Origin of the sequence: Candidatus Nitrotoga arctica, from assembly GCF_918378365.1 — a bacterium.
GTDB lineage: Bacteria > Pseudomonadota > Gammaproteobacteria > Burkholderiales > Gallionellaceae > Nitrotoga > Nitrotoga arctica.
Genome location: NZ_OU912926.1, coordinates 2129634 through 2242764 on the forward strand (window position 1 = coordinate 2129634; position 113131 = coordinate 2242764).

At 54.5% G+C, this 113131-nt stretch carries 110 protein-coding genes, 1 tRNA gene and 9 pseudogenes (2 of these 120 only partly in view); 61 read left to right on the forward strand and 59 right to left on the reverse strand.

The window, feature by feature from the left end; translation table 11 throughout:
- The 5 genes from pqqE to MKZ32_RS09800 form a co-directional block, all read left to right on the forward strand.
- A protein-coding gene (gene pqqE, locus MKZ32_RS09780; RefSeq protein WP_239797095.1) for a pyrroloquinoline quinone biosynthesis protein PqqE crosses the window boundary here: on the forward strand, nt 1-513 show its final stretch. Its footprint begins 627 nt before the window's first position; 513 of the gene's 1140 nt are visible here — the last part of the coding sequence; its start codon lies beyond the left edge, outside the window; it ends in the stop codon at nt 511-513.
- A complete protein-coding gene (locus MKZ32_RS09785) occupies nt 479-2323 on the forward strand; it encodes a S9 family peptidase (RefSeq protein WP_239797096.1) in 1845 nt (614 codons plus the stop codon). The genes pqqE and MKZ32_RS09785 overlap by 35 nt, the downstream gene beginning before the upstream one ends.
- Before the next feature lie 268 nt (nt 2324-2591).
- Nucleotides 2592-3032 carry a hypothetical protein gene (locus MKZ32_RS09790; RefSeq protein ID WP_239797097.1) on the forward strand — a complete coding sequence of 147 codons (441 nt, stop codon included), beginning with the start codon at nt 2592-2594 and terminating at the stop codon, nt 3030-3032.
- Nucleotides 3025-4356, forward strand: coding sequence for a PQQ-dependent sugar dehydrogenase (locus MKZ32_RS09795; RefSeq protein WP_239797098.1), 1332 nt, complete (start codon nt 3025-3027; stop codon nt 4354-4356). The genes MKZ32_RS09790 and MKZ32_RS09795 overlap by 8 nt, the downstream gene beginning before the upstream one ends.
- A gap of 377 nt (nt 4357-4733) precedes the next feature.
- The gene (locus tag MKZ32_RS09800; protein ID WP_239797099.1) at nt 4734-4970 is read left to right on the forward strand and encodes a hypothetical protein; all 237 of its coding nucleotides are present in this window, start codon (nt 4734-4736) and stop codon (nt 4968-4970) included.
- An 80-nt stretch (nt 4971-5050) separates the two neighbouring features.
- On the opposite strand, the gene MKZ32_RS15855 is transcribed toward MKZ32_RS09800, so the two are convergent.
- Entirely contained in the window at nt 5051-5260 is a 210-nt protein-coding gene (locus MKZ32_RS15855; protein WP_478210037.1) for a Hachiman antiphage defense system protein HamA, read from the reverse strand.
- A 254-nt stretch (nt 5261-5514) separates the two neighbouring features.
- On the opposite strand from MKZ32_RS15855, the gene MKZ32_RS09805 reads away from it, so the two are divergent.
- Entirely contained in the window at nt 5515-6849 is a 1335-nt protein-coding gene (locus MKZ32_RS09805; protein WP_239797100.1) for an amidohydrolase, read from the forward strand.
- A 186-nt stretch (nt 6850-7035) separates the two neighbouring features.
- On the opposite strand, the gene MKZ32_RS09810 is transcribed toward MKZ32_RS09805, so the two are convergent.
- The gene (locus MKZ32_RS09810; RefSeq protein ID WP_239797101.1) at nt 7036-7923 is read right to left on the reverse strand and encodes a LysR family transcriptional regulator; all 888 of its coding nucleotides are present in this window, start codon (nt 7921-7923) and stop codon (nt 7036-7038) included.
- A gap of 153 nt (nt 7924-8076) precedes the next feature.
- On the opposite strand from MKZ32_RS09810, the gene MKZ32_RS09815 reads away from it, so the two are divergent.
- The 24 genes and pseudogenes from MKZ32_RS09815 to MKZ32_RS09910 all read left to right on the forward strand — a co-directional run bounded on the left by MKZ32_RS09815 (nt 8077) and on the right by MKZ32_RS09910 (nt 26494).
- Entirely contained in the window at nt 8077-8652 is a 576-nt protein-coding gene (locus MKZ32_RS09815) for an NADPH-dependent F420 reductase (RefSeq protein WP_239797102.1), read from the forward strand.
- A gap of 88 nt (nt 8653-8740) precedes the next feature.
- Nucleotides 8741-9145: a DoxX family protein gene (locus MKZ32_RS09820; protein ID WP_239797103.1), complete on the forward strand. Its 405-nt coding sequence runs from the start codon at nt 8741-8743 to the stop codon at nt 9143-9145.
- Nucleotides 9146-9154: 9 nt separating this feature from the next.
- Complete coding sequence (locus MKZ32_RS09825) at nt 9155-9958, forward strand: DODA-type extradiol aromatic ring-opening family dioxygenase (RefSeq protein ID WP_239797104.1); 804 nt, start codon at nt 9155-9157, stop codon at nt 9956-9958.
- Between the two features lie 51 nt (nt 9959-10009).
- Nucleotides 10010-10570 carry an ester cyclase gene (locus tag MKZ32_RS09830; RefSeq protein ID WP_239797105.1) on the forward strand — a complete coding sequence of 187 codons (561 nt, stop codon included), beginning with the start codon at nt 10010-10012 and terminating at the stop codon, nt 10568-10570.
- Between the two features lie 401 nt (nt 10571-10971).
- Nucleotides 10972-11586: a pirin family protein gene (locus MKZ32_RS15710; protein WP_239798130.1), complete on the forward strand. Its 615-nt coding sequence runs from the start codon at nt 10972-10974 to the stop codon at nt 11584-11586.
- Nucleotides 11477-13045 carry a hypothetical protein gene (locus MKZ32_RS09840; RefSeq protein WP_239797106.1) on the forward strand — a complete coding sequence of 523 codons (1569 nt, stop codon included), beginning with the start codon at nt 11477-11479 and terminating at the stop codon, nt 13043-13045. Before MKZ32_RS15710 ends, MKZ32_RS09840 begins: the two co-directional genes overlap by 110 nt.
- 69 nt (nt 13046-13114) lie before the next feature.
- Nucleotides 13115-13975, forward strand: a complete 861-nt coding sequence (locus MKZ32_RS09845; RefSeq protein ID WP_239797107.1) for a pirin family protein — start codon at nt 13115-13117, stop codon at nt 13973-13975.
- A gap of 81 nt (nt 13976-14056) precedes the next feature.
- A complete protein-coding gene (locus MKZ32_RS09850; RefSeq protein ID WP_239797108.1) occupies nt 14057-14377 on the forward strand; it encodes a hypothetical protein in 321 nt (106 codons plus the stop codon).
- Nucleotides 14308-14696: pseudogene (locus MKZ32_RS15470) on the forward strand (alpha-hydroxy-acid oxidizing protein). Before MKZ32_RS09850 ends, MKZ32_RS15470 begins: the two are co-directional and overlap by 70 nt.
- Before the next feature lie 13 nt (nt 14697-14709).
- Nucleotides 14710-15228: an alpha-hydroxy acid oxidase gene (locus tag MKZ32_RS15475; protein ID WP_275584286.1), complete on the forward strand. Its 519-nt coding sequence runs from the start codon at nt 14710-14712 to the stop codon at nt 15226-15228.
- Nucleotides 15229-15326: 98 nt separating this feature from the next.
- The gene (locus MKZ32_RS09860) at nt 15327-15686 is read left to right on the forward strand and encodes a DsbA family protein (RefSeq protein ID WP_239797109.1); all 360 of its coding nucleotides are present in this window, start codon (nt 15327-15329) and stop codon (nt 15684-15686) included.
- Nucleotides 15687-15849: 163 nt separating this feature from the next.
- Nucleotides 15850-16317 (forward strand): Na+/H+ antiporter NhaA, encoded by a 468-nt coding sequence (locus MKZ32_RS15480; protein WP_275584322.1) that lies wholly within the window; start codon nt 15850-15852, stop codon nt 16315-16317.
- Nucleotides 16227-16745: pseudogene (locus tag MKZ32_RS15485) on the forward strand (Na+/H+ antiporter NhaA); the annotation flags it as partial. The gene MKZ32_RS15480 and the pseudogene MKZ32_RS15485, both read left to right, overlap by 91 nt.
- Before the next feature lie 70 nt (nt 16746-16815).
- Complete coding sequence (locus MKZ32_RS15490) at nt 16816-17262, forward strand: Na+/H+ antiporter NhaA (protein WP_275584287.1); 447 nt, start codon at nt 16816-16818, stop codon at nt 17260-17262.
- Complete coding sequence (locus tag MKZ32_RS09870) at nt 17253-18521, forward strand: OprD family outer membrane porin (RefSeq protein ID WP_239797110.1); 1269 nt, start codon at nt 17253-17255, stop codon at nt 18519-18521. Before MKZ32_RS15490 ends, MKZ32_RS09870 begins: the two co-directional genes overlap by 10 nt.
- Before the next feature lie 25 nt (nt 18522-18546).
- Entirely contained in the window at nt 18547-18864 is a 318-nt protein-coding gene (locus tag MKZ32_RS09875) for a catalase (protein WP_239797111.1), read from the forward strand.
- Nucleotides 18789-18947, forward strand: a complete 159-nt coding sequence (locus tag MKZ32_RS15715) for an LLM class flavin-dependent oxidoreductase (RefSeq protein WP_420887728.1) — start codon at nt 18789-18791, stop codon at nt 18945-18947. Before MKZ32_RS09875 ends, MKZ32_RS15715 begins: the two co-directional genes overlap by 76 nt.
- 177 nt (nt 18948-19124) lie before the next feature.
- Nucleotides 19125-20165 carry an IS630 family transposase gene (locus MKZ32_RS09880; protein ID WP_239796039.1) on the forward strand — a complete coding sequence of 347 codons (1041 nt, stop codon included), beginning with the start codon at nt 19125-19127 and terminating at the stop codon, nt 20163-20165.
- Entirely contained in the window at nt 20162-20578 is a 417-nt protein-coding gene (locus MKZ32_RS09885) for a hypothetical protein (protein ID WP_239797112.1), read from the forward strand. Before MKZ32_RS09880 ends, MKZ32_RS09885 begins: the two co-directional genes overlap by 4 nt.
- Entirely contained in the window at nt 20575-21618 is a 1044-nt protein-coding gene (locus MKZ32_RS09890) for a hypothetical protein (RefSeq protein ID WP_239797113.1), read from the forward strand. The genes MKZ32_RS09885 and MKZ32_RS09890 overlap by 4 nt, the downstream gene beginning before the upstream one ends.
- 85 nt (nt 21619-21703) lie before the next feature.
- On the forward strand, nt 21704-22540 hold the full coding sequence (locus MKZ32_RS09895; protein ID WP_239797114.1) for a pirin family protein: 837 nt from the start codon (nt 21704-21706) through the stop codon (nt 22538-22540).
- Nucleotides 22541-22781: 241 nt separating this feature from the next.
- Nucleotides 22782-23078 carry a twin-arginine translocation signal domain-containing protein gene (locus MKZ32_RS09900; RefSeq protein ID WP_239797115.1) on the forward strand — a complete coding sequence of 99 codons (297 nt, stop codon included), beginning with the start codon at nt 22782-22784 and terminating at the stop codon, nt 23076-23078.
- Nucleotides 23079-23209: 131 nt separating this feature from the next.
- Nucleotides 23210-25225, forward strand: coding sequence for a LodA/GoxA family CTQ-dependent oxidase (locus tag MKZ32_RS09905; RefSeq protein ID WP_239797116.1), 2016 nt, complete (start codon nt 23210-23212; stop codon nt 25223-25225).
- 3 nt (nt 25226-25228) lie between these two features.
- Complete coding sequence (locus MKZ32_RS09910) at nt 25229-26494, forward strand: NAD(P)/FAD-dependent oxidoreductase (RefSeq protein WP_338140769.1); 1266 nt, start codon at nt 25229-25231, stop codon at nt 26492-26494.
- Here MKZ32_RS09910 and MKZ32_RS09915 read toward each other — a convergent pair.
- From MKZ32_RS09915 to MKZ32_RS09945, 7 genes and pseudogenes are all read right to left on the reverse strand, one after another.
- Complete coding sequence (locus MKZ32_RS09915) at nt 26451-26948, reverse strand: hypothetical protein (protein ID WP_239797117.1); 498 nt, start codon at nt 26946-26948, stop codon at nt 26451-26453. The genes MKZ32_RS09910 and MKZ32_RS09915 overlap by 44 nt on opposite strands.
- A 36-nt stretch (nt 26949-26984) precedes the next feature.
- Nucleotides 26985-27299 carry a MoaF-related domain-containing protein gene (locus MKZ32_RS09920; protein ID WP_275584288.1) on the reverse strand — a complete coding sequence of 105 codons (315 nt, stop codon included), beginning with the start codon at nt 27297-27299 and terminating at the stop codon, nt 26985-26987.
- 148 nt (nt 27300-27447) lie between these two features.
- Nucleotides 27448-27744 (reverse strand): annotated as a pseudogene (locus tag MKZ32_RS09925) (MoaF-related domain-containing protein); the annotation flags it as partial.
- An 81-nt stretch (nt 27745-27825) separates the two neighbouring features.
- Complete coding sequence (locus MKZ32_RS09930; RefSeq protein WP_239797120.1) at nt 27826-28179, reverse strand: cyclophilin-like fold protein; 354 nt, start codon at nt 28177-28179, stop codon at nt 27826-27828.
- A gap of 387 nt (nt 28180-28566) precedes the next feature.
- Nucleotides 28567-30183, reverse strand: coding sequence for a GMC family oxidoreductase (locus MKZ32_RS09935; protein WP_239797121.1), 1617 nt, complete (start codon nt 30181-30183; stop codon nt 28567-28569).
- A gap of 177 nt (nt 30184-30360) precedes the next feature.
- Nucleotides 30361-31107, reverse strand: a pseudogene (locus MKZ32_RS09940) (ISAzo13 family transposase); the annotation flags it as partial.
- A gap of 11 nt (nt 31108-31118) precedes the next feature.
- Nucleotides 31119-32296, reverse strand: a pseudogene (locus MKZ32_RS09945) (IS3 family transposase).
- Between the two features lie 59 nt (nt 32297-32355).
- Between MKZ32_RS09945 and MKZ32_RS09950 the strand changes: the two are divergent.
- Nucleotides 32356-32682: pseudogene (locus MKZ32_RS09950) on the forward strand (transposase); the annotation flags it as partial.
- Nucleotides 32683-32954: 272 nt separating this feature from the next.
- Here the strand turns inward: MKZ32_RS09950 and MKZ32_RS15495 are convergent.
- The 7 genes and pseudogenes from MKZ32_RS15495 to MKZ32_RS09980 all read right to left on the reverse strand — a co-directional run bounded on the left by MKZ32_RS15495 (nt 32955) and on the right by MKZ32_RS09980 (nt 38236).
- Nucleotides 32955-33080, reverse strand: a complete 126-nt coding sequence (locus MKZ32_RS15495) for a hypothetical protein (protein ID WP_275584289.1) — start codon at nt 33078-33080, stop codon at nt 32955-32957.
- Nucleotides 33081-33103: 23 nt separating this feature from the next.
- Entirely contained in the window at nt 33104-34537 is a 1434-nt protein-coding gene (locus MKZ32_RS09955) for a phospholipase D family protein (protein ID WP_239797122.1), read from the reverse strand.
- Between the two features lie 162 nt (nt 34538-34699).
- Nucleotides 34700-35065 carry a hypothetical protein gene (locus MKZ32_RS09960; RefSeq protein WP_239797123.1) on the reverse strand — a complete coding sequence of 122 codons (366 nt, stop codon included), beginning with the start codon at nt 35063-35065 and terminating at the stop codon, nt 34700-34702.
- A gap of 62 nt (nt 35066-35127) precedes the next feature.
- Nucleotides 35128-36096, reverse strand: a pseudogene (locus MKZ32_RS09965) (FAD-dependent oxidoreductase); the annotation flags it as partial.
- A 197-nt stretch (nt 36097-36293) separates the two neighbouring features.
- Complete coding sequence (locus tag MKZ32_RS09970; RefSeq protein WP_338140775.1) at nt 36294-37142, reverse strand: TonB-dependent receptor domain-containing protein; 849 nt, start codon at nt 37140-37142, stop codon at nt 36294-36296.
- A complete protein-coding gene (locus MKZ32_RS09975) occupies nt 37037-38038 on the reverse strand; it encodes a porin family protein (protein ID WP_239797125.1) in 1002 nt (333 codons plus the stop codon). Before MKZ32_RS09975 ends, MKZ32_RS09970 begins: the two co-directional genes overlap by 106 nt.
- Before the next feature lie 54 nt (nt 38039-38092).
- A complete protein-coding gene (locus MKZ32_RS09980) occupies nt 38093-38236 on the reverse strand; it encodes a hypothetical protein (RefSeq protein ID WP_239797126.1) in 144 nt (47 codons plus the stop codon).
- A 45-nt stretch (nt 38237-38281) separates the two neighbouring features.
- Here MKZ32_RS09980 and MKZ32_RS09985 point away from each other — a divergent pair, with 45 nt between their 5' ends.
- A complete protein-coding gene (locus MKZ32_RS09985) occupies nt 38282-38647 on the forward strand; it encodes an MFS transporter (RefSeq protein WP_239797127.1) in 366 nt (121 codons plus the stop codon).
- A gap of 21 nt (nt 38648-38668) precedes the next feature.
- Here MKZ32_RS09985 and MKZ32_RS09990 read toward each other — a convergent pair whose 3' ends face one another.
- Nucleotides 38669-40015: a PQQ-dependent sugar dehydrogenase gene (locus MKZ32_RS09990; protein ID WP_239797128.1), complete on the reverse strand. Its 1347-nt coding sequence runs from the start codon at nt 40013-40015 to the stop codon at nt 38669-38671.
- A gap of 14 nt (nt 40016-40029) precedes the next feature.
- Here MKZ32_RS09990 and MKZ32_RS09995 point away from each other — a divergent pair, with 14 nt between their 5' ends.
- A complete protein-coding gene (locus MKZ32_RS09995) occupies nt 40030-40395 on the forward strand; it encodes a hypothetical protein (RefSeq protein WP_239797129.1) in 366 nt (121 codons plus the stop codon).
- A gap of 64 nt (nt 40396-40459) precedes the next feature.
- Here MKZ32_RS09995 and MKZ32_RS10000 read toward each other — a convergent pair whose 3' ends face one another.
- Nucleotides 40460-40861 carry a hypothetical protein gene (locus MKZ32_RS10000; protein WP_239797130.1) on the reverse strand — a complete coding sequence of 134 codons (402 nt, stop codon included), beginning with the start codon at nt 40859-40861 and terminating at the stop codon, nt 40460-40462.
- A gap of 505 nt (nt 40862-41366) precedes the next feature.
- Complete coding sequence (locus MKZ32_RS10005) at nt 41367-42272, reverse strand: LysR family transcriptional regulator (protein WP_239797131.1); 906 nt, start codon at nt 42270-42272, stop codon at nt 41367-41369.
- 90 nt (nt 42273-42362) lie between these two features.
- On the opposite strand from MKZ32_RS10005, the gene MKZ32_RS10010 reads away from it, so the two are divergent.
- Together MKZ32_RS10010 and MKZ32_RS10015 are read left to right on the forward strand one after the other, a co-directional pair.
- Nucleotides 42363-43229 carry a pirin family protein gene (locus MKZ32_RS10010; protein WP_239798132.1) on the forward strand — a complete coding sequence of 289 codons (867 nt, stop codon included), beginning with the start codon at nt 42363-42365 and terminating at the stop codon, nt 43227-43229.
- 44 nt (nt 43230-43273) lie between these two features.
- Nucleotides 43274-44341: an alkene reductase gene (locus MKZ32_RS10015; protein ID WP_239797132.1), complete on the forward strand. Its 1068-nt coding sequence runs from the start codon at nt 43274-43276 to the stop codon at nt 44339-44341.
- A gap of 477 nt (nt 44342-44818) precedes the next feature.
- On the opposite strand, the gene MKZ32_RS10020 is transcribed toward MKZ32_RS10015, so the two are convergent.
- Nucleotides 44819-45853, reverse strand: a complete 1035-nt coding sequence (locus MKZ32_RS10020; RefSeq protein WP_239796382.1) for an IS630 family transposase — start codon at nt 45851-45853, stop codon at nt 44819-44821.
- A gap of 220 nt (nt 45854-46073) precedes the next feature.
- Here MKZ32_RS10020 and MKZ32_RS10025 point away from each other — a divergent pair, with 220 nt between their 5' ends.
- Nucleotides 46074-46310, forward strand: coding sequence for a hypothetical protein (locus MKZ32_RS10025; RefSeq protein ID WP_239797133.1), 237 nt, complete (start codon nt 46074-46076; stop codon nt 46308-46310).
- Here MKZ32_RS10025 and MKZ32_RS10030 read toward each other — a convergent pair.
- Entirely contained in the window at nt 46295-47335 is a 1041-nt protein-coding gene (locus MKZ32_RS10030) for an IS630 family transposase (protein WP_239796881.1), read from the reverse strand. The genes MKZ32_RS10025 and MKZ32_RS10030 overlap by 16 nt on opposite strands.
- Before the next feature lie 72 nt (nt 47336-47407).
- Here MKZ32_RS10030 and MKZ32_RS10035 point away from each other — a divergent pair, with 72 nt between their 5' ends.
- From MKZ32_RS10035 to MKZ32_RS10070, 9 genes are all read left to right on the forward strand, one after another.
- The gene (locus MKZ32_RS10035; protein WP_275584323.1) at nt 47408-48031 is read left to right on the forward strand and encodes an alpha-hydroxy-acid oxidizing protein; all 624 of its coding nucleotides are present in this window, start codon (nt 47408-47410) and stop codon (nt 48029-48031) included.
- A gap of 332 nt (nt 48032-48363) precedes the next feature.
- Nucleotides 48364-48717, forward strand: coding sequence for a pirin family protein (locus MKZ32_RS15720; RefSeq protein ID WP_420887762.1), 354 nt, complete (start codon nt 48364-48366; stop codon nt 48715-48717).
- Entirely contained in the window at nt 48645-49055 is a 411-nt protein-coding gene (locus MKZ32_RS10040; RefSeq protein ID WP_420887729.1) for a cupin domain-containing protein, read from the forward strand. Before MKZ32_RS15720 ends, MKZ32_RS10040 begins: the two co-directional genes overlap by 73 nt.
- Nucleotides 49056-49133: 78 nt before the next feature.
- The gene (locus MKZ32_RS10045; protein ID WP_239797135.1) at nt 49134-50633 is read left to right on the forward strand and encodes a catalase; all 1500 of its coding nucleotides are present in this window, start codon (nt 49134-49136) and stop codon (nt 50631-50633) included.
- A 46-nt stretch (nt 50634-50679) separates the two neighbouring features.
- Nucleotides 50680-51543, forward strand: a complete 864-nt coding sequence (gene ygiD, locus MKZ32_RS10050) for a 4,5-DOPA-extradiol-dioxygenase (RefSeq protein ID WP_239797136.1) — start codon at nt 50680-50682, stop codon at nt 51541-51543.
- Complete coding sequence (locus MKZ32_RS10055; protein ID WP_239797137.1) at nt 51543-54362, forward strand: cation-translocating P-type ATPase; 2820 nt, start codon at nt 51543-51545, stop codon at nt 54360-54362. Before ygiD ends, MKZ32_RS10055 begins: the two co-directional genes overlap by 1 nt.
- Before the next feature lies 1 nt (nt 54363).
- Nucleotides 54364-55347: a calcium/sodium antiporter gene (locus MKZ32_RS10060; RefSeq protein ID WP_239797138.1), complete on the forward strand. Its 984-nt coding sequence runs from the start codon at nt 54364-54366 to the stop codon at nt 55345-55347.
- A 93-nt stretch (nt 55348-55440) separates the two neighbouring features.
- Nucleotides 55441-55581 carry a hypothetical protein gene (locus MKZ32_RS10065; protein WP_239797139.1) on the forward strand — a complete coding sequence of 47 codons (141 nt, stop codon included), beginning with the start codon at nt 55441-55443 and terminating at the stop codon, nt 55579-55581.
- A 365-nt stretch (nt 55582-55946) separates the two neighbouring features.
- Nucleotides 55947-56846 carry a universal stress protein gene (locus tag MKZ32_RS10070; protein WP_239797140.1) on the forward strand — a complete coding sequence of 300 codons (900 nt, stop codon included), beginning with the start codon at nt 55947-55949 and terminating at the stop codon, nt 56844-56846.
- 82 nt (nt 56847-56928) lie between these two features.
- Here MKZ32_RS10070 and mnhG read toward each other — a convergent pair whose 3' ends face one another.
- The 9 genes and pseudogenes from mnhG to MKZ32_RS10115 all read right to left on the reverse strand — a co-directional run.
- Nucleotides 56929-57303, reverse strand: a complete 375-nt coding sequence (mnhG, locus tag MKZ32_RS10075) for a monovalent cation/H(+) antiporter subunit G (protein WP_239797141.1) — start codon at nt 57301-57303, stop codon at nt 56929-56931.
- Entirely contained in the window at nt 57300-57578 is a 279-nt protein-coding gene (locus MKZ32_RS10080; protein ID WP_239797142.1) for a K+/H+ antiporter subunit F, read from the reverse strand. The genes mnhG and MKZ32_RS10080 overlap by 4 nt, the downstream gene beginning before the upstream one ends.
- The gene (locus tag MKZ32_RS10085; RefSeq protein ID WP_239797143.1) at nt 57575-58096 is read right to left on the reverse strand and encodes a Na+/H+ antiporter subunit E; all 522 of its coding nucleotides are present in this window, start codon (nt 58094-58096) and stop codon (nt 57575-57577) included. Before MKZ32_RS10085 ends, MKZ32_RS10080 begins: the two co-directional genes overlap by 4 nt.
- Entirely contained in the window at nt 58093-59721 is a 1629-nt protein-coding gene (locus MKZ32_RS10090) for a monovalent cation/H+ antiporter subunit D (RefSeq protein WP_239797144.1), read from the reverse strand. Before MKZ32_RS10090 ends, MKZ32_RS10085 begins: the two co-directional genes overlap by 4 nt.
- A complete protein-coding gene (locus MKZ32_RS10095; RefSeq protein ID WP_239797145.1) occupies nt 59718-60062 on the reverse strand; it encodes a Na+/H+ antiporter subunit C in 345 nt (114 codons plus the stop codon). Before MKZ32_RS10095 ends, MKZ32_RS10090 begins: the two co-directional genes overlap by 4 nt.
- Nucleotides 60062-62974, reverse strand: a complete 2913-nt coding sequence (locus MKZ32_RS10100; RefSeq protein WP_239797146.1) for a monovalent cation/H+ antiporter subunit A — start codon at nt 62972-62974, stop codon at nt 60062-60064. Before MKZ32_RS10100 ends, MKZ32_RS10095 begins: the two co-directional genes overlap by 1 nt.
- A 140-nt stretch (nt 62975-63114) precedes the next feature.
- Nucleotides 63115-63378, reverse strand: coding sequence for a hypothetical protein (locus MKZ32_RS10105; protein ID WP_478210038.1), 264 nt, complete (start codon nt 63376-63378; stop codon nt 63115-63117).
- Nucleotides 63379-63536: 158 nt separating this feature from the next.
- Nucleotides 63537-64256, reverse strand: coding sequence for a pirin family protein (locus MKZ32_RS10110; RefSeq protein ID WP_239797147.1), 720 nt, complete (start codon nt 64254-64256; stop codon nt 63537-63539).
- 108 nt (nt 64257-64364) lie between these two features.
- Nucleotides 64365-64612, reverse strand: a pseudogene (locus MKZ32_RS10115) (transposase); the annotation flags it as partial.
- A 297-nt stretch (nt 64613-64909) separates the two neighbouring features.
- Between MKZ32_RS10115 and rnk the strand changes: the two are divergent.
- Complete coding sequence (gene rnk, locus MKZ32_RS10120) at nt 64910-65323, forward strand: nucleoside diphosphate kinase regulator (protein WP_239797148.1); 414 nt, start codon at nt 64910-64912, stop codon at nt 65321-65323.
- Between the two features lie 69 nt (nt 65324-65392).
- Here rnk and MKZ32_RS10125 read toward each other — a convergent pair whose 3' ends face one another.
- From MKZ32_RS10125 to MKZ32_RS10135, 3 genes are all read right to left on the reverse strand, one after another.
- Nucleotides 65393-66487 (reverse strand): GGDEF domain-containing protein, encoded by a 1095-nt coding sequence (locus MKZ32_RS10125; protein ID WP_239797149.1) that lies wholly within the window; start codon nt 66485-66487, stop codon nt 65393-65395.
- 254 nt (nt 66488-66741) lie between these two features.
- Entirely contained in the window at nt 66742-66924 is a 183-nt protein-coding gene (locus MKZ32_RS10130) for a hypothetical protein (protein WP_239797150.1), read from the reverse strand.
- A gap of 8 nt (nt 66925-66932) precedes the next feature.
- A complete protein-coding gene (locus MKZ32_RS10135; protein ID WP_239797151.1) occupies nt 66933-67319 on the reverse strand; it encodes a nuclear transport factor 2 family protein in 387 nt (128 codons plus the stop codon).
- A gap of 117 nt (nt 67320-67436) precedes the next feature.
- Between MKZ32_RS10135 and MKZ32_RS10140 the strand changes: the two genes are divergently transcribed.
- Nucleotides 67437-67682, forward strand: a complete 246-nt coding sequence (locus tag MKZ32_RS10140; RefSeq protein WP_478210039.1) for a vitamin B12 dependent-methionine synthase activation domain-containing protein — start codon at nt 67437-67439, stop codon at nt 67680-67682.
- A gap of 251 nt (nt 67683-67933) precedes the next feature.
- On the opposite strand, the gene MKZ32_RS10145 is transcribed toward MKZ32_RS10140, so the two are convergent.
- The gene (locus MKZ32_RS10145) at nt 67934-68425 is read right to left on the reverse strand and encodes a GlcG/HbpS family heme-binding protein (protein ID WP_239797152.1); all 492 of its coding nucleotides are present in this window, start codon (nt 68423-68425) and stop codon (nt 67934-67936) included.
- 382 nt (nt 68426-68807) lie between these two features.
- Between MKZ32_RS10145 and MKZ32_RS10150 the strand changes: the two genes are divergently transcribed.
- Nucleotides 68808-69086, forward strand: coding sequence for a DoxX family protein (locus tag MKZ32_RS10150; protein ID WP_239797153.1), 279 nt, complete (start codon nt 68808-68810; stop codon nt 69084-69086).
- Between the two features lie 618 nt (nt 69087-69704).
- Nucleotides 69705-69929 (forward strand): annotated as a pseudogene (locus tag MKZ32_RS10155) (transposase); the annotation flags it as partial.
- Between the two features lie 57 nt (nt 69930-69986).
- Here MKZ32_RS10155 and MKZ32_RS10160 read toward each other — a convergent pair.
- Complete coding sequence (locus MKZ32_RS10160) at nt 69987-70511, reverse strand: hypothetical protein (protein WP_239797154.1); 525 nt, start codon at nt 70509-70511, stop codon at nt 69987-69989.
- Between the two features lie 382 nt (nt 70512-70893).
- The gene (locus tag MKZ32_RS10165; RefSeq protein WP_239797155.1) at nt 70894-71139 is read right to left on the reverse strand and encodes a hypothetical protein; all 246 of its coding nucleotides are present in this window, start codon (nt 71137-71139) and stop codon (nt 70894-70896) included.
- A gap of 99 nt (nt 71140-71238) precedes the next feature.
- On the opposite strand from MKZ32_RS10165, the gene MKZ32_RS10170 reads away from it, so the two are divergent.
- Nucleotides 71239-71706 carry a hypothetical protein gene (locus MKZ32_RS10170; protein WP_239797156.1) on the forward strand — a complete coding sequence of 156 codons (468 nt, stop codon included), beginning with the start codon at nt 71239-71241 and terminating at the stop codon, nt 71704-71706.
- 100 nt (nt 71707-71806) lie between these two features.
- A complete protein-coding gene (locus MKZ32_RS15860) occupies nt 71807-72103 on the forward strand; it encodes a ubiquitination-like system serine protease family protein (RefSeq protein ID WP_478210040.1) in 297 nt (98 codons plus the stop codon).
- Nucleotides 72104-72106: 3 nt separating this feature from the next.
- On the opposite strand, the gene MKZ32_RS10180 is transcribed toward MKZ32_RS15860, so the two are convergent.
- The 5 genes from MKZ32_RS10180 to MKZ32_RS15875 form a co-directional block, all read right to left on the reverse strand.
- Entirely contained in the window at nt 72107-72448 is a 342-nt protein-coding gene (locus tag MKZ32_RS10180) for an addiction module antidote protein (protein WP_239797158.1), read from the reverse strand.
- Complete coding sequence (locus MKZ32_RS10185; protein ID WP_239797159.1) at nt 72445-72768, reverse strand: type II toxin-antitoxin system RelE/ParE family toxin; 324 nt, start codon at nt 72766-72768, stop codon at nt 72445-72447. Before MKZ32_RS10185 ends, MKZ32_RS10180 begins: the two co-directional genes overlap by 4 nt.
- Before the next feature lie 90 nt (nt 72769-72858).
- Complete coding sequence (locus MKZ32_RS15865; protein WP_478210041.1) at nt 72859-73356, reverse strand: tyrosine-type recombinase/integrase; 498 nt, start codon at nt 73354-73356, stop codon at nt 72859-72861.
- A gap of 46 nt (nt 73357-73402) precedes the next feature.
- Nucleotides 73403-74041: a tyrosine-type recombinase/integrase gene (locus MKZ32_RS15870; RefSeq protein WP_478210042.1), complete on the reverse strand. Its 639-nt coding sequence runs from the start codon at nt 74039-74041 to the stop codon at nt 73403-73405.
- Nucleotides 74042-74048: 7 nt separating this feature from the next.
- On the reverse strand, nt 74049-74171 hold the full coding sequence (locus MKZ32_RS15875; protein ID WP_478210043.1) for a hypothetical protein: 123 nt from the start codon (nt 74169-74171) through the stop codon (nt 74049-74051).
- A 581-nt stretch (nt 74172-74752) separates the two neighbouring features.
- Here MKZ32_RS15875 and MKZ32_RS10195 point away from each other — a divergent pair.
- Entirely contained in the window at nt 74753-76741 is a 1989-nt protein-coding gene (locus MKZ32_RS10195; RefSeq protein ID WP_239797160.1) for a UvrD-helicase domain-containing protein, read from the forward strand.
- 132 nt (nt 76742-76873) lie between these two features.
- Here the strand turns inward: MKZ32_RS10195 and rlmB are convergent, their stop codons facing one another.
- Together rlmB and rnr are read right to left on the reverse strand one after the other, a co-directional pair.
- Nucleotides 76874-77611, reverse strand: coding sequence for a 23S rRNA (guanosine(2251)-2'-O)-methyltransferase RlmB (gene rlmB, locus MKZ32_RS10200; RefSeq protein ID WP_239797161.1), 738 nt, complete (start codon nt 77609-77611; stop codon nt 76874-76876).
- Nucleotides 77604-79838: a ribonuclease R gene (gene rnr, locus MKZ32_RS10205; protein WP_239797162.1), complete on the reverse strand. Its 2235-nt coding sequence runs from the start codon at nt 79836-79838 to the stop codon at nt 77604-77606. Before rnr ends, rlmB begins: the two co-directional genes overlap by 8 nt.
- Before the next feature lie 61 nt (nt 79839-79899).
- On the opposite strand from rnr, the gene MKZ32_RS10210 reads away from it, so the two are divergent.
- Nucleotides 79900-79984, forward strand: a tRNA-Leu gene (locus tag MKZ32_RS10210).
- Nucleotides 79985-80532: 548 nt separating this feature from the next.
- A complete protein-coding gene (gene cysG / locus MKZ32_RS10215) occupies nt 80533-81912 on the forward strand; it encodes a siroheme synthase CysG (protein ID WP_239797163.1) in 1380 nt (459 codons plus the stop codon).
- A gap of 102 nt (nt 81913-82014) precedes the next feature.
- Here the strand turns inward: cysG and MKZ32_RS10220 are convergent, their stop codons facing one another.
- The 5 genes from MKZ32_RS10220 to MKZ32_RS10240 all read right to left on the reverse strand — a co-directional run bounded on the left by MKZ32_RS10220 (nt 82015) and on the right by MKZ32_RS10240 (nt 87627).
- Nucleotides 82015-82683 (reverse strand): DNA-3-methyladenine glycosylase family protein, encoded by a 669-nt coding sequence (locus MKZ32_RS10220; protein WP_320412266.1) that lies wholly within the window; start codon nt 82681-82683, stop codon nt 82015-82017.
- Nucleotides 82680-83333: a DNA oxidative demethylase AlkB gene (gene alkB / locus MKZ32_RS10225; protein ID WP_239797164.1), complete on the reverse strand. Its 654-nt coding sequence runs from the start codon at nt 83331-83333 to the stop codon at nt 82680-82682. Before alkB ends, MKZ32_RS10220 begins: the two co-directional genes overlap by 4 nt.
- Nucleotides 83334-83556: 223 nt before the next feature.
- Complete coding sequence (locus MKZ32_RS10230) at nt 83557-84768, reverse strand: ammonium transporter (RefSeq protein ID WP_239797165.1); 1212 nt, start codon at nt 84766-84768, stop codon at nt 83557-83559.
- Nucleotides 84769-84958: 190 nt separating this feature from the next.
- Complete coding sequence (locus MKZ32_RS10235) at nt 84959-85507, reverse strand: NUDIX domain-containing protein (protein WP_239797166.1); 549 nt, start codon at nt 85505-85507, stop codon at nt 84959-84961.
- A 47-nt stretch (nt 85508-85554) separates the two neighbouring features.
- The gene (locus tag MKZ32_RS10240; protein WP_239797167.1) at nt 85555-87627 is read right to left on the reverse strand and encodes a thioredoxin domain-containing protein; all 2073 of its coding nucleotides are present in this window, start codon (nt 87625-87627) and stop codon (nt 85555-85557) included.
- 598 nt (nt 87628-88225) lie between these two features.
- Here MKZ32_RS10240 and MKZ32_RS10245 point away from each other — a divergent pair.
- Nucleotides 88226-91294 (forward strand): transglycosylase domain-containing protein, encoded by a 3069-nt coding sequence (locus tag MKZ32_RS10245; protein ID WP_239797168.1) that lies wholly within the window; start codon nt 88226-88228, stop codon nt 91292-91294.
- Between the two features lie 852 nt (nt 91295-92146).
- A complete protein-coding gene (locus tag MKZ32_RS10250) occupies nt 92147-92572 on the forward strand; it encodes a hypothetical protein (RefSeq protein WP_239797169.1) in 426 nt (141 codons plus the stop codon).
- Between the two features lie 88 nt (nt 92573-92660).
- Here MKZ32_RS10250 and MKZ32_RS10255 read toward each other — a convergent pair whose 3' ends face one another.
- On the reverse strand, nt 92661-96041 hold the full coding sequence (locus MKZ32_RS10255; protein ID WP_239797170.1) for a VanZ family protein: 3381 nt from the start codon (nt 96039-96041) through the stop codon (nt 92661-92663).
- Nucleotides 96042-96797: 756 nt separating this feature from the next.
- On the opposite strand from MKZ32_RS10255, the gene MKZ32_RS10260 reads away from it, so the two are divergent.
- Complete coding sequence (locus MKZ32_RS10260; RefSeq protein ID WP_239797171.1) at nt 96798-98120, forward strand: carbohydrate porin; 1323 nt, start codon at nt 96798-96800, stop codon at nt 98118-98120.
- Between the two features lie 59 nt (nt 98121-98179).
- On the opposite strand, the gene MKZ32_RS10265 is transcribed toward MKZ32_RS10260, so the two are convergent.
- Both MKZ32_RS10265 and MKZ32_RS10270 read right to left on the reverse strand, forming a co-directional pair.
- Complete coding sequence (locus tag MKZ32_RS10265) at nt 98180-99013, reverse strand: substrate-binding domain-containing protein (protein ID WP_239797172.1); 834 nt, start codon at nt 99011-99013, stop codon at nt 98180-98182.
- A gap of 55 nt (nt 99014-99068) precedes the next feature.
- Nucleotides 99069-101192: a TonB-dependent receptor gene (locus tag MKZ32_RS10270; RefSeq protein ID WP_239797173.1), complete on the reverse strand. Its 2124-nt coding sequence runs from the start codon at nt 101190-101192 to the stop codon at nt 99069-99071.
- A 627-nt stretch (nt 101193-101819) separates the two neighbouring features.
- Here MKZ32_RS10270 and MKZ32_RS10275 point away from each other — a divergent pair.
- Nucleotides 101820-102695: a tyrosine-type recombinase/integrase gene (locus MKZ32_RS10275; protein ID WP_239797174.1), complete on the forward strand. Its 876-nt coding sequence runs from the start codon at nt 101820-101822 to the stop codon at nt 102693-102695.
- A gap of 20 nt (nt 102696-102715) precedes the next feature.
- A complete protein-coding gene (locus tag MKZ32_RS10280) occupies nt 102716-103903 on the forward strand; it encodes an IS91 family transposase (RefSeq protein ID WP_239797175.1) in 1188 nt (395 codons plus the stop codon).
- 374 nt (nt 103904-104277) lie between these two features.
- On the opposite strand, the gene MKZ32_RS10285 is transcribed toward MKZ32_RS10280, so the two are convergent.
- Together MKZ32_RS10285 and MKZ32_RS10290 are read right to left on the reverse strand one after the other, a co-directional pair.
- Nucleotides 104278-104931, reverse strand: coding sequence for a glutathione S-transferase family protein (locus MKZ32_RS10285; protein WP_239797176.1), 654 nt, complete (start codon nt 104929-104931; stop codon nt 104278-104280).
- A 193-nt stretch (nt 104932-105124) separates the two neighbouring features.
- On the reverse strand, nt 105125-105676 hold the full coding sequence (locus MKZ32_RS10290) for a YdeI/OmpD-associated family protein (RefSeq protein ID WP_239797177.1): 552 nt from the start codon (nt 105674-105676) through the stop codon (nt 105125-105127).
- A gap of 279 nt (nt 105677-105955) precedes the next feature.
- Here MKZ32_RS10290 and MKZ32_RS10295 point away from each other — a divergent pair, with 279 nt between their 5' ends.
- Nucleotides 105956-106438, forward strand: coding sequence for a winged helix-turn-helix domain-containing protein (locus tag MKZ32_RS10295; protein ID WP_239797178.1), 483 nt, complete (start codon nt 105956-105958; stop codon nt 106436-106438).
- Between the two features lie 21 nt (nt 106439-106459).
- Here MKZ32_RS10295 and MKZ32_RS10300 read toward each other — a convergent pair whose 3' ends face one another.
- From MKZ32_RS10300 to MKZ32_RS10325, 6 genes are all read right to left on the reverse strand, one after another.
- On the reverse strand, nt 106460-107089 hold the full coding sequence (locus MKZ32_RS10300) for an REP-associated tyrosine transposase (protein ID WP_239797179.1): 630 nt from the start codon (nt 107087-107089) through the stop codon (nt 106460-106462).
- Between the two features lie 92 nt (nt 107090-107181).
- A complete protein-coding gene (locus tag MKZ32_RS10305; protein ID WP_239797180.1) occupies nt 107182-107607 on the reverse strand; it encodes a hypothetical protein in 426 nt (141 codons plus the stop codon).
- A 334-nt stretch (nt 107608-107941) separates the two neighbouring features.
- Complete coding sequence (locus MKZ32_RS10310) at nt 107942-110305, reverse strand: Tex family protein (RefSeq protein ID WP_239797181.1); 2364 nt, start codon at nt 110303-110305, stop codon at nt 107942-107944.
- A gap of 110 nt (nt 110306-110415) precedes the next feature.
- Nucleotides 110416-110802, reverse strand: coding sequence for a lactoylglutathione lyase (gene gloA, locus MKZ32_RS10315; protein ID WP_239797182.1), 387 nt, complete (start codon nt 110800-110802; stop codon nt 110416-110418).
- A 69-nt stretch (nt 110803-110871) separates the two neighbouring features.
- Complete coding sequence (locus MKZ32_RS10320) at nt 110872-111168, reverse strand: antibiotic biosynthesis monooxygenase family protein (RefSeq protein ID WP_239797183.1); 297 nt, start codon at nt 111166-111168, stop codon at nt 110872-110874.
- Nucleotides 111169-111584: 416 nt separating this feature from the next.
- The gene (locus MKZ32_RS10325) at nt 111585-112019 is read right to left on the reverse strand and encodes a hypothetical protein (RefSeq protein ID WP_239797184.1); all 435 of its coding nucleotides are present in this window, start codon (nt 112017-112019) and stop codon (nt 111585-111587) included.
- A 28-nt stretch (nt 112020-112047) separates the two neighbouring features.
- On the opposite strand from MKZ32_RS10325, the gene MKZ32_RS10330 reads away from it, so the two are divergent.
- Nucleotides 112048-113131, forward strand: partial view of an InlB B-repeat-containing protein gene (locus MKZ32_RS10330; protein ID WP_239797185.1) — the 5' portion only. It continues 698 nt past the right edge of the window; the window shows 1084 of its 1782 coding nt (coding positions 1-1084); it begins with the start codon at nt 112048-112050; its stop codon lies beyond the right edge, outside the window.

Here is a 113131-nt window from a genome sequence, read left to right on the forward strand (position 1 = left end):
GTACGCGCCGAACGCATCACCAACGAATACCGCGCCAAACTCCAGGCCGAAGGCAATCCGTGCAAGCTGATTTTCGTCACCCCGGATTACTACGAAGAGAGGCCGAAAGCTTGCATGAATGGCTGGGGCAGCATCTTCCTCACCGTCACCCCTGACGGCACAGCGCTCCCCTGCCATGGCGCGCGGCAGCTGCCGGTGCAGTTCCCTAATGTGCGCGATCACAGCATGCAACACATTTGGTATGACTCTTTCGGTTTCAATCGCTTCCGTGGCTATGATTGGATGCCTGAGCCTTGCCGCTCCTGCGACGAGAAAGAAAAGGACTTCGGTGGCTGCCGTTGCCAGGCTTTCATGCTAACGGGTAACGCCAGCAATGCCGATCCGGTGTGCAGCAAGTCCGCCGACCATGGGATCATTCTCAAGGCCCGTGAAGAAGCCGAGCACGCCACCCAGACGATTGAACAACTGGTCTTCCGCAATGACCGAAACTCGCGCCTCATCGCCAAAAGCTGAACTCTTCACCGCCGCCCAGGCCGTTGCTGCCGGGACCGACTTCGACGAACTGCGGGTTGGTCCCACGGGCCTGTTCTGGAACGAATTCCGTCCCCAGGATGCCGCCTGCCGCATCTGGCGCTGGCATGCCGGCCACGCCGAGCGCCTGACACCCGACGGTTTCAGCGTGCGCAGCCGAGTCTACGAATACGGCGGTGGCTCGTTCTGCCTGACCGATGACGGCGTGATCTTCGTCAACGAGAGCGACCAGCAGCTCTACTGGCAATCGCTGGAAGGCGGCGAGCCGCGAGCCTTGACCCAAGGCGAGCGGCGTTACGGCGACCTGCAGTTCGCCGGTGGACAGGTGCTGGCGGTCGAAGAAACCCATGCCGCGCAAGGTGTCGAGCACCGTCTGGTGGCCATTGCGCTGCTCGACGGCCAACGCCAGCTACTGGCCGAAGGTGCCGACTTCTATGCCGCGCCGACCCTCGATGCGTCCGGTCAACGCCTGGCCTGGATTCAATGGAGTCGGCCGGACCAACCCTGGACCGCAACCCGCCTGATGTGCCAACAGCGCCTCCCTTCGGGTCAATGGGGCGAAGCGCGTTGCGTGGCCGGCACCTCTGAACCACAGTCCTTGCAACAACCGCGTTTCGACGAACAGGGTCGCCTGTTCTGCCTTTCCGACCGCGATGGCTACTGGCAGCCCTGGGGCGAAACTGCCGAGGGCTGCACCCCCCTACGCGCTAGGGCCAACGACCATGCCGGCGCTCCCTGGCAACTGGGCGCCTGCACCTGGCTGCCAATGACCGATCAGGGTTACCTCGCCAGCTGGTTCGAAGACGGCTTCACGCGTCTAGGTATCTGCTCGGCCAATGGCCTGGTTGAAGACTACAGCGGCGACTACAACCGCTTTCGCAGCCTGAACCTGGATACCGACTTCATCTACGCCATTGCCGCCTCGGCGGTGAGCCCATCGGTGATCATCGCCATCCATCGGGCCAGCCGCGCGGTGCAAGTCCTCGCCGGCGGCACCGTGCCCCTAGCACCCGAACAGATCAGCCGCCCGCAACACTTGCGCTATGCCAGCGGCGACAGCCAGGCCTTCGGTTTCTTTTATCCGGCCATGAATGGCGAGCAACCGTCGCCACTGGTAGTGTTCATCCACGGCGGGCCGACGTCGGCCTGCTACCCTGTGTTCGATTCACGCATCCAGTACTGGACCCAGCGCGGCTTCGCCGTCGCCGACCTCAATTACCGTGGCAGCAGCAGCTACGGCCGCGCCTATCGCCAGGCGCTGCACCTGAAATGGGGCGAGACCGATGTCGAAGACGCCTGCGCGGTGGTCAGCCACCTGGCCGAGCGCGGCCTGATCAACCGTGCCCAGGTGTTCATCCGTGGCCGCAGTGCCGGCGGCTACACCACCCTCTGTGCCCTGGCCTTTCGCAACGTGTTCCGCGCCGGCGCCAGTCTCTACGGCGTCAGCGACCCCCTAGCCCTAGCTCGAACCACCCACAAGTTCGAAGGCGACTACCTCGACTGGCTGATCGGCGACCCGGTACAGGACGAACAGCGCTACCGTGCTCGCACCCCACTGTTCCACGCCGATCGCATTAAGGCCCCGGTCATCTTCTTCCAGGGCGAACTCGACGCCGTGGTCGTGCCGCAGCAAACCCGCGACATGCTCAAGGCCCTGCACGACAACGGCCTACCGGCCGAAGCGCACTTTTACCCGAACGAACGCCACGGCTTTCGCCTGGCCAGCAACCTGGCCCATGCACTGGAGTTGGAGTGGAGTTTTTACAAAAGAGTGATGGAAAGCGGTGAATGATTCGCGGATAAATCCGCGAAAACCGTTACACGGTCTGCCATCAATACGCAAACAAACGCCCCGGCCGAAATGATCAGGCACGGGGCGATGCGCAGTTACGCGAGACGGTTCGGTGAGTAATCAGTGTTTGCTTTTTTGTTGAAATGGTAACTGCTAATCACTTGTATGTTCGTTATCCTGCAGGTGGAGTTGCCTTGGTTTGGAACTGGGCGCCAGATTGTGTTTTATCGTCGCGAAAATCACTTTTATACCTAAGGAGAGCAACTTAATGAGAGTAGAAAATAAATCATCTCAATTCAGGGTGGCGTCGGCGGTTTTCAATTTGCTTAACCCGATACCTTTTGGTTTTTTTGTGGCTGTGCTTATTTTTGATATCATTTATGCCAATAGCGCTGATGTACTTTGGGTGAAAAGCTCGGCCTGGCTAGTAAGCATGGGTTTGCTGTTTGCTATCGTGCCCCGGCTCATTAATCTCTACTATGTGTGGTTTGGAAAGAGTCGGGCCACACTGGCCGTGAAGGTCGACTTCTGGCTGAACGTGTTTGGTATTGCAACTGCGCTTGTAAATGCGTTTGTGCACAGTAGGGACGCTTATGCGGTGATTCCCGATGGGGTATGGCTTTCTGTCGCTACGGTTGTCGCGCTGGCAATAGGGAGAGTCATATTGGCTTGGCAAAATGTCAGCTTCAAGGAGTTCGGCCATGAATAAGAATAAGCAAGGCTTGTGGAGTTTGCTGGGAATAGTGGTTGTTTCGTCACTGATGTTAAGTAGTTGCGACAATAAGGCAGTGGTGAATCCTTCGGAGCAAATGGGCCCCAATCCGTTACTGCCCAAAGCGCAGAACTTTCTGGTCCCGCCGATGCAGGTTCCTGACGGTGTAGGGTGGAAAGGCGATAAGACTCCCAAAGTCGTTTCCGGTTTGAGTATAGAAAAGATCGCCTCTGGACTTCTGCATCCACGTCAAATATATGTCTTACCTAACAAGGATGTTTTGGTCGTGGAATCAAATGGTCCAGGAACGGAACCTGTAACTACGCCAAAACAGATTATTGCCGGCATTATCAAAAATCGTTCAGGCAAGGGCGGTAAGGGAGGGAACCGAATTACCCTGTTGCGCAAAAAAGAAGGTACTGCTGGTGAATGGGAAAAGCACATCTTCCTCGAAAACCTGCACTCTCCTTTTGGTGTTCAACTAATCGGTGATACGTTATATGTCGCTAATACCGACAATATCATGAAGTATCACTACACCCTTGGGGAAACCAAACTATCCGCGTCAGGGACTGAGCTCGCCGATCTGCCCAATACAATCAATCATCATTGGACAAAAGCGCTGTTGGCAAGTCCGGATGGCAAGAAGCTTTACGTAGGCATCGGCTCTAACAGCAACATCACAGAAAACGGTTTGGCTGTGGAATATAGACGCGCTGCTGTGTTGGAGGTGGATACTGCAAGCGGTGCAAGTCGTGTCTATGCATCGGGCCTGCGAAATCCGACAGGCCTGCAGTGGGAACCGCAGACCGGAAAACTTTGGGCCATAGTAAATGAGCGCGATGAAATGGGCGCGGATCTGGTTCCGGATTACCTGACCTCCATTCAAGACAAAGGTTTTTATGGTTGGCCTTACAGCTATTTCGGTCAGCACGTCGATCAACGAGTCATGCCCCAGCGGCCGGATCTGGTCGAGAAATCCATCAAACCAGATTACGCTTTGAGTTCGCATGTTGCTCCACTGGGATTACTCTTTTACAGCGGAAATAACCTGCCGGAGAAATACCGAGGAGGCGCATTCATCAGCGAACATGGTAGTTGGGATCGCTCCCCGTTAAGTGGTTATAAGGTGTCTTACGTTGCCTTTGAACATGGCAAGCCCACGGGTACTTCTCAGCCTGTCGTTACTGGTTTCACTTCAGATGACGAAAAAGATCTATACGGCGCTCCGGTGGGATTAGCTCAGGATGCAGAGGGAGCGTTGCTGATCGCTGATGATGTAGGTAATGTAATCTGGCGGGTGACAAGGGACAAACACTGATGATCTATTACAGCAAATAGACTGATCAAACTGCATTTATTGAAGGGCGAAGATGAGCGCCCGGCGTATCGCTGATGGCGATGTCGGGTGCTCACTTGATACAAGATTGATTTGGTAAGAAACGTCGTTAGTGAAGGCGCACCGTGGGGATGTGATCATGTGTAGTAGTTCCGACTTAATCGTACAGTAATGCCTTGCTAAAGGGTGGGGTTACCCGGTTTGATAGAGGTGCGAATCTTTATCAATCTGCGCGTAAAACTCCAAGGAGTAACCCTGAGCATTGCTGCCCTTAATTTACTTGTAAACGGAAGCATCCCGACGCGGACGATTTCAAGCTATGTTATTCATCACGAATCACGACAAGTACATCATGTCCGATGAACAGCACGTACTCCCTGCCCCCCCGCCAACAGGTTTTTCCGGAACACTGGCGTTATTGCCTGGGCCATGTTCGCTTCACTTTCATCGATGCTAGACGCCACTGCTGTTCACCTTATCCTTCTGATGCTCCACAACGCGGAGACCAACCGATATCTGCTCAATGCTTCCTGGATATGATTGGAGTCACGGCGCAAGTGTGGGGCATGATCATTGCCGGAGAAGGTAAACCATAAGTGCGTAACTTGAGCAGCTTTGATTCGCGTCCTGAGTTGTGCCGTATCGAGCAAATCAGTCAAATGCGTTTCCGCATCTATCAGCCAGGAACGAGATCACATGTGCCGAAGAACGGCCCTTGTTCGCAGAGAGCGTTTTTCGCGCGGTGGTCACAGTCGTGACCAGATAGCGACACACGACTCTTTGCTTCGCCCTTGAGAATCAAGACGTCCCCTGTGGCCGCGTCCAAGCCAAATGCAAGCACATCCTCTCCTCGCATGGACATATTGCGATGAACTTTCCACCGCAAGCGTTGCCACCGTACGTGAAAGCCGTAAATTCACCTACAGGGCGTTCTCAATCAGACCAACCAATTGATAGCTGACAGGAGGCTCAGGCTCAACATTGCCGTTGGTGGCTTGGCTTTGCCTTAATAATGGAGAACTCCATTTTGCCGGGTTCAGCCAAGTCAGCAGTGATTGACGCTCCTTGGCTTAATCGGTTAAGCTGGTTATTTTGCAGCGACTGCTACAGGACGTTGCATCAATGTCAGGAGTTGAAATAATGCGATCATTCAAACCTTCAAAGTTGCTGGTCGGCCTGCTGCTAGGCCTCGCCGGTGCCGCTCAAGCCCAACAACCCAGCGCACTTGAGGAGCAGGCTTACAGCCGCGCTGCCGCTGTGGAACCGAAGCTGATTAAATGGCGCCGCGATATTCACCAACATCCAGAATTGAGCGAACAGGAAACGCGCACCTCCAAACTGGTGGCTGACCACCTGCGCAAGCTCGGCATGGAGGTTCACACTGGTATCGCTCGCACCGGCGTGGTGGGCATACTCACGGGTGGCAAGCCTGGGCCTACCGTGGCACTACGCGCCGACATGGACGCGCTGCCGGTCAAGGAACCGGGAACCCTGCCGTTCGCCTCTAAAGCTCGCGGCATGTATCAGGGCAAAGAAGTGGACGTTATGCACGCCTGCGGTCACGATGCTCACACCGCCATGCTGATGGCCACCGCTGAAGTACTGGCTGGTATGCGCGAGAAACTGCCTGGCAAGGTGATGTTCATCTTCCAGCCGGCGGAAGAGGGATCGAGTCTGGTCATGCCAGGCCAGAACAAACTTTGGGGTGCGCAACAGATGCTGAAAGAGGGAATGTTCGACAAACTCAAACCCGATGCCGTGTTTGCTGTACATGTCATGCCTGGGCGCTCAGGTGAGCTTAGCTGGCGCACCGGCGCGACCACTGCTAGCAGCGATGACCTGCATATCACCATCACCGGCAAGCAGGGCCATGGCGGCATGCCTTGGAACACCATCGACCCGGTAGTGACTGCAGCCCAAGTGCTCACCGGCCTGCAGACTGTGGTGAGCCGCCGGACCAATCTGACGCAGTCGCCAGCGGTGGTCACTGTCGGCATGATCCAGGGCGGCAGCGCCCCCAACATTGTCCCGGCTCAAGTACAAATGGCAGGCACCATTCGTACCTACGACGAGAAGGTCCGAGCGCAGGTCGGCCGCGACGTGAAACTCAGCGCCGAGAAGATCGCCGAAAGCGCGGGGGCCAAGGCTGAGGTTTCGGTGGTGCCGGCTTACGGCACCACGATGAACGACGAAAAGCTCGCGGCGCAAATGGCTCCCGTGCTTGACCGGGCGGCCTCGGGCAAGGTGGCTACTAGCCCGCTGGTCGGTGCCTCCGAGGACTTCTCCTTCTTCGCCAGTCAAGTGCCCGGCCTATACTTCTTCCTTGGCGTAACTCCAGATGGCCAAGACCCGGCGACCGCCGCGCCTAACCATAATCCGAATTTCTTTGTGGATGAAAGCGCGCTAGTCGTCGGAACACGGGCGCTGTCAGGGGTGACTATCCAGTTTCTGGAGACAGGGAAGAAGGGTGGATAGTCGCGAGCGCTCAATTGCGCTTGGTACTCTCTGTTTCACCTCTCACCTCCGTTTCAAGTTTAACAAAACGTTGGTGTCCACTTTCCCCAGCCTACCTCACCCTTCTATCTCCTATATTACTGACTTATGAGTAATTGGTTCAACTTAACGATCCAGATCCAATGGACTCTCACCAACCAAAACCGTTCACTTGGATACGCCTGACGAAACGACATCCATCGCCGTTTGGATGAATGCCTGCACCTTGGGCGATGCATATTTTCGGCTCGGGTAGACGAAATAGAACGCGCCTGCCCCCATCGATTTCCATTGCGGAAGAACGGGTACAAGCGTGCCGGCTTCTACCGCATCTGCGGACAGGAAGTCAGGCAGCCAGCTGATTCCTTCGCCAAGAATGGTCAGTGCTTTGATGGTTTCGAGATCGTCGGCTAGGATGCGGCTGACGACCGGTACATCTACTTCTGACTTGCCGTTCGTGAGCTGCAGTACGTCGACTCCCTTACGCCCGACGAACGACGCCTTGACCAATTCCTTGGGATGAGTGAACTTGCCGAATCCTTGGATATAGGCCGGGGAAGCCCAAAGATTGGCGCGCAAGTCAATAAAGCGTTTCGCGATCATTGACGAGTCTTTCAGCATGCCGGCACGGATAGCTAAATCAACGCCTTCTCCGACCAGATCGGTTACCCGGTTTGAAATCAGCAACTCAATGGTGATCTCAGGATACTTCGCCAGATAGGCACGCGTAATGCGAGGAAGCACCATATGCCCTATATCGACAGGGGCGGTGACTTTGAGTACGCCAGTCGGCTTGCCTTGCGACGATAGCAGGGCAGCCTCCCCGAGTTCTACTTCCCGAACGGCATTCGCGCAATGATGAAAGTATTTCTCACCAGCTTCCGTCACATGCAATTTACGAGTGGTGCGGTGGATCAGGTTCACCCCCAGTCGTTTTTCCAGCGCGGCAAGCTTAGCGCTGACCGTCGTCTTGGGCATGTTCAGCAGTCTTGCCGCATTGGAAAGACTACCTGATTCCACGACTTTCACGAATACAGCAATTGCATCGAGATCCATATGATTGTCCAAAATTATGCACAGTGATTCCAAACTTTACCATCTAGTGCATGATCAAACAAACGCCTATAGTACTTCCATCAACACGCGCATCAAGGAAATCGGTCTAATGCGTAGTAGCGTTGAAGGCAACTCATATAACAAGGAGCAGTCATGAAACAGAAAATAGCTATCATCGGAACTGGAAACGTCGGCAGCGCCCTCAAAAAGGGCCTTACACGAGCTGGATATGAAGTTCGATCCACCAAGAAAGATCAAGTCGTTGCGGACGCTTCCTGGGCCGATGTCATCATGCTTGCAGTCCCATTTGGTGCGATCCAGGATGTGGCGAGCGAGTTGAAAACGGCAGCTGACGGCAAAACTGTCGTAGACGTGACCAATGCGCTAACGCCAGATATGCAGCTTGCTATCGGATTTACGACGAGCGGCGCCGAGGAACTGCAAAAAACGCTTCCACGCGCGCATGTGGTCAAGAGCTTCAATACCGTCTTTGCTCAGCACATGAGCGAAGGATCAGTTGCAGGGCAACAGCTAAGCGTGTTCGCCGCGGGGGATGACGAAGCGGCACGCAAGGCGGTACTTGAATTGGGTAAAGCGATCGGTTTTGACGCGATTGATGGTGGGCCATTGCAAAACGCCCGGAGCTTGGAAGCACTCGGCTACTTCAATATCCAACTTGGCTATGTGCTCGGCAACGGGACGAACATCGGCTTCAAGCTGGTGCATTGAAAAGAGAGTAACGGTGCTTGCGCAGAGGCGTAACAAGCACCGACTACTCGATAGAACTAAAGAAAAATCATCATTTACGGAGCGAATCATGAAACTCGAACAGAAATTTATTAATACGTGGTCTCCACGTCTATTGGCCGTGTTACGCATTGTGACAGGTCTCCTTTTTCTCGAGCATGGAACCGCCAAGCTTCTAGGTTTGCCGCACGTCGCCATGTTTGACGGATTGCAGCTGCTTTCCCTTATGGGACTGGCAGGAGTATTAGAACTGGGCGGAGGTTTGCTGATTGTTCTGGGGCTATTTACGAGGCCGGTTGCTTTCATTTTATCTGGCATGATGGCGGTGGCCTATTTCATGGCCCATGCCCCGCAAGCGTTTTTGCCGCTTGTGAATCAAGGCGAACTTGCGGTGCTGTATTGCTTCGTTTTCCTCTACCTGTTCATTGCTGGCCCTGGCGCGTTTAGCATTGATTCAGCGCACAAAAGTACATAGGAGATACTCATGACTAAGATGCCCGTTTACTTTTTGTCTCATGGTGGTGGCCCCTGGCCCTATGTCGAAAGCATGAGACAGCAGTTCTCCAAGACTGAACGCGAGTTTAAGGCGCTTCCAAATCGTCTGCCGGCAACGCCAAAAGCAGTGTTAGTGATTACCGGCCACTGGGAAGCGGAACAATTCACCGTTTCGACGGCAGAGCGTCCGCCCATGGTTTACGACTACTCTGGATTCCCTGAGCACACTTATCACATACAGTACCCTGCGCCGGGCTCGCCAGAGCTCGCTTCAAGAGTGAAAAGTTTATTGTCGAATGCCGGCATTTCGGCAAAGGAAGACTCCGGCCGTGGTTTTGATCATGGGACATTTGTTCCACTTGCACTAATGTACCCGAACGCAGATGTGCCGATTGTCATGTTATCGCTTAAATCTGATTATGACCCGCAGGAACATATTCGCGTTGGTCAGGCGCTTCTGCCTTTGCGTGACGAGGGTGTGCTGATTATCGGCAGTGGCTTGACCTACCACAACATGCGAGGTTTCGGCCGAGATGAATCCACGCCGATTGCCGAAGCATTTGAAAACTACCTGAACAATGCGATTGAACAAAGCGATGCTAAGGTAAGAAATGCCATGCTGGCGAAATGGGAAACCATACCGGGTGCACGATTGGCACACCCGCGTGAAGACCACTTGATTCCGCTCATGGTCGTTGCCGGCGCGGCGGGGAATGATATAGGGCGACCAGTGTTTGTAGACCACGTGATGAAAGTTCCAATGGCATCTTATGAGTTTGGGCGCGGCGCATAAGGAAACGCAAGTTTGCGCATAGCTTCCGCTAACTGAAAAAGGAGTTCTAAAATGAAAAAGTATATTTCCACTTTGCTGTTGTCAGTCGCTGCACTTACTGGATGCGCTACATCCTCGACCCAAACATCTGCTGACATCGATTTGATGAAGCATCAGTTGGCTGATATTAAAAACACCAAGCAACTTGAAAAGACAAATCTCGAAAACTTCGATGATTTGGACTTCAATGTCTATAGCGGCCAAAAATGGGATCAGTTCTATAAGAGCCACGGCAAAGACATCGTCGTTCACTATCCGGATGGCAGTGTGACAAAAGGGCTGGACTCTCACATCGAGCAACTTAAACCGATGTTTGTATTTGCACCTGATACCCATATTAACGAGCATCCAATTCGCATTGCATCCGGAGAGTGGACGGCAGTCCAGGGTGAGTTGATTGGAACCTTTACTCGTCCCATGCCGATCGGAAACGAGAAGACGATTGCGCCTACCGGTAAGACGTTCAAGCTCACAATGGTGACCATTGGGCATTGGAAAAACGGTGTCATGGACGAAGAATGGTTAGCGTGGGACAACCAATCCTTCATGAAGCAAATCGGGTTGGCTCAATAAAGCATCGGGTTGGTTCAATAAGCGATAAACATGGTGCAGCGCGTATTGGTGTGACAGCTGGGGCTGACGGCATCGGAAAAGAGACCACCGTCGTGCGCCTTGTGCTTTTATGCGGACTCGTGCCCGAAGGAGACTCAAGCTGCACAACGGTGAGTCAACCGGTTCAGCAATCAAGCTCTTGTCCACTGGCTTGACTACTGAAGTTTGAACGAAATTAAAGATATTAGGAGAATGCCATGCCCCTGTCTCGCAAGATCAGCCGCGTCGTGACGGTTCCGCCGATCGGGCCCGGATTCGCGGGGCCCGCGCACACCGCCGCTGCGGTGATTCCCCCGGGTGACTTCGAAGCGACCGACCCCTTCTTCCTGATGATGGACGACCGCATCAGCGTAGCTGGTCAGATGGGCGGCGAGCACCCACATGCCGGACTGGAGACGGTAACTTTCATGCTCAGCGGCACGATGGAGGACCTGGGTGGAAAGCTCCTCGAAGGCGACGTGGAATGGATGACTGCGGGCCGGGGCATCATTCACGCGGAGAAAGCGGTCGTCTCGGAAGGCATGCGCCTCCTGCAATTGTGGGTAGTCCTGCCGGAGAACCAACGGCACATTGCGCCTCGCGTCCAGCTGCTCGCCCGAGATCGAATGCCGGTACGGCAAGAGCCTGGGAGCGAGGCCCGGCTCTATAGTGGGCGCTCGGGCGGGCTAGAGGCTGCCACGATCAATGCGATCCCTGTTACGTCGATTGACATCAGAAACGTTCAAGCGCCAAATGAACAGGACTTTGCCGACGTGGGTCGCTTGTTGACGCAGTCGACTACTCCGAATCACCCAATTTTTAGGAGACTTTATGAGAACAGGTTTGCGACCAGTGTCGTCTTTCCCGCTTCTAATCGGGAGTGTGATCATGGCAGTCATGCCGGCAGGCGCGCAGGAGCCGCAACGCGGGGCTCCCGCGGTTCAACCAGGCAGATTGACTCGGGTCGGGACGATCGACGAGCGCTTCCAGTCCTATAACGTCGAGATGCTGGAGGTGACCGGCGGCAAATTCTGGAAGCCGTACAAGGAGATTGGGAAGCCGGCGGCGCAACCCTCCGCGGCGTCAGGCAGGGAGGCCCAGAGCGGCGATACGCCGGCCGGAATGAGCGCCGACCTCTACCAGCATCGCCCACCGCTCGCCCTTACCAACCGGCGACTGCGCGCCATGGCTCGGGCGCTCGGTCCAGCCTACATGCGGATCAGCGGCACCTGGGCCAACACGACCTATTTCGCCGATACGGACACGCCGCCCAAGAACCCACCCCAGGGTTATGGCAGCGTGCTCACGCGCCAGCAGTGGTTGGGGGCGATCGACTTTTCACGCGCGGTAGACGCGCCTATTGTCACGTCGATGCCGATCGGAACAGGCACGCGCGGGGCGGACGGGCTCTGGCGGCCCGACCAGGCCCGCCGCTGGCTTGCCTTCACCAAGGCAAATGGCGGAACGATCGCCGCGGCCGAGTTCTTCAACGAGCCCACGATGGCTTCGATGGGCGGCGCTCCCAAAGGCTATGACGCAGCGGCGTTCGGACGTGACTTCCGCGGATTCGAGCCTTTCATGCGAAAGGAGTACCCGGGCACCAAGCTTCTCGGCCCCGGGTCCGTTGGAGAGGCGAACGCTGATTGGGCCGTCGCCGCGGGCGGATACGGGAACATGGAGGTGCTGCCCGCGGCCGAGCTCGCTGCTTCGACGAGGAACGCCGACGCCTTCTCCTACCACCACTATGGAGCGGTCTCGCAGCGATGCGCGGCCATGGGCCAGCAGACCAGCGCCGACCAGGCGCTATCCGAGGACTGGCTCGGCCGCACCGACCAGACGCTCGCTTTCTATCGCGGCGTGCGCGACAAGGCCATGCCGGGCAAGCATTTCTGGAACACGGAGACGGCGGACACGGCCTGCGGCGGCAATCCTTGGGCCGGCACCTTCCTGGACACTTTTCGCTACCTCGACCAACTCGGCCGGCTCGCTCGTCAGGAGGTGGACGTCGTCATGCACAACACGCTGGTCGCCAGCGATTACGGACTCCTGGACGAAAACAGCTTCGCGCCCAAGCCCAAGTTCTGGGGCGCCTTGCTGTGGCGCAAACTGATGGGAACCACCGTGCTCGACTCGGGCGTTCCGATCGCTGCCGGCCTCCATGTCTATGCACACTGCCTACGCGTGGTGCCGTCCGGGGTCGCGCTGATGGTGATCAATACCGACAAGAACATGGCTGGCGCGATGAACGTTCCGGCCCCGGCGTTGCGCTACACGCTGCGCGCGACGGAGCTGCAGGGCACCCATGTCGAATTGAACGGCAAGGTGCTCGAGCTCGGACACAATGACGCGCTGCCCGCGCTTACCGGGATCCCTATTCCCGCCGGGGACGTTTCGTTCGAGCCGGCGTCGATCACGTTTTTGGCGCTTCCGAATGCGTCCAATGACGCTTGCCGCTAGCTAAGCTAAACCCAATCAGGATCCCCCAGCTACTGCCACGGGCCCCTGGGCATCTACAAGGAGAATGCCATGCCCCTGTCTCGCAAGATCAGCCGCGTCGTGACGGTTCCGCCGATCGGGCCCGGATTCGCGGGGCCCGCGCACACCGCCGCTGCGGTGATTCCCCCGGGTGACTTCGAAGTGACCGATCCCTTCTTCCTGATGATGGACGACCGCATCAGCGTAGCTGGTCAGATGGGCGGCGAGCATCCACATGCCGGACTGGAGACGGTAACTTTCATACTCAGCGGCACTATGGAGGACTTGGGTGGAAAGCTCCTCGAAGGCGACGTGGAATGGATGACTGCGGGCCGCGGCATCATTCACGCGGAGAAAGCGGTAGTCTCGGAAGGCATGCGCCTCCTGCAATTGTGGGTGGTTCTGCCGGAGAACCAACGGCACATTGCGCCTCGCGTCCAGCTACTTGCCCGAGATCGAATGCCGGTACGGCAAGAGCCTGGGGTCGAGGCCCGACTCTACAGTGGGCGCTCGGGCGGGCTGGAGGCTGCCACGATCAATGCGGTCCCTATTACGCTGCTGGACATTCGACTGCAGGCAGGTGCCTCTTTCGGACAGGAGCTCCCTTCGTCCTATAACGGGTTCCTCTTTGTCTTGGAGGGCGCCCTGACCGCTGGCGATCCATCGGTGGGGATCGCCGCGGGTCAAGTGGGCTGGTTGGATCGGGTGTCGAAAGTCGGCGACAGCATCCTCAACATCCGCTCCGGCATGGACGCCACTCGAGTCCTGCTCTACGCAGGTGCGCCTCAGAACATCACCCTCGCATCGCGCGGCCCCTTCATTGCAGGGTCGGAGGCCGAGCTATCCCAATATTTTGCTGAGTTTCATCGCGGAGGGTTCGCTCGGGCGAGCGCCATGCGAATACGATCCTGACGCGCGGCGCTCGATGGACGCTGTTTTGGGTCCCATGCAGGAAAAAAATGGAGATATTTCGATGAATCGTTCACGCAGGAAATGATGCAATGGGCAAGCGCTGGCCTTGCAACCGCCGCGCTGGGGACGCCGCGCACTTTGCTCGTGCAATTGCTCGAGGAGGCCAGGACCGCGGCCCTGACGCTCGTCCGCAAGGGTGTCGATCGCGAGCTCAACGTCATCAACATCGACCTGCTCGAGCTGGAGGCGAAGAAGGTCTACACCGATGCGGTCTATGCCTTTGTCGCGAACGGGTCCGGAAAGAACTGGACACTCAACGAGAATCAACGGGCGTGGGGCGATTGGGCCTTCACGCCGCACCGCATGGGCGGTGTCGTGCGCGACAGGATCGACACTCCGTAACGCTGCTGGGAGAGAAACTCCCTCATCCCATTCTGATTACACTCTTTGGCAGCCATGGCCTGCACCATCCGGCGGGCGAAGTGGCCACTGCGCAAGGCGCAGCCAAGTCGGGGGCGTGTCGAGCGCATCGACTCAGTCCATGGAGGAAATCGTCAAGGCGTCGGCATCCCCCAAGTGGTTCCAGATGTACCTCAACGTCGACGAGGGGCTCTCGCGCGAGATCCTGCAACGCGCGCGCGCCGCGGGATACAAGGCGATCATCCACACCGTCGATGCCATTGGACAAGGTTCCTCGGACGAATACATTCGCCACAATTAAGGCGCGGCCCTGGTTGCCCTATGGAAATTTCAAGGCCGGCAGCGCCAATACCTTCAAGACCAATCTCACCTGGAAGGACACCGAAATGATCCGCCAGGTCACCGGGCTGCCGGTCGTAGTAAAGGGCATCACCCGCCCTGAAGACGCGGTGGCCGCGATCAAAGCGGGCGCCGCGGCGATCCAGGTTTCCAATCACGGAGGGAGGGCGCTCGACGGCACGCCGGCGAGCATCACCGTCCTGCCCAGGATCGCCGACGCCGTGAAAGGCGACGTTCCAATCATCCTCGACAGTGGTATCCGGCGCGGTACGGACATCGTGAAAGCGCTCGCGCTCGGAGCCAGCGCAGTCGTCGTTGGCCGGCCCGTAATGTACGCGCTCGTTCTTGGCGGCGCCTCGGGCGCGGATAGCGTCATCAAATTCCTGCGCGAGGAGCTAGTCGACTCGATGCTGCATTGCGGCGTGTCGAGGTGCGCGGATTTGAACCGAACGCACATTGCATCGACACTTAGGGCTGGACGTGACGTCTTGTGATGAGGTCGTGATCCAGCAGAAGGGGCCCGGGGCTGCTGGCTACATTGATCCGCAGGCAGCCGGTGCCGGGGAATGCCCATGACTGATGCGAACCTGAAATGGCTGATCCTCCCGTCGACGGCGGCCGCGATCACTGCCTGGGGGAAACCGGGGCGGATATCACGCTCGTCGAATATGGCAGCCTCGACTGCCCTTATTGCCGTGGCGCGCATGAAGTCGTCGCCAGCCTGCGCGATCGTTTCGGCGACCGGATGCGCTATGTCTTCCGCCACCGCTCCATCATGGGCGACGACATCGCGCGCGAAGGCGCCGATTTCGCCGAGTACGCGCACCAGAGCCGGTTAGTACTGGGAGGCCCACGACGCGCTGATGAAACTCGGTCCAGCGCTCGCGCCGGAACATTTCGACGTCACGGCGGTGCGGCTCGGTCTGCCTCCGCGCGAGGGACAAGGCGCTGAGGCCTGGCGCCGGGCCCGGGCGAAAGTCGAGGACGACATCACGAGCGCGCGGCGCAGCGGCGTGATCGTGGCGCCGACTTTCTTCATCAACGGCCGGCGCTACGAGGGACCCTGGGACGAGAACGCGCTCATCGAGGCATCCTCGGCTCGCTCGGCCACCACCATGCAGAGCGCCGCCCTGAATTTCGCGCGGTGGGCGCCTTCCACCGGCCTGCTGCTCCTGCTCGCAACGCTGCTCGCCGTCGTCCTCACCAATTCGCCGCTGGGGCCGGAGTTCGAGGCTCTCTGGCGCATGCCATTCGGCCTGCTGGCCGGCGAGTCCGCGTTTCGCATGCCGCTGCGCGACTGGATCAACGACGGTCTTCTCACCATATTCTTCCTCGTCATTGGCCTCGAGATCAAGCGCGAGTTCACGGTAGGCCGCCTCGCGACGCGGCGCACGGCCGCGCTGCCTTCTGGCCGCGGCTGCCGGCGGCATGCTGCTGCCCCGCGCTTATCTACCTCGCGGTGGCGCCGCCCGGCCCCCTCGCGCACGAATGGGCCGTTTCGACGACGACGGACACCACGTTCACGGTCGCCATCATCGCCATGCTGGGCAACCGGGTGCCGGTCGAGCTGCGGATCTTCCTGACGGCGGCGGTGGTCATCGACGATCTGGTGGCGATCGCCATCGTCGCCGTGTTCTATTCCACCGGGCTCGATGCCTACTCTGCCGGGGCCGCCGCAATCGTCACCGGGCTGCTGGTGTTCATCAACCGCAGCGGAATTTACCGGATGCTGCCTTACGCGGTGCTCGGTGTCCTCCTGTGGAGCTGCCTCCACATCTCCGGCCTGCACGCCACACTGGCGGGCGTGATCCTGGCGGTCGTTACGCCGACGCGCCCGCCGGGCAACCTGGCGGCGCTGATGTCGCAAGCCAAGGCGGTGTTCCGTCACGAGCTGCAGGCCTCATGCGAGAAGGTGCTGCGGCACGAGCCTTCGGAGCCGGCGCTGCATGCCATCGATCAGATACACGACCGGATATAATCCCCGGCCGCGAAGCTGCTGCGCTCGGTGGAGCCATGGTCCAGCTATGCCGTGCTGCCGCTGTTCGCGCTGGCCAATGCCGGGGTCGTCTGGGTCCGCCGGGGTGATCGAGGAGCACGAGAGGCTGATCGCCGCGATCGTGCTGGGACTCGTGCTGGGCAAACCAGCCGGCATGGTCGTCGCGGCCGCCCTTACGGTGTGGTCCGGTCTCGCCGTGAAGCCCGAAGCCTATAACTGGAGGCAGATGCTGGGCACCGGCGCGCTGACCGGCATCGGCTTCACGATGCCGCTCTTCATCGCCGACAGGGCCTTCCCCCGACGACGCGGATTTTACCGCCGCCAAGATCGGCGTGTTCCTCGCCTCGCTACTCGCCGGGTCATTGGGAGCAGCAATCCTGTGGCCGCGAGCGGCAGAACAAAAGGGGTCTATTTCATGTACGATCGAGGTACTGAGCGGCTGTGTGGACGCCAGCGACGCCATCGCCAATCCGCCGAAGGCGGCACTAAAATAACCGTTCTGCCGCGATCTCAAGGGGTCCCATGGCCATAAACTCATTCATCCGGTTCGTCCTCGTAGCCTTGGCGGTCGCGACCGCCGCGCCGGTGCAGGCCCAGAAGGCAGGCGACCCGTTCATGGACGACGCCAAGGCGGGCGCCCAGCTGCGCTCCCTCTATTTTCGGAACGACCTGCCGGCGAGCACCCAAGAGAGCTGGGGCCTGGGCGGCTGGGTGTGGGGCCGCACCGGCTACTGGAACGATTTTCTGCAGCTCGGCGGCACCGTCTACGGGACCGTCCCGCTTTACGGCCCCGAGGGCCGCGGCGGCGCCAACGTGCTTACGCCGGGCCAGGACGGCTACGCGACCATCGGCGAGGCCTATGCGCGCCTCAAGTACCGCGAACAGGAGCTCATGCTCTACCGGCAGCTGATCGGCCGAAACCCGCAGAAGGCCGAGGGCGTGCGCGACATCCAGACCGACATGAACTACCTCGGCACCAACGACTTGCGCATGACGCCGTACACCTACGAGGCGGCGATGCTGAACGGCAAGCTCAGCGACTCGCTGTGGTACCAGGCGGGCTACGTTGATGGCATCAAGGACCGCATCGCCGAGAAGTTCGTCAGCATGTCGCGCTTCGCAGGCGCGAACAGGGACACGGGCCTGTGGACTGGCGGCCTGCAGTGGCAGCCGCAGAAGGACCTGTGGGTCCAGGGCTTCTATTACTCGGTCGAGGACACCATCCGCATTGCCTACACCGACGTGGACTGGGTGAAGCGGATTTCGAAGGACAGCTACTGGCGCCTGGCCGCGCAATACACCGATCAGCGCTCGGCGGGCACCAACCTGCTGACCGGTGGCAATTTCAGGACATGGAACGGCGCCGTCTACGGCGAGTATGGCTGGCACTGGCTGACGCTCTACGGCGCGACGGGTTGGACCGGCGACGGCGCGGCGATCCGCAATCCCTACAGCAAAGGCCCGTTCTACATCTCGCAGCGCATCCAGACCTTCAGCCGCGCGGGCGAGGACGCGCTGATGTTCGGATCCACGTTCAACCTGGCGCCGCTCGGCCTGAACGGCTTCAGCATCGACCTCAGCATCGCCGACGGCCGCCACGCCATCGACGCGGCGACGCGTGCGGCACAGCCGAAATGGCGCGAATACGACTTCGACTTCGTCTACGAGTCGCCGATCCCGGGCATGCGTATCCGCCTGCGCTACGGCACTGTGCGGGAGGATTTTGGCACGCGCATCGACCGCACAGACGACCTGCGCCTGGATCTGAACTGGGCGATCAACTTCAACTAACCACCCCTGATAGAAAGGAAATCCCATGAGCAGCTCTGACAAAAACAGTGTTTCGGATTCGACGACCGGTTCCGGCGCGCCGGCCGCAAGCGATCGCAACTCCCTGACCATTGGCGCCAACGGCCCGATCGTCCTGCACGACGTGCATTTCCTGGAGCAGATGGCGCACTTCAACCGCGAAAAGGTGCCCGAGCGCCGGCCGCACGCCAAGGGCTCCGACGCGTTCGGCATGCTGCAGATCACCGAGGACATCGGCGAGCACCCATCGTGCCAGAATTTCTGGATTCGGCGCCAGCGATCATCCTCACGGCTGCAGCTGCGCGCACCAAGACGATCCGCCTGACGAGCACGGTCACGGTGCTGAGCGCCGCAGACCCTGTGCAGGTGTTCCAGGAGTTCGCAACCCTCGACATCATGATGCTGTAAAAGGACTGCGCCCGCTGGGCATCTTTCGCTCACATGACAGACCGTAAAGGTTCGATGTAGGATCACATTAGACTCTATTAACCATATGAGGTGTGTCATGAACGTTGCAAGGTATACTACTATAGACCCGGCACGATTTATAAATGAATTTTTATTGGTTTTCGATGTCTATGGAGTATGGAAAAAGAAGATGCCCGCAAGCAGTCGCGAGAAGTACTGCATGAACGACGCAAGCAAGTCATACGTATGCACCGCAAAGGTGTGGCGGTGATGGAGATCGTGGTGCAAACGGGACTGAGCTGGACGGCAGTCAATACGGCGCTGCGGTTGTATAAGGCTGAAGGTTCGGGGGCACTCAAGCCCGGCGTTCGGGGTAAAAAACCTGGCAGTGGACGTCGCTTGACGATTAGCCAAGAGCTGGCGATTCAACAAACCATCTGCGACAGACGCCCCGAACAACTCAAGATGGATTTTGCGCTATGGAGCAGGCCCGCTGTGCGCCAGCACATTGAGCTGGCGCACAGTATCAAGCTGTCTATTCGGGCAGTAGGCAACTACTTGGCACGTTGGGGTTTTACACCACAAAAACCCATTAAAAAAGCATACGAGCAGCGGCCTGAAGCCGTCCAGGCTTGGCTTGATGAACAATATCCGGCCATTGAAGCCAGAGCAAAAACAGAAGGTGCGGAAATTCACTGGGGCGACGAGACGGCGCTAGTCAACACGGATGTCAGAGGCAGGAGCTATGCGCCGGTGGGCAAGACACCTGTGACGTTCGCAGTAGGCGGCACGCGCCACAAGCTATCGATGATTGCGACGGTAACCAATCAGGGTAAAACGCGCTGGATGATTATTGATGAGGCATTTAACTCCGACAAGCTCATTGAATTTCTGGAGGCGCTCATCAAGGATACAGACCGCAAGGTGTTTCTGATACTGGACAACTTGAGAGTTCATCACAGCAAACCTGTAAAGGCTTGGGCTGCCGAGAACGCACAGAAAATCGAGTTGTTCTACTTGCCCAGCTACAGCCCTGAACTCAACCCCGAAGAAAGACTGAATGCGGATCTCAAGCACGTCATCACTTCAAAGGTGCCAGTGCGCACCAAGGCAAAACTCAGAGCTGCTGCGACTGATCACATGATCATGCTTGAGCAAAACCCCGAACGCGTGCGCCGTTATTTCCGCGACCCAAAAGTCGCCTACGCGGCTTCATGAATAATTCGTGCCGGATCAATAGTGTGCTCATTTTTGCAGTAAATGCACTTTGGCACATCTGCTCTTTTGCCGCGGATGACGGCGTTGCGGTGAATCGCGCGCAATACGCCAACCGGCCTACCTTGCCGGACTTTACTGCCGCACCATGCCCGGACAACCCGCGCGGCCTGAATCAGATCAAAGGCAATCTGTATCGCCACACCAAAGGAACCCACATGGCATCGCTAAAAAAATCGTTACAACGTCTGAAGAACTACTGGCATCCACCCGGGACGCGACAATCCGCAATATCGTCATCCATGGCGCACTGTCCAACTTGTCATCATTCCGGCTCGCTCCAGGACAGACGCTGGCGGGAGAAGGCGAGGAAGCCATACTGTCCTTCGCGTCGGGAAGCGACGGCCTCCAATTGAGCACAGATAATGAAGTTGTCGGCATTCGCATAGAAACCTCGGTCGAGATGCGGGCAATCTTCAACGATACCGATGTTGATAGCTTGGGGCAAATACGGCTTGCGGGCGTCACTACCGTGGGACAAGTGCAGATTCTAGCGCGAGACAAAGTGCGCAGCGGGCATGTCGTCGTTGAAGGGCTGAACGTTATCGCTGCCGATGCCCGCGCTCGGAGTGACCGGCCCAATGGCTTTGGAGTCAATGTAACCCAAGGTGCATTTACCCTTTGGAATATGCAAACCGATGCAACGGTGAGCATCAGTGCCGATCTGACAGGATTATCGGCTGGTCGCCCGACTGCGCCAGTGCTTGGCAGTGGAATTTTCGTGAGCGGCACGCTCGATGGCGGCCGACTCACGCTGCCGCTGCTTGAAACCGGCGCGGTCTACAGCGATGGCAAAATCGCGCCAGGCACTCCCGACGTGATCACAGGGGGCGTTTTTACAGTTTACAACGCGATTGTCGACATCGTGCGCAATCTCGGACCGGTCGTCACCTACGGGGTGAATGACATGGTATTGGATAATTGGGGTGCCGTGGACCACTGGATCGTCGAGGAAAAACTGACATCCTATGGGCCGAGCGGCATTGGCTTCGTCAACTTTGGGACTGTCAACGAGTTGCAAGTCAACGCGCCGATTGAAACGTTTGGCCAAGGAGCGCGTGGTTTTAATGTTTATGACGGCACCGTCAACGTAGCGGAATTCGATCGCATTACCACACACGCGGACGGTGCGGTGGGCATTCAGATCAGTCAGCCTATCGGGCGCCTGATGGTCCGTCGTGGCATCAAGACGTTTGGTGCTACTGGAGACTCGCTGGTGAAAGGCGTCGTCGTGTCGCTTTCAGCGATTGCGTTAAGCGTCAAGCCTGGCGGTTCGGCTCGGGAGATCATCATCGACGGTGGCATAGTGACGAATGGTAAAGGTATCGCACCACTCGAACTGCATGGCGCGATTGGCTCGTTGCGTATTGACGGCGGCATTAAAGCGGCTAACTGATCGTTCGCGCATTCCGTTGATCGTGCAGTACGGATGCTCGTTTGGCACAAAGAGATGCGTTCCGATAAACTGAAGGATGATTATCATGCAACGCGCGATTGACACTATTTTTCCCGCAGAGCGGGTCATCGATGATGGCGATATGCTGTTGTGGCGGGCGTTACCCCTGCACAACCGCAGCTCGCTTGGGCCATTCGTATTCATCGATCATTACCGACACCGGAGTCGGCGCGGCATCGGCGACTCACCGCATCCGCATGCCGGCATCGAGGTCATCAGCTACCTGTTGGAAGGGAGCGTGGAGCATCGCGATAGTCTGGGCTTCAAAGACCGGCTCGGACCTGGAGACGCACAATGGATTCGCGCCGGGCGTGGCATGTTGCACGCGGAACAACCGGCCGGTGGGCGCCATGGCCTGCAACTCTGGACCAGCCTGCCGCCGGCGGACAAACTTGCTGAACCGGCGTATGCGTCATTTCGCGCTGCCGACATTCCTGAAATTCAACACGTCGGTGTGCTGATTCGGGTCATCGCGGGCAGCCTGGAAGGCGTCGCAGGTCCGATGAAAACTACCAGCCCAACCCTCTTCGTTCACATCAATTTAGACCCTGGCGCGAGCGTTACTCTGCCAGTCAATGCGACATTCGAACTCGGTCTGTACGTGCTCGACGGGCGTCTGGAAGGAGATACTGGCGCTCAAGTGGGTCCTGGCGCGCTTGCAGTGCTGACCTCAGGCTCGGAGATCACATTGCAGGCCGTGCCAGATCAACGTACCGACGTTGCGTTGTTGGGGGGTGCCCCGATCGAAGGCGCCATTCTGTTTAGCGGCCCATTTGTTATGGATATCCCCGAGCGCCTCGTGCAAGCCAAACGCGATTTCGCCAGCGGCGCCATGGGACGCCTCGAAGGAGTTCCGTTTTAATACCGGATTAGCGCAGCAATCAGATATTGGGGTATGGGGAGTAATGAAGCAGAAACTGCAGTTAATCGTACGGTTTATATAGAATAAAGTTTTTAACTTGCGCCTTCATCACGCCGCTTATCGCCAACAAGTTGAAGAATCCGATGCCCCTTGCAATCCTGCTGGCTTCTGTGTAAAAATCTGTACGAAGGGGCGCTGGAACCAAAGGGCGCTGGAACAAGGAGAGAAGGAGAGATGGAACATGGACATCAAACGTAGAGATTTCGTCAAGGTGTGCGCAGCGGCCTGCGTTCTGTTGCTGCCGGGCATCGCCAGCGCCTCGAAAGACGAGAACGCGAACAACGCACCGGCCTCAGATGTCGATGCGCGCATCGAGAAATCGATTAAGGCGAGCTTCGGCGGTGGCTTCTCGGTACGGGCTCATACCCAATCGGGAGGACTGACCCGCGCCGGTATCGAACATTTTGGCAATCAGTACGAGGTCACCTCGGCAGACTTGCTGGATTGGAAGATCGTTAAGTCCTCGCTGAGTAACTAAGAGTAACTAACCCGCGCTTCGCATTGGACTTCCGTCAGATTGTAAATTTCTATAGTGTGAGAACATTTCGATGGCTGAGGTGTCCTTTTGGGCGTCGAATTCATAAAGACAACTTGTGTAGGAGATAAACCGTGTCCGAGAAGATCAAGAGCATTCGCATCCACCCCGGTATTGGCATTGCCCGCTTGGGGGATAGTGACGAGTTTTACATCGGTCCCGAAGCGCCGGGAGTCGTGGTGGATCCGGGCGGCAGCAATGGGCCGGGGCCGAACGGTGGAACCTACCGCGACAGCGGGGCGCGATTGAAACGCCAGGCGCAGCGGTATCGGGTGTATGCCTACGATGCCAACGACAAGGTCATCGCGGAACTCACGTCGGATTCTGGCTTGATCCAATCCGTGCGCTGGCGGGTTCATGTCAGGAACATGAAAGCGGCGAATTATGCGTTTCAGGGTGCGTATCTGTTTGACCCGGACAAGTTGCGAAACCCGTCCATCCAGCCCGGTAAGAAGCCAATCGAACGTGATAAGTTGATCATCGATCCTGGTGTGCATACGATCGCCTCCGGGCAGGCCAGACCGGTCGTCATGAAGGGTGATGTTTTCACTGGCGTTGAAAAAGGTTTGTTGCCGGGCGCAATGCGTTTCGTGGGTTTCACGCCGAAGGACACTTCGAAAGAAGTTGAGGTCACGTATAAAGCCGCCAAGGATATCGAGCTGGGGCAGCTTCGCCTCGATTCCAAGGATCGTCTGCTGTTCGTCCCCGCGCCCGGCAAGGGCGAAAGCGTTACAACACCGAAGGTGGCGTTGTCGAACCCGAGTGTTACAAATAGCCCCCCGAATGGCCCGGAGGGGGGTACAAACCCACTGACGAACCAATTTGCCTATTTCAACGTTCCAGGCTGGTGGGACGATACCTGTGAAGGTGAAATCGACGTCACGGTCACGCTCAAGGACGGCACTGTCTTGAGCACACGCGACAACGTGAAATCGGTCACGGACGAAGGCACGAGAAACCCGCGTGCAGGGGCATGGATCGTCACCGCACCACCTAAGTTTGCACCCCACATGTACCACATGGTGTCCATTCTGGATCGCGTCTACGAGGCTTTTCCTGAGGCGTACCCCTACGCCAAGCGGAAGACGAATTTCTACCGCGATGTCTATCCGCTATTCGCCAACACAGTGAACTACGGTTGGGTGAGCGCCGAGGCCGCGGGCGTCACCTTAGCCGCGGGCGTCACCAGAACCAAGGGCACCGCTCATGGTCCGAAGCAGTCGGCCAACTTGCTCAGCCCCCAGCGCATGGCGATGTACACCGATCCAACAGAAAAAAGCAGGCCGGCGAGACAGGGGACCTATGGTCTGATGCGGCGAGCGCCCGGAAAGTCCGGAAAGCTGGTCGATTCGTTGCTGCCCGCCCCCCCGCTGAGGCCAACCAGCTGGAAGAGCGAAGAGTTCAACCGCCCCGAAGAAGACCGCAAGATGCCCAAGCTGTGGGGCTCGGGAGGCAAGCCGGCACAGAATCAGCAACTGGGCATTCAACTCCCGGACCAATTTATGAGCTTGACCGACTTGCAGTTGAATCATCTGAAGGAATGGGCAGACGGAAACTTTGAGGTCGGTGTTCCACAAAAACCCGTATCCTTGGAGAAATTGCCGTTGACCATGCAGCCGCATGCCCTCGACAGCTCGGCGCTCGAACCGACCATCGGTGGTGGCTTTCACCCGGGTATCGAATTCCCGTACTTGATCATCTATCGGGAGAAATTCGCCGAGGCGTTTCGCGTGAACAAAGACATCGAGCCCGGCTCGCTTGCGGCTTATATGTCGAGCCCGTGGCAGGGTGACTTCTGGTCGTGCGACATAGCCTGGTGGCCGACACAACGGCCAGATATCGTTTTCGAGTACGATGAAAAGAACCAGACCAGAACCTATAGAGAGTGGTTCCGTGGATACGATACTAACGGCGAACCGCTATCATCCACCGATGGTTACGAGCAAATGGCCTATGCTTGGTCGAAACTGGGGATGGTGCTCCCGATCAAGACCGAGGATGGCAGTTTCTTGAAAGACAACGGTCAGATCGTGTTCGTCGAACAAGAGCGTAATCCGGCATTGAACCGGCCACCCGCCAAAGGCAAATAATTCGTGCCATCGACCCGACCCGACCCGGCCCATACAACATGGGACGTTGTTATCGTCGGCGCCGGACCGGCGGGAGCCGCAACCGCGATCACGCTGGCTAGGTTTGGCCAGCGTGTGCTTTTGGTGGAGGAGCGAGTATCCACGAGATTCAAGCTGGGTGAATCACTGCCGCCGACCTCTATCGATCTGGTCAAACACTTCCTGGGAGACCCTGAAGGCCCGGAACAGCAACTTCCGGGTCTTTTCAGAACGGCTGGCAACGTTTCGCTATGGGCGACCGAGCAGGCCGATGTCGCAGACTTCTTCTTCACGTCGACCGGGTTCGGCCTGTGTGTCGAACGATTGGCTTTCGATGAGGCCCTGCGCTCGAATGCGGTTGCCGCCGGTGCAACCTTGCTCAAGGGTGTTCGTTTCCAATCCTGCGCACGGATCGCTGACAGTACTTTCAATTGGCAACTGAGGCTCACCTCGGAAACGCAGACGCAGCAGTATCGCGCCCGTTATCTGGTCGACTGTTCCGGTCGGCGGGCGGTCGTGGCCAGAACGCTTGGTGTCCCAACCGTCCACAATGACGACCGGTTGTTCGCCTATGCACAATGGTTTTCCTGCGTCGGCGACGATGATGACCGCTACACCCGGATTGAGGCCGCGCCACACGGCTGGTGGTATAGCAACCGCTTGCCAGGCACTGAAGGCAATGAAACCAAGCGATTGGTGGTTTTTCACTCCGACAAGGACCTGCCGGCGGCGAGAATGGCTGCGTGTCGGCAAGGTTTCGATCAGCTACTGGACGACTCGACGCATATCACGCCATTGCTCAAAGCGAGGGGCTATCACCCTTGCGGGACAATCCGAGGCGCACCGGCCAACAGCCAGCGACTACAGGACTTCTGCGGTGACGCTTGGATGGCGGTGGGCGATGCGGCGCAAGCATATGATCCGCTGTCGTCGCAAGGCATCGATAAGGCGCTCAGGACGGCCAGCCACGCCGGTCACATGATCCATTACGCGTTGACAGACTGTCCGCAGGGCGCGGCGGGATTGGACAGCCGCAATGAATACGTCCATCAATACGATGAGCAACAACGCCAACTCTGGCAAGAGTACTTGTCGCAACGAGACTTCTACTATGGCATTCAGCCACGCTGGTCTGATCAGCCGTTCTGGCAACGTCGGCGGCAGTTGGCGAATGAAGTTAATCGGTTGCAGATCGATAGCCCGCGTCCTACGACCTCACGTCAATTGACGCAAAATTCAGATGGTGCATGAATTCTCGCAGTATAAGCAAAGTCGCCGAGAATTCCGCAGTGGTCGGGATTGAACCTTGGGACGCCGGCCGCCCCTGCACGATTGACACAAGCCGGTTAAAGGTCTGCTCCACCAAATCGCGCGAGAGTGTCACGTTCGGCTGATCGGGGACGCCGGCAATCCTGGCGATGGTACGAACGGACACATCTGTCGTGGAAAGTGTTGACCCGTTCACGATCGAGTGACGAATTCGGAACAGCTGGTCCTCCACCAGCATGATCGCATTTTCCATCTCGGCCTCGGTCGGTGGATTGTGCTTGAAGTGCCTGGCGGTTTTTACCGAACCCATTGGGAGGATTATCGGTGGTGCCGATTCAATTCCGCTTCGACTGGTGACAACGGTCTGCTCCTCTCCGATATGGAGCGTTGTGGCAGAGCCGCTGTCACCCGAATTTTCAATTTTAAAATCGCTCAATTGTGCTTTTTACCTAGGCAATGTACCCATTTTGGTTCAGTCACCAGATACCGGTTTGATCTCGCCCTTTAGTCGCCAGAAACCTTTCGATGCCAAATCGGTGATGTTGGTGTAGGCAATATTTTTTTCAAAGTCTTCCACGTGCGTCACCGTGTTCCCGGTAGCGGGCTCTATCCAGGTCACCATATACACGTTGGGACGGATTTCAGTCATGCTGATCTCAAAATGATTCAGTGTTCCCTTGGGGTAGGAAGGGTCGGCCATCACCGTGACATCAAGGTGTTGAGCGTCGACGAAGCTCAGACGGTAGATGGCGTTTTTTGCCAAACACGAAGTCGAATTGCCCGCCAATGACTTGCACTTTACCGGCCATGTTTTTTTCCTCTTTCCTCACAACTTGTTGGGCGCAAATGGATCCACTGAAAAAACTACCGATAGCGCGCTCACCAGCGTCACCAATTTCTTTTTCAGCATGGATACTCATCTTGTTTCACGAACTTTACACTTGATCAGGTGGTGAGCTGAGCTCAACCAACGCGGCAGTTTGCTTGATGAACGTCAGATCCTTCAAAGTCAGAAACGCATGTACCTTGTGTTCCTTGAAGTCTTCCAGACGGACGATCGTGTTGCCGCTTTTTTCCTGCCATGAAACCAGGTAGAGTTCATCGCGCAAATATTCAATGGTAATGTCCACCGAGTGGGATGAACCCTTAGGGAGATCGGGACTGTGCTCGACAATAAACTCGAGCACCTTGTCACTGACGAAGTACAAATAGAACGACATTGAGGGGAACTCGACGTAATATCGTTCCCTATCATCGGATAAACCATATTCCTATCCTCCCCACTTCAGTGCTATGTCCAGTTAATTGGTTCGTTACTTCTCCATTACTTCGATCGTCGCTCTCAACGGGCCAGGTCGGTTCAAGATTGCGCCGCCGGAATCGATTTTTCCAAACTTGATGAGGCCGTTCGAATAACTGAAATCCTTATAGAACACGGCCAGATTTCCCCAGGGAGCGTAATAGGTGATGTCTCCGATCGATGGGTCGCTTCCTGCCGGTGCGCCTTTGGTAGATAACTTCCGCGGCAGATCACTCACTTTTTCGGTCGCCGCATAATCCGTTAGCGTTAGAGTTAGTGGAAGTAGCGAAATAAAATCTCTCGACGTTTGATTGTCGAAAAGCGTTGCGGTCACTACCGCACCTTCGATGGTCATGCGAATTTTCATGCTGGTCGCTTCCTGCTTAGGTCCCGTTCACAAATAACATGACTACTTCAGTCAGGTCGTATGGCGGCACACCTTCGTCCTCGGATGCGAATTCCCCAGCGGCGTAGACCACCTTGCCCCCTCCATCGTCAAGAGCGATGTGGTGTCTGCAATATCGGATTCCGGGCACGCGAAGTGGTCGCGATCCGGCACCACCAGATCGGCCAACTGGCTTTCCTGGATGCGGGGTGCCGCCTCAGCCTAAAAAGCGAGTGAAACCCTTCGCGTGAATCTCGCCGGTGAGTGCCGTCTGGCGATGTCGGTGACACCGCGCTCTACGAGGAAGCCGAGCACCAGAACATGAACTTTCATTGCCGGTGCCCGGCTCGGGGTATGTCTGACCGTTTTTCAGTCAGCGTTGCGGATCAGTTGCGCCGCTCGTTCGCCGATCATCACGCTCGGGGCGATGGTGTGGCCGCTGATCAGGGTGGGGATAACCGATGCGTCCGCAACCCGGAGGCCGGTAACGCCGCGAACGCGAAGCTGGGGGTCGACCACGGTGAGTGGATCCGAGAGATCGCCCATCCGTGCCGTGCCAGCGAGATGGTATGTCGTGTACATGCTGCTCAAGATGGCCTCATGAAACACCGAATCATCCGCATCAACGGCAGGATAGACCGTTTCGGTGTACCGAGCCAGGGACGGTGTCTGCGTCAGCTTCTGTGCATGGCGCATCGCCTCGACGAGCTGCGCGCGGTCATCGGGATCACTCAGATAGCCGGGATCGATGATGGGCTTCTCGTGGGAGTCTGCTGAGGCCAAGCGCAGCGTGCCGCGGCTCTTCGGGTGCAACAGCACGGCCCATATCTTGTAGCCGTTGCGCTGCTCGACCTCACCAGCCTCAGCAGTCGGGCCGCCGACCGGGCTGTTCGACGCGATCGCCGGGTTGTAGTCGAAGAGGAGCTCGTAATCGGGAACCAGGGAGCCTCCCGTTCGGGAAACGAACCCGACGCCATTTTGCGAGAAGAAGGCGGCTGGGCCGGAGCGGTCAGATCTCCATTGCGCGAGGGCCTCATCGGAAGTCGGGTCTGCTAGATAGGAGCCGCCGACGCCGCGCGGGGCGGTCACCACGACCGGGGCGGTCGGATGGTCATGCAGGTTCTCCCCGACGCCTGGTACATCCGCAATGACCTCGATGCCGTGCTCGCGCAGATGCGCGGCTGGACCGACGCCCGACAGCATGAGCAGTTGCGGGGTGTTGATGGTACCCGCGGAGAGGATCACTTCGCGCTCGGCATTGAGGACGTGTTCGGTCCCGCCCTTCTCGTATGCGACTCCAGAGGCTCGGGTGCCATCGAAGAGCACCTTCGTGACGGTGGCCTCGGTGATGATGCGCAGGTTCGGGCGGGCGCGCACCTCGTCCGTAAGGTAGGCGTCGGCGGGGGTGCGGCGGGTGCGCGCCTTGAAGATGCTCTGATAGCGGTCAGCGACGTACGGTGTGGCACCGTCGACGTCTCCCCGCGGTCCGTACCCGGCCTCGGTGAACGCGAACAGCAGATCGTCCGCAAGGGCGGTCGGCGCTGGTAGGTCCGATAGCGTGATCGGGCCACCCGAACCGCGCCACTCGGAAGGACCGCGATCGGTGTCCTCAATCCGCACGTACGTGCGGAGCGCTTCAGCTCCGTCCCAGCCGGCAGCACCCTCGTGGGCCCAGCGGTCGTAGTCACCGGGGACCCCCCGCAACCAGGCACCGATGTTGAGGAGGCACGAGCCACCGACTGCCTTGCCTCGAGGGTGCGTGATCGCGCGCCCTCCGATACCCGCCTGCGCCGTTGTTTCGTATTGCCAATCGGCCTCGCTGCCAAACAGCTTAAAGAATGCGCCCTGCGTGCGACTGGCCTCATAGACGTTCTCTTTGCCAGCCTCCAGAAGCACAACATTAACAGCGGGGTCCTCGCTTAGCCGCGAGGCGATGACAGGGCCAGCGGTTCCAGCACCGACGACGACGTAATGGGAACTGGACATGGTCGCTCACTCCTTGTTAGTAATGAATGGGAACGGGATATAGACGCTCACTCCTTGCCGGCACTGACCTAACGCTGTGCAATCGACGAGTCTGCTTCCATGCCGGCAAGAATAACAGCCCTAGCCAAATGTGTCACGTTATTTGTTAAGGGTTTGTTACCAAATAACCTATGCAAATCAACTTGATCGAATGCGATAGTTCCAATCGCCGTGGAATTCGTTGCGTTCGATTTTGACGGTGTCCAGTTCGGCATCAGAGATTACCAAACCCTTGGGGTACTCAGCGGTGTCGAGTTCCGCTCGCACTGCCAAGCCGCTGCGGGTTTTGGTGTTGGCGATAAGGTTGACGATGACCTCATGACTGATCAGCGGACGCCCACGCCAGTTCATGGTGATGAACGAGAACAGGCGGTGTTCGATCTTGTTCCACTTGCCGGTGCCCCGTGGGAAGTGATGGATTTCAATGTCAAGTCCGGTTTCTTGTGCGAGGCGACTCAATTCGAGCTTCCATAGTCGCACACGATGCCCATTGCTGCCGCCACCATCGGAAGTAATGACCAATTGCCTCGCCTGCGGGTAGCGCTCCTTGCCCATGCTGAACCACCATCGCCGGATGGTTTGCACGGCAAATGCAGATGTGTCATGGTCAGTGCCCACACTCACCCAGGCCTCATCCGCGCCAATGTCGTAAACCCCATACGGATTGGTACGCCCGAGCTCCTTGTCGATGAAGTCGTGGACCTTGACCTTTACTGGCTCACCGCTGGGCAGCCACTCTTGCCCCGCATTTTTATAGGCACCTACCCGCTCCTTCTTTTTCGTGTCCACTGAAATCACGGGCTGATTGGCTTGCAAGGCCACAGCTACCGAGGCGTTGATATGCTCGAACTGCGCATTGCGATCAGGGCTTTGATTGCCCTCCAGTACTGTAGTGGTCAAGTAATTTCGGACACAACGATAGGTTTTTTTGCTGCCCTGTTCCGCTCAAAGACGGAGGGCGACAGATTGCCCAATACTGAGTGTATGCGATTACAGTTATAGAATCCCACGATGTATGCGGTGATATCTGTTTTAGCTTCCGTTTGATTGGCATATTCGCGCTGCCAAACGCGCTCCATTTTGAGGTTCAGAAAAAAGCGTTCTGCCACTGCATTGTCCCAACAGTTGCCCTTACGGCTCATGCTGCAGACGAAGCCATGCTTCACTAGCAAAGCCTGATACTAGCCGCAGGCATATTGACTGCCACGGTCGGAGTGGACGATCAACCGCGGCTCTGGTTGACGCTGCTGTATTGCCATGTGCAGTGCGGTGCAGACCAATTCAGCAGGCATGCTCGGCGCCATCGCCCATCCAACCACCTTGCGCGAGAATAAATCCAGCACTATCGCCAAATAGAGCCAGCCTGACCCGGTGCGGATATAGGTGATATCGCCCACCCAAGCAATATTGGGTGCGGCTGGATTGAATTGCCGATCCAGAATATTGGCAGCAATTGGCAGATTGTGTTTGCTGTCAGTTGTGTGGCTGAATTTACGCTTCCATACTGGCTTCAAGCCTGCCTGACGCATCAGGCGGCGCACCCGATAACGACCAACTTGAATACCTTGCGCTTCCAATGCGGTGACCAGACGACGGCTGCCATAGCATTGATGACTGGTCATGAAAGCAGCTCGCAGATGAGTGCTTGTTTTGCAAATCATTGGTTTGGCGAGACGGCTCCTGGCCTCATAAAAACCGGAACGACTCACTTCCAAGACGCGGCAACTCTGCTGAACAGGGATCGCCTTCTGTTGCAACAGGCAAACAAGCTGGTAGCTCATTTCAGTTCCCGGGCAAAGAAGGCTGACGCTTTTTTTAAAATATCAACATCCATACGAAGTCGACGGTTTTCTTGCTCCAGTTGGCGGACACGCTGTTGTTCAGCAGTGAGTGGATTGCCGATGCCACGCTGTCCACTTTGCTCGGCTTTATATTGCGTCACCCAACGACGGATCGCAGTCTGGCCGATTCCCATGCTTTGGCTGACATGCTGAGCACTCAGTCCCTGTTCCTGGATCATGCGCACAACTTCCAGTTTGAAACTGGTGTCGAATTTTTTTCGTTGCTTTGTCATTTAGTACTCCTCTGATGGTGGATTTTCCACCTATCGAGGTGTCCGTGTAAATTAGACCACTACAGCACTCAGACAGGGGCAGCCAGTACGCAAGCCATGAATATCAAGCGTTACTCAATCAACACGGCATTACTTGCAGTATGAGTCGCAAAGGGAATTGTTGGGATAATGCGGTGATGGAACGCTTCTTCTTGAACTTGAAGATGGAACGGGTGTGGCAGCGCAAGTATGCGAATCAGATGGAAGGGATTAAAGATGTGACCGACTATATCGTGGGCTTTTACAACTGCATAAGAAGGCATTCAGCTTTAGGTAATATCGCACCATTGGCTTATGAAAAACAGTTTGTAGCAAAACAACCGATTGCGGTGTCTGAAATTACTTGACCACTACACTGTATACATAGCAGCTCTTTCAGTAAGATCAACGACTGGGTATTCCGGAATCAGCGATCACGATGCTCCAGAATACCCATCTGCATCACAGGAAATCCGAAGGTCATTGAGACAGCAATCCGTTGCACTTAATCCCGATCAAACGCCGCCGCGAAGCCGCCTTCGCCGAGCACCCGCTGGAACACGTGCACGGACTGAAGCGATTCATAATACACCTCGAAGCGGGGACGATTGAGAAGGCACTTCAGTTTTCGCCCATGCCTTCAGCTTGGTTTGGCGGCCGCACCGGCGCGCACCTTCTCTTCGATACGTCGCCCGACGTCGGCGTCGACACTTTTCCAGTAGTCGAAGGCGCGTTCCAGCACGGGGCTGCGCACGTCGCCGAGCAAGCTGCTCGCAGTACGCCCAGCGCTCACAGCAGCCACTCGATCGGCAACACCGACAGCACACTGACACCGAGGCGCCGCCAGAAGCCGGCATGTGGCTCTTGCTTGTGGAGCAGTTGGCCTTCAGAACGCTGTTCGATCCAGCCCAGTCTGCCGTCAGTGAGCTGGACGCTGTAGGCCCGCGTCTGCACACGCCCGGCGAATATGTTGGCGGCGGTCGCCGCAAGCGTCGGGCTGTGGATGACAAATCCGAGTTCGGTGTTCAGTCGCGCGGAGCGTGGATCGAAATTGAACGAGCCGACGAACAACAGACTACGATCCACCACGAAGGTCTTGGCGTGCAAGCTGGAGGATGAGCTGCCGCCGAACAGACGGTGACGCGTCGGTGGTGCGGCAGATTCCCGTTTGAGTTCGAACAGGCAAACGCCAGCGGCAAGCAGGGGCTCACGCCAGCGCACATAGCCGGAGTGTACCGCCGGAACATCCGTCGCCTCCAGGGAATTGGTCAGGATACTGACCCGGACGCCGCGGCGAGCCATGTCGGAAAAGAAAGCTGCGCCCGACTCGGTAGGCACAAAGTAGGGAGAGACCAATTGCAGCTCAGTGGCCGCCGGGGGCACGACGCGACGCAAGCGCGCCCACAAGTAATCTGACGATGCGGCGCGGCCCAGCGCCTTGGCGGGGTCGTCGCTCACGAACTCGGTGCGCGCCCATTCGAATGGCAGGCGCCGCGCCTGCAGGTCGCGCACGAAGGCGGATTGAGCGATGGCCTGGCGGTAGGCACGGACGGCATCGGAACTGCCTTCAGGCGGCACCGATGGCGCTGAATCGGCATCCCTACTTCTGGGCGGGAGCAGGCGGTCCAGCGGATACGCGGAGTCGCTGGCCCAGTATTTGTCGAAGTCGGACGACACCTGCGTCACCACCGAGCCGATTGCCAGCACGTCGAGGTCCACGAAAAGTACACCGGCAGTCGCGTCGAAATACTCATCGCCGACGTTGCGCCCCCCGATCACCGTCACCTGGTTGTCTGCGGTAAACGACTTGTTGTGCATGCGACGATTCACGCGGGAGAAGTCGGTCACGTAGTCCAGCACGCGCCACTTCCGGTGGCGGAACGGATTGAAGAGCCGGACTTCGATGTTGGGGTGGGCATCGAGTGAGCGCAGCACGTCGTCCAGGTCCCGGGTGTTGTGGTCGTCCAGCAGGAGGCGCACGCGGACGCCACGCTCGGCCGCACGCCGCAGCGCGTCGAACAACAGCGAGCCGGACAAGTCGTTGCGCCAAATGTAGTACTGCACATCCAGACTGCGTTGAGCGGCATCCGCGAGCGTCGCTCGAGCCGCAAACGCATCGTGTCCGTCCGGCAGTGCCACGATCCCGGACAGGCCTGGATGAGCGTGCCGCAGCGGCTGCACAGCGACACCCAGACTGGTTTCGTCCGACTCCGGAACGGCCACGGAAATGCTGCGACCCTCGAGCGTGGGCAACTTGCTGCACGCACAGAGCAGCGCAACTCCCGTCGCAGCGCATAGGCGCAAGAGCCCTGCCTTCATGGGGTCATCGCGCCGAAACAGGCGAGCTTTAGACCTTCGCTCAAGGTTCAGTGCCCGAAGCCGGGATCACGTGCGCTTCTCCTGCCGGCTGAGCGGTGCCACCGGCGCATTGGTGAACAGCACGTTGAGTCCCTCGGCCATGGTCGGATGGGTCAGCAAGCTGTCGCGCAAGGCGGTGTAGGGCAGACCCGCCAGCATCACAGTCTGGACGACGGCCAGGAGCTCATCGGCCCCCGTCCCCATAGCCGTGAAGCCGAGCAACTGGTCGCTGTCGGCGGCGACCAGCGCCTTGAGGAAGCCGTGCGGCTCGGACAGCGTGCGCGTGCGCAATACAGCGGCCATGGGAATCTTCGCCACCCGGTAATCAACCCCGGCTCGCTGCGCCTGCGTTTCGTTGAGCTCGATGCGTCCGAGTTCGGAATCGGTGAACATGCAGTACGGCACCACGCGCCCACGAGATTGTCGCGCACGATGCGGAAGTCGTCGAAGGCGACGTGGGTGAATTGCGGGCTGCCGGCGCAGTCGCCCATGGCCCAGACGCCCTGCGCCGTCGTCTCCAGCCGTTCATTGACCTGCACGTAGCCACGCGTGTCCAGGGCGATGCCGGCTTGCTCCAGCCCGATGTCCCTGGTATTCGGCGTGCGGCCGGCAAATATGAGGATATGGCTGCCGTCTATGCGCTGCGCACCGGCAGCGCCTCGCAGGTGGAACTGCACTTGCTCGCCGCTATGTCCTTCCACCCGCTCAGACTGGGCCCCGACGACGATGGCGATGCCTTCGGCGTTGAAGCGCTCCATGACCGCCTGCGCCACGTCGGGGTCCTCGTGGCCCGCGATCTGCGGGCCCTGCTCGATCACCGTCACGCGGCTGCCGAAACGGCGCAGGGGCTGCGCCATTTCCAGGCCGATGTATCCGCCGCCCAGCACAATCAGGTGTTCGGGAACGATACCGAGCTCCAGCGCCTCCACGTGCGTCAGCGGCCCCGACTTGGCAAGTCCCGGGATACTTGGAATTGCGGCATGCGTGCCGAGGTTCAGAAAGACCCGTTCGCCCGAATAAACCTGCGTGCCGTCATCGCGCAGCTGTACCTCGATGGTCCGCGGCGCCACGAAGCGGCCCTCGCCCATCACCAGCTCGGCGCCGCTGGCCGCATAGTTCCTGCGATGCACCTTGATGAGGTCTTGAACCATCTTGCGTTTGCGCTCGCGGACCGCGGCCATGTCCACGCGCACCGGACCACTGGAGATCCCGAATTCCGCGCCGCAGCGAGCGAGCGCCGCCACGTGGCCGCTGTAGATGACGTTCTTGCTGGGCAGACAGGCGCTGTTCGGACAGGAACCGCCCACCAGCGCGCGTTCGATGACGACGGTGCGATGGCCCGCCTTGGCCATCGTCCACGCAAGATACTTGCCGGACTCTCCGCTGCCGAGAACGAGGATGTCGCAGGACTGGACTCCAAGCATGAGGTTGACTCCTGTGGTGGCGCCCCGTATCACGGGACTGTAGGAATGACTCTACGCTCGAACGTCGGAGCCGACAAGGCGATATTGGCGAGTGACGCGACGTCTGCAAGCGTGTAGCGTGTAGCATCGACACGAAGGGAGCCATGGAAGGACAATTACCATGAAGCACATTCCCGACAGAATGGTCTCTTGCCATTCTATTCGATTGCGCACGCGCCCTTATCAGGCATGGCTAATGCCGATGCCGGCCAGCTGCGCCCCGGCGCTGGCTCGAAAAAGCGCCGGTTGCTTTCGTTGACGATCACCGAGCCGGCATAGCAACGATCGGCCAGGTTATTGATGCGGGCATAGCTCTTCAAAGTCCAGCCACCAACACTGCGTTCGAAGCCGGCGCGCAAACTGGTAAGGACATAGCCGGAGGCAGCGTCGCTGTTGAGATCGTCGACCAACATCCTGCCGCTGTAGCGCCCTTCCAATGCGGCGCTGAAACCGCTGGCCGCATGACGCCACGACAGTTCGCCATACAGGGTTTGATTCGGCACGCCGGGCAGGCGATTGCCGGCGGCCACCATGGTCGCCGGGGTACAAGCGCCGCTGCAAAACGGCTGGGCATAAACTGCACGCAGCCATGAATAAGCCAGGACCATACCGATGCCATTTTTCCAGTCGCCCTTGACGCTGGCTTCGATGCCGTCGCGGCGGGTAGCACCGGCATTCTGGTAAACCGTCCGCCCGCCGGCATTGGCCAGCACCGCCAGCTCGTTTGCGGTGGCGATGTGAAAGGCGGCGACGCTGGCCTGCATGCGTTCATCCAATTTGGCCTTGATGCCAAGTTCGAAGTTGTCGCTGCGCGCCGCCGCCAGGCCGAAATTCAGTCCGGCCTGGTCAGCGCTGACGGCACAATCCTGGGTCAGTCTGAATGTAGCGCCAAGCACTGGCGTCAGCGTATGGTAGGAGACTGCGCCGCTGTCATCGCCATTGCCGGGCACGATGTAATGATCCTTCGATACGACATGCTGTTGCGCAAGCCGGCCAGCAGCAACCAGCGCGAATCCAGATTCGGCTGCCACTGCAACTGCGCATACTGATCGAGATTCCAGACCCGATTGTCTTCATCGCGCCGCAACGCGCCCTGCACGCCCAGCGTGCTGCCGATGAAATTCTGGAAGCCGCGTCGCTGTTCGCCGAGATTGTCGTAACTGATGCCGACCGTCCATTGCAGCGGCCCGCCAGCGAGCGTGGTGCGCCGGTTCCAGCGCAGATCGCCGCCCCAGTAGCCGCGCGCCAGATCGATCAAGCCGCCGGCACTGGTGGCAGCGGCTTGCGCCGCAACCGGAATCGCTTGGAACTGCTGGGTATTGCGCTGCCCGCCATACAGCGTGAAGTTGAGGCTGTCCGCGCCGAAAAAACGTTCGTAAGACAGGCCAAGTTGGCGCTGATCGACTGACTTGCGGGTATCGAAAGCGATGGCGCCGGGATCGACCCCGCGCGGATCGACGGCAAGTTGGGTGCGCGACAAGCCGAGCGGGTCTTGCACCCCGCTCATGCGCACCGCATTGCCTACCAGGGTCAGCAGCGCATCGTCGTCCAGCGCCAGCCGTAATTTGGCGTTTTGCGTATCGCGGCTGGCGGCGCTGGGCTGGCGATAACCATCGGTGCTAAAACGGGAAATGCCTGCCACATAATTGACATCCCCCTGCTGCCCCGCAGCCTTGAGCCCGAAGCGCCGCGCGCCATTGCTGCCCGCTGCCGCATCAACATCAAGCCGCAAGCCGGGACGGCCGTCTTCGGTAAAGATAGCAATCACGCCGCCGGACGAATTGCCGTAGAGCGCGGAAAACGGTCCGCGCATGACTTCGATCCGGTCTGCCGAGCCGAGGTCAACGAGGTCGATCGCCACCGGCAGATCGAAGCTGGACTGGCCGCTGCGGGTGGGGGTCACGACGATTGCGGGCAGGCTTGCCTCGCTGTCTGGCGCGGCAAGCTGCGCCCACGCCTAGCTAGCGACGGCGATACTGACAATAAACAAGAAGGTTTGGCGGCCGTCAGAGCTTTTTCTTCCGGCCATGCGGAAGTGGATAACGGACTGATTACGTGTACGAAGTGCGAGACCCGTTTCCACCTGGAAGAGACTACTCATTGTTTATCACTTTCTACCGAGTAATCCGGATAGCCGAAGAATCCGATGGCCCTTGCAGGCCTGTTGGCTGCGGTTGAGTCACTCGGCTACCTGGGTATGATCTTCGGCGTGGGTCCGGCCTGGCTCGTGACATTGATTGCCGGCCTGGCCGGCGGCGCGTTCCCGCTCGCGATCGCCATGTTTAATCTGCGCACCCGTACCACGATGGGTTCTGCGGCCATCGCCGGCTTTGCAATGGGCATTGGCTACCTCGCCAGCACGCTAGACCCGCTGCTGGGCGGCTGGCTTTACGCTGTCACGGACAGTTGGACGATGGCGCTTTGGGACTTTGCAGGTACGGTGGTTCCCATGGCCATTGGCGGATTGATGATGACCCGGCCGGGACGCTACCTTGAGGACAAGTTCGTCTGATTGCAAACTGATCTAACTTAGTCATTTGCGAGTCACCCTGAAAATCGTGCCGTTGGCGTCGTCGCTCACCAGCAGCGCGCCATCGCGAGTGACGGCCACTCCGGTCGGCCGGCCCCAGACAGTGTCGTTGTCCACGAAGAATCCGGTCATGAAGTCTTCGTACTCGCCGGTCGGATTGCCATTTTTCATGCGCACACGGACCACCTTGTATCCAGTCCTGTCGGGCCGGCTATGCGAGCCGTGCATCGCAACGAAAGCATCGCCGCGGTATTCGGCAGGGAAGGCCGTGTGATCGTAGAACGCGACGCTGAGCACGGCTGAATGCGCCTGGAATAACACTTCCGGCACCCGCACGTGTGCCTTGAGATCGGGACGCTTCCCCTTCCATGCGGGATCTTCATTGGCACCGAGGTAGTACCAGGGCCAGCCGAAAAAATCGCCGTCCTTCACGCGCGCCATGAAATCGGGCACCAGGAAGGGGCCGAGATGGTCGCGCTCGTTAACCACGCACCACAGATTGTCGGTACCAGGCTGCATCACCAGCCCCGAGCAGTTGCGCAGTCCGGTAGCGTAGTTGCGAAGTTTCTTCCCCTGCAGGTCGAACACGCGGACCATGGCGCGGCTCTCTTCTTCGGCCCAGGGAGCGCCGCGGCTCTGGGCTTTTTCATGCGCCCGGATTTCTTCGAGTTTCATCTCGGGCATGCTGATTCCAGAATTGGAGGCCGAGCCGATGGAGACGAACAGGCGCTTGCCGTCGCGCGACAGAGCCAGGTCGCGCGTCCAGTGGCGCTTGGTTGGAATGTTGTCGATGACTACTTCGGCCGGACCTGCTGCTTTGACGTTCCCGCTGCGATAGGGGTAGCGCACTACCTGGTTCGCCGCCGCCACATACACATAGAGAGGATCGGCGGCAGGATGGAAGACGATACCATAGGGACGATCCAGATTCTCGGCGAAGACCTCGGGCTTGGCCGGCGCGCTCGCGTTGGCGCGGAACACGAGCACCCGTCCGGTGCCGCTCTCCGACAGGAAGATGTCGCCATTCGGCGCGACCCTGAGCGTGCGCGGCTGCTTGAACCCGCTGGCGAACACCTCCACCGCGAAGCCTTCCGGTACCTTCGGCAGCGCGCCCGGCGACGGCGGGATCACCTTCACGACGCCGGCCACCGATCCTTCAGGGTCGGTGGGCGTCACCGTCGTCGGCAGGTCCGATCGCTTGATGTGGTACCGCACGCCCGGAGCGTCGGAGCGCCAGTCGGAAGTAGGCATGCCGGGGCTGCGTGTCGCGTCCGCTTGGGCATGGGCGAGCGTGGCCGCAAAAATCAGTGGGGCATGAAGGAGAAGGATGGAAAATTTCGGGACGTGCATATAGGCCTCCGTTGATGCTGACTTTCGTGAAGATCCGATCTTCTCAATCCGCCTGCCCGCATCGCCGAAAAAGTTTCAGCGCGGAACGGCGGGCGGTCAAAGCCGGGCTGCTGATTAAGAATCCGCCACCGACAATTCGATTGTCTACCAGAACTCTAACGGTGCGCTTGGAGCGCCCCCCATTCTATGCGCCCCCTGCGAACGGTCAGGTCTCATACTGTTCGGATAGCGCGCTTGACGGAGTATTTTATCTGTTCAAGACGTTGATTTTATTTAATTTATTTTTCTTAACCGAACAATATTTAGACCTCACCCTGTTGCTGCTTGAACATTACAGTTTGCGCCGACCAGAAAGAACTGATCGGCCTAATCTGGACTGAACAGTAAGCAGCCGACTTTATCGGTGATCAGCAAACGTGGTGTTAGTTGTGAGGGACACCCGCTCTACGGTAGCGGTAGCCATTTCGGGCCAATGCTATGGGTGGTGCAGTTAATGCGTCGTCCTGACTTTCCTTCTTTGAAAATTTCATCCGACTTAGAGATAATCTCTTCCGCATAGGCCTGTGAATCACCTGACGGGGTGGTGGCTACAACAAATACAACACCTTCACTAAGTTTTTGCATAAAATAAGCGTCTGTAACAATACCTTTTTGCCGGTAGCCGTTCATTAAAACCAGTAGCTTTGGGAACATTTTTAAAAAATCTGACCCGGGCGATTTGTGGAGATTGTCAGTTTCACACATTACCAAAGTGTTCGACCCAACCATACTTTTTATATCTGCAAACACTGGAGATACAAAAAAAACAGATAACAAAATGAATAAAATACTCTTTACTTTTCTCATGATTTTCTCCTATGCATCTAAATTAAATTAATTTTTTAAAATATACAATATAGATTGTACCTGACATGAATATTACAATATATTAATGTGTGAATAACAATAAATTTTAGACATGGTCTCAAAAACACTTGATTTTGGTAACACTTGCACAGGTTAGTCTGCCAAAGTTCTTAGCACAACTTCTATTTCAACATTTTCGAAAAGCGCTAATTTTTAATTAAACAGCGCGCTTAATTGTGTATAACCCAGCATCTCAAGCCAAGTATAGGAAAAATAAAGCACCTTTCATGAGCATTGAATGTACTGAAAGCTGGCTCGGCTGTCAAACAGTGGGATAATCGATCGAAAATGACTGTATTCCGGTTTAGTTAGCACGAAAAGTGAAAGATTTTGCCGCGTTTTGGCGCATCAGGAAAGGCGCCCAGAGGCAAAGGTTAGCAAAGGGCAACGGGTCACATCACACGACCAACCCCGTGCAGAATGCGAGCATCAATATTTTCCTCGATCACCCTTTCTCCATAAACTGCTCAAGATGTGCAAGAAAGGCGCGTGTCTTGACGGGCAGGTAGCGGCGCATGGGCATCACGGCCCAGGCGGGCACGGCGGGAAGGCGCCACTTCGGCAATATCCGCACCAAACGTTGGTGATGTACATCTTCTACTACGAAACGATCCGGTAACGCACCGATGCCCGCACCATCCAGTAAAAGCTGCTTGATCATGTCAGGTGAATTCAAGGTGAGACGTCCGGGGAGAACCCCTTCCCAAACAATCTTGCCATTTGTGAGTTTCCAAGGGACTGCGCTTCCTCGCGCCGAGAGTAAACGAACCGCCGTATGACGTTCTAACTCATCAGGATGCTGCGGTGCAGAATGAAGCGCGAGATAGATGGGGCTGGCGTACAGGCCGAAACCAAGCGCGTCGATCTTGCGCGCCACCAGCGTGGAGTCGCTTTCCAGCACCCCCATGCGAATGGCAAGATCGAAGCGTTCGCCGATCAGATCAACGCGTCGTGAAGACAGATCCAGATCAAGTTGTATCTCGGGATAGGTTTCGATGAAGGTGGCGATGGCGCGCGAGAAATGTTGCTTGGCATAGTCGCCCGGCATGGAAACGCGTAGTCGTCCGCGCGGCTGCACATCCTGACTGCGCACGAAATCTTGTGTGATAGCAACCTCTTCTGCAACGCGTCGGCAATGATCAAGGAATTCCTGACCAAAGTCGGTGAGTGTGAGTCGACGAGTCGTGCGCAACAGTAGCCGCTGCCCCAGTGCTGCTTCAAGATTCGTCAAGCGGCGAGAGACCGTGGCTTTGGGCATGGCGAGATGTTCGGCTGCACGCACCAAACTTTCTTGTTCGACGATGGTAGCGAACAGAATGTAGTCGTCAGCGGAGATATTCTTTTGTTCCATTTGTGGAACAGCTTATCCCATCTTCATGGCTTTATCTATCTTTTCGAGCCGTCTAAGATGTAGTCACATTAATTTAATGGAGAAATGAATATGAATACCATCAATCAAACAACGCTGCATCAATCGCGTGGCGTCGAGCGCATCATCGAAGGAGTTGCCACCTCGGACGGCGCCGGCGTGAAGCTCACTCGCGTACTGACGGGCAAACTGCAGCACCGCCTTGATCCATTTTTGATGCTGGATGCATTCGGCAGCGATAACCCGGACGACTACATCGCGGGTTTCCCGGATCACCCGCATCGGGGTTTCGAGACAGTAACCTATATGCTGTCCGGACGGATGCGGCATCGTGACAATGCAGGACACGAGGGGCTGCTGGAACAGGGTGGCGTTCAGTGGATGACCGCTGGGCGCGGCATTATTCATTCTGAAATTCCCGAGCAAAAAGACGGTGTGATGGAAGGTTTTCAGCTGTGGCTCAACCTGCCCGCGAAGGCCAAGATGGGCGAGCCGTGGTATCGCGACATTGGAAGCCAGGAGATTCCAGAATACATAACGGCAGAGAACGTTACCGTGCGTGTCATTGCCGGAATGAGTAACGGTGTGGCAGGTGTCGTTACACGCGAAGAGACCGAACCCATGTATTTGGACATTCACTTGCCTGCGGGCGCTTCATTCTCGACGGCATTGCCCGCCACGCATAACGCGTTCATTTACGTCTATCGCGGCACGGTGAAGGTGGGTGACACGCCGGTGGAATCGCATCGCATGGGTATTTTGAGCAACACACCGCAAGCCGATGGCGTGACGCTCACAGCGACAGACGATGCGCGTCTGATTCTGATCGCTGGCCGGCCGCTCAACGAACCCATCGTGCAGTACGGGCCGTTCGTGATGAATACGCAGGAAGAGATTCATCAGGCAATGGACGATTTCCGCAACGGGCGCTTTGCATAGGCTTCAAGTTTTTTTACGATTCATTCAACAGAAGGAAAAATTATATGACCACTACCCTGTTCACCCCCACCACGCTAGGCAAACTGCAACTGAAGAACCGCATTGTCATGGCACCCCTGACGCGTTCACGCGCCATCGGCAATGTGCCGAACGAACTGATGGAAAAATATTACCGACTGCGTGCGGGAGCAGGACTCATCATTACTGAAGGCACATCGCCATCGCCGAACGGACTCGGCTATGCGCGGATTCCCGGCATATTTAACGATGCACAAGTACAAGGCTGGCGGCGAGTGACGGACGGTGTACATCAGGCGGGTGGCAAGATATTTATGCAACTGATGCATACTGGGCGGGTTAGTCATCCCGCGAATATGCCTGCCGATGCCAGGGTGCTCGCGCCATCCGCCATTGCCACGCCAGGTGAAATGTGGACGGACAGCAATGGATTGCAACCGCATCCTGTTCCCATTGCAATGAACGAAGCCGATATTGCTCAGGCTATCGCCGAGTATGCAGCTGCCTCCAAGCGGGCGATCGAAGCTGGATTCGATGGAGTAGAGTTGCATGGGGCGAATGGCTACTTAATCGATCAATTTCTTAACTCCGCTTCCAATCAGCGCACTGACCGCTGGGGCGGCAGTATTGAAAATCGCATTCGCTTCGCCGTAGAAGTTGCCAAAGCTGTCGCCGTGGCTATCGGTGCAGATCACATCGGTATGCGCATCTCACCTTATGGTGTATTCAACGGAATGACTCCCGATGCTGAGATGGACGCGTTGTACGAGCGCTTGATCGCCGAATTAAACAGCATCGGCTTGGTTTATATCCACATTGTCGATCACAGCTCGATGGGCGCACCGGAAGTTAGCCCAGCGTTGAAGGCAAAGATACGTGCCACGTTCAAAGGAAAATACATTTTGTCAGGCGGCTATGATTTGACTCGCGCGAACATCGATCTCAATTTGCAACGTGGCGACCTCGTCGCATTCGGCCGCCCATTCATCTCCAATCCCGATCTGGTGGAAAAATTACGCAATGACACCCCATTGGCATCACCAGACTCCAATACCTTTTATACACCGGGAGAAAAAGGATACACCGACTATTGATGCAAGCAATGACTATGACAGAGTCATTGCTGCTAGTCTTAACTGCGTCAAATTTAAACGAGCCTTGCGATAACGATCCATTCTCATATCGAGGTATGAGCGTAATGAGAAGGCTGGCGGAATTTGAACATCATCTTGAGCACCCGTGCGAAGTATTGGAAAGTGTGGGTTGCGTCCCCATGAGAATAAGAAATTTGCTTATTTTAATTTGTTAGCACCTCTGTACTATGTACTCCTCATACGGGCATGGCGACTAGAGCTGGACAATGAATCGCCTGGCTTTGTTGCATCCGTCCTTAGATAGGAGAAACTTCAATCCTTGGTTAAGCGCCAGTGATTACTTCAAGCCAGACATCGGCTTTGAGCACGGGACGTACAAGCAGCAAAAATGAACGAAAATGACTTTATGAAGCTTAACAATATTTAAGATAACAGTTGTTTAAATCCATCTATTATTGACCCGGCCATTAAATAGTTTCAAGCGGCATATTTTACGCGTGGGTCTTGAAAGTAAGAAGCGACGCGTCTAGGGTTGCTCTCCAGCATTGTCATGTGATCGTTGGCAGCGGCACGCAATTTCTCCTTGGTACGCACCTGCACTTTCGATCCGATAGCCTGCTTCAAGTCTGAATTCAACCGCTCTTCCGGATTCAATTCCGGACTGTAGCTGGGCAAATAGAAGCATTCGATTTTTTCCTTGTTTTTTTCCAGCCAAGCCTTCACGGGTTTGCTGTGGTGCACTCTCAAATTATCCAGAATCAAGAACACTTTTCTCCCCGCATCCTTGATCAGTAGTTCAAGGAATTCAATGAGCCGATCCGAGTCGAAATTTCCGTCGATAATCTGCCAACGTGCACAGCCTTTGTTGGTTACAGTGGCAATCATCGATAGCCGCTGCCGCGTACCGGGTGCATAGGCCACCGGCGTTTTTCCCTTAGGCGCAAAACCACGCCCGCGTACATCGGTATTAACCAGTGCCGTCTCATCACCCCAGTGAATTTCTCCGCCCTCGGTACGGGCGCGCCTGGCAATCTCCGGATACTGCTCGTCGAGCCATTGCTTTACCGCCTCCGGTCGCTGTTCGTACGCTTTCTTGATTGGCTTTTGGGGTGTAAATCCCCAACGTTTGAGATAATGCCCTACCGTCCGGATCGGCATGGAAATATGGTACTCCTGCTTGATTAACTGACTTACCGCGGCACGATTCCACAACGCAAAATCCATTTTCATCTGCTCAGGGCGTTTCTCGCAAATGAACTGTTGCAATAGCCGCTCTTGTTCTTCGGACAGGCTGCGGTTCTCACCTGCACGACGGCCTCGCTTTCCGGGTTTTATTCCAGCCGTGCCGCCTGTTTCATAGAGTCGAATGATCTTCCTTACAGCGGGGTAGCTCAACTCCGAAACTTGAGCTATTTGCGCGGGGGTGCCACCACGCTTATGTAGCCGGATAACTTGCCTGCGGCGTTCATGCAGTGCTTCGTCTTTGAGGGTTCTGGCGTCTATTTTTTCCATGCAACTATGGCATGCAAAATCACCAAAAGTTCAAACTATTTAATGGCCGGATCTATAAGGCAAGAAAAAATCCACTTGAAAAATAAAAGAAATCGACAAGGCAAATTGAGGAAATATTTACCAAGCCGATCGAACCTGGAAAAAATCCAGTTACCCAGATTCAACATTCTTTATTCCACTTTTCTGTATTGGAAAATACAGCACTCGTTTGGTGACAGCCATGTTGCATTTACTTTGCCCCTTGCGCTACGTTATAGCACTCGTCTTAGGTCTGCAGCTTGTCAATCCTGCCGCTGCGGCTGAACCTGAATGGTTGTACGCGGTAAATCCCGGCGACACTTTGATCAGCGTTGCGGCAGACTATTTGGCCAATCCCAACGACTGGCACCAGCTTCAAAAACTCCATGACGTGACTGAACCTATTGATCCGGCACGAATTATTCATGAAGCCGCGTAGGCGACTTTTGGGTCGCCGAAATAACGGCGCACGCGTTCGGGGTTTTGCTCAAGCATGGTCATGTGATCAGTCGCAGCAGCTCTGAGTTTTGCCTTGGTGCGCACTGGCACCTTTGAAGTGATGACGTGTTTGAGATCCGCATTCAGTCTTTCTTCGGGGTTGAGTTCAGGGCTGTAGCTGGGCAAGTAGAACAACTCGATTTTCTGTGCGTTCTCGGCAGCCCAAGCCTTTACAGGTTTGCTGTGATGAACTCTCAAGTTGTCCAGTATCAGAAACACCTTGCGGTCTGTATCCTTGATGAGCGCCTCCAGAAATTCAATGAGCTTGTCGGAGTTAAATGCCTCATCAATAATCATCCAGCGCGTTTTACCCTGATTGGTTACCGTCGCAATCATCGATAGCTTGTGGCGCGTGCCGCCTACTGCGAACGTCACAGGTGTCTTGCCCACCGGCGCATAGCTCCTGCCTCTGACATCCGTGTTGACTAGCGCCGTCTCGTCGCCCCAGTGAATTTCCGCACCTTCTGTTTTTGCTCTGGCTTCAATGGCCGGATATTGTTCATCAAGCCAAGCCTGGACGGCTTCAGGCCGCTGCTCGTATGCTTTTTTAATGGGTTTTTGTGGTGTAAAACCCCAACGTGCCAAGTAGTTGCCTACTGCCCGAATAGACAGCTTGATACCGTGCGCCAGCTCAATGTGCTGGCGCACAGCGGGCCTGCTCCATAGCGCAAAATCCATCTTGAGTTGTTCGGGGCGTCTGTCGCAGATGGTTTGTTGAATCGCCAGCTCTTGGCTAACCGTCAAGCGGCGTCCACTGCCAGGTTTTTTACCCCGAACGCCGGGCTTGAGTGCCCCCGAACCTTCAGCCTTATACAACCGCAGCGCCGTATTGACTGCCGTCCAGCTCAGTCCCGTTTGCACCACGATCTCCATCACCGCCACACCTTTGCGGTGCATACGAATAACTTGCTTGCGTCGTTCATGCAGTACTTCTCGCGACTGCTTGCGGGCATCTTCTTTTTCCATACTCCATAGACATCGAAAACCAATAAAAATTCATTTATAAATCGTGCCGGGTCTATAAGCGGCTCATGTCTCCTGCTCACCCAGAACACGCAAGTGAGCCTAGCGGAAATGATGCTCTTTGGAAAAACTGGCATGGCCCAAACGGTTATCGAGTTGAATCGAGGCAACCTGGACACCCACGTAACGGAACAGCAGAAACCATCCGCACGTTATGAAATCAAGTCACGCGCGCTCAATCTGGTTGTGCGAGGAACCCGCTTTCGCGCCCATGTGAGCAACATAGATCACATCTCGCGTAGCGAAGTGCTTGCGGCGATCCAGGTCTCCAATCACGGCGGACGCGCGCTCGACGGCACGCCGGCCGTCATCACCGTGCTGCCTTCGATCGCGGAGGTGGTCAAGGGCGACGTGCCCCTGATTCTGGACAGTGGCATCCGGCGCGGCACCGACGTAGTGAAGGCGCTGGCGCTGGGCGCCAACGCGGTACCCATCGGCCGGCCGGTCATGTTCGGCCTGACCTTGGGCGGTGCGAGCGGCGTCGATAGCGTAATCAACTACTTGCGCCGCGAAACCGTGAACACCGTCCTGCACTTGGGCGCCAACCGCATCGGCGCGCTCGGCCGACAGCACTTGCGCCAGTCCGCTGCGCCGGGCACGCAAGTGCCGGTGCAAGCGGGCGCGGACCGGTTAGCCTAACGACCGGCCGAATGAAGAGGCACCCGTAAGTGTCACGAACCGGTTCAGACAAGTACCACGAAGCGCCGCGGGTTGGCCTGAGGAGCCGAACCGCAGGCGTGCGCACCCCCCCGTGCAACGTGGGCACGTCTAAAGCTTGGGCGACAGGCTCCATCGCTATCGCGGCCCGTTAATCCACTTTTTAAAGGACAAGAACCATGACAACCACTCAACTGCATCAACGCGACGTCACCAGGGTCGACGCCCCCTCAATCGGCCGGGGGGCATGAGCGGCGACCATCGCGTGCGCCTGCTCGTTGCGCTGGGCAGCGACCGACCCATTCCTGCTGCTGATGGAAGACTGGTTCCCGGTCGGCGTGTTCGATCACCATCCGCATCGCGGCATCGAGACGTTGACGTATGTGATCGACGGCGTGATCGATCATTACGACAACCATGGCAACAAAGGCACCCTTCACCCCGGAGACGTCCCATGGATGGCGGCAGGGCGCGGGCTGATCCACAACGAGCAGCCGGCTGCGGGGCTGACCGTCCATTCGTTGCAGCTTGGGTCAATTTGCCAAGGGCTGACAAACTCGTCCCGGCGCACTACCAGGACATCCTCGCTGACGAAGTGCCGGTGCGTCACGAAGCCGGAGCAAAAATCCGGGTGTTCTCCGGCGTCTCCGACGTCTCCGGCGAGTTGAAATCGCCGACGCAGAACCATACACCCGTGACCATGGTTGAAATCCGGTTGCAGCCCGGTGCCATCATCGAGCAAAACCTTTCTGCCGACTACAACGGCTTCGTCGTCGTTTTCACCGGCAGCGCAGCCATCGGCGCCGCATCCACTTTTGTCGAGGCTGGACAGGTCGCTTGGTTGGCACAGAGCCAAGCACCCAGCGGCGTCTCCCTGACCGGTGGCGAGCACGGTGTGCGGGGCCATCCTGTTCGCGGGAAAGCCGCTGCGCGAGGCGGAATTCCGCGCCCAGAGCGAACAGTTTGGTTTGTAGAAACGGTTGCCGAGCCGTTCGCAACGGTCTAAACTGGCTTCTCGGCTCAATGTGCGGTTGGGCCCAAGCGTACGATTGCAACACAGCACTCCTCAATGAAAGGAAATCCCATGAGCAGCCTTGACAAGAACAGTGTTTCGGGTTCGACCACCGGTTCCGGCGCGTCCGCCGAGAGTGACCGCAACTCTCTGACCATCGGCGCCGACGGCCCGATCGTCCTGCACGACGTGCATTTCCTGGAGCAGATGGCGCACTTCAACCGCGAAAAGGTGCCCGAACGGCAGCCGCACGCCAAAGGCTCTGGCGCCTTCGGTGTGCTACAGGTCACCGAGGACGTCTCGAAGTACACCAAGGCGGCGTTGTTCCAGAAGGGCGCGTCCACCGAGATGCTGGCGCGCTTCTCCACCGTGGCGGGCGAGCAAGGCAGCCCCGACACCTGGCGCGACGTGCGCGGCTTTTCGTTGAAGTTCTACACCACCGAAGGCAACTACGACCTAGTCGGCAACAACACCCCGGTGTTTTTCGTGCGCGACCCGATGAAGTTTCCCCACTTCATCCGCAGCCAGAAGCGCCTGCCCGACTCGGGCCTGCGCGACAACCACATGCAGTGGGACTTCTGGACCAACAATCCCGAGAGCGCGCACCAGGTCACCTACCTGATGGGCGAGCGCGGCCTGCCGCACAGCTGGCGCCACATGAACGGCTATGGCTCGCACACCTACATGTGGGTCAATGCGGCCGGCGAGAAGTTCTGGGTCAAGTACCACTTCCACACCCGCCAGGGCATGGCTTTCTTCAGCAACGCCGAAGCCTCGGCAATGGCGGGCTCAGACGCCGACTTCCACCGCCGTGATTTGTTCGAGGCCATTGCCGGCGGCAAGCATCCGGAGTGGACCGTGTCGATCCAGGTGATGCCCTACGCCGACGCGAAAAGCTACCGCTTCAATCCGTTCGACCTGACCAAGACCTGGTCGCACAAGGACTATCCGCTGATCAAGGTCGGCACGATGACGCTGAACCGCAACCCCGAGAACTTCTTCGCCCAGATCGAGCAGGCAGCGTTCTCCCCGGGCAACACGGTGCCGGGCATCGGCCTGTCGCCCGACAAGATGCTGCTGGGCCGGGCGTTCGCCTACGCCGATGCCCAGCGCAACCGCATCGGCACCAACTTCCACCAGTTGCCGGTGAACCAGCCAAAGGTGCCCGTCAACACCTACATGTTCGACGGCCAGATGGCCTACCAGCACAGCGGCAGCGCGCCGGTCTACGTGCCCAACAGCGGCGGCCGGCCCTGGGCCGACAGCACCGGCCCCGCGGCCGACGGCTGGGAAGCCGACGGCGCGATGGTGCGCAGTGCCTACACGCTGCACGCCGAGGACGACGACTTCGGCCAGGCCGGCACGCTGGTGCGCGAGGTGTTCAATGACGCCCAGCGAGCAGCGCTGGTCGACCAGGTTGCAGGTAGCCTGCTGGGCGGCGTGCGCAGCCCGGTGCTCGAACGCGCCTTCGGCTACTGGAAGAGCGTGGACGCCGACGTGGGACGGCGTATCGAAGAGAAGGTGCGCACCGGCGCGGCCGGCAAGCCGGCTGAGGGGATGGGCGAAAGTTGAAGTGATTTTCCCTGCAACGGCAGAGCAAGGTCACAAGGAACACGCCATGACCACTCCCTTACGCATGCCGGCCGCATTCATTGGCCACGGCTCACCGATGAATGCACTGGAGGTCAATGACTTCACGCGTTGCTGGCGCGAACTGGGGCGTATGATGCCGCGCCCGCGCGCAGTATTGGCGATCTCTGCGCACTGGTTCATCCAGTCCACGGCCCTAACAGCCATGGCGCAGCCGCGGGTGACCCACGACTTCTATGGTTTTCCGCCCGAACTGTTCGACGTCCGCTATCCAGCTCCGGGCAGCCCGGAGATTGCGCAGGAGATCGCGGATGTGGTGCGCCCTGGAGATATTGGTCTGGACCACGATAGCTGGGGTCTGGACCATGGCACCTGGTCGGTGCTGGTACACGTGTTCCCGGCAACGGACATCCCTGTGCTGCAGTTATCCATCCACGCCGGCGCGCCGTTGGCCTACCACATGGAACTCGGCGCGCGGCGCGCGCCGCTGCGCGAACGCGGTGTGTTCATCATCGGTAGCGGCAACGTAGTGCACAACCTTCGGCGCGTGAACTGGTCGTACGGCAACCGCGGTTTTGACTGGGGCGTGCGCTTCGATGCGCACGTGCGGTCCATCATGACGTCCGATCCCGCTGCACTGGCGGCGGTGGAGAAGCACCCCGACTACCCCCTGGCCGTGCCGACCAACGAGCACTTCCTGCCGCTTGCCTACCTGGCCGGGCTGTGCACCGCCGCTGGCGAAGCCGCGCAGCCGTTCGCCGCAGGCTGCACGCTGGGCTCCCTGAGCATGACCAGCTACCTGCTCGGCATGCAGCCACCCGTGGCTCGCACTAGCGGGGATGAGGCCCAATTGCTGCCTGCTGGCGTGCCGCCGGAACAGACCAACATCTGATGCTGCAAGCGCAGGTTCTAGTTCACAGCAGCCCCCCGATCGACAACCCTTCGCTCCTCGATGCCGAAGCGGTTGCCCGCGCGCTGGGCACCGACCTCGAAAGCGGGCTCGGCACAGGCGACGCTGCTGCCCGACTCGCACACGATGGCCCCAACGCGTTGCGCGCCGCCACGAGCGTGCCCACCTGGCGCCGCATCCTCGGCCAATTCCAGGATCCGCTGATCTACCTGCTGCTGGCGGCGGTGGCGATCGCGCTGGCGGCCTGGCTGGTCGAAGGCCGGCAGGGCTGGCCGGTGGACGCGATCGTGATCGCATTGGTCATCCTCTTGAACGGTGCGCTCGGCTACGCGCAGGAAGCCAAGGCCGGCAACGCGGTGGCTGCATTGGCCGGCATGACGAGCGCCACCTGCGCGGTGCTGCGCGGCGGCAAGCCGCTGCGCATTGCGAGCGCGGAGCTCGTTGTCGGCGACTTGCTGGTACTTGGCGAAGGAGACCTCGTCGGCGCCGATGCGCGGCTGCTGCGCACCGCTGCGCTGCGGGTGCAGGAATCGTCACTCACCGGCGAGAGCGAGGCGGTGCTGAAGGACGTGGCCACGCTGCCGGCACCGACGCCGCTCGGCGACCGGCTGAACATGGTGTTCAAGGGCACGGCGGTCGCGCAAGGCACTGGCCGGGCCGTCGTCACCGCGACCGGCATGTCCACCGAGATGGGCTCGATTGCCAGCATGCTCGATGCCACCGTTGAAGAGGCCACGCCGTTGCAGAAGGAGGTCAGCCGCATCGGCCGCATGCTCGGCATCGCGGTCATGATCATCGCCGTCGTCGTAGTCGCAACGATCCTGCTGATGTCGGACATCCGCGGCCCGTCTGACCTGATCACCGTACTGCTGCTCGGCGTGTCGCTGGCGGTGGCCGCAGTGCCCGAGGGGCTGCCTGCGATCCTGTCGGTGGTGCTCGCGATGGGCGTGCAGCGCATGGCCAGGCGCAAGGCCATCGTGAAGAAGCTGTCGTCGGTCGAGACCTTGGGCTCCGCTTCCGTGATCTGCTCCGACAAGACCGGCACGCTGACACGGTCCGAGATGACGATCCAGCGCGTCGTGACCGCCTCCGGCGACACGCTCGTCACCGGCGTAGGTTATGCACCCGAGGGCAAGGTCGAGCATGAAGGCGCGCAGATCCAGCCCGGCGCGTTGCTGAACGAGCAGATCGTGGTGCTTAGCGGCGGCAGCCTGGCGGGCAACGCCAACTTGCGCCAGGCGGACGATGGTCGATGGGAGATCCAGGGCGACCCTACCGAAGCCGCCTTCCTCGTCGCCGAACACAAGCTCGGTGCGACCGAGCGGCGCGAGCGCCGCTTCGAGCGCATCGGCGAGGTCCCGTTCACGTCGGACCGCAAGATGATGTCGACCATCGAGCGCGACCACGAGCACGCTGGCGAGATCGTGGTCATCACCAAAGGCGCACCTGACGTACTGCTCGAACACTGTACGCGTGCACGCGTCGGCATGGACGTCGTCGACCTCGACGACGAACTGCGATCGCGCGCCCTCGCCGACGTGGCCCGGCTCACCGACGAGGCCTTGCGCACGCTCGCCGTCGCCTACCGCCCGCTGGCCCCCGGGGAGCGTGCCGAGGCTTCGCCCGACCTGGAGCGCGACCTGATCTTCGTCGGCACCGTCGGCATCATCGACCCGCCGCGCCCCGAGGCCGCGGTGGCGATCCGCGAGGCGCACCGGGCCGGCATCCGCGTGATGATGATCACCGGCGACCACCCGCGCACGGCGGCGCGCATCGCCGCCGACCTCGGCATCGTCGAGCCGGGCGCGCAGGCGCTAACCGGGGCCGAGCTCGATGAACTCGACGCTGCTGGTCTCGCCGCTGCGGTGCGCGTGACCTCGGTCTACGCCCGCGTGGCGCCGGTGCACAAGCTGCGCATCGTCGATGCACTGCAAGCCGACGGCAACATCGTCGCAATGACCGGCGACGGCGTCAACGACGCGCCGGCGCTGAAATCGGCCGACATCGGCGTGGCGATGGGCATCACCGGCACCGAGGTGACCAAGCAGGCGGCGAAGATGATCCTCGTCAACGACAACTTCGCGACCATCGTCGACGCGGTGCGCGAAGGCCGCGGCATCTTCGACAACATCCGCAAGTTCCTGCGCTACTTGCTGTCATCGAACATGGGCGAGGTATTAACCGTCTTCCTCGGTGTCGTCGGGGCGGGCGTGATCGGCCTGACCGGCGGCAGTGAAGCCATCGTGCTGCCCTTGCTGGCGACGCAGATCCTGTGGATCAACCTCATCACCGACTCCGGCCCGGCGCTGGCCATGGGCGTGGACCCCGAGACCGACGACGTGATGGCGCGCAAGCCACGCAAGCCCACCGAGCGCGCCATCGACGCGCGCATGTGGTGGGGTGTGGTCGAGATCGGCTTGGTGATGGCGCTGGCCACGCTGCTGACCATCGACCTGTACCTGCCGGGCGGCCTGATCGAAGGCACGAACGATCTGGACAACGCCCGCACCGCCGGCTTCACGGTGCTCGTCTTGGCCCAGTTGTTCAACTGCTTCAATGCGCGCTCGGAGACGACCAGCGCCTTCCACCACCTGTTCGTCAATTCGTGGCTGTGGGGCGCCATCGCGCTGTCAGCCATCCTGCAGGTGGCAGTGGTGCACATCGGTTTCCTCAATGTGGCGTTCGGAACGGTGCCCCTGAGCCTCGAACAGTGGGCCGTGTGCCTGGCCATGGGCAGCACGGTGCTATGGTTCGGCGAACTGCGCAAGCTGGCGCTGCGCGCGTGGAGCGGGCGCAACTGAGATGCAGCCGCATCCGGCCATCATCTTTCTCGGCGGCCTGGTGGTCATCATCGTCGGCGCCGAAGTGCTGCTGCGCGGCGCGACACGCATGGCAGCGATGCTGAACATCCAGCCGATCCTCATCGGCTTGACCGTCGTCGCCATCGGCACCAGCATGCCCGAGCTGGCGGTGGGCATCACCGCCGCCTACGAGGGCAAGGGGCCGCTGTCCGTGGGCAATATCGCCGGCGGCAACCTCTTCATCCTGCTATTCGTGCTCGGCCTGAGCGCGCTGTATCGCCCGTTGCCGCTGAGGTTGCAGAGCATCAAGTTCGACGTGCCGGTGATGATCGCCACGTCGCTGATGCTGATCGCCATGGCCTGGGACGGCGTGCTCAGCCGCACCGAGGGCGCGATCCTGGTGGGCGCCTCGATTGCCTACTTCACGACGCTGGTGCGCCTGAGCCGGCGCGAAAGCGCGCGGATGAAGCTCGAGTTCGCGCAGGAATACAGCCCGAGTGCGCTGAAGACCCGCCCCAGCCCCCGGCAGTGGGCGTGGAAGGGGCTGCTGCTGGCGGGTGGCATCGCGCTGACGATCATCGGCGCCAACCTGCTCGTAGCCGGAGCCGTCGACATCGCCACGAGCTTCGGTGTTTCCGATGCAGTGATCGGTCTGACCATCGTCGCCTTCGGCACGAATGCGCCGGAGTTGACGACCACCTTGGTCGCCACGCTGAAGGACGACCGCGACGTCGCCATCGGCAATCTCATCGGCAGCAGCATCACCAACATCCTGGTCATCCTCGGCCTGATCTGCCTGGCCGCACCGGGGGGCATCGAGGTGAGCTCAGACGTGCTGCGCATCGACCTGCCGCTGGCCGCCCTGGTAGCCCTGGTGTGCCTGCCGGTGTTCAGGAGCGATCAGAAGGTCACGCGTCGGGAGGGCGCGTTCTTCGTTGCCGCCTACATCGCCTATCTGAGCTCGCTGCTGCTGTTGCGTACGTGAACAGCCGACGCGGCGAATGCCTCGTCGCTTGATCTCCATCAACCCGGGACGGGGACCTGCCTCGTAGATTTCAAGCTGGAAAAAAAGAGTCCCATGAACGCTCTAGCCGCCACCGCACCGCCTGCCGCGAGCACTTCCACCGCGAAGCAAGCCGGCCTCATCGCCGCGTTCGTGACGCTGCTCGTCATCACCTGGTTGTCGGGCGTAGCGGGCCTGCGGTCGGCGGGCAGGTGATGCTCGCCATTCCTCACCTTCGCGGTGATCGTGTGGATGACCGAGGCCCTCGACTACGCCGTGAGCGCCGTGGTCATCGGCGCGCGAGAAGGTGGTGCGCTACCGCGAGCTGGTGGCGATCGAGGCGGTGAGCCGCGAGAGCGCTGACGATCAATCGTCGCCGCTTCGAGTGCATGATGGATCGGCTTCGGTTCATGCGCGTGTTCCAGCGGGCGCTCGGCGAAGGTGGCTTCGCGGCGGCGTTTGATCGGAATCAAGCGCGAGGGATTGCTGTCTCAATAGTCTTCGGATACTCTGCGATGTAGAAGGCGTTTTAGCGTGATTCATTTACTCATATAGGTAGCTTCGTTTCAAGGAGCGGCAATATGCCAGGCATACAAAATCTTCTCGTCGCCACTGACTTTTCGGAACGGGCACAGAGAGCGGAAAAGCGCGCTGCTATGCTGTGTACGGGACACAAATGCAACACAGCGGAACTAATGACAGTGAGAGAGTCCGAGCAACTCGAGGGGCTTGCGCGACTCATGAATAAGTCACCTGAAGCAGCCAAGACAGAGGTTACCGATGCGGTTCTCCGCGAACTGCAGGCCCGGACCAGCGAGTTATCCAATGAATGCGGCGTCAAATTTACTTGCACCGTGCGATTCGGCCAGCCAGCCATCGAGATATCGGCCCGAAGTGAGGAAATTTTTGCAGACTTGATTGTAATTGGTGCGCACGGCGGCAACTTCTTCACCGATATCTTTCTCGGAAATACGGCCGATAAGTTGATCCGACGCTGTAGGCGACCTTTATTGGTCGTGAGAAACGAACCGGCTTCCCCATATCGAAATATCCTTGTTCCGGTAGATTTTTCGGATGATTCGAGGCAGGCGGCACAGTTGGCGCTCCAGATCGAACCACAAGCAGAAATCACGTTTCTTCATGCCTATGAAGTTATGTTCGCAAGTAAATTATCTTACGCAGGCGTTTCGCAAGACGCCATTGATCACTACCGTATAAAGACCCGCCAAGAAGCCCTTCTGACGATGAACAAGTTCATTGATGACCTCAATGCTCCGCGGCGGCGCATAATGCGCGACGTTGTTCTTGGTCATCCCAGTGCGATCGTGCGAGATCACGCTGAAAAAATGCAAACAGATTTAATCGTTATAGGAAAACACGGACGCTCACGCATCGAAGAATTGATTGTGGGCAGCGTTACTCGTGACACGATCCACTGGACAAAATGCGACATTATGGTTGTCCCTCCGCTCGCTGCGTAGGAACATTGGCATTCAGCGGAATGCTTTTTCAGAGCATTTCCATTCCTGAAATAGCTACATGCCTTGAAGCCAGTAATCGCTCTCATTCCTGCTCGGGAAAACGGTAGACGTCACCAGACGCAACCCCGCTGTCGCGTTTGCCGGCGCGTAGATCACGATACACCGCTGCCCGCATGATGAGCATTGACACGACCGGAGCAGTCATCAAGACAAAGACGGCGATCAGCAATTCATGAAGCACCAATCGCGATTGCAGCACGGTGAAATAAAGCATGGACGCAATCAGCAGACATCCGGCACCAAGCGTGACGGTAATTGCCGGACCATGGATGCGCTGATAGAAATCAGGCAGGCGCATTAATCCAAGAGCGCCAATCAGGATGATGCTTCCTCCTAGTATCAGTAACGGCACAAGCAAGGCCGCGGCCCATAGTGGGATGGTTTCCATTTCATTCATTCGATGATTTCTCCGCGCATCAGAAATTTTGCAAAGGCAATAGTTGACACAAAACCGAGCAGTGCAATAAGCAGCGCTGCTTCGAAATAGATCTGGCTGCCGAACCGCATGCCGAGGATCAGCGCCAGCAGCATACCGCACATCCACAGCGTATCCAGCGCGAGTACACGGTCATGCGCCGCTGGCCCGATCAACAGGCGAACGGTGCAAAACAGCATGGCAATCACGACGCAAATCAGCGCGTAGTTTATTGCCAGCGCCAGCAGGCTAATCATGGTGGGTTTTCCTCATGAATTTCCTCGTGAAAAATGTCGATAATGGGCTTTTCATAACGGGTCTTGATGGTAGCCACCCACCACTGTTCATCGTGCAGGTCGAACACGTGCAGCACCAATTCGTGCCGGTCCGGTAAAATTTCCACCCAAACAGTCCCCGGAGTCGAATTGATCAGGCATGACAACAATGCCAACCCATATGGGTTACGCAGGTCGAGCGGAATTTTAATGAATTGAGAGTTCATTCCATCCGGCTTGGGAAACAGGATCAAGCGGCTGACGGTAATCGCGGAATGCACAATTTCCACCAGCGCCATTCCCAGCAGGCGAATCAGCATTACGGGTTTTGCCAGTCGGGGATAGCCGATTGGCTGCATCAGGGGACGTGCCAGCAACGGCGCAACGATGGCAAGCACTGCGCCCAGCAGCAGATGGGCCGGGCTCAGACTCTGGTTGAGCAACAGCCAGAGCGCCAACAGCACTCCCGACAGCAACGGCGATGGCAGCCCGCGCTTCATTGCACTTCCTTTTTACCCAGCGGACCTGAGATGACGGGTTCCGACAGTACCTTGTCTATGTAGCGCTGGGGACGATGCAAATCTTCTGTCGTACGCTCCAGATAAGCGAGAACCGGTCCGGCTTGCACCGTCAGTACGACGCACAGCAGCAATAGCAGGCTGATCGGCGCCGCTTCGATGAATGGCAGGTGAGGCGGCGAAATTTTGCCTGCCGCCCAGAAGGTCCTCACGCCGAAGCGCAGCAATGCTATGGTGGCTGCCAGGCCTGACAGCAGAATCAAGGCCATCAGTGCCCAGGTAGCGGGGGTGGGAGTGCTGCCCGCTACGCCGGGATTGAGAAGCGCATGGAACAGACCGAATTTTGCAACGAAACCGGAAAGGGGCGGCAATCCTGCGATGATCAGCGCGCAGCCGGCAAACGACAGGCCAAGGAATGCGAGCGCGCCCGGGATACTCTCGCCCACCGGCTCATCAGGGGCTTCCTCGATTGTAAAGACTTCCATTGTCAATGCCAGAACCGCTGCGCCCGGTGAGCGAATACGTTCGATCAATTCGAGCAGCAGCATGAACGCCCCCAGCGCCAGAGTCGATCCGAGCAGGTAGTACAAACCCGCGGTCACCAGTGAAGGCTGTCCATAACCGATTACCGACAGCAGGATGCCGGACGAAACAATCGCGCCAAAGCCCGCCAAGCGTCCCGGTGCCTCGCTTGCCAGCATGCCAGCGGCGCCGTATACGATGGTAGCCATGCCCCCCCAAAGCAGGGCATCAAAGCCGAAACCGGCGGCAGCGCCGGCCTCGCCGGAAAAAATCAAAAGCCATACGCGAAGAATCACATACACGCCGACCTTGGTCATCAGCACGAGCATTGCCGCCACCGGGGGTGACGCCGCCGCATAGGTGGCCGGCAGCCAGAAACCAAGCGGCCACATTGCGCTTTTGGCGAGAAAGGCAATAGCCAGCACTGCCACACCAACTTTCAGCAACGCCAGTCCATCCGTGTTGATGGCAGACAGTCGCGCGGCCAGATCAGCCATGTTCAACGTACCCGTGCTGGCGTAGATCAGCGCAACACCGATCAGAAATAATAGAGAGGCTGCGAGGTTGATTGCGATGTACTGCATGCCGGCGCGGATACGTGTCACGTTGTAGCCATGCAGCAGCAGCCCGTAGGAAGCGGCCAGCATGACTTCAAAGAATACGAACAGGTTGAAAAGATCGTGCGTCAGGAAGGCGCCGTTGATACCCATCAGAAGGAACTGGAACAGCGAATGAAAATGCACGCCGATGCGGCTCCAGCGCTGCATGGAATACAGCAACGCAGCCGTCGCTAGTACCGCTGTCAGCAGCAGCATCAGTGCCGCCAGACGATCGGCTACCAGCGCGATGCCGAATGGCGCCGCCCAGTTCGCCGCCAGGTAAACGCCGATGCCTTGCGGCCAGTGGCCGCTATCGGCCATCCACATCAGTCGGGCCGCTACCGCGAGCAGGCAAATCGCCGACCCCAGGTTAATGAAAAACTTGAGATGATGGCGCCGTTCGTTGAGGGCAATCAGCAGCGCGCCGCACAGCAGCGGCAGCAACACGGGCACAACGATCAGGTGTTGATCCCATGCCAGGTTCATTGATCCGGCTCCCGGCCATCTACATGATCGGTGCCGGTCAGGCCGCGCGAGCCGATCATGATCACGAGATAGAGTGCCGTGGTGGCAAAGCCAATCACGATCGCAGTCAACACCAGCGCTTGCGGCAAAGGATCTGCAACCGTGGCCGGATCGGGCAAATGCGCGCCAAGCGTCAAAGGCGGGCGATCAATCCACAGACGTCCCATCATGAAGATGAACAGATTGACCGCGTAGGACATCAACAGCAGTCCAGTCAATACCTGGAAGGAACGCGGGCGCAGGATCAACCAGATACCCGATCCAAACAAAATACCGATGGCGAGCGCCATAACTAGTTCCATCAGATGGTCTCCGGTGCAGAAGCGGTCTGAGCGGCGGTAGGCATGCCTTGCGGCAGCCGGTGACTGCGTACTGACTGGTGCGCTAGCGCCAGCAGGATCAGCATGGTGGTGCCGACCACCGCCACGAACACCCCCAGGTCAAAAAAGAAGGCGCTCGGAACATGAATTTCTCCCAAGAGCGGCAGGTGCAAGCGTGCTGTGTGACTGGTGAGAAACGGATAGCCGAACAAAAATGCGCCGAGCCCCGTCAGACAGGCAATGACGAGTCCATACGCAATCCAGAGATGCGCTCGCAGGCCGAATCGTGATTCCACCCAGACCGTACCCGCCAGCATGTATTGCACGATGATCGCCACTGCAAAGATCAATCCGGCGACGAAACCGCCGCCCGGCAAATTGTGCCCACGCAAGAAAAAGTACGTCGCGACGACGATCATGAACGGCAGCAAGAAACGCAGATAAACGCCGGAGACCAACAGATATCCATTATTAGCTTGCTGCGCTGGTGCTTGCCGCGCCACCGGGTCGACGTCATTGGCCCGTTGCGCAGGGATGGCCATGCTCTCGGGTGCGGGGCGGAAGCGGCGCAGCAGCGCATATACCGTCAATGCCACAATGGCTAGCACGGTAATCTCTCCCATGGTGTCGAAGCCGCGAAAGTCAACTAGGAGCACGTTGACTGCGTTGCTTCCGCCGCCTTCGGACAGCGTGCGTAACAGGAAGAAATCGCCGATACCTTGCGGCGCTGGCCGCGTCAGGACCGCATAGCTAAGGGCGGCCATGCCTAAGCCGCCAACCACGGCAACCAGTATATCGCGCGAACGGCGAAGCCATACCCGATGCGACACCTGAATGTTCAATTCACGTGGCGTCAAACGCGGCGGCAGCCAGCGTAGGCCAAGAAGGATCAGCACCGTAGTGACGGTCTCCACCATTAATTGTGTCAATGCCAAATCAGGGGCCGACAGCCACAGAAAGGTCAGGCTGGTGACGATGCCGGTACCACCAACCAGCATGAGCGCGGCAAGACGATGATATTTCGCTTGCCAGGCGGCCGTCACTGCACACGCGCAGCCTATCAACCACATCAACGCGAACAATGCATCGGATCCTGCAATGACAGGTTTGGCAAATTTCGGCAAGGGCTGAACAAGCAATAGCGGTATGCCGACCAGTGCCACCATCAGCAGCAGCATTTGCGGTTGCAGACGTTGGGTGCCGAGCCATTTCACCAGCCAGGACGCCGCCACGCCCAAACGCAAGATCGTGGTCTCGTAGGCTTGCGCACCATTGAACCTGTTCAGTAGCGGCGTCTTGTCTCTAGTGGCAAGCGCAAAGTATTTGCGAAGCAAGACATAGAATGTGATTCCGCCCAGTAGCGCTATCACGCTCTTGAGAAGCGGCACGTTAAAGCCATGCCATATTTGCAGACTAAAGGCGGGCGTATGCTCGCCGAGCACGGACGCAACCGCAAGCTTGAGGGTGGGTTCCACGCTAGGGCCGGGTGCGATCCCGACCACCAGGCACAGCAAGACCAGTATCTCGACCGGGAATCGCATCCAGCGTGGCGGTTCGTGCGGCATTTTCGGCAAGACTTGAGTCGGCTTTCCAAAAAAGACGCTAATGAAACGCAAGGAATAAGCCACACTGAAGATTCCCATCATCACCGCGACGACCGACATCGACCAATCTTCCGTGCCGCCCACTAGCGCAGTTTCAGCAAAGAACATTTCCTTGGAAAGGAACCCGTTGAGGAGTGGCACGCCGGCCATTGCGGCGCTGGCTACGATGGCCAGCGTGCCCGTGAATGGCATTTGCCGATAAAGCCCGCGCAGTATGCGCATATCGCGGGTTCCGCATTCATGGTCAATGATACCTGCGGCCATAAACAAAGACGCCTTGAAAATGGCGTGATTGAAGGTGTGGAACACCGCCGCAACCATGGCAAGCGGTGTACCCAGACCCAGTAATAACGTGATCAGGCCCAGGTGGCTGATAGTCGAGTACGCCAGCAAACCCTTCATGTCATGCTGGAAAATCGCTGCGAAAGAGCCGAGCAGCATCGTACAGATGCCCGCGCCAGCGATGATCCACACCCATTCCTGGCTACCGGACAATGTCGGCCACAGACGTATCAGCAAAAATACGCCTGCCTTCACCATCGTGGCCGAATGCAGATAGGCTGACACGGGGGTAGGGGCGGCCATCGCGTGCGGCAGCCAGAAATGAAAAGGAAATTGTGCACTTTTGGTGAGCGCCCCAAGAGCGATAAAGATAAGCGCCGCCAGGTACCACGGATGCGCGCGCACCAAGTCACCTGCTGCCAGTACCGCGTCGAGGTCATAACTGCCGACGATGTGACCGAGAATCAGGACGCCGAATAACAAACACAATCCACCGGTCGCGGTAACTGTGAATGCCATGCGGGCACCGCGCCGGGCGTCGATACGATGATGCCAGTAGCCAATCAGAAGGAACGACGTGAGACTTGTTAGCTCCCAGAACACCACCAGCTGTATGAGGTTCCCTGAAAGCACTACCCCCAGCATGGCGCCCATAAAGGCAAGCAAAAAGGAAAAGAACCTTGGGACGGGGTCCTTGGGCGACATATAGTAGCGTGCGTACAGCATCACCAATAGGCCGATCACCAACACCAGCATGACGAACACCCAGGCAAGACCGTCCATGCGCAACGCGAAATCCACCCCATAGGCTGGCAACCATGTGGCGCGGTAATGTACGACTTCGCCATTGCCCACTTTCGAATAAAGAAGAGCCGCCACCAGCAACCCGGACAAGGTCACAACACTCGCCAGTATGGCCTCCCGATTACGTGCATTGGCCGGCATGCATGCCGCAACTGCACTGCCAACAAAGGGAAGCAAAATAAGAATCAACAGCAGCGTAGGCATCCGGCAGTGTCCGTTTTTAGGTCAAAAAAATTCTGACGAGCTGTCCAGTGGAAATGCATTCAAGTCAGATTAAGCTTCGCCCTCAGAACGGTCTAAGCGGACCATGATCAAATCACACTCTTTTAGGTTCAGGCCGGAATTTATACTGCCTGATACTTGCTGTCACCAATGCCGTTATCGATGAAGCTGGCTATTCGCTTCGGGTTGGAACCGTACATCGAGTACACGCAGTTCAAGCTGGCCACCCGGTACTTGCCACGCAATCGATTGGCCAATTGAAATCTCCAGAAGAGCACTGCCGACGGGCGCCAAAATAGAGACAGGATTAGGATGCGCATTTGAATCGGGGTAAACCAAAGCAAGTTCGTACTCTGTTCATCTCGAAAGAAAACAGTCGAGTTCATCGTCACCAGATAGCGACTCGAGAAATATTCGCGGTTTTATCTGCTTGCCTACTGTCAGAGCCTGTAACAGCAAACAGCCTTACGCTTTAAAATGTTTTTATCCAGACATTGATCTTGTACTTTATACCCCATACCTTAAACAATTTCATGGATGTATTTCAAAAGTCGGGCAATTCGCGAGCTCGCAAATCAAATACGAGAACCTCAGCATCGTGTCCATCGCTTAAAAATAGTGAATGTTCCTCCCGTACACGCAGTCCGTCTCCTTCTGACAATACCAGACCGTTAACTTTTATACTTCCGCCGGCTATATGTACGTATGCATATCGTCCTTCATTAAGGTTAAGTGTAGCCGATTCCCCATCAGAAAAAAAACCTGCATATATGCGTGCATCCTGGTGAACCCCTAAAGAACCTTCATTACCTTCAGGTGAGATAATGAGCCGTAACTTTCCTCTTTTTTCTTTCAATGAAAAATGTATCTGCTGATAGCGTGGGGCTACCCTCTTTTTATCCGGAACGATCCAGATCTGGAGAAAGTGAACCGGTTCACTTTTTGAGTGATTAAATTCACTATGTGCGATGCCAGTGCCTGCGCTCATCATCTGGACGTCACCAGGTTTGATTACCGATCCGGTCCCCATCGTGTCTTCATGTTCCAGAGCGCCGTCCAGGACATAAGTAAAAATCTCCATATCCTGGTGAGGATGTTTGCCAAAGCCTTGTCCTGGCGCAACACGATCATCATTAATTACAAGCAAATCCGAGAATCCAACTTGGGATGGGTCATGATATTGGCCAAAAGAAAACGTGTGTCGCGAACTGAGCCATCCATGCTCCGCTATTCCTCGTTCGTTTGCCTTGCGAATTTCCAGCATGGTTGTTCTCCTGTAAAGTAGGACGCCCTTGGAAAATAACTTAAGGGCTTCTCTAAATATTAATTTCGATGCGTATCTGAGACGACGCTCGAGTTTTTTTGCGCGGATTCAAGTTCGAAGTGCAACAGCCAGTGGTTGCTTGGTGTAGCGTACTTCTATCTCAAAGAATACCTCATGCGGGGTTCTAAATCCAAGTACTTTTCGAGGTCGGTGGTTGATCGCTCTACCGTCTCCTGCACTTGTTCCTCGGTGATGTCTGTCAGCGCCATGCCCTTGGGAAAGTACTGCCTCAACAGCCCGTTACTGTTCTCATTAAACCCCCGCTCCTAGGAGTAATAGGGATTGGCAAACTCAATTACCACCTACTAAAGTAGGTGGGCTGAGGCTCCGACCATCGCCCCCTAAAAGTGGGCAAACTGTGGCGGACTCCGCTAAAACCATATTCACAGAACGTATAATGAAACTCGTAGTGTTTAAAACCTTAAATGCATCAGCTGAAGCTGGTGGTTTTTACCAATTGATGGAAAATAAGCTAAGAACGAGTAAAAATTCAAAGTAAAATCCGTGTCAACATTACACGCAATTCAACAAAATCACGAATATAGTACATATAATTATTGTTATACGACCGAACTTTTGAAGGAAAATATATTGTGGCTGATCTTCCCAACATCATCGTTTCGAGCTTGGATCTAGCGCGTCTTAACCACTTAATAGATGCGCTGCCGACGGATTCGCAGCCTGAATTGGACAATCTGCGGTATGAATTGGATCGTGCGGTGGTGGTTGCGCCGGAGAATATCCCGGCGACCGTTGTAACCATGAACTCAACCATTCGATTCATTATTGAGCCGACGGAAAAAACGTTCGAACTGACACTGTCATATCCTGAAGACGTGCAGGGGAAGCCCGGTCAAATTTCCGTATTGGCGCCGGTAGGTAGCGCGTTACTGGGACTGGCAGTCGGTCAGCAGATGGAATGGCCGGTACCCGGCGGCAATACCATAAAGGTACGAGTCCTAGATGTCAGTTACCAACCAGAAAGATCCGGCGAATATACAAAGTGATATTCAGTATCTCAGTATTAGGGATCTCTGTGTCAGCGTGGTGATATATCGTCACCTTGGCGTTACTCGTTACCTCTCCCGAGCGCTTGCTGCCTGTTCGAGATCTTCAGCGGCCACCACTCGGTTGCGTCCCGTTTGCTTCGCCTCATACAGGGATACGTCAGCACGCTCCAGTATAGCTTCCCTGGTTTCGCCCGGCCTCAACATCGCCACTCCGAGGCTGATGGTCACCTCAATGATGTGCCCCTTTGCATGAAATGGGGTTTCCGCGACATCCTGACGAATCCTTTCGGCGATAACCCTGGCCAACGCCATATCAGCATTCGTCAGAATGACTGTAAACTCCTCTCCGCCAAAACGCCCTACCATATCAAAGTCTCGTACTGCCGACTTAATGCGCTCCGCAGTATGTATGAGCACGCTGTCTCCGACCAAGTGGCCATGGATATCGTTAACCCTCTTGAAAAAATCTAGGTCTATCATCATGACGCACAGCGTCGTTCCCGTTTGCGCTGCTTTATTAATATGATTTTCAAGAGCTTCCATCACATGACTGAAGCTCATCACACCCGTGAGCTGATCTGTTGCTACTTTTTGATACAGCTTGGCTGATTCAGCCCGACAGGCTGCTAACTTTTTCTGCTGACCCTCGATTTCCTGAAGATGATAAGCCTCTATTGTCAAGTGCAGATCCAAAGCGATGAACTTGAGGATGCAAGGCATTAGTGCCCACACAGTCTTGGGGTCGTTCTGGAAAGAGGTAATTAGGCGCTCAACTAAAATCTGTTGGGTGATTTGATGCTGCAAGTGCAGAACGCTCATCGAAAGTCCATCATGAACACGGGCAGCTGAAAGAGTAAGACGTTCCGCAAAATATGCAGGGGTATGGAATCCTTGGCCAAAGCGCCGCAACTGGTCGGCCCAAACTTGTTTGAAAACGGACACATCTAAATTTGGCTCGATCAGGGAAAATTCCCGAAGACGTGCCAATACAGCGAAGCAGACATTTACAAGCTCCTCGGCCTCGTCCCCGATGACTTCCCTGTTAATTCGGTCTGCGAGATCAGCATACGCGGGATGGATGTCCAATGCCAAAATGGTTTCTCGGATACGCGTATCGTCAAATCCGTACTTAATACAGATGGATATAGGTTCATCGTTCATTCTGGGAATGATCTCATTTCGAGGGGTTTGCATAATCAATCACGTTTTATGGCATGTCGTCAACATGCTAAGTACCTTAACGCTGTAGTTGCTCCATTCAATTTAACTTAAAAGTAACCAAATGAGATAGTACTAAAGTTTGAAATACGCTTTTACTTGGCTCAAAGATCCAGTCGATTCTTCCCGTGAAATCTGACGCACATCCATTGACTAAGAATGCAAATGGCGATAATGCTCCTGACTTTTTCTCCGCGTCAAGCAGCATGCTTTTTCACCCATGCGACATAGTGGTCTATCCAGTTCTGGAGGAATTTTTTGCTGCCTTCATCAATGTCGCCAGCCTCATCAAACAATCCATCCCTTACATGGACGGATGCTTCCGATTGACCGAAGGTCGGTACGACTAGGTAAGCGAGAACATTGCGTTTAAGGTTCATTCACATTGTCAGAACATCGTATTGTTGTTGGCGGAATTGTCCGGCACGATTTGCAACACATCCCAGTGTTCGACAATTTTGCCGGCATCATCCAGGCGGAAAATGTCGATGCCGGCCCAGTCATGGTCGCCCGGCCATTGCTGAAAACAATGCAGAACGACGAGATTTCCTTCGGCGATGACCTGCTTAAAATGTACATGCTTACCCGGATATTCGCTAGCCATCCGCTCAAAATATGCGATGAAAGCATCAACGCCGTCGGCCACCTGGGGATTGTGTTGAATATAGGTGTCGTCGATATATTGATGTACCGCCTCGCGCGGCTGACATTGATTGAACATCAGGTCGTAGAAGGCGGTGACGTTTTGTTTGTTGCGTTCCAGTTGCGTACTCATGAACACGGTCCCTTTCAGGTCACGACAGGCAATCTTATACCTGTTTGTAGGCCAATGATTATTGGCAAAATGCCGTTCCTATATCGGCGAGGCACAAACCACCGTTGCCTCGGGAGCTTGCCCCGAGCACACCGAGAAAGCCGTGATGTTCAAGGCTTTGCAGTGCGAGGAAATCGGCATGCATTTGACCGAATCTTCGCCATGTTCCCCGGCGCATCGGTATCTGGTTTCTATTTCGCCCATCCCGACTCGAAGTCCTTCAGCATCGGCAAGATCGGCATGGGCCAGCTCGACGACATGGCAGCGCGGCGCGGCGCGGCCAAGGAAAATTTGGAACGCTGGCTGTCGCCTAATCTCTCCTGAGATGCCTGGGCAGATTTACGAAATCTGCTTGGCATCCTTCTTGATCGCGATCAGCTTGACCAGCAGGTCGTCGCGCTCGCGCAAGGTCGCCTCGAAATCATAATCCTTCAACTCTTCGGCGATGCCTTACGCTCCCGGCGCGATAAAGTCGTCGGTCCTGGGATAGACGCCGAACTGAATCGGATTTAAGAATTTAATTCAGAGCACCGCAAGAAGCCGTGGCCAAATAAAATTCTCTAACATCAATCAAATCATTTCAATCGATCCTTAATCTTAGCGATTCCTGCCTCCGCGCACAGCTCATCGAGATGGCCACCAGGTGCACCACTTATGCCAATGGCACCAATTGTGTCGCCTTCCACTTGAATGGGTACTCCACCACCCACGGCAATGAAATCATTTATGAAGACAAGATTAGCAGCTGCGGGATTCTTCTGTGTATTTTCCATTAGCCGCGTGGTCGAATTTTTGGTCGTAAGAGCTGTGTAAGCTTTCCTGCGGCTGGTATCGACCGAATGCGGGCCCGCGTTGTCTGCACGTTGCAGCGCCTTGAGCTGTCCCGCGCGATCAACCACTGTTCCGCTGACGTTATAGCCTTTGGAAGAGCAGTCAGCGACGGCGGCGGCAACGGCTTCTACTGCCAGTGCGGTCGGGATGTCTCTGACGGTGCGAACTTGTGCGTGAGCATTGCTGGCAGTAACGAGCGTCGCGAAAATGAGAGTGCTTGTGACGCGTGAAATCATGATAGTTCTCCTGGTGGTTGTTGAATTGATTAAGTGCCTTAAAGAAAATACTATCAAGGTCCTCTTCACTCTGTATGTTCGTTACTGCACATGCAGCAAATTTATTTTGAGTAAGATAGCACTATATGAGTTTGGCGATATTCCTTCATGGGCCCATAAGCAAAAACTGCTATACAGTGAAACTATTTTGGGACACAGGCGCATTGCAATGTATCTTTGAACTAGCTATTCCTAAGTTAAGGACAATCACCATGAATGTACTAAACCGCTATGGCCCGCTTTTAGGTCGCCTGCTGATCGCTTTCATCTTCGTTATGTCGAACTTCGATAAAATGACTGGCTTCGAAGGGACGTAGGGTATATAGCCAGCAAGGGACTGCCAATGCCGGAAATGCTTGCTATCGGCGTCATTTTCGTTGAACTGGGCGGAGGGATCAAGCTGATCATTGGCTGGAATGCACGTTGGGTCGCGGCCGCAATATTTGTATTCACCGCAATGGCTGCGCTGTTCTTCCATAATTTCTGGGCTGTGCCGCCCAACGAAGCACAAAATCAGAAGATCAACTTCATGAAGACCATTTCCATGATGGGCGGCTTACTATATGTTGTCGTGCACGGCGGCGTGCCTTTTAGTTTAAGTCCTGACACGATAAGTTCATAATTTCAAGAAATTTAACATACGACCCCATGTGTCAGCTTCAGTACCTTAGGTCGGTAGGCAATAGTAGAATTCAACGTGTTTAGGAGCGAGTGATAGGTAACTGTTCCGTCTTAAGAATTTTGTTCAACGCATTTTGCGCGTACCATTGGATTCCTTCTTTTTGCTTATCTCAATGCTTTCTGGATACATTTCAGTATGGGATCATTAATGCTTTAGATTCTTCTATGTGATGCGCTTTTAATTTAAGTCAGGCCATTTAAAGGACATTCGCCTAGACAAAATGCAAAGGTAAGGACGTCTCTAATGCTGATTAATATGTTATGAAGGCTACTATCGCGCACTGGCACATGACAATGGGAGTCAACACCATGGCGAACATCCTGCACTCGAAGAAGTTTTGCGTTCGATTGAGCACGATCATCTTGCTGATGAAGCCACCATTCAACTTATCCGCACGAAAAAGACCTGGCTCAGCTCACATCCTCTCGAGCCGAGTGAGAGTCGCTCATTAACGATTCCTTGCGACCCTGATAGTGGGCAGAAACAGAACCTGATTAAGAGTCGCCTGGCAGTGGTTTACGGCAAGATAGCGGTCCTGCCTGCGTAAAACTGGAGCAATTTCACGCGGTCAATACCCTCTTGGGCAATCTGAAGACGATGTTCTCTGGAACCTACCATGCGTTCGATTTCTCCAAGTACGCCCATCGTTACCTCGCCGAGTTCCAATATCGATTCAACCGCCGCTTCGACCTGTCTGTCATTCTGGTCAGACTGCTTCGAGCATCATCCGTCACTTCGCCCTATCCTGAGCGCCTCATTCGCGCGGCTGAACATTGTGGCTAATCAGGTCTGGTTTTGATGTGGTCGTCATGATATTTCTCGAAAACAGTAAAAGGTATATTAAATAATAATTTCCACCTTGCACTGTTCAAGTCTGCTAAACAAATTGACCTCTCGTTTGAATGGGCGCCACTCGTACAGCAGAAGATCTGCAGGTCGCCAAAGGGCAACCCATCCAAGAATAACGAGTGCCTCACGGAATGTGATAGATAAGCCTCCCTCCGGTAATAGTTGGGCAGCAAACGTAGCTAATGAAATAAGTAAACTTAAAAATACAATCGAAATCAGAAGACTTCTCCAGCCAAGTTGTAAAGTCTGCTTTAATTTTCTTTCTGATTTATTCTTTAGATAAGCAAAATGCTTATGAATAGCACTTTCAATTTCATGCGCCCTGTTAGCAGCCTCCGAGGGTAGATGAACTTTCAAATATACACGGGCATGGTAAGGCTGTGTTGCCGCTTCTTCGGCGAGAAATTCTTCTGCATCGGGACTTAACATACGGTTAGGATAAAACGGGGATTCAGGCAGCATAAGCATTTGGTCTACGCTTTGAAGTTGAAGTATAATTTCATTTGTTTTTTTCATAATGATTATTTACTCCACCCGTAGGATAGGAAATTCAACCGCTCTAGTCAAATTAACTTCGCCCCACATCCTCTTGCCAATCTAATTTCCATCGTCAAATCCATAACAGATTCTGCATTTCGCCCATTCCCACGGTAAAAATAGGTCGCGTCAAAGCCAAAAAACGGCACACGCCAGACACAGCGCACAAGCCTACCCAAGGTGAGCAATAAATTGATATCACCAAGCGATGCGCTTATCGAACTTGAACTCCGGTTCTAGCTGAGCCGCCGAATCCCCTTGAGAATCGTTGCCCGTTCGCTCTGTAGCCATCGCTGCCTCCCACAGCGGAAGATCATGCGCCGGGGCGATTCTCGGTAGCTGCGTGGATTCACCGAGGTGATCAATGATCAGCATCTGTATCTGACAAAATCGCCCACACCAACGGAGGCACTTCATAGCGCGCCAGCAGTATTTTCCACAGATAGGTATGATGCGGCACGGCGGAGTGGTGCGTCTGCTGCGGTGACTTCCACCAGTAGCGAGGCACAACCACCGGCAGCGGTGCCAAGGCCGTGACGGCCGCACATGCAGATGCTCCCGCTCGAAGGGTGAATGGGCGCAATAGCGCAACGGTTGTTCCACCCATACCTAGTCTGTGTCACCGATACACCCCGAGGCATCCATTGAGATACCGCCGCCATGTTGGATCGGGATGCTTCCGAACCGTCACAAAATCGGGAGCCACTTGCGAGCGCACCGTCAAGCGCGTACGGTCGATCTTGTGACGGTCGCCGGCGATGATCTGTATTACTGGTGGGCCGACAAGGCTACCTTCACTGGCCCAGCGGATCGACCTGTTGGCATCTACACACCGGAAAGCTTGCGCGGCGAATATCTCCGCAAGGTAGCTCCCGAAGCGCACCAGCAGGAGCTTGAGGCTGGCTACCTCAAGGGCCTCACTGAGGAAGCGCCTGCTGTGGTCACGCTCAACATGCGTGCCGCAGCCGCCTGCGTGAATGAGTTCATCGCGCGCGCTTTTCCCTTCCACTTGGAATCCAACCGTCTCTATGCCCGTACGCAGTTCAGTCTCTCCGCTTGCGAAGAAGAATACTTCGCCGAGGATGTATTCAAGTGCACGCCGAATCACCTCCTTGCGCGAGGCGATGCCGAACCATTGCTGGGTTTGCCTGCGCTTAGGGTGCTTGCGCAATGACGATTTCGGCAAAAATCACGCGATGGTGGCGTAACGTCTAGCCCGGTTCGGCCCGTGCCGACGGCTGTGCATTGTCGCGGGTGATAGTCTGCCGTCTCATATGCCTAGGCGAGATCTTGTCCTCGCGTGCGACGATGGCGAGGACTGGTGTGTGGGCATGCGCTGCCCCTGTGGCTGCGGCTACGCGATCGAGCTTTTAGTCGTTGCGGAGGCGAAGCCACGGTGGGACGTGTCGGTAGACGCCAGGAGCAGGCCAACCCTTACTCCGTCTGTCTGTCTGGCTGCAGAAAGGCTGTCGCTCTCACTTCTGGATTCTTGGAGGCCGAGTCCATTGGTGCTGAGAGTAGTGCGTTATGGGCGGCACACCAAGATCACCGCCGTCCAGCGCATGACGTGAAGCTTAGCCGTGAACCGGAGTAGGCTCGGCTGGCACAACAGACAGACGCATACCGACAGCATGAAGCACTGCCAGAAGTGTCTTGAGCGTCGGGTTGCCGCTCGGTGACAATGCACGATACAACGCCTCGCGGGTGACGCCTGCTTCTTGCGCCACGTTCGCAAGCCCGCCATATGCCTGAGCCACGTCGCGTAGCGCGAGCAGACCGACGGCCCGATGATCTGGATTGTCCAATTCTTCCAGCGCCGATTTCAGGTACTCGACTGCAAAGGATCGATCAGTCCGCAATTCGGCAATGATCGCTTCGGTATGCGGTATCGAAGCGGCATGTTTGCGATTGCTCATGTTTTCTCCGTTTCCAGTCCAACCAGTATTCCTTGGCCCGTTTGATGTCCGTATCCTGCGTGCGCTTGTCGCTGCCGCAGAGCAGGATGACCAACGTCGCGCCATGCCGCCCCAGATACACGCGATAGCCGGGACCAATGTCTTCGCGCAACTCCAGGCACACCTTCGCCGACTGGCTTGATGTCACCGAAGATGCCCAAGGACACCCGCCGAAAACAGATTTCCAGCTTGGCCATAGCCCGCACATCACGCATTCCGATAAGCCAGTCGGTCAACGGCACTTCGCCATCAATGCGCTGATACCGGCGCACTTCAATCATGGCGCAGCCTCCATTGCAACTTATACTTCACAGAAGTCAAAGCTTGCGAAGTCCCAGTGAAAAGCCGTTGGACAGTCATAACACAGCAGACTAGGTTGAAGTGCTGGCGGCCCGCTTGCTGCCGGGAGGCGTGGAGCGGTTTTCCCCCTGCGGTGGCGGAAGGCTTGGCGGCGTCGCTCCAGATGTGTCAGCGATAGGCTCAGGAATATCGTTCGGAGAAATCGGATGGCTCTCCACAACGGTCTTGCGCCGATTGGCAACCAACTCTGCTGCGGCGCGAACTGGATCGTCCTCGGTATGCACATAACGCATGAACATCGTGACCGTTTTGTGCGCGGTCAGCGCCATGCCTACCTTGACCGGAATGCCAGAATTGGCTATGTCGGTGGCTGATCGGTGACGGATTTCGTGCGTCCCGACCGGGGGCACGCCGGCACGATCAAGGATGCGCCGCCAAGCCGTGTAGTACGAATTTCGGGTCAGTGGCTGCTTGCGATTGAAGATCGACGGGCACACATAGGGGGAGTTCTCGTAATGCGTAGCACTCGATAGAAGTCGGTAAGCCTCCTCACTCATGGATTTGGACATGTTGCCGGTCTTGCTGTCCGGTCAAACCACACGCTTGTTGGGCAGGTCAATCCAGTCCCACTGCAACAGCAGGATTTCCGACATGCGGGCGGCAAACTCGAACTGCAGCCCGGATAGCCAGAGTCAGTGTCGGATGCTCCAGGCCTTCGGTATCGGCCTTGTCGAGATAGGTGAACAGTTGCCCCATCTGCGCATCAGTGATCAGACGGGTCTTGACTTTTTCTGGATACTTCAGAACATGCCTGCAGGGGTTTGAGCCATCGGGCCGATAGCCCCACAGCTCGGAAAGGTTGAACATCTTGCGGATGCAGCTGAGCACACGGTTGGCTTGTATGGGTGATTTCTCCTTGCGCTTCATCAGCACAATCACGTCCATGCGCGTGATTTCAGGGACTTTTTTGCTGCCGAAAGCGGGAATGATTGAGCGATCGATTTGATGCTGGTATGAGCGTTGGGTGCTCGGCTTGTTGCGGGTCTTGGAGTAGTCCTCCATGAATCGGGGACATAGCTCCTTGACGGTCGGTGCCTTGCGCGCATCTGCCTTCTCACCGCCTGGATCACCGCCATGGCGAACCTCGGCCAGCCAGTCTTGCGCAAGCGCACGGGCCTGCTCGACGGTCAACTCGCCGAACAACCCAAGCGACGGTTTGCGGCGCTCGCCAGTGTTGGTGCGATACTGAATCATGAAGACCTTACGACCTGCCGGGGTGACCTTGCATAGAAAGCCCGGCACTAAAGGTATCGCGTAGTTCCACGTCAGTGGATTGAGGTTGTGCTGCGTCAACAGCCGTTTTCGTCAATTTGATCTTAGCCATGAATGCTCCTGGAAATACCCCATTTCCAGGAGCCAAGCGAACGGGAACCGGGTCGATTTTGGTCGAACACCGTGGTATCATGGGGGTCGATGCTTCGAGAGGAAACCTGCTCAAGAGAGCTGTGTGGTAGCCCGGCGTACCTCGGTGTATTGCCTATAATCCGGCTTAAAATCCGTCGGGGAGAAATCTCTGTACCGGTTCAAGTCCGGTCCCGTTCACCAATAATCAATAAGTTACGTCTAAATTGTAACTTTCAAAAATCAAGCTCTGCTCCGCAAAAATGAACTTTCCGGTATTCGAACAAAAAAATAACCGTAAAGGAGAGTGACCTGACACAACAAACACAAAAAGTACAAGCACTCACGGTGCAGCATGCCAATAAAATTTATGTTGCTACGATCGTGAAAGTAGTCAAGACAAAATTCCCATTCAATGCACAATCTGACTTTCCGCTGTAACTTTACTCAGCCCATCAAAACATTCCCGCTAATCCGATCTTTTTAATCTCTGAATGTTGTCGCAAACACCCATTTTTATCAGCGTCAGCAGGAATGAATTTTGGATTTTTTAGAGGTATCCTAATGCTAAGTAAACTTAATCCCTCACAATTCGAAGCAGTTAAGTATCTGGATGGCCCGCTGTTGGTGCTGGCTGGCGCAGGCAGCGGCAAAACGCGTGTTATCACTCATAAACTGGCCTATCTCATTGAGCAATGCGGCTATGCACCGCGCAACATCGCCGCAATCACCTTCACCAACAAGGCTGCGAATGAAATGCGTGAGCGCGTAGGCAAACTGTTATCTGGACGAAATACCAAGGGTTTAACCATTTGTACCTTCCATGCGCTCGGTATGCAAATCTTGCGTGAGGAAGCTGGTCTGCTTGGCTACAAAAAACAGTTTTCTATCTTCGATAGTGCTGATACTGCAAAGATCATTAGCGAGCTGTTGGGGGCACCGGACAAGCAAGATATCCGTACCGCACAAAGTGTCATGTCCAAATGGAAATCCTCTTTCACTTCACCGGAACAAGCGTTAAGTCTGGTAGAAAACGAAGCAGAGCAACGTACTGCATTACTTTATGCACGCTATCAAGAAACATTACGCGCCTATCAGGCGATGGATTTTGATGACTTGATCCGATTACCAGTGGATTTGTTTCAGGGTTTTCCTGAAGCCCTGCTGCGCTGGCAGCAACGTTTTCGTTATTTGTTGATCGACGAATATCAAGATACCAACGATTGCCAGTATCAAATGACTCGTTTGCTGGCGGGCAGTCGCGCAGCACTGACGGCAGTGGGCGACGATGATCAAGCGATCTATGCCTGGCGCGGAGCGAGTACTGCGAATTTGCAGAATTTACAAAATGACCACTTGAATTTGCGCGTAATCAAGCTGGAACAGAACTACCGTTCTTCGCAACGCATTTTGACCTGTGCCAATCATTTAATACGCAACAATACCAAGCTATTCGAAAAAAAACTGTGGAGCGACCATGGACCGGGCGACCCTATCCGCGTATTTGCAGCCAGGGACGGCGAGAACGAAGCAGAGTCCGTAGTAATGCGTTTGCTGGCACATAAATTTGAACACAATACGCGTTTTTCTGACTATGCCATCCTGTATCGCAGCAATCACCTATCGCGTACTTTTGAGGAACAACTGCGTGGACAGAAAGTGCCCTACACCGTCAGTGGCGGCAGCTCCTTCTTCGATCGCGCGGAGATCAAGGATCTCACTGCCTATTTGCGCTTGATTGCAAACACGGATGACGATCCGGCCTTCATTCGCGCCATTACCACGCCTAAACGAGGTATTGGCAACCAGACATTGGAGAAACTTGCGGGCTATGCGGGTACACGCAACATCAGCCTGTTCGCAGCGGCTTTCGAAAGCGCCATGGCACATCAACTTCCTGCGCGACAGCACGAAGAGTTACTAACCTTTTGCAATTTCATCAATCGCATGGAAGCGCGTGCCGACAAGGAAGAGTGTGCGACGGTGATGGCAGATCTAATGAGCGCAATCGATTACGAGGCATGGCTGTTCGACAGCCATGAACCGCGTCAAGCGGAAAGCAAATGGGCGAATGTTACGGATTTTGTCGGCTGGATCAACCGCAAATCAGAAGCCGACGGCAAAACGTTATTGGCGATGACCCAAACCATCGCGCTGATGAACCTGCTCGAATCCCGCGAAGAAGAAGTGGATGCCGTCTCATTATCCACTCTGCATGCTGCCAAGGGTCTGGAATTCGGCCATGTGTTCATGGTTGGAGTGGAAGAAGGCACCCTGCCGCACCACCAAAGCGAGCAACCGGAACAAATTGAGGAAGAACGTCGTTTGATGTACGTGGGCATAACTCGCGCAGAGCGTTCACTGCAAATCAGCTACTGCACCAAACGTAAACACGGAAAAGAATGGCAGGCATGTGAAGCAAGCCGCTTCTTGAAAGAATTACCCGCAGATGAACTAATCTATTCGGGTGTACTACCCACAGGCAGTACACCCGAAGTAAGCAAAGACGTGGGCATGGCGAAATTAGCGCGACTGAAGGCGATGTTAGGGTGATCCATATTGGCAATGCGAAATACTGGAACGAAAATTTGGATACTGAAGCTCAGAACATGAAGTGAAATAAGCAAAGCAAAAGTAATCGGTGAAATACGCTACTCTAGTTATTCCGTCCAGTTTGCTGCTAATTTACCCCATCCGTTGTCTTCTAGACTCAAACAAACACACCCCTGCGCTCACAGATACATTCAAACTTTCTACGTTGCCCAGCATCGGAATACGCACCAGCTGGTCGCAGGTTTCTTGGGTAAGCCGACGCAGGCCTTCTCCTTCCGCGCCCAGCACCCAGGCCAATGCGCCGGTATGCCGGAACCCATACAGGTCAGTTTTGGCCTCGCTATCCGCACCGACTACCCAGATATCACGCTCTTGTAGCTCGCGCAGGGTACGTGCGAGGTTGGTGACGGTAATATAGGGAACCGTTTCCGCCGCGCCGCAGGCAACCTTTTCCACGGTCGCATTCAAACCAACGGCGCGATCTTTGGGAGCGATGACGGCATGTATGCCGAAAGCATCGGCACTGCGCAAACAAGCACCCAGGTTATGCGGATCTTGTACACCATCCAGCACTAGTAACAACGCGGGTTCGGTAAGTGTGTCCAGAACATCATCCAGATGCCGCACCTTTTGCGCGGCATCTACGCGAGCGGCGACTCCTTGATGGCGAGCATTGCCAGCCATGCCATCAAGACGCTTGGTATCCACAGGGACCACGCGCACGTTGTTGCTTTCCGCCAACTTCAACAGATCACGAACACGTGGATCGCGACGTTGGGTATCTACATAAAGTTCCAGCACGCTGTCAGCGTGCTGGCGAATACGCGCAGTGACGGCATGAAAACCATGAATTACACGAGTTTCAGCCATGACGTAATTTGGTTTTTTTTGGTTTCTTAATTTTCGCTTCCTTAGCTGGCGATTCTCCAGCTGGCAGATCCAGCACAAAATCGAGCTTGGTACTTTCCATATCTACTCGCACGACTTTAACGCGCACGCGATCTCCCAAGCGATAGCGCTTACCAGAGCGCTCACCTAACATCTGGTGCTTGGCCGCATCGTAATGAAAATAATCGGTACCGAGTTCTGACACATGCACCAGCCCTTCGATGAAAAGATCATCGAGCGCAACAAACAGGCCGAAGCCAGTCACTGAAGATACGGTGCCGTCGAAGCTGCTGCCGAGATGATCCCGCATGTAGAAACACTTCAGCCACGCTTCAACATCACGTGTAGCATCGTCAGCCCGGCGCTCTGTCATAGAACAATGTATGCCAAGTTCTTCCCACTTCTCTTTTGGCTTGTATTGATTGTTATTTAACACAGCCTTAATAGCGCGGTGCACCAACAGATCGGGATAACGGCGAATAGGCGAAGTAAAGTGTGTATATGCATCATAGCCGAGACCGAAATGACCAGTGTTTTCTGGGCAATAACGCGCTTGGCGCAATGAGCGTAACATTACTGTCTGCAATAAGCCGGCATCAGGTCGCCCCTTGACCTGCTTGAGCAGCTTGGAGTAATCGCCAGCCTCAGGTTTTTCGCCCCCCCCAAGTTCCAGGCCGAATTCCTTAAAGAACTCACGCACTGCTTCCAATTTTTCAGGGGTGGGGCCTTCATGCACACGATATAGCACTGGGTGCTTACGTTCGCTGAGGAAATTGGCGGTACAAACATTGGCCGCCAACATACATTCCTCGATCAGGCGATGAGCATCGTTACGTACCAAGGGTACGATGCGCTCAATCTTGCCCTGATCGGTAAACATCATCTGAGTTTCTATGGTCTCAAAATCAATCGCACCACGTTTCTCGCGGGCTTGCAGCAAGGTCTTGAATAAAGTGTGTAAATGATTGATTTGCGGCAGCACGGCGGCAAATTTTTGCGCCATTTCGCCTTGTGGGTGAACCAGCATATCAGCTACCTGGTTGTAGGTCAGGCGAGCCTGCGAGAACATGACCGATGGATAGAAGCGGTAAGCTTCAATATCGCCGTGAGCGCTGACCTGCATATCACATACCATGCACAGGCGTTCAACAAGTGGATTAAGCGAACAAAGGCCGTTAGAAAGCTCTTCCGGCAACATTGGAATAACGCGGCGAGGGAAATATACCGAATTACCTCGATTCAAAGCTTCCTTATCCAGCGCATCCCCGGGCTTTACATAATGACTTACATCGGCAATTGCCACCACCAGACGGAAGCCATCGGCATTCGGCTCGCAATATACCGCATCGTCAAAATCCCGCGCCGTCTCCCCGTCTATAGTGACAAGCGGCAACTGACGTAAATCTTCACGTCCTGCATAATCTTCTGGCAGCACTTGGGGCGCAATTTTTTCAGCTTGATGTTTCGTGTCGACTGGAAACTCATATGGCAGATCATGCTTGCGTAACGCAATTTCAATTTCCATGCCAGGGTCGGCATAATTACCCAAAATCTGTACGATGCGGCCTATGGGTTGTGCATTTTTGCTGGGTTGCTGCATAATTTCCAGCATCACCACCTGTCCCGCCTTTGCCCCGATGTGCTCACCTGGAGCAACAAGAATATCCTGACTAATACGACGGTTTTCCGCTACCACAAACTGAATTCCATGCTCCTCATACAACCGCCCGACCAGACGCTGGGTGGCACGCTCCAACACCTCCACGATACCGGCCTCGCGGCGTCCGCGCCGATCGGTGCCCGTTTCGCGTACCACGACAGTATCGCCATGCAACGCTTTATGCATTTCCTTGGCACTCAATACCAAATCGGCGCTGCCATCATCAGGAATCAAAAAACCAAAGCCATCGGGATGGCCTTGTACCTTGCCCTTAATCAGGTCAAGTTTATCCATCACGCAGATAGCCCGCTTACGGTTACGCATTATCTGACCATCGCGCTCCATAGCGCGCAGGCGGCGCGAAAACAGTTCAGCCTCGTGCTCATCAATCCGCAACATGTGGCACAACTCTTCTTCAGCAACCGGCACGCCTTGCTTTTCCAGTAATTGCAGAATGTACTCGCGGCTGGGCAACGGATGATCGTACTGGGCACGCTCGCGTTCCAGGAATGGATCGAGCTCACGAATGTTGTTTTTCTTATTTGTCATTGACAGAAAATCCTATAACGATTAACTTGTGCGCCCTTAAGAAGCAAAGTTTTGTTTTATTGCCCAGATGGCGGAATTGGTAGACGCGCACGGTTCAGGTCCGTGTGCCGCAAGGTGTGGAGGTTCGAGTCCTCTTCTGGGCACCATAAAATAAACTGTCACTATTATTCATCCAGTTATAAAGTGCCCATCGGGGCATTTTTTCATTTATTTTCATATTAGCTAGTGTAATTGTTATTTCAGAAATTCTTCTGAGAGCTTTACAGGCATTTACATAATGCAACACCCACGCAGCATTTTTGATCAACTCAATAATTACAGCAAAATTCCCGGTAAATTGAAACAACATGTCTAAAAGTATTTTAGATACTTAAAGGTAAGGAATGGTAATTGTTTTCATAAATTTTTCGTCTGATGTGCAATACTTTGCTCGATAGATAACAATATGAAGAAGCGGGTAGCAATTAACCCGTCAGAATAAAGTATTGCAGAACAAAAAAATCCAGCGCAAGTTTCGATATACAAAAATATAAAATTCAACTAAAAGACTAAGCTACAGCTAAATTCTATTGTTATCAATGATAGCAGGAAAGCTTGATGTCTTGTGAAAAGACGCCAATTCCATTAGTAGAATGGCAAAACATTTTTTAATCGCAGAAGAATAACCATATTTTTAACAGGAACAAAGTTTGACATGGATTTTTTCCCCATTTTTCTAAATCTCAAGAAGAAAAAGTGCCTCGTTGTAGGAGGGGGTGAAGTTTCCTTTAGAAAAGCTTCCGTGCTAATTCAAGCGGGCGCATTAGTAAAGATAGTCTCGCCAGAATTGTGTGAGGCTTTTAAAAGTATTCCCAATATCGAATATGTTCCAGATCGGTTTCAAGCTGCACATCTAAATGACATTACCCTTGTCATTGCCGCCACAGATGAAATCGAGACCAACAAGGAAATTTCAAACCAAGCAAAAAAAAGAAACATACCCGTCAATGTGGTCGACAACCCCGATCTCTGCACCTTCATTATGCCCGCAATACTGGATCGCTCTCCCCTCATGGTCGCTTTTTCCACCGGAGGGGCATCCCCTGTTCTGGCGAGGATTTTAAGAGGCAAGTTAGAAACGCTGATACCGCCAGCATATGGCCAGCTAGCGGCCTTCGCCGCCAAATTCAGGCAAACAGTCAAAACACATATCAGCAATTTCAGTAAGCGTCGGATATTTTGGGAGAACGTGCTGGAAGGTCCTATTGCTGAGAAAATTTTTTCGGGCAACGACAAATCTGCCGAAACCATGCTACTGGCTATGCTGAAAGACAATAATCATGGCTCAGTCGGTGAAGTATTCCTGGTGGGCGCAGGCCCAGGCGCACCCGATTTGCTCACTTTCAGAGCGTTACGGCTGATGCTAAAGGCAGATGTGGTGCTTTATGACAACCTTGTTTCCAAACCGGTACTGGAAATGACGCGACGCGATGCAGAAAGAATATTTGTCGGCAAGATGCGCGGTCACCACACGATGCCGCAAGAAAGCATAAACGATCTATTGGTAAGACTAGCGAAAGAAGGGAAACGGGTCTTGCGACTCAAGGGGGGTGATCCCTTCATTTTCGGGCGTGGCGGAGAAGAAATCGAGACGCTATCAGAACACAAAATAAATTTCCAGGTCGTACCGGGCATCACCGCTGCCTCCGGTGTTGCAGCCTATGCCGGGATACCGCTCACACACAGGGATCATGCGCAGTCTTGTATTTTCGTAACGGGCCATCTGAAAGAGGGTGGCATGAATCTCGATTGGGAAATGTTGGCACGCCCCAATCAGACCATTGTGGTTTACATGGGCCTGCATGGTCTCGAAATCCTATGCTCCAAACTAATAGCACATGGCTTGCCGGAATCCACCCCTGCCGCCATCGTGCAACAAGGAACAACACAAAATCAGCGCGTAGTTTGCGGAACTCTGACTACATTACCAAAAATTGCAGAAGCTGCAAAACTTAAAGCTCCAACTTTAATTATCATAGGTGGCGTGGTAAAACTCAGAGAGAAACTCTGCTGGTTTGAGCCTGATAAAACTTGAAGAACGTAAACATATTACGTATATTCAACCTTAATAAAAAGTTTCACATTAATGTAATTAAAAGATAATTTATTTTCATCAATACTGTTTTAGTATGCAGAGCTATTTGGCTTTCAAGCGCTTAAACTGATCTGCTACTTGCCATAAATACCAGGCGGCGGTTGAACGATAAGGACTCCAATCTAGTCCAATTTTAAACAACTCCTTGGGCAGAGGTTGCTTGGGCAGTGACTTCATCACTCGCCAACCTTCACGCACGCCAAAATCGTCAATGGGCAAAACATCAGGACGTTCCAGTGTGAAGATAAGAAACATCTCTACCGTCCAGCGACCAATCCCGCGAAGCGAAACCAGCCGAGAGTTTAATTCTTCATCCGTCATTGCCAACGCGGCACTCCGTGCGGGCACTATCCCATCCAGAGTTTTTTCCGCAATTCCGTGAATTGTCGTAACCTTCGCAGCAGAGAAACCACAGGCGCGCATTATGTTTCCGTCGGTTGCAAGAATGCTCGTCGGTGATGGAAAGGATACGTCCGGATAGAACGCTAAAAATCGATTAAGTATTGCTTCGGCTGCCCGCGCATGGAGTTGCTGATGTGCAATTGCCCGAATCAACGCCTCATAGGGTTCACGTTCAGGTATTGACTGCAATCCACATGGGCCGACGCGAGCAATCAAGTTTGCCCAATCGGGATCTGAGGCTGCCAGATGTGCAACTGCGGGACCAAATGGATCAACCAGCGTGCTGATGGTACCTGCTACCATAGTCATAGGGCCTTCCTGAACGTCAGGTTGATGCGCTTGCCGCCGAGGATAGGATGATATCCGTCCAAGAGTGGAGCAATGCCGTGAAAATTAAACCTCGAAGGTCCACCCCAAACCGCTACATCACCATGCACAAGTTGATAGCGCTTTGGTCGAATGGTGCGACTTAATCCACCGAACAAAAACCCCGCAGGGAGGCCAAGGGATACTGAGACAATCGGGGCAGACTCGTCGCGCTCATTCTTGTCCTGATGCAAGGATAACCGAGCGCCTGGTTCGTAACAGTTAATCAAGCAGGCATCGGGCAAGAAATTCTCATACCCGGCACGCATCGCCGCCCTCCTCGCTATGTCTATGAATGTTTCAGGCAAAGCTGGCCATGGACGTCCGGTTTCTGGATCGATAACACCATAGCGATATCCGCTACGATCTGTTATCCAGCCGACCTGACCGCAATTACTCATTGCCACCGACATGCGAAAACCGCCTGGGGTAATCATGTGACGCAAAGGCGATTGAGTAACGACCTTCTCTATCGCGCTAATCAAGGCAGTATCGACATTTTTGGCAAAGCCTCGCAATAAAAATGCGCCATCATCAAGACAAACCTGTTGTAGATTGAGGTCTGGCAGACCCTCAAAAAGATCAGCATTCATATTTCTATTCTTGCCAAATATTATTATTGAGCATCATGAAAAACTTAAGGACTCTATAAACTAACGACAAAAGGCGCCAACTTTGAGTATTCCTGATGGTTTCAGCACACTCCTCAGTTTATACATAACAAGTGGCCCCACTCCCTTCTGGCTGCGTTATACCTCTTATCTTTAAGCATTGGTGCCTGACACTTACTTGCTCTTGCCTGAAACAAACCCCAAGCTACCACCCCGATTCACGTTCCGGTGTTGCCGTAATCTTGTGTATGCTTAAATCCGAACCATTGAATTCTTCTTCCGCACTCAGTCGAATACCTACGGTTTTCTTAAGGAGAACATAGACTAAAAAACCACCGCCAAATGCAATAACGACACCCAGCAGCGTACCGATTATTTGTGCCATCAAACTGACTCCGCCAAGCCCTCCCAATGCCTTTAGCCCGAAGATACCTGCTGCGATACCGCCCCATGCGCCACATAATCCATGAAGCGGCCAAACGCCAAGGACGTCATCGATTTTCCACCGGTTCTGCGTCAGAGTGAACATCCATACAAACAACCCACCCGCAATGCCGCCGGTCAATAATGCGCCAAGGGGATGCATCACGTCTGAGCCGGCGCATACAGCTACTAGCCCGGCCAGTGGACCGTTATGTACGAAACCGGGGTCGTTCTTGCCGGCAAATAGTGCAACCAGAGTGCCGCCCACCATCGCCATCAGCGAGTTAACTGCAACCAAGCCACTAATCTTGCCTATTTCTTGCGCGGACATGACATTAAAACCGAACCAGCCCACAGTGAGGGTCCATGCGCCTAGTGCAAGAAAGGGAATGCTGGAAGGGGGATGCGCCGAGACGCGCCCTTCCTTGGTGTAACGTCCGCGCCTCGCCCCGAGCAGTAAAACAGCCGCCAGTGCTATCCAGCCACCCACTGCATGCACCACAACAGAACCGGCAAAATCGTGGAACTCTGCGCCAAATTTTGTTTGCAGCCAACTCTGTATACCGAAACGATGGTTCCAGGCGATGCCTTCGAAAAAGGGATAAATAAAGCCTACCAGTAAAAAAGTGGCAGCTAACTGCGGATTGAATTTGGCACGCTCAGCCACACCACCGGAAACAATCGCGGGAATGGCAGCGGCAAAGGTAAGAAGGAAGAAAAATTTGATCAGTTCATAACCATTTTTCTGAGCCAATTGTTCAGCATCTGTGAAAAAATTGACACCGTAGGCGATGCCGTAGCCGATAAAAAAATATGCCAGCGTGGAGATGCCGAAGTCGGTGAGAATTTTCACCAATGCGTTCACCTGATTTTTTTTTCGCACTGTGCCCAATTCAAGGAATGCAAATCCTGCGTGCATCGCAAGAACCATGATAGCGCCGAGCAGAATAAACAACGCGTCACTGCCCGCTTTCAGGCTTCCAATATTTTCCATTTCTTACTCCATATGAACTAGCCCAGAGGTTATATGCAAATTTCGTTCCAGTTTGCTCGTGGCTTGATTTGCATACGTATTCCTATGGAATCGATATTCATATATGAATAGGCTCACCAATTTGGTGCATTATTACTTCATTCATGCTTCATATTGGCGCGTCAACCTGAAATATGAAGATTTCCAGCATTTAATATTTTTTCCAGCCATTTAACATCTTTTCCAGCCAGAAAATGCCAACCATGGTTTTACTGTCATTGATTTTGCCTTGTCTTATCCAATCCAGTGCATCGGAGAGCGATAGCTCAAATACTTCGAGGAACTCGCCATCGTCTAGTTGCCTACCTTGGTAGGTCAGACCTCGCGCCAGAAAATATTCCATTCGTTCATCGGCAAAACCTATACACGGCCAAGCCGTAGTCAAATGCGTCCATTGGCTGGCAATGTAACCGGTTTCTTCCAATAATTCGCGTTGCGCGGTGAGCAAAATATCTTCGCCATGATCAATTTTTCCAGCAGGTAACTCAATGAATTCGCGTTGCGGCGCATAACGAAATTGCCGTTCCATCAATAGGTCGCCATTGTCCAAAATTGCCAACACAGCCACCGCGCCGGGATGGACTATATGTTCACGCGAACCCACACTGCCATCCGGCAAGCGCACACTGTCTTTAAACACCTTGATAAAATCACCTTCATACACAGCCATCGAATCAATACGCGTTTCTTTTAAATCCATAAATACTCCTTAAATTTTATCAACGAATGCATGTCGCACGCAGGTGACTATGTATTCTGTGCATTAATACTGCCTGAACCCGTTTCGCCAGATTTGCAAACATCTATCAATTTTTGGCAATCTTCAATTACCGGCAAGCATTGCACTCCCTGGCACACCCAAGCGCTAACATCTTGTGTGTAAGGCCTCGTCAACGTTTCTGGTAGTCCAATTAGCTCGCCTTCCAAAGCCAAAATCAGGGTACCAGGCCAATAATGCTGAAATAATTGCTCGCGCCACGCTGCACTTGCTTCGGGAGTACTACGTAAAATAACAATTTGCGGCGGCATGAGATATTCTTGCAAAGTCATTAGAAGGCTAGTGAAGCTCATTGGTTGCTTTGCAAAAAACGGATAATAAAGCGTCAGGGTGCGCTCGGCGGCCTCAAGGTAGCGCTTCTCTCCCAAAATATGGCCGAGGCGCTGTAACGCGAGCGCTGCGATGCCATTACCGGAAGGCATGGCATTATCATGCTCTGGTTTCGGGCGATGGATGAGCTTTTCGTGGTCGTGGCTCGTAAAGAAAAACCCTCCCGCTTGCTGATCTTCGAATTGTTCCAGTAACACATCGGCAAGCGCGCGGGCAAATTCCAGATCAATCAGACGGAACTGCGTTTGCAGCAATTCCAGCAAGGCGTCCAGCATGAATGCATAGTCATCAAGATACGCATTCAGATGCGCTTTGCCGTCCTTGCTGGTAGCAAACAGGCGACCATTTTGCCACATCGTGGCATGGATAAAATCCACCGCCCGCTGTGCCGACAATATCCACTCTGACTCGCCCAGTCTCCTGCCGGCACGCGCCATCCCTTTAATCATAAGAGCGTTCCAGCTGACCAATATTTTTTCGTCACGTCCTGGGCGAACCCGGTTTGCGCGCGCGGCAAACAATTTTTTTTGCGCACTGGTGAGTTGCTGCGCGATTTGTTCAAGAGGCAGATGGCGCGCTTCTGCTATGGTGGTTAGCGGCTGGGCAACTATCAAATTCCAATGCCTATTTTCAAAATTAGGCGGATGATCCAGACCGTAATGAGCCGCTACAATGGCATATTCTTCAACGCTCAACAGGCTTGCGGCCTGCTCTGGCGTCCACACATAAAATTTGCCTTCCTCGTGTTCTGAATCCGCATCCAGGCTGGAATAATAACCACCTTGCGGCGACTGCATCTCACGCATGACCCAATCCGAAATTCCTTGCACCACACGCTTGAACGATGCCTCGCCCGATAGCACATACGCATCGGTATAAAGCGCCAGCAGTGGACCATTGTCATAGAGCATTTTTTCAAAATGGGGAATTTCCCAGCGTTCATCCACGCTGTAGCGGCAAAAACCGCCACCAAGCTGATCGTAGATCCCGCCATCTGCCATTTTGCGCAAAGTGTGGAGCACCATGCGATGCGCGTCGGGGTTACCGCCGCGCGTCGCATACCTTAACAAAAATTCCATTTCGGTCGGGAGCGGAAATTTAGGCGCACCGCCGAAACCACCGTGAATCGGATCAAAAGATTGTTGCAATCCGCTGAATGCCTCTTCCAATGACGTTTTATTGAAACTAACCTGGTTTTCTGCACTCGGCAGGCTAGTACCAAATAGTTGCAACAGCGACGCACTTTGTTTGGCAATGTCATCCCGACGCGTGTGGTAAAGATCAGCCACACGTTCGAGCAAAGGCACAAAACCAGGCAGATTGTAGCGCGCCTCTTTTGGAAAATAGGTACCGCCAAAAAACGGCACTTGATCGGGCATTAAAAATAAGGTGAGTGGCCAGCCACCATTACGCTGGGCCAGCATATTATGGGCAGCCTGATAAATGTGATCCAGGTCGGGGCGCTCTTCACGATCCACCTTGATATTAATGAAATATTGGTTCATCACTGCGGCGACGTCTGCATCCTCAAACGACTCGTGTGCCATGACATGGCACCAGTGGCAGGCCGAATAACCAATGGATAGCAGGATCGGTTTATTCTGTTCGCGAGCGCGCATCAGTGCTTCCTCACCCCAAGGAAACCAGTCAACTGGATTGTCGGCATGCTGCTGCAAATAGGGGCTGGTCTCTTGGGCAAGGCGGTTAGGCATATTGGGCTCAATAAAAAATACTTCGATCATGTCAGCACTGATGCTTGCCTGACGCCGGGCTTACCGTTATACAACATTACCGTCACCATCACTACGGGATGAGCAATACTGACTTTGCGTCTTAAAAAGCGCACATTGTCTCTTTAACTATCCAGTTCGAAGGAATGAATGCCGCAGTATTAACAATTCCGCATCTATAAAATTCAGGACACCTCCGCTAAAAGTATTTTTTTCAACGTGAACACAGTCGAACGCTTCACGATATTTTATTGGATCAGCTATACTTAAAAAAGTGATATTTACGCTTCTCAGGCACCACTAGAATCCGCTTCCCGCCCATTATTGGGTTAACAAAATCTTGTTTATATAGGCAGATAAATGCAGCACCTTGAAATTATTCCCATGACTTACCTGCCGGCAAACTTTAAATTTTCAAAGGCACCTTCTGGATTTGAATCCGTCTAAATTATTTGATGCAATTTTCGTTTAAATCCACCCATCTATTTTTCCAAGAAGAACTCAAAAAGTACTTCTCAATCATTCTGGTAGCTCCATCATAAAGCGCACGCTCAAACTTTTTACCCTGGCTGTTCTTATCTTGTTTCTTATTGCACTGGCCCTTACCGCTTTCTTTATTTATCGAGAAACAGAAACCTCTGCATACCAGGCGCGCCGTCTTGCAAAACTGGGCAATGATCTTCGCTGGGAGGTGAAAAGTGGTCCAAATGGTGGTTTACATTTACCCCAGGCGGGGCCATACGATATGCGCCTTGGATATAGTCGATTGCCAGAGTTTCTTCAGAGTCTGACCGATCGCGGCTTCCATGTGCATGCTCAGGCAAGAATTTCCTCGCGTATGAAGAAACTCGTTGAACAGGGACTATTCGTCCCCTACCGGGAAAAATCGCAGACCGGTCTCGCAATTGTCGACGGCAACGGTCAGCCACTTTACCGTGCTGTTTTCCCAACTCGCGTTTATGAAAACTTTGAATCGGTTCCGCCATTGGTAACAAACAGCCTACTATTTATCGAGAATCGTGAGCTATTGGACCCGGCCCAACCCAGAAAAAATCCGGCCATCGAGTGGACCCGGCTTGGAAAGGCAGTGCTCGACAAGACTATTCAGTTCGTTCGACCTGAACACGACGTACCGGGCGGTAGCACACTTGCAACTCAAATTGAGAAATACCGGCATTCTCCCCACGGGATGACCCTCAGCCCCAATGACAAGATACAACAAATCGCCTCGGCCTCTGTGCGCGCTTATCTGGATGGGGAGGAAACAATGCCTGCCCGCAAGCGTATCGTAGTAGATTATCTTAATACGGTTCCACTTGCCGCTGCCGCGGGCTTCGGAGAAGCCAACGGACTGGGAGACGGTTTGTGGGCATGGTACGGCCTGAATTTCGAACGTACTAATCGCATCCTGAAAACCGGGTCTGCAAGCAGTACGGACCTTGCCGAGACGGCACGTTACTATAAACATGTGCTAAGTCTCATGATCGCCCAGCGCAGGCCTTCCAGTTACTTGATTAGCGAACGCAAAGCGCTAAATGAACTTACCAATAGCCACTTGCGCGTGCTGGCGCAGGCCGGCGTAATATCACCCAAACTCAGTGAGGCTGCGATAAACGTACCGCTACGCTTCCGCTATGCCGCTGTGCCAGAAGAAACCAGGAATTTCTCTGCTTCAAAGGCTGCTAATGCGGTACGGGTGCATCTTGCTTCTCAACTGGGGTTACAGCGTCTGTATGAGCTGGATCGTCTGGATTTATCGGTGCAAAGCACGCTCGACGGCGAGTTGCAAAAAAAGACTACCGATATCTTGCGTCAGCTCAAAAATCCGGAATATGCGCGCGCTGCGGGACTATATGGCAATCGCCTGCTGGGCGAAGCGGATCCGGGCAAAATAATTTACAGTTTCACGCTTTCCGAGCTGACACCGCAGGGTGCAAAATTTCGAATTCAGGCTGACAACTTCGATCAACCCTTAGACATCAATAAAGGCACTAAGCTGGATCTTGGATCCACAGCAAAACTAAGGACATTGGTAACTTATCTTGAAATTGTCGAAGCACTGCATCGAAAATATGCTGCACTTGAACCAGAGACGTTACATAAAGAAGTGAGCGATCCTAACGATGTCCTAAGTCGCTGGGCGATCGAATATCTACTACAAAGCACGGACAAAAGTTTGGCAGCCATGCTGGGAGCTGCCCTGGAACGCAAATATTCTGCTAACCCTTTTGAACAATTCTTTACCGGTGGTGGAGCGCATTATTTCCAAAATTTCAAACATGAAGACGACAGCAGGATACTGAGTGTGCGCGAAGCGACGCTCAATTCCGTCAACCTCGTTTACATCCGCCTTATGCGCGATATCGTGCGCTACCATATGCTTCATATCAAGGGTTCGTCTGCCAAGATACTCAAGGATGCTGACCACCCTGGTCGCGAGGCATACCTCAGGCGATTTGCGGACAAGGAAGGCACGGAATTCATCAACCGTTTTTATCTTAAGTACAAGGGTAAAACGGCAAGCGAGATTGACGAGATATTTTTTTCCAGCTTTCGGCACACGCCGCGCCGACTTGCCGCCGCTTACCGCTATATTCATCCTGAGGCTACGCCCGCTCAGTTCAATAAATTCATGACATCGCGTCTGCCTGGCCTCCAGGGGCCGGATGAGCGCGTTCTCCATGACCAGTATCAGCGCTATGCGCCAGGCAAATACTCACTGGCGGACCAGGGTTATATCGTAGCCGCACACCCCTTGGAATTATGGCTCGTGCACTATTTAAGTAGCCACCCAAATGCGAAATTTAAGGACGTGATCAAAGCCAGCAGCGCAGAGCGTATAGCTGTCTATCGCTGGCTATTCAAGACCATCCACAAGAATGCACAGGACATCCGAATCCGCAGCCTGCTGGAACTGGAAGCCTTTCTGGAGATTCACCGCAGTTGGAAACGCCTCGGCTATTCTTTCGATGCCCTTGTACCATCACTAGCCACGGCAATAGGCAGTTCCGCTGACCGACCTGCCGCACTCGCCGAACTGATGGGCATTATCTTGAATAATGGCGTTCGAATTCCCACGATGCTTATCGAACGTCTGCACTTTGCAGCGGGCACGCCCTTTGAAACCATTGTGGAACGTATCCCTATCCAAGGTGAAAAAATGTTCTCACCCGACCTAGCCGCTGTAGTGCGTGACGTATTAACCAGAGTAGTGGAAAAAGGCACCGCATCGCGACTCGCCCACTCAATTGTGAAAGAAGATGGTACCTGGATCCCGATCGGCGGCAAAACTGGAACCGGTGATCATCGTTATGTCACTTTTTCCTCGGCCGGTGTTATCAAAGAATCCCATGCGGTAAACCGCTCCGCCACTTTTGTGTTCTTCATCGGGGATCGATTCTTCGGAACGCTGACTGCATTTGTGCCAGGCGCGGACGCAGCTAACTATCAATTTACTTCAGCACTCTCTACGCAAGTTTTGAAATACCTCTTGCCTACTTTGAAACCGCTCACTGATAAGGCTCAACCTCTGCCCGAACAAACCTCATCGAAACCAATCGTCAAGCCCAGCTCGGCAAAAGAAAAGGGGGTAGATGAGGCTGTTAATTCCAGCCAACAGCCCGCTTTGGTAGACGATCAGCTACCTTGATGGGTGAAGCTGGCTCGAAATTAATTAATTGCTGGACATCGTGACGCGTTAGAGGTGGCTTTGTAATCTATGTTCTCCTGAACAAACCCCAGGTATTGGACGAAGCAAACGCGAAAGCCGCCGCGGAGCCGGACCTAGGGCAATTAATCGGCACAACGTCATATTTTTCCTATCAATTTTATTACCAACAGAAAATCGAATTTGTTGAGAAAAATTCAAGCCGAAAGGCTTAACAAATATGCGCTAGGCAACGCTCCGACAACACCAAAATCAACGCGATTGCAAACAGCAGCGATACTTAAACAAGACTATTCGGTCGCCAGCAGATGTCTATATTTGCCTACTCGATTTCAAGTTTTGCAAATGCTTCTATTATGGTGATACTTGAATTGCAACGATTTGGATATGCGAACTGGCCACTTCCTTACGTCCGTTAGCCTACTCTGTGTTACGGTGATAACGCAGAATCTGGCTGTAGCTGTTGGTGCCGCTGTCACTGTTACGTTTAGCATTACACCAAATATAACGTGCTCTCGCTATCGAATTTCAGGCATTTATTGCCACATTTGCTTTGAGTGCCTCCTTGGAATTATCCTGTCGCTCGCATGGGCTGTAGGTTCAGTAATCCTGCCATGAGACGAACATTGTTGAATTGGACGAGGGCTTGTCGGAAATATTTACGCTTGCAGTTCCGGTAAATTTTTGTTATTCAATATCTATTTGATTAACAATGAAAAAATATAATTGGCGTGAAAATTGCTGAATTTGATGTCGTTCATCAACTTGCCAATAGTGCATATTTCTAAGCAATAAATTAAGATCAACATTATTCATCTAAAAGGAGATACGGTTATGAAGCGTCTTATGGTTACAAGCATCGTCTTGTTCGCAGGAATTTCTGGGAAAGCAATGGCACTAGACTGTCAAGGTAACAGCCAATTGAAAGATCCTGCCCTTATTGCTGACGCTATTTCTAATAAAACAGTGTGTGCCATGTTAGGAAGCCAAAAATGGCAGGAATTCCATGGTGCCGGGGGGAGTCTTATCGACTACAAGAAGGGACCGACTGATCCCATGGAGAAGACCAAACAAGTAGGCACCTGGAGCACCAGCGGGAATGGGGGCAATAGCAAAGTAACATATAACTACGGGACCGGAGGGTCGCCGTCCTATAAAGTTCATCTTAAGGGCGGCACCTACACGTTCTGTGGTATTGGCGGCGCCCCCACCGTGGACGTGACCTTGCTTTCAGGTCAAGTCTCATGCGGGTTTAAATAAGGATGCAATGCCGCATCAGTAACACTCGTTCACCTCTATCCAAACTGACCATAAATACGCTAGGAGCGGGCTGACGGAGCAAGGTTTTTCAGGAAGCCGGGGGGTTCATCCTGGCCCCCCAGCAGAATCGGATAAGCAGCAAGAATAGAAGGATGAGGCGCGGACTGTCCACCAGGCTGTCTAGAGTGCCGATTACGAGGAAGCCGATGCTGGATGCCAGCATCGCACCAGCTATCGCGTCGCCGCGCCAAGTATCGCGGCCAGCGCGCCATAAGCCGACCACGACGAAAAAGGTCAGGGCGACCAAACCCAACCACCCTTGGTCAAACAGGACTTGAATTGGCAGGCTCCAGATATGCCATGGCCTATCGTTGTCAACGGTAAAGAACCACCGGTCCAATCCCATCGAAAATTCTCCATTGCCAAGCAGGTTACCCCCGTCCATTGACTGCACGCGCACGTTGTCCACATCTACCACGGCATGTGCATTGGAATTGTAGATAGACAGCTTGACGGGACGGGATGCATACCAGCGGCCGCTTCCCACATCGCCCGATTGCAGACGCGTCTGGACTGATTGCCATCGTCCGTTTCCTGTAACATCAATGGACTTGAGGGTGCAGCGCGCTGAGGTGAGTAGCCACTTTTCGCAGATTGACACAGAGACTTGAGTGTTAGGCTGATCGCTGCGGGCGTTCAGGCTGAGCAAATAATCACGCTGTGGTTCAATCGTGACGAACTGCTCTACGTAAAGTGGACTACCCGTTCCCAGTCGCAGGAACGTGTTGCCAGTTTCGGAACCTAGCCGATAAGTGGCTGCTCGGTTTTCTTCGCTACGCCAAGAATGAGTTTCCGGGTAACGGCCAATTCCCATCCCGAACAGTGCTGTGGGCCAGCCCGGATCCCGCATCTGCAAAGCATCGGCCCAATGGGCTAAACGTACTTCCAGATCAACTCCAGCCTGAGACATACGAGTCTGCGTGAACGGACCTTTGAAGATCGGTACCGCCACTGCGAGAGCCAAAATCACAAGTACGAAAGCCGCCATGCCGCGCTTAAAAAAACTCGTTCGCACCCGATTGTCTGATTTTGCCATAGCCATCAGCAGGGCGAGTGCCATAGCGATACCGAAGGCAACGTAGCCAATACGCGAGAAAGTGACCATCACTCCATAGGTGGCGCCAACCAGCAACGCTGTACCGGTCAGCCTTGTTACCCAGCTCCGTCTTTCAAACAGCAGCACCACCAGGAATGGTGTCGATAGCGTAAGGAAAGATTCGATATCAGCCCCGCCGGTATGCATCTGGGAGAAAGGCCCTGTCACCCGGTAAACGTCGGTGAAATTGAATAATCCAGGAAACACGAAACGCTCCCAGGCCAACATCACAATCGTACCGGCCAAGCCGGCCACCATACCTCGCGCGAAAAGGCCGCGAACATCCTGCCCGATGGACGCCAGTCGTCCGAGCAGGCCATATATAAGGAATGCCCATAATGCACCCTTTGCAATGCGGAGCGCGTTATAGGGACTGTAGTAATTTGTGAATGAGTTTGCCTCTAGCGTTTGCCATGGCAGCAAGGCGCAGAGGATGCCAATCGCATAGGAAAGACCCAGTAAAGCAGCGAGGGAAAGAAACAGCAGGTCGCGTGGTGAATGACGACGCGCGGGCGGTAATCGGACATAACCGACGGTGACGCTGGTCAATAGAAGAAAATCAAACTCGTCAAAATAAAAGCGTCCACTCCAAGGCGCGAGGTCGAAAAACGCTAGAGCAGCTGGAACAACAATGAATATCAACTGTGGCCGGTACCAGAGCAGAACCGCATACCCAGCGAAAAGCGCAGCGAGGAGAGCTGGCTGGCTAGGAAAGGTCGCGACACCCCAGCCGACACTCGCCAAGCCCGCAATCAGGACGGCGTAACCTATAAGAGATGGCCTTTTGAGCATGATAAGCGGCACGGCCGACACTGTCGTGTCCGACATTTTGTTATTTATTGCTGGCGCCTTGGCCTTGGGAGCTTCCGTTTCACTAACATAGGGACGGCTGCGCATGGGGTAAGTTGATGCCGCAGTCATCGGCGAGTCAATGTGCTTCGAGATCTCTGCAGATATAGTAGGGGCAGACGCAAGCCGATTGACCAGTTTCGCTGTTGCCCAAGCAGAAAACCCAGCGAGGAGAATATTGGTGGGGTCGGGGTGGAGAGTCTCAAGGTATAACTTGCTCGTTTCCATGAATCCAGCTAACAACATTGCCATTAACATCGCTAGCCCGGGAGGATTCCAGGATGCCCAAGCCAGAATTCCAATGGGCGCATACAATAGGCATATGGATGTCAAACTTAACAGGGCGACCTGTTCCGTAGAGTAGTAATGATAATAAAACGGAAGAAAATGAATGTCATTTAAGATGCTCATGGCGAAGTCGTTGCCTATCCAGCGATGCTCGAACCAGCCATTTACCGCAGTCAGGGCAATCAGATAAAGGATACCCATGGGTAGACCGAATCGCCTGAATTCAGACGCCAGTCGTGATAAGTGCAACCGTGTACGATGGCGCCAAAACAGTGCGCCCAGACAAATTCCCGTCGCACGTGTAAACACGGAAAGACCCTGGCTAATGCCGGACACAATGAAAAATTGGGCAATCTCAATAATTAGTCCAAGGACCGCGCCAACGACAAATGCACGGGTAAAAGACCACGGGCGCCCCCTAATTGTCAGTTGGCAGAGTATCAAACCCAAGGGTACGACGGCCAAGGTTTCTGCAAACAGCTTAGCAAGAGGAAGCGCGATGTTGCCACGTACGGACTCCGATGCTACCAGCCATCCCCAGCCATCCGAGTGAAGCTTCCATTCGAGTTCAGGCACTGATACCAAGAAATCGTAGGGAAATAGGCTGAACGCAACATAGCCAATAGCATATGCTTTCAGCAGATGGGCAACCAAGCGATCCGGATTTCCCATAAGCGTGGAGAGGAACGACATGAATCGATCTGGCCAACGCACTGCAAAAACAGCTCCCAGAATGCTGCCGAGAAACTCAGCAATTACATCGTTGATGGATACCGTTCGGGGCGGGAAAAATAGTTGCGCAAATTCAACTGTTACGGCCAAAGTGAACGAAAACAGAAGCGAACCGATAAATGCCAAGACAAGTGTGCGATGCGTCTTGAAACGCGTAAATAGGGTGACGGTGAGGAAACCAACGGGTACGTAGAGCACGCCATTCGCGACCCAGTCGGCACGTCCTTGGGTTCCGACGTTGAGTAGACTGATATGCTGAAACATTTCCCATGCCTGATCCCAGGGTCGTGGATGAAAATCCAGAGGTACCAAGCTACCGTATATCACAAACAGGGTGTATACAATGGCAAGAGCCAGTATAGAAAAACGAGCGGAGGAAATGCTGAGCGAGTCACCACCCGACTTTTGCTGGAGATATTTCGGAGTTGCATGCAAGTCAGGCATAAATTAATTTTTATATTTGGTGACGTTGTAATTTCAAGGTCTTTGATCGTTAAGCATAACCATCAAGATGGGTACTCACACTGGTGCGCGCGTCTATAACGATATCCTGTCGTTGCCTGCAGTTGAAATCGTGATCCCAATCTGCTAACGAATACATATAAGCATCTATCTGCCGCCCTTCCCAAACTTGTTAAACCCGCGATCTTATTGGCGGTGGTGAACCTCGTTGGACTAAACCTTGGAGAACCGAACCTATGGGGATTGTAAGGTTTTGAAGTGTGGCGTCAACCAACCCATCTTTAACTCCCCCCAAAGAACCATCTTTCCTAATCATGCAATTAGCGCGTACTGATATTTTTACAAGCGTATTTGCTCGTTATTTTCGTCAGCCAACCAGTTTTTTGATTCCTCCGAGTGCAGGGTTTATCCCCAGTGCTTGATAAATTGCCAGCAACACGGCTTCCGCAAATGTACTTTTGCGGACATGTATTATTAGACCATCCGTGCACCGCAAGCTGAAAGTTCACAGGGAGGGTTAAATCATCTCCTTAAAGACTACCTGTAAAGCACCTCTCTTCCATTTATCGAATCCGTCGAAAATCAGTTTGTTGTAAACTAAAAGCATCCGCAATTCATTTCGATCCCCTGCAGGTCTTTTGGCAGGATGAAAATCGAGATGTCAGGATTGTTCGGCTTTCCTGAATTTTTTAAATGAATCAAGTTGGCAGTTTTATAAACTGCCAACGGAGTAGCGTTATGGACATTCATCGTACGATCCCTCATTGGCTACTGGCTTGTATTGCGACTCACTTCGGGCTTTCTCTCGCCTATGGGGTAGAGGAAAGTTGGAACGCCAAGTTCCAGACTACCTACGTCTGGCAGAGCAAAGCGCCATTCAATGCCGCCTACAGCGGACGCAACAGCCTCTCTACGGAGCGGGAAAAAAGCTATTCCTTCACCGGAACCGCCTTCCTCGGCATGCGGCCATGGGCGGGAGGCGAGTTGTATTTCAACCCGGAAGTGGTTCAAGGCGTCCCGCTCTCCAACCTCACGGGACTGGGCGGATTAACCAATGGCGAAATCGCCCGCACCTCTGGGCCCAAGCCAAAACTTTACATGGCACGGGCCTTCTTGCGCCAAAGCTGGGGATTGGGTGAGATACAAGATGCAGTTGATTCTGGTGCCAATCAACTGGCCGGGAAAGTTCACCAGCGCCTAATAGCCCTCACCGTGGGCAAACTTTCGGTAACGGATCTATTCGACAACAACGTTTACAGCCACGATCCGCGGACCCAGTTTATCAACTGGTCTCTCATGACCGCGGGCGCTTACGACTATGCAGCCGATGCGCGTGGTTATTCCTGGGGCGCCGCGCTGGAATATTATTACGACGACTGGGCCATACGCGCTGGCCGCTTCATCCAGCCTAAAGTGCCTAACCAGCTCGTCCTGGATCCGAATATATTCAGTCACTACGGCGATCAGATCGAAGTGGGGCATGGGCATGTGCTTATCGGTCAACCGGGCAAGATACGTCTGCTGGCCTTCCGCAACCGCACCTTGATGTCACGCTTCCAGGATGCGTTGGATTACGCCACGCTCAACGGCGGCGTGCCGAATATCAACAATGTGCGTAACGGTGAACAGATAAAATACGGCTTTGGCCTCAATCTGGAACAACAGCTAATCCAAAATGTGGGTATGTTCGGCCGCGCCAGTTGGGCAGACGGTAAAACAGAAACCTACGCCTTTACCGAAATAGACAATTCACTTGCTGCAGGGGCAGTCGTCCAAGGCAGTGCCTGGGGTCGTATTCAGGACAGCATGGGCATCGCACTCGTGCAAAATGGACTGTCGCGTCAACGACGCGACTACTTGGCCGCCGGCGGCATCAGTTTCTTCATTGGCGACGGCGCTCTCAAATACCGACGGGAAAATATTCTCGAAACCTACTACAGTCTTGGCGCTATCAAAAACACCTGGCTTACACTGGACTACCAACACATCCGCAATCCCGCGTACAACACCGACCGTGGGCCGGTTTCCATCGGTGCTGTTCGATTGCGTGGGGTGTTTTAAGGCTAGCAGCCTATCGGATTTTTCTTGCAAACCCACTCTAATCATCATGATCGAAATAGCTAAGGATTAGGTTTAGCTTCCGCTACAGTGGTAAATCCGTATTGACTGATGATGCCCTGAGCTTGCGGGCTCATAATGAATAAAGCAAAACGATAAGCAGCATCATGGCTTGCAGCGGTTGAGGTCAGCACCGATAAACCATAATCTGCCCTAATGGCAGCTTCCGCAGGTAATTCAATCATAGTAAAGGCAGGGTCTGGGGTAGTTTGACGCGAACTGCAATACCCAATTGAGATATCAATTTTATGCTGTTCAAAAAAATAGAGCGGAGCGGTTTTTCCTGCGGGTACGGGCGGATTTGTCTTGCCTCCACCTAATTGCTGCGCTTTAGCCTGCAATATGGCCTCAGCACTTGGCCGCACCTTATCTATTTTGGAAAACATCATCCAAGTGTAATCTCCGCCGGGATCAGATTTAGGAGTTGATGTTCCTAGCCCGACTTTTGGATCCAGTAGCCGATCCACAAAATTTTCCTTGGTCAGGCCGAATTCTGGCAGAGCTTTTGCGCACAATCGATTACGTGCCATCACTACAGGGGGCGTTGCCAAGCCTTTATCCGCCAGCTTTTGCGGGTGCGCCATATTGGCGGAAGCAAATATATCTGCTGGCTCACCCTGCTCTATGCGCTCCAATAACAACCCAGCCGGGCCAAAATCAGCTTGCACGGCTTCGCCGGTTTTTTCCTGATAGGCCTTAATGACAGCAGTCAGGGCACCAGTAAGGCTACCTGCTGCCAGCACCTTAATTGGCGGGGCTGCCAAGACATGGGGTGAGACTATTGCCAACCAGGAAAGCATAGCCAAGGTAAAGTGAAAGCTTTTAAGTTTTAGCATAAGTAACCTTCGCAATGTAATTTAATGATGTAATTTAATATCGACTTCACCTGAATCAGAAATCTATCTGTAATGAGGCACGCAGGGTGCGCGGCGCGCCTAAAGTGCCGGTACCATTGCCGGTTGCGCTAAAACCGTTTTGGCCATTGGGCGTAATATTGGCCCAGTAGCGCTCATTGGCGAGATTATAAAGAGTCAGGTTCCAGCTCGCTGCTTTGCCCATTATTTGGCTGTAATAACGTGCGCCCACATCTACTGTCGTAAAACCCGCCACCGAATAAGTGTTGGTATGATTTCCTGGGCGGCTTGTCGCATTCGCAATATGTAGATTGACCGATAGGCCGGGCGCCGCCGCAATGCGATAATCAAGCAATACACTGCTTACTACCTTGGATAAACCCAGAATCTGCTTGCCTTCAGTGGCAGCAGTTAGTGTATTTTCAAGACGTGGATCAAGGAAAGTTACGCCACTGTATATCGTCAGGTCTCGGGTTAAGGTACCGTTAGCGGTTAATTCCAGGCCATTATTTATCTGGTCGCCTTGCACCCTGAATACGCCATCTGCTCCAATATAGGGATAAGGTCGCTCAACGCGGAAGAGTGCCGCAGTCAAATTCATTTTCGCAATACTGACTTTATAGCCTAATTCCCACTGCTTGCTACGATACGGCGCCAATATCGCTTGCGGATTATTGGGCACTGGATCTGCCTGCTGCAGGCTGTCCGCATAAGACCCATACACCGTCATATTGCTTTGCGGCTTATAAGAAAGGATGGCGTTGGTACTAATGCCATCCTTGTCATAGCGGCTGGTGTCCACGCCAGCTTTGTTATTGCTGCGTGCTGTGATCCAGCTTTGGCTGGCAATCAGCGTTGCTGACCATTGCTTATTGAAGCTAATGGTATCGCCTATGTTGAGAGACTGCTGGCGCGTGGTCTGGGATTTATAACGATCTTTGAAATCTGGAAATACTGGCTCATTGAAAATAACAGGATTATCCAGGCTGGCGCTTCCAAGAGTAATTGCACCTATCTTGTTGGGTGTATAGCGATCCCAAGTAAATCCAGTGCTGGAAAATATCAGATCATGCGTCCAATCTCCGGTTTTAGCATGACCATTGAGCGCGATCGTATTACTGAGAATACGATCCAGACTGAAAGTCGTCGTAGCGGCTGTCGTAGTGTAGCTCCCTGCATTATTTGTCAGTGTATTGGTGGGTACGGTCGAAGCACGATCACTATCTTGTTGCAACAAGCCCGCCGATATTTGCCAGTCAGCGTTAAAACTATGCTTAAGTTTACCGCTGAAAGTTTTCGTAATATTGTTATCACCGCCAAAAGGCTGGCCATAACCCACCCGCGTGGGATCAGGCGCTGAAGGAAAACGCACATTGTCGTTCTGCAAGCTAAAAGTTCCGGGAAAACCCATGCTGAGGTAATGGTAGCGACTGGCATTCAGCTCCAATTTGGTGACATCGGTAAAATTGACATCCACTGCCAGACTCACCAGCTTACGTTCAAGCCGACTACGGTCAACGTAACCCTCGCCGGTATCATTCAATAAATTAAGGCGGTAACCAAACACTTTTCCCTTATCCACATAACCGCCCAAATCGACACTGCCCAGAGCCGCGCTCTGCGTGCCATAGCCCACACCGATCCGCCTCCGAGGCTCATCAGTCGGACGCTTTATTACATAATTGAAGGTACCAGCCGGATTAGAAGGCCCATAGATCGCTCCTGCCAACCCATTCAACACTTCGATGCGCTCAAACTGCTCAATGGGATAATCGGTAGTGGCTGCGATATTCATACCGTCGATGCGTGTATTCTGTACCACGCCAGCTTGCAGGCCACGCGTTTGCGGCCGAATATTCTCGCCCTGAACGGATGGCAAATAACGAAAAGCTTCACGCACGCTTTTAAACTGCTGGTTTCGCATCAGCTCCGCGGGAATCACATCGATCGCATAAGGAGTATCCAACAACGATTTTTCACTTAAGGGGCCAATTTTTACTTTGTCTGTGCGGTAATCCGAATCAACTTTTTTTCCGCTGACTTTAATTTCACCCAAGAAAGCTGGGTCTTCTTCCGCTAAAACCGTGACAGATAAACCCATATTAGTAGAAAGAACGGCCAGAAAAATAATCCGTCGAGAAGAAAAAAGCTTGTTTGGCATATAGGCTCGCGATGAGAAATGATGGGGAATTTACCCAAATCCAGCCTACAGATCAGGAATCGTTATATTTTAATGTATATAACGATTATTAACCAATCAATTCTGACAGTCACAAATTCTGAAGCCGGATTTCTGGAATTAAAAACCAAAGTTCCTACTAAAAAATCTGAAATTAAATTTCAGAATCAATCATTATGCAAAACATAATTAAGCTAAATAAAATGAAACCCACCATTGCAATGGGCGGATGAACAATACATTACCAACGTGCCGATACAGTGGGCAGTACATACGTTTCAGTGTTAATTTGGCTAAACGGCGCTCCAATGTATTGGAGTGGCACATTGATGACTTTCTCTCCCTGAGAGGAGCTCCAAACGTGATGGAATTTTCTATAGTCTCGGCATGGCCGTGACAGTAGGCGTCAAGATCGACAGCGACGTGGAGACCGTTCGCGCGTAACTTACGTCTTCAGAGCAGCGAAGGACGGCTCAAAGCCCAAGGACTAAACCGCTCGCGCGGTAATTGGCGCTCCGATTTAGCGCTTGTGGGTAGTTGACAGAAGCGCACCGCTGCTTATGTTGAGAAGTGAGGCAATCCGCCTCATTTTTCGATAGGAGCAGCATCATGAACTCAACGACACACCCCCTCAGTCCGTTGCGTCAACGCTTTCTTGACGACATGCGGATGCGCAAACTTGCCGCCAAGACCCAGAGCGGTTACCTCCGCGCGGTCAGCCGGTTTTATGACTGGCTGAAACGTTCGCCGGATACCGCAACGGCCGAAGACTTACGGCGTTATCAGATGTACTTGGTCGATCACGGCATGTCGTCGATCTCACTCAACATCACGATAACCGGATTGAAGTTCTTCTTCAATAGCACCCTTGATCAGCCCGAGTTAATGAGGCACATGCATCCGGTGCGCGAGCCGCGCAAGATTCCAATTGTCTTGAGTCAGGAAGAAGTCGCGCGCCTGATCGGCTGTGCCGGAAACCTCAAGAACCAAACGGCATTGTCAGTTGCCTACGGCGCGGGACTGCGCGTCAGCGAGGTCGCTGCGCTCAAAGTCAGTGATGTCGATAGCGAACGCATGACCCTGCGCATTGAACAGGGCAAAGGCAGCAAGGATCGCTACGCGATGCTCTCCCCCGTCCTGCTGGAGAGCCTGCGGACTTGGTGGCGCGCTGCTCGTGCCTCAGGTTGGATGCTCAATGGGGGCTGGTTGTTTCCGGGCCAGGATCCCGCTGACCCGATCAGCACCCGTCAGCTCAACCGAGTCATCCATGAGGCGGCCAAGGTCGCCCAGATCGACAAACGCGTCTCGATGCACACCCTGCGTCACAGCTTCGCTACTCACTTGTTGGAACAGAAGGTGGATATTCGGGTGATTCAGGTTTTGCTGGGGCATAAAAAACTGGAGACGACAGCACTCTATACGCAAGTGGCGACCAAGATTCTGCGCGAAGTGGTCAGTCCGTTGGATAGCCTGAATTCCATGTAGACACCGTGTAACTCACCAGCATGGTGCGTCCCGTACTGGAGGTCGCTGATATCTTCCGCGCCCAGGGTCCGGCATGGCGAGCAGCTCAGCAAGGGCATTTGAGTTTAGGGCAACTGAAGGTCATGTCAGCCATCGAACAGTGCCGCAGCGCGGCGCTGGGAGGGCATGTGTTGCATTGTCCAGCGTGTGCGCATGACGAAATCGCGTACAACTCCTGCCGTAACCGGCATTGCCCAAAGTGTCAGGCCAGCGCCGCCAAGCGTTGGCTCGAAGCCCGTCAGACCGAGCTGTTGCCGGTGGACTATTACCATGTCGTATTCACCTTGCCCGCGCCGATCAGCGCCATCGCTTACACCAACAAGGCGGTGATCTATCGTTTACTGTTTGAGGTGGCGGCCGAGACGCTGCATACCATCGCCGCCGATCCCGAGCATCTGGGGGCACGCATTGGGGCAACGTTGGTGCTGCACACTTGGGGATCGGCGCTTACACATCATCCTCATGTGCATGGCATTGTTCCCGGCGGTGGGTTGTCATTGGATGGGGAGCGTTGGGTGGCGTGCAAGCCGGGCTTCTTCTTGTCGGTGCGTGTGTTGTCGCGATTGTTTAGGCGGCGCTTCTTGGAAGAGCTGGCGCAGGTTCATCGTGCTGGTCAATTGCAGTTCTTCGGTGAGTATGCGCAGCTGAGTGAAGCGACTGCCTTCGCAGAGTGGCTTGCTCCGCTGCGCAAGTGCGAATGGGTGGTATATGCCAAACGCCCCTTTGCCGGACCTGCGGCAGTGTTGGTGTATCTGTCGCGTTACACCCATCGGGTGGCGATCGCCAATTCTCGCCTGATCGCGCTGGATGAGCGTGGTGTGACTTTTAAGTGGAAAGATTACCGAGAGACGGGGGGAACACGCCACAAGACGATGACGCTCAAGACCGACGAATTCATGCGGCGCTTTCTATTACATGTGCTGCCCAGTGGATTTCACCGTATCCGTCACTACGGCCTGATCGCTAATTCCGGTCGGCGGGAGAATCTTGCACGAGCGCGCGAACTGTTGAATGTGGCACCGGTGGAGCCCAAAGAGATTGATGTGTCGAACGAAACGGTTACACCGACCTTCGTTTGCCGGGAATGTGGTGCGGCGATGATCGTGACTGGAATATTGGCACGCGCATCAAACATCCGAGCGCCACCACCGTGTCGAGGTGTGACATGAGCATCAGCGGGTTTCGACAATCCAAACGACATCGGTCAATACCGATACGAGAAGGCGTTGCCTGGCGATGTAAAAACGCCATTCCTGGCGCACCGCCTCAATGTGAAATTGCAAATAGTCGCTCCGATACCGGATGCCTGGGTCAGCTGAGCCGTGTCATCGTTAGCTCAAACGATGGGATCTTCATCTTCAGCCGCAGCGTGATTCCTCAAATCCCCATAGGTCTTTGCCCACACTAACGCGCACCAGCAGCATCACCGCGGTTTCCTCCCTGAAGGCTTGTCAGACGCCTGCCCCACTGAGGGTCGTTGCATCTTGCTCGGGCTGCGACTAAGGGCAGGCATCTGACAACCCTAAACCACAGCGGACCTTTATCAGCCTGTCGGTGGCTTACCAGTGAACACCGCCAATTGAGCGTCGAAAGCACGCTTGAAGGCGGGTCGCGCTTCGCCACGGGCGACATAGGCGAGGAGGTTCGGATATTCGTCCAGCAAACACGATGCATTCAACCTAAGCAGTACCGCCACCATCAAAAGATCGCCCGCGCTGAACGCACCATCGAGCCAGTCGGCATCACCAAGACGAGCGGAAAGTTCGCCCAGCCGGTCACGGATGCGATCCTCGACGAGAGGCAGGCGCTGCTCGGACCAGGGCTTGTCACCCTCCAGGAGCTTGGCGGTATAGAGATCAAGGATCGGCGGCTCCACCGTGTTGAGCGCGGCAAACATCCACGCTATCGCGCGCGCCCGGGCATTTTCATCGTCTGGCAGCAGGCCTGCATGGTGCTCCGCGATATGGAACACGATGGCCCCCGACTCGAACAGGGCGAGATCGCCTTCTTCATAGGTGGGAATCTGCCCGAAAGGTTGAAGCGCTCGATGCGCGGGTTCCTTCATCGCACTGAACGAAACAAGACGAACTTCGTAAGGTTGACCGACTTCTTCGAGGGCCCAGCGAACCCGCATGTCGCGCGCGAGTCCTTTACCGCGATCGGGCGATTGTTCAAAGGCGGTGATGGTGGGGGTCATTGGAAGACTCCAGTTGATTGCATGACGCCATCGTGCGTCATGTAATTGATTGCGAAGGTACTTCTCATAGTGCTTTCTCCTTCAGTTTAGTCTTTCACTTTACATGTGTTCTCTATCCGGTAGTCCGACCTGCGAAGCGGCTTCGGCGTGAAGAAATTGTTAGGCGTATGTGAAAACATAAAGATGGATTGACCTAATCTACCGCTTTGGGCGCGCTGAAGGCTTTACTGTAGTAACCCGACGGATCGAAACAGCAAACCCGACGCTTTCCAGAAGCGAGCATGTCACAAGCATTACTAATCCGCTGCGCACGAGTCTTGGGCTGTTTGGCTGAAGTGATCCAATGTATCCAGTCCACGCGTGCGATGGTGGTTGTATCGTTCCAAACGGCTCGAGCCTCGGGAGTGGTCGTCAGGGCTTCTTGTAGGTCAGGGGGAATCTCAGGTTCAGGCTCTTGCTCAACTGATTTGACCTCGAACGTGACAATGTCGCCAATGTTTACGTCTGCGGTTTCGAGTAGCTCCTTGTTTACGCGCAGCCAATGACTCAATTGGCCATCTGGCTCAAGCGTAGCCCGGAAGCCATGGCCGTTGATGGTACCCTCTATCGTCGTCCTTCCTCGTCTAGGAAGCTTTCCGCTCGCATCCCTGGGCAGAATCACAAAAGCCCACGAAGTATCACCGCAAGACTTTGCCGGACGAAGCAGTTTTGCTTTAAACCGAGATTTTGTGTCTTTTCGTGTCATTCCGAATCAGTCAAGTAGAGTGGGCACGTCTTTGCCTCGTAGAGGTTCTCGCACCCGGAGGGTGTGCCCAAGCGGGTAGCGTTAATCATACCCAGCACCGCATTTACCATCGCAACAGCCCAGTCATGCGCATATACCCCATCACGCAAATAAACGAATCCGCGTGGGCACAAAAACGTGCCCACCCTACATGGCTCCAGCGCACCGAACGTACCCCCTTGACGCGGCGTTTCTTTTGTGTTGAAATACAGACAACCAGACAGAAAGGAGTCCGCCCATATGAAAACCGCGCAAGAAGCCGCTCACACCATCCTTGGTGAACTGAAAGCACCCACAGCATCCAAGGACTTAGCACGGCTAGCGCTCGAGCGCGGGCTTCTCACGAGTAACGCGCAAAAACCGATCGATAGCCTCGCCCAAACAATCGAGAAGAACATTCGCGACAGGGTCTACAACAAGCCAGAACTCAAATTTGTGTACAGCCCCGCTGGTCGGCTGGTGGGTCTTCCAGATTGGGAATATTCCGAACCATCTGCCTCCACTTCTCTCGCTACACCCTCCACCCCCACAGCTCAGCTGAAGGAGTTGACTGTTCGGCTCCCGATCGATATCGCAGAACAGGTACAACTCGCTACATACGCGAAAGTAGCTGAAACCCTCGATGACACCGTTGCTTTGCTTCTGCAGAAGGGGCTGGCATCGGTCGCACCACACATAGAGCAGGCGCTAATGGCTCGGGTACGTAGGCTTGGCGAGGCATGAACAGGAAGGCGGAGGGTAACTTTAGCTGCACTGGACGCGCTGAAGCGCGCCGGTGAGCATGACGTTAGCCAAGTAGGGTAGGCACGTCTTTGTGCCCACGCGGGCAGCGTTAATCATACCCCAGGCCCGACTTTCCGTCGCAACAGCCCAGTCATGCGCATATCTCCCATCACGCACATAGCGGTGAAATGTCGAATGAAGCCAATCAACTGCACGTTGTACATGCCCATGTTTAACCGGATTGAAATGAATGTAATCGACATGGCGGGCAAAATCATTTTCATCATGAATTTGGTGTTCCCAGAATCGCCGTTGCCAGATAGTCGATTCGCGATGTTTGAGTTTTGAGGCAGTCACCCAGTCGGCACGACGATAATCTTCTCTGCAGGCCAAAGAAACCGCTCGCTTGATCCTCATCCAACGGGTGGAAAAATCGGCATCACCATCAGGTAATGTCCACACGCAATGTAAATGATCAGGCAACAATACCCATACATCAATGACGAAAGGACGCGCCACACGTATCGTTTCGATTGCGGCGCGCAAGGCGTTACGAATCGCTTCGTCACAAAGAATCGGCTGCCGCCGGTAAGCGACCACCGTAAAGAAATAGCTTGAACCTGCAGCCATTGCGCGGCGATAACGTGACATAGCTGTCTACTCCAAAATGACGAATCCGCGTGAGCACAAAGACGTGCCCACCCTACATGGCTCGTTGGGTGTCACATGGTTGAGATATTTTGTCATTTATTCTTTTTAGTCCAATTGGATTCGTCACACGCGAAATAGATGGAGAGCAAGATGTTGTAACTAGGATGACCCCCACGGTCAAGCGGAACGCTTGTAACCATACCAGCCGTCCGCGCTGCGATTAGTCCGATTGAATTCCGCTTAGAGCATTCAACCAACTTGGGATACGCTGCCTGTAAATCAAGTATTCCAGCTACGTAGCCGCGAAACTCAGCTGCTTTCATGGCAAGTTCGAGAAGTGCGGTAGGATCATTAGGGGTTTTGTCTTTGCTCAGCACTTGTTTAAGTGCAGCGGCGCGTTCATATATTTCCTCCATCGTATAGGAGGGCACGATGCCGTCATCAGCGGCTGTAGCATACGCCGTGGATATAACGCAAAGGGCACCGGCAAAAATGGACAAACGAAAAAAAGTACGCATTGTATGTGACACCTAACGAATAGCGTTTATCTGCCGCCCTCCCCAAACTTGTTAAACCCGCAACCTTATTGGCGGCGGATAAACCTCGTTGGACTGAACCATAGGAGATCGGAACCTATGGGGATTGTAAGGTTTTGAAGTGTGGCGTCAACCCAATGTCATGAGGGGACGGCAATGAGTGAAGAAGAACGGATATCCTGGAGAGCATTTATGTCCTGCACCGACACCAAAACGCCGCACAAACTGTCCGGTCAAAGTCAAGTAGGGTGGGCACGTCTTTGTGCCCACGGGCAGCTGAACAAAAACGAATCAATTTGCATTTTCTACCGGCACTTTACGTTTTAATTTTTGAAAAAGCGGCTGCCATAGCGCTTGGTACGGTTCGTGGAAGCTCTCGTTGCTTGTCTCCCACTGCGCTCTTTGTATGGCTCAGACTATCTTGCTGTCTCTGTGTGTTCCTTGGTTCTGGCTTACCGTTTGATTGCGGTGCAGCATCGGTCAAACGCATGGTGAGCGCGACACGCTTGCGTTTTTCGTCCACTTCCAGCACTTTCACCTTCACCACCTGTCCCGTTTTAACGATCGTGTGCGGATCTCTAACGAAGCTATTCGATAAGGCTGAAATATGTACCAGTCCATCCTGATGCACACCAATATCCACGAACGCACCAAAGGCAGCAACGTTGGTAATGACACCTTCAAGAATCATGTCTGGCTTCAAGTCAGACAATTGTTCTATGCCTTCCCTGAAAGTGGCTGTGGTAAATTCAGGACGCGGGTCGCGCCCTGGTTTCTCTAGCTCTTTCAGTATGTCGTAAATGGTCGGAAGTCCGAATTGCTCGTTCACATATTTGGCGGGACTGAGCGCATTTAATAGCTGGCTATTGCCAATAACAGATTTAATATCTTGCTTGAGCTCCGCGAGGATACGCTGCACCAGCGGATAGGATTCAGGATGGACGGCAGAGGCATCGAGCGGATTGTCGCCTCCCATGATGCGCAAGAAACCCGCTGCCTGCTCAAAGGTTTTTTCACCCAAACGCGGAACCTCGCGTAATTGAGCACGAGAGGTGAACATACCCTTGATGTCCCGGTAAGCCACAATTCCCTGCGCCACGCTACTGCTCAACCCGGAAACGCGCGCCAGCAAAGGAACGGATGCGGTATTAACATCGACACCAACAGCATTAACACAGTCTTCAACTACGGCATCGAGTGAACGTGCCAATTGGGATTGACCGACATCGTGCTGGTATTGTCCGACTCCGATCGATTTAGGGTCAATCTTCACCAGCTCGGCCAACGGATCTTGCAACCGTCGTGCAATCGACACCGCGCCACGCAGTGATACATCCATATCAGGCAGCTCACGCGAGGCAATTTCGGATGCCGAATAAACCGACGCGCCCGCCTCGGACACCACGACATTGGTCAGTTTCAGCTCTGGATGGCGCTTGATCAGTTCCAGCGCCAATTTGTCTGTCTCCCGCGAGGCCGTGCCATTGCCGATAGCGATCACTGCTACGCGATGTTTTTCGGCTAATTTTGCCAGGGTATGCAAGGAACCATCCCAATCATTTCTCGGCTGATGCGGATAGATGATGGCGGTGTCCACTACTTTCCCCGTCTCATCCACTACCGCTACTTTGACTCCGGTGCGTATCCCCGGATCAAGTCCCATCGTGACGCGTGGGCCTGCTGGGGCGGCCAGCAACAAATCTTTCAAATTGCGCGCGAATACATTGATCGCTTCTTTTTCCGCACGAACCCGCAATGCGCCCATCAACTCCGATTCCAAATGCACAAAACTTTTCACACGCCATGTCCAGCGCACGGTATCGACCAGCCAATTGTCGGCAGGTCGATGTTGCTGAGAAATGCCAAAACGATTTGCAATACGTATTTCGCAAGTGTTATGCGGCGCACTCCAATTTGTTTTGTCTACCTCGCTGTCGAGGCGCAATCGCACATTCAGCATTTCCTCGCGACGGCCTCGCAATATGGCTAAGGTACGGTGTGAAGGAATGGTCTTGATCGATTCAGCGTAATCGAAATAGTCGGCATATTTCGCTGCAAGCTCTTCCTTGCCTTCAATCACTTTAGATTCCACGATGCCATGCTCTTGCACATATTCGCGCAGGGATTGAAGCAAAGTCGCGTCTTCCGCGAAACGTTCCAACAAGATTTGGCGTGCACCATCCAGTGCCGCCTTGATGTCTGGCACGCCGGGGTTGTCGCATTGCTCAACAGTAAATGGCGGTTTCAGGTATTTGGCCGCTTCCTCTTCCGGTTGGAGCATTGGGTTAGCCAGCAATGAATCGGCAAGCGGTGCCAGCCCCGCCTCTAGCGCAACTTGCGCCTTGGTGCGCCGTTTGGGTTTGTAGGGTAGATACAAATCTTCCAGATGCGTCTTGTCCTCGGCATGCGTGATTGCATTCAACAACCCCGGGGTCATCTTGCCCTGCTCAGTAATCGAGGTAATGATCGTAGCGCGACGTTCTTCGAGTTCACGCAGATAACGCAAGCGCTCTTCCAGCAGCCGCAATTGAATATCGTCCAATCCACCAGTCGCCTCCTTGCGGTAGCGGGCGATGAAAGGGACCGTTGCACCCTCATCCAACAAGGCAATGGCTGATGCAATTTGTGCAGGCTTGGCAGCAATTTCTACTGTGAGCCGTTGTTCAATAGATGGGAGCATGGGTCGACTAACTTAGTGAATTGAATAAAACCCCATTCTGTTATTTCAGAGCTGAGGGTATGTGATTTATGCAGAACGTGCTTTATTCTGGCTGAAAAATATCTGCGAGGTCAGCTCTTCTTTTGAATAAACTCGATTTTGTATCCATCCGGATCGGATACGAAAGCAATAACAGTTGTGCCATGCTTCATTGGCCCCGCTTCTCTGATTACGCTCCCACCTTTTTGCTTAACGAGTTCACATGCCTGGCTAGCGTTATCGACTTCAATTGCAACATGACCATAACCTGATCCAAGATCATATTCTTCGACGCCCCAATTGTAAGTGAGCTCTAAAACAGCACCCTCTTTTTCATCCTGGTACCCCACAAATGCCAGTGTGAATTTTCCGTCTGGATAATCATTTCGACGCAGCAATTTCATGCCGAGCACTTCTGTATAAAAAGCAATTGAACGATCCAGGTTGCCCACTCTGAGCATGGTATGAAGAATTCGCATAAGAGTCTCCAACTGATTAATCAAGCACCCCGCCGCAAGCAACAAAGAGCAGCAGTGGTATATTTTTACTTAATATTCGAATAGAACGTTAAAAAGAGCCGGGGTCATTTCCACACCCATCTGATGTAACTTCTCTTTCATGGGTGCTGCGCTTTTTTCAAAGGCCTTCCAATATATCTCTTCATTTTCCCACACAGCCACGTTGATGAAATTGAATCGACTATCCGGCTTGAGGCTCTTATGAAACTTTCCACTGATGAATCCAGGCTGCTTGGTAATATCTACTTTGATAGCCTCCCAAAGCTTAACAAATTCATCTTCCTTACCATTCGGAACTGCAAACAAGTTAATCAGAGTCACGGACATAAAACACCTCCTCTAAATTGAAATTCTTACAGGTTCCACCGTGCTTATCCGGTTAGCCCCCATAAATAAAACATTGTTCCACTGCAATTAGCGCAAGCTATACTAGGTTTTCCCTCTTTGAACGTAAAATCTTAACCTCTCCCAATTAGTTAAGACATCTGCCCCTGTTCCAATTAGGTTCAGGGCTTTTTTCAGGACGTGTGCCACCGGATTTGGCACCACCCAAGAAGCTAAAATGAGGATCGGAGTATTATTTCACGGGCGGATTTAAATCCGCCATAATTTTTTATGATCTTTTATTGTGTGAACTTCAGCCACTTTAGGGTAAAACTGCACGGTAATTAAAACTCCACCCCATCCAGATAGCTTCCCCTTGCGACTCTTGACAACTCTACACCTCGAAATGGAGCCCGCTCTCAATCCGTAGAGGTGTAGTATGTTGTAAAATCCAACGATACAAAGAACGCAAAATAAATCATGCCAGGCAACTTAAACTCCAATGTTGTAGCTGTTTTGTGGATATTGCTGACGATCATCTCAATCCCATCCCACGCACAGCCATTTGAATCCATTACTGGCCGGGTCGAATCTTTCACCCGACCCGCTGACGATGGTGTCTCACCCTTAAAGCCCCGTCGCGCGAGCATCTCTCCCTCACCACATTCAATCTCGATTGGCACCCTTTCAAATGAAAAAAAATCAGCCGAAACTAATGTCGATTCGCGCCCCGGTACGCCCCACAAAATTGGCTTCGGCCGCGAAATTCCCCAACTGAGAAATCTCACTGATACCGCTAGCCAATTAAAGTGGCAGAACACGCCCCAGGGCGGAAAGATTGCAGCGATCAGCATTACATCACCTCAGGCAACGGGAATCCGCATGGGCATTTTGGTGCGCCGCATGCTGACGAAAGCTACCTTCCGCTTCTATTCTCAGGGATCAGAAGTCTCCTACGAAATTGCCGGCAAAGAGATCATGGAGACCATCCAGCGAAATTTGGATGCAGGCGACAGTAGCGACGCGGCCCGTACCTATTGGTCGCCCTATGTCGAGGGCGAAGAAATGACCCTGGAAATCGAATTACCGTTGGGTATCAGCCCCGATACACTTGAAATTGCCATTCCCAGCGTTTCTCATTTTTTTTTTAGCATCCTCCGGGCTGCGGGAGAAAAGATTTCCAAGATTGGACAAGCCGCGAGCTGTGAAATCGATGTGTCGTGCTACAGCGAATGGAGTCCTGAAAGCAAATCCACAGCAAAAATAACCTTCGTCGATTCTGGCAGTAGTTATCTGTGCTCGGGAACACTGCTCAATGACGCAGCGTCAAGTGGGACGCCTTATTTTCTTAGCGCTAATCACTGCATCACCAGTCAGACGATTGCATCGACACTACAAACCTTCTGGTTTTATCGCTCTGCGGCCTGCAACAATGGCACGCTTAATTCAGAATTTCAGACACGCACCGGTGGAGCAACATTACTCTATGGCAGCCAGACAACCGATACGTCCTTCATGCAGCTGAACAAACTCCCACCGGCCGGAGCGTTATATGCTGGATGGTCCCCGAATACACCTGAACTATATGCTTACGTGACGAGCATCCATCATCCGCAAGGCGATTTGCAGAAAATAAGTTTCGGCAGGTTTCAATCTTTTCAGGACTGTACTGCTACAGATCCGTTCACGGACACTTATCAATGCACATTCGCAAATAAAGACAACGGGAAATTTCTCGATGTTGCCTATACTTCTGGGATTACAGAAGGTGGCAGTAGCGGCGCCGGTTTATTCGAGACAATTAATAGCGCCCATTATTTAATTGGTCAGTTGAGGGGAGGAAATCCAAGCTGTTTTGGAAGTGGAACAGATGAATATGGCCGCTTTGATATCGCATACAGCGATAGACTTCACCAATGGCTGAACGCGGGTCCGACGTTTTTACTATCTGTCAGCAAGCTTAATA

What these genes read in the sequence shown, in the direction of transcription:
- MKZ32_RS09785 (WP_239797096.1), top strand. Translation starts at nt 479, where the DNA reads ATGACCGAAACTCGCGCCTCATCGCCAAAAGCTGAACTCTTCACCGCC.
- MKZ32_RS09790 (WP_239797097.1), top strand. Translation starts at nt 2,592, where the DNA reads ATGAGAGTAGAAAATAAATCATCTCAATTCAGGGTGGCGTCGGCGGTT.
- MKZ32_RS09795 (WP_239797098.1), top strand. Translation starts at nt 3,025, where the DNA reads ATGAATAAGAATAAGCAAGGCTTGTGGAGTTTGCTGGGAATAGTGGTT.
- MKZ32_RS09800 (WP_239797099.1), top strand. Translation starts at nt 4,734, where the DNA reads ATGAACAGCACGTACTCCCTGCCCCCCCGCCAACAGGTTTTTCCGGAA.
- MKZ32_RS09805 (WP_239797100.1), top strand. Translation starts at nt 5,515, where the DNA reads ATGCGATCATTCAAACCTTCAAAGTTGCTGGTCGGCCTGCTGCTAGGC.
- MKZ32_RS09810 (WP_239797101.1), bottom strand. Translation starts at nt 7,923, where the DNA reads ATGGATCTCGATGCAATTGCTGTATTCGTGAAAGTCGTGGAATCAGGT.
- MKZ32_RS09815 (WP_239797102.1), top strand. Translation starts at nt 8,077, where the DNA reads ATGAAACAGAAAATAGCTATCATCGGAACTGGAAACGTCGGCAGCGCC.
- MKZ32_RS09820 (WP_239797103.1), top strand. Translation starts at nt 8,741, where the DNA reads ATGAAACTCGAACAGAAATTTATTAATACGTGGTCTCCACGTCTATTG.
- MKZ32_RS09825 (WP_239797104.1), top strand. Translation starts at nt 9,155, where the DNA reads ATGACTAAGATGCCCGTTTACTTTTTGTCTCATGGTGGTGGCCCCTGG.
- MKZ32_RS09830 (WP_239797105.1), top strand. Translation starts at nt 10,010, where the DNA reads ATGAAAAAGTATATTTCCACTTTGCTGTTGTCAGTCGCTGCACTTACT.
- MKZ32_RS15710 (WP_239798130.1), top strand. Translation starts at nt 10,972, where the DNA reads ATGGGCGGCGAGCACCCACATGCCGGACTGGAGACGGTAACTTTCATG.
- MKZ32_RS09840 (WP_239797106.1), top strand. Translation starts at nt 11,477, where the DNA reads ATGGCAGTCATGCCGGCAGGCGCGCAGGAGCCGCAACGCGGGGCTCCC.
- MKZ32_RS09845 (WP_239797107.1), top strand. Translation starts at nt 13,115, where the DNA reads ATGCCCCTGTCTCGCAAGATCAGCCGCGTCGTGACGGTTCCGCCGATC.
- MKZ32_RS09850 (WP_239797108.1), top strand. Translation starts at nt 14,057, where the DNA reads ATGATGCAATGGGCAAGCGCTGGCCTTGCAACCGCCGCGCTGGGGACG.
- MKZ32_RS09860 (WP_239797109.1), top strand. Translation starts at nt 15,327, where the DNA reads ATGGCTGATCCTCCCGTCGACGGCGGCCGCGATCACTGCCTGGGGGAA.
- MKZ32_RS15480 (WP_275584322.1), top strand. Translation starts at nt 15,850, where the DNA reads ATGCAGAGCGCCGCCCTGAATTTCGCGCGGTGGGCGCCTTCCACCGGC.
- MKZ32_RS09870 (WP_239797110.1), top strand. Translation starts at nt 17,253, where the DNA reads ATGGCCATAAACTCATTCATCCGGTTCGTCCTCGTAGCCTTGGCGGTC.
- MKZ32_RS09875 (WP_239797111.1), top strand. Translation starts at nt 18,547, where the DNA reads ATGAGCAGCTCTGACAAAAACAGTGTTTCGGATTCGACGACCGGTTCC.
- MKZ32_RS09880 (WP_239796039.1), top strand. Translation starts at nt 19,125, where the DNA reads ATGGAAAAAGAAGATGCCCGCAAGCAGTCGCGAGAAGTACTGCATGAA.
- MKZ32_RS09885 (WP_239797112.1), top strand. Translation starts at nt 20,162, where the DNA reads ATGAATAATTCGTGCCGGATCAATAGTGTGCTCATTTTTGCAGTAAAT.
- MKZ32_RS09895 (WP_239797114.1), top strand. Translation starts at nt 21,704, where the DNA reads ATGCAACGCGCGATTGACACTATTTTTCCCGCAGAGCGGGTCATCGAT.
- MKZ32_RS09900 (WP_239797115.1), top strand. Translation starts at nt 22,782, where the DNA reads ATGGACATCAAACGTAGAGATTTCGTCAAGGTGTGCGCAGCGGCCTGC.
- MKZ32_RS09930 (WP_239797120.1), bottom strand. Translation starts at nt 28,179, where the DNA reads ATGAAAATTCGCATGACCATCGAAGGTGCGGTAGTGACCGCAACGCTT.
- MKZ32_RS09935 (WP_239797121.1), bottom strand. Translation starts at nt 30,183, where the DNA reads ATGTCCAGTTCCCATTACGTCGTCGTCGGTGCTGGAACCGCTGGCCCT.
- MKZ32_RS09960 (WP_239797123.1), bottom strand. Translation starts at nt 35,065, where the DNA reads ATGTTCACCGATTCCGAACTCGGACGCATCGAGCTCAACGAAACGCAG.
- MKZ32_RS09980 (WP_239797126.1), bottom strand. Translation starts at nt 38,236, where the DNA reads ATGAGTAGTCTCTTCCAGGTGGAAACGGGTCTCGCACTTCGTACACGT.
- MKZ32_RS09985 (WP_239797127.1), top strand. Translation starts at nt 38,282, where the DNA reads ATGGCCCTTGCAGGCCTGTTGGCTGCGGTTGAGTCACTCGGCTACCTG.
- MKZ32_RS09990 (WP_239797128.1), bottom strand. Translation starts at nt 40,015, where the DNA reads ATGCACGTCCCGAAATTTTCCATCCTTCTCCTTCATGCCCCACTGATT.
- MKZ32_RS09995 (WP_239797129.1), top strand. Translation starts at nt 40,030, where the DNA reads ATGCTGACTTTCGTGAAGATCCGATCTTCTCAATCCGCCTGCCCGCAT.
- MKZ32_RS10000 (WP_239797130.1), bottom strand. Translation starts at nt 40,861, where the DNA reads ATGAGAAAAGTAAAGAGTATTTTATTCATTTTGTTATCTGTTTTTTTT.
- MKZ32_RS10005 (WP_239797131.1), bottom strand. Translation starts at nt 42,272, where the DNA reads ATGGAACAAAAGAATATCTCCGCTGACGACTACATTCTGTTCGCTACC.
- MKZ32_RS10010 (WP_239798132.1), top strand. Translation starts at nt 42,363, where the DNA reads ATGAATACCATCAATCAAACAACGCTGCATCAATCGCGTGGCGTCGAG.
- MKZ32_RS10015 (WP_239797132.1), top strand. Translation starts at nt 43,274, where the DNA reads ATGACCACTACCCTGTTCACCCCCACCACGCTAGGCAAACTGCAACTG.
- MKZ32_RS10020 (WP_239796382.1), bottom strand. Translation starts at nt 45,853, where the DNA reads ATGGAAAAAATAGACGCCAGAACCCTCAAAGACGAAGCACTGCATGAA.
- MKZ32_RS10025 (WP_239797133.1), top strand. Translation starts at nt 46,074, where the DNA reads ATGTTGCATTTACTTTGCCCCTTGCGCTACGTTATAGCACTCGTCTTA.
- MKZ32_RS10030 (WP_239796881.1), bottom strand. Translation starts at nt 47,335, where the DNA reads ATGGAAAAAGAAGATGCCCGCAAGCAGTCGCGAGAAGTACTGCATGAA.
- MKZ32_RS15720 (WP_420887762.1), top strand. Translation starts at nt 48,364, where the DNA reads ATGGAAGACTGGTTCCCGGTCGGCGTGTTCGATCACCATCCGCATCGC.
- MKZ32_RS10045 (WP_239797135.1), top strand. Translation starts at nt 49,134, where the DNA reads ATGAGCAGCCTTGACAAGAACAGTGTTTCGGGTTCGACCACCGGTTCC.
- ygiD (WP_239797136.1), top strand. Translation starts at nt 50,680, where the DNA reads ATGACCACTCCCTTACGCATGCCGGCCGCATTCATTGGCCACGGCTCA.
- MKZ32_RS10055 (WP_239797137.1), top strand. Translation starts at nt 51,543, where the DNA reads ATGCTGCAAGCGCAGGTTCTAGTTCACAGCAGCCCCCCGATCGACAAC.
- MKZ32_RS10060 (WP_239797138.1), top strand. Translation starts at nt 54,364, where the DNA reads ATGCAGCCGCATCCGGCCATCATCTTTCTCGGCGGCCTGGTGGTCATC.
- MKZ32_RS10065 (WP_239797139.1), top strand. Translation starts at nt 55,441, where the DNA reads ATGAACGCTCTAGCCGCCACCGCACCGCCTGCCGCGAGCACTTCCACC.
- MKZ32_RS10070 (WP_239797140.1), top strand. Translation starts at nt 55,947, where the DNA reads ATGCCAGGCATACAAAATCTTCTCGTCGCCACTGACTTTTCGGAACGG.
- mnhG (WP_239797141.1), bottom strand. Translation starts at nt 57,303, where the DNA reads ATGAATGAAATGGAAACCATCCCACTATGGGCCGCGGCCTTGCTTGTG.
- MKZ32_RS10080 (WP_239797142.1), bottom strand. Translation starts at nt 57,578, where the DNA reads ATGATTAGCCTGCTGGCGCTGGCAATAAACTACGCGCTGATTTGCGTC.
- MKZ32_RS10085 (WP_239797143.1), bottom strand. Translation starts at nt 58,096, where the DNA reads ATGAAGCGCGGGCTGCCATCGCCGTTGCTGTCGGGAGTGCTGTTGGCG.
- MKZ32_RS10090 (WP_239797144.1), bottom strand. Translation starts at nt 59,721, where the DNA reads ATGAACCTGGCATGGGATCAACACCTGATCGTTGTGCCCGTGTTGCTG.
- MKZ32_RS10095 (WP_239797145.1), bottom strand. Translation starts at nt 60,062, where the DNA reads ATGGAACTAGTTATGGCGCTCGCCATCGGTATTTTGTTTGGATCGGGT.
- MKZ32_RS10100 (WP_239797146.1), bottom strand. Translation starts at nt 62,974, where the DNA reads ATGCCTACGCTGCTGTTGATTCTTATTTTGCTTCCCTTTGTTGGCAGT.
- MKZ32_RS10105 (WP_478210038.1), bottom strand. Translation starts at nt 63,378, where the DNA reads ATGAACTCGACTGTTTTCTTTCGAGATGAACAGAGTACGAACTTGCTT.
- MKZ32_RS10110 (WP_239797147.1), bottom strand. Translation starts at nt 64,256, where the DNA reads ATGCTGGAAATTCGCAAGGCAAACGAACGAGGAATAGCGGAGCATGGA.
- MKZ32_RS10125 (WP_239797149.1), bottom strand. Translation starts at nt 66,487, where the DNA reads ATGAACGATGAACCTATATCCATCTGTATTAAGTACGGATTTGACGAT.
- MKZ32_RS10130 (WP_239797150.1), bottom strand. Translation starts at nt 66,924, where the DNA reads ATGAACCTTAAACGCAATGTTCTCGCTTACCTAGTCGTACCGACCTTC.
- MKZ32_RS10135 (WP_239797151.1), bottom strand. Translation starts at nt 67,319, where the DNA reads ATGAGTACGCAACTGGAACGCAACAAACAAAACGTCACCGCCTTCTAC.
- MKZ32_RS10145 (WP_239797152.1), bottom strand. Translation starts at nt 68,425, where the DNA reads ATGATTTCACGCGTCACAAGCACTCTCATTTTCGCGACGCTCGTTACT.
- MKZ32_RS10150 (WP_239797153.1), top strand. Translation starts at nt 68,808, where the DNA reads ATGCCGGAAATGCTTGCTATCGGCGTCATTTTCGTTGAACTGGGCGGA.
- MKZ32_RS10160 (WP_239797154.1), bottom strand. Translation starts at nt 70,511, where the DNA reads ATGAAAAAAACAAATGAAATTATACTTCAACTTCAAAGCGTAGACCAA.
- MKZ32_RS10165 (WP_239797155.1), bottom strand. Translation starts at nt 71,139, where the DNA reads ATGGGTGGAACAACCGTTGCGCTATTGCGCCCATTCACCCTTCGAGCG.
- MKZ32_RS15860 (WP_478210040.1), top strand. Translation starts at nt 71,807, where the DNA reads ATGCCTAGGCGAGATCTTGTCCTCGCGTGCGACGATGGCGAGGACTGG.
- MKZ32_RS10180 (WP_239797158.1), bottom strand. Translation starts at nt 72,448, where the DNA reads ATGAGCAATCGCAAACATGCCGCTTCGATACCGCATACCGAAGCGATC.
- MKZ32_RS10185 (WP_239797159.1), bottom strand. Translation starts at nt 72,768, where the DNA reads ATGATTGAAGTGCGCCGGTATCAGCGCATTGATGGCGAAGTGCCGTTG.
- MKZ32_RS15865 (WP_478210041.1), bottom strand. Translation starts at nt 73,356, where the DNA reads ATGTCCAAATCCATGAGTGAGGAGGCTTACCGACTTCTATCGAGTGCT.
- MKZ32_RS15870 (WP_478210042.1), bottom strand. Translation starts at nt 74,041, where the DNA reads ATGATTCAGTATCGCACCAACACTGGCGAGCGCCGCAAACCGTCGCTT.
- MKZ32_RS15875 (WP_478210043.1), bottom strand. Translation starts at nt 74,171, where the DNA reads ATGGCTAAGATCAAATTGACGAAAACGGCTGTTGACGCAGCACAACCT.
- MKZ32_RS10195 (WP_239797160.1), top strand. Translation starts at nt 74,753, where the DNA reads ATGCTAAGTAAACTTAATCCCTCACAATTCGAAGCAGTTAAGTATCTG.
- rlmB (WP_239797161.1), bottom strand. Translation starts at nt 77,611, where the DNA reads ATGGCTGAAACTCGTGTAATTCATGGTTTTCATGCCGTCACTGCGCGT.
- rnr (WP_239797162.1), bottom strand. Translation starts at nt 79,838, where the DNA reads ATGACAAATAAGAAAAACAACATTCGTGAGCTCGATCCATTCCTGGAA.
- cysG (WP_239797163.1), top strand. Translation starts at nt 80,533, where the DNA reads ATGGATTTTTTCCCCATTTTTCTAAATCTCAAGAAGAAAAAGTGCCTC.
- MKZ32_RS10220 (WP_320412266.1), bottom strand. Translation starts at nt 82,683, where the DNA reads ATGACTATGGTAGCAGGTACCATCAGCACGCTGGTTGATCCATTTGGT.
- alkB (WP_239797164.1), bottom strand. Translation starts at nt 83,333, where the DNA reads ATGAATGCTGATCTTTTTGAGGGTCTGCCAGACCTCAATCTACAACAG.
- MKZ32_RS10230 (WP_239797165.1), bottom strand. Translation starts at nt 84,768, where the DNA reads ATGGAAAATATTGGAAGCCTGAAAGCGGGCAGTGACGCGTTGTTTATT.
- MKZ32_RS10235 (WP_239797166.1), bottom strand. Translation starts at nt 85,507, where the DNA reads ATGGATTTAAAAGAAACGCGTATTGATTCGATGGCTGTGTATGAAGGT.
- MKZ32_RS10240 (WP_239797167.1), bottom strand. Translation starts at nt 87,627, where the DNA reads ATGCCTAACCGCCTTGCCCAAGAGACCAGCCCCTATTTGCAGCAGCAT.
- MKZ32_RS10250 (WP_239797169.1), top strand. Translation starts at nt 92,147, where the DNA reads ATGAAGCGTCTTATGGTTACAAGCATCGTCTTGTTCGCAGGAATTTCT.
- MKZ32_RS10255 (WP_239797170.1), bottom strand. Translation starts at nt 96,041, where the DNA reads ATGCCTGACTTGCATGCAACTCCGAAATATCTCCAGCAAAAGTCGGGT.
- MKZ32_RS10260 (WP_239797171.1), top strand. Translation starts at nt 96,798, where the DNA reads ATGGACATTCATCGTACGATCCCTCATTGGCTACTGGCTTGTATTGCG.
- MKZ32_RS10265 (WP_239797172.1), bottom strand. Translation starts at nt 99,013, where the DNA reads ATGCTAAAACTTAAAAGCTTTCACTTTACCTTGGCTATGCTTTCCTGG.
- MKZ32_RS10270 (WP_239797173.1), bottom strand. Translation starts at nt 101,192, where the DNA reads ATGCCAAACAAGCTTTTTTCTTCTCGACGGATTATTTTTCTGGCCGTT.
- MKZ32_RS10275 (WP_239797174.1), top strand. Translation starts at nt 101,820, where the DNA reads ATGAACTCAACGACACACCCCCTCAGTCCGTTGCGTCAACGCTTTCTT.
- MKZ32_RS10280 (WP_239797175.1), top strand. Translation starts at nt 102,716, where the DNA reads ATGGTGCGTCCCGTACTGGAGGTCGCTGATATCTTCCGCGCCCAGGGT.
- MKZ32_RS10285 (WP_239797176.1), bottom strand. Translation starts at nt 104,931, where the DNA reads ATGACCCCCACCATCACCGCCTTTGAACAATCGCCCGATCGCGGTAAA.
- MKZ32_RS10290 (WP_239797177.1), bottom strand. Translation starts at nt 105,676, where the DNA reads ATGACACGAAAAGACACAAAATCTCGGTTTAAAGCAAAACTGCTTCGT.
- MKZ32_RS10295 (WP_239797178.1), top strand. Translation starts at nt 105,956, where the DNA reads ATGAAAACCGCGCAAGAAGCCGCTCACACCATCCTTGGTGAACTGAAA.
- MKZ32_RS10300 (WP_239797179.1), bottom strand. Translation starts at nt 107,089, where the DNA reads ATGTCACGTTATCGCCGCGCAATGGCTGCAGGTTCAAGCTATTTCTTT.
- MKZ32_RS10305 (WP_239797180.1), bottom strand. Translation starts at nt 107,607, where the DNA reads ATGCGTACTTTTTTTCGTTTGTCCATTTTTGCCGGTGCCCTTTGCGTT.
- MKZ32_RS10310 (WP_239797181.1), bottom strand. Translation starts at nt 110,305, where the DNA reads ATGCTCCCATCTATTGAACAACGGCTCACAGTAGAAATTGCTGCCAAG.
- gloA (WP_239797182.1), bottom strand. Translation starts at nt 110,802, where the DNA reads ATGCGAATTCTTCATACCATGCTCAGAGTGGGCAACCTGGATCGTTCA.
- MKZ32_RS10320 (WP_239797183.1), bottom strand. Translation starts at nt 111,168, where the DNA reads ATGTCCGTGACTCTGATTAACTTGTTTGCAGTTCCGAATGGTAAGGAA.
- MKZ32_RS10325 (WP_239797184.1), bottom strand. Translation starts at nt 112,019, where the DNA reads ATGCTGATCGCTGCAATCTTTCCGCCCTGGGGCGTGTTCTGCCACTTT.